Raw genomic sequence first — 99,552 nt, 5'->3', positions numbered from 1 at the left:
AGAATCCGAACAACGTCCATGTCCAGCACATGCGGTTCTTCGCGCAGGCCGACGGTGTGGTGTTCATGTTCGACCCGCTCAAGCGCCACAAAGGCACACCGGCGGCGAAGCCGCACTCAGTACAGCGACCACAGAACGAACGCGAACATGAGCAGAATCAGCAGCGCTCCGACCTCGGCTGCGACCCCGCTGGGCCCCGCGACTCCTCCGACGTTCGCACTCCACGGCCGCAACGACCCTCCGACGCCACCCGATGCCTCGATCGGCACGTCTTCGGCGGCGCGGGCCAGCGTCGGACCGCCGTGGGGCGAGTTGTGGTCGATCAGGCGGCGCAGCGCGGGCTCCGCGTCGTCGACGCGCTCCCATGCGGATCGGGCGATCTCCGCAGGGCTCGCTCCGGTGCTTTCCCCGGCGAACGCCTCCTGCTCGAGAAATCCCCGGTAGAGCACGGCCCATTTCGCTTCGAGCGCCGAGACCAGGTCCGACTCCGACGCGAACACACTCGACGCCTCCGGCACGTCGACGTACGGCAGCGTGGTCTGCCCCGTCTCGGCCGCCCGGTCCAGGACGGCGTCGAGGACGGCGGTTTTGCGGTGGTACTCGTCCCAGCTCATCACGACCTCCTCGTGCACAACATTCCTGGGTGCTGCGCCGGCCGGAGTTCACAAACTCGCATCGGTTCACATACTCCGAGTCGGTCAAATACCTATGGTCGGAGAGTATCGTCGCGTACTGTGAACGTTGTCAAGTCCGGCCGCCGCGAGATGTACGCCGCCCTCACCAGGGACGCGGTCCTGGAAGCGGCACGCTCCCTCTTCGTCGACCGCGGGTTCGCCAACACCTCGGTCGAGGACATCGCCAAGCTCGCGAACGTCAGCAAAGGCGCCGTCTACCACCACTTCTCGGACAAGCAGACGATCTTCGCGCAGCTGGTCCGGGATTCGCTCGCCGACGGCCTGGCGACCGTCGTGAACGCGATCGGCGACGTGACGGACCCGTGGGAACGGGTGGAGCGGGCCCTGCGCGCCTACCTGAAGGTGTACGCCGAGGACAGGGACGCACGCGCCCTGCTGCGGCAGGTCGTCGGGGTCCTCGGCGAGGAACGCACCTGCGCACTCGACAACGAGTTCGTGATCCCGACGATCAAGGCACTACTCGTCGAACTGGACAACGCCGGTGAACTGAAGCCGCTGCCGATCGAGATCACCACACGACTGCTCTTCGACCTCCTGTGCGGCGCCGCGAAGTCGCTGGCCGGCACCGAGGAAACCGAATCGACGTCACGCGAAATGGAAACGGTTATCCTGCATATGTTCTCGGGCCTGCGCCGGAACCCGGTGCCACACTAGGCTTCCCACTCGTGCACGGGCCGGCCTCCGGCCATGTTGCGCACATAGTCGCGCATCATCTCGGTGAGCGCGGTTCGGCGATCCGCCCCCGCGGCCTCCCGGCGGGCGACCTGCGCACGCTGCCACGCCGCTCCCGTCTGACGGCTCAGACTGCGCTGTTCGATGATCCCGAGGTAACGGTCCTGCGCCCGCGACGACAGCCCGAACGCCTCGAGTCCCGCGTGCGCCAGCGGCAGCAGCCGACGCAACACCAGTTCGTCCGCGCCGACCCAGCCCAGACCGGGCCAGTACAACCGCGCATCCAGTCCGTATTTCGCGCCGATACCCAGATTCCCTTGTGCCGCATCGAAACTCATTCGGTGCCAGATCGGGAGTTCGGCGTCGACGAGGGCCCGCAGCGCGCCGTAGTAGAACGCGGCGTTGGCCATCATGTCGAGCACCGTGGGCCCCGCAGGCAACACGCGGTTCTCGATGCGCAGGTGCGGATGACCGTCCGCGATGTCGTAGACCGGCCGGTTCCACCGGTAGATGGTGCCGTTGTGCATCTGCAGCTCACGCAGTTCCGGGACACGACCCGCCGCCAGGTCCGCCTCCGGGTCGGCCTCGGACACCTCGGGCAACAGCGCCGGAAAGTACCGGGAATTCTCCTGGAACAGGTCGATCACCGAGTCGATCCACCGTTCCCCGAACCACACGCGCGGACGCACTCCCTGGTTCTTGAGTTCCAGCGTGCGGGTGTCGGTTGCCTGCGCGAACAACGGAATCCGGCTCTCGTGCCACAGCGCCTTCCCCGCCAGGAAAGGCGAATTCGCCGCCAACGCGACCTGCACGCCCGCGAGGCACTGCGCGGCGTTCCAGTGCGCGGCGAACTCCTCCGGCGCGACCCTCAGGTGGAGCTGCAGCGACGTACACGCCGCCTCCGGCACCACCGAGTTGGTGTCCGCCCGTAGCTGTTCGACGACGTCGGTGCCCGGCAGGGGCACCCCGTCGAGGTCGAGTTCGATGTCCTCGCCGCGCGCCGCGAAGATCTGTTCGTTGAGCGCCTCGTAGCGAGGGTTCGCCGTGATCCATTCGCGGCCGAGATGGTGGAGTTCGAGCGTCGGCAACATCCCGACCATGACGAGTTGCGCGTTCTGCCGGTGCATTCGCTCGTCGGCGCGCCGCAGCGACTGCCGGAGCTTTTCTTCGAGTTCGACGGTCGCGTCGCCGGTCAGCCGACCGGGTTCGACGTTCATCTCGACGTTGAACTGCCCGAGTTCGGTCTGGAACACGGACGCGTCGTCGATCGCCTCCAGGACCTCGAGGTTCGACATCGCCGGCGCCATGTCGTCGCGCACGAGATTGAACTCGATCTCCATGCCGAGCTGCGGTTCCGGCGGCTCGTGCACATCGATGAAAGCGTCGTCGCGCAACATGCGATCGAGCACCGACACGCAGGCTTGTACCTTGCGGCGGAACTGACGTCGGTCGTCACGCGTGAAGGATCGCATCCTGATCTCGGTGCCCATGACGTCCCCGTTCGATCCGGTAGCCGACGAACGTCCGGCCTATCCCCGGATACTATCCCCGGATCGGGTTACACGGCGCGGTAGCTGCTCCAGTCGGCGACGACACCGCGGGTGTTCAGCCACGCATTGGGATCGGTCTTGTTGCCGTCCTGATCCCACACCTCGAAATGGAGGTGCGGTCCGGTGGACCAGCCGCGGTTGCCGACGGTGGCGATCTGGTCGCCGGCGCTCACGCGCTGGCCCGCGGCGACCTGGTAGGTGTCGACGTGGCCGTAGACGGCGGTGCTGCCGTCGTCGTTGAGCACGCGCACCCACTGGCCGTAGCCGGAGGCCGGGCCGGCGTCGAGGACCGTGCCGTCGGAGGCGGACTTGATCGGGGTGCCGATCGGGGCGGCGATGTCGATGCCGCCGTGGTGCGAGCCCCAGCGCTGACCGAAGTCGGAGGTCAGGGTGCCCGACACCGGCTGCACCGTCGTCGGCTTGATCGGGTTCAGGTCGTTCAGCCACTGCCCGGCGTCACCGAACTGGTCGACGAGGTCTGCGAGCGGGGCGGGAAGTTCGGGACCGTGCACGTGGCCGTGGTCGTCGACGGGGGCGGTGACACCCGGGACCGCGGGAATCTCGAATCCGGCGGGCAGCAGGCCCTCGGGGACCTCGAACGGCAGCGAACCGGTCTGGGCCGGCGCCGGGGCGGCAGCGGCGGTACCCGCGGTGAGCTGAGCACCGACGGCGAAGAAGGCGCCGGTCGCGGCGGCGACGGTCGCGGCCTTCACCGGAACCGAGGGACCGGTGGGCTCCACGCGGTGACGGCCTCGCTCAGCGGCGGTGCCGGGCAGGTCGAACTCGAATGCCGCGACCTCGTCACGTCCGCGCTGGTGCCGTCCCACAGTTGCTACCTCGTCTTCGTCCGCTTCCGTCCGGAGGGTTCCGGCCGTTCCTGGCCGAACCAAGGTAACAAAACGATATCGCCATGCGCCACCGTTACGTTTCCTTTATCTCGAGTATCGGGAATCGGACCGACGCGTCGGTTTCGGAAACCCTTCCCCGCCCGGTGTGAGCGCACGGATCGACCGCGTCACAACCCCTGCTGCCCGACCGCTACACTCACATCCGCGCAGCGAATCGGCCCGCCCGTCTCCTGTGCACGCCCTCGTAGCTCAGGGGATAGAGCACGGCTCTCCTAAAGCCGGTGTCGCAGGTTCGAATCCTGCCGGGGGCACTTCACCGCACTACCGTTGCCGTGTGTCCGACTTCCCGGTGTTCGACGCCCACCTGCACATCATCGATCCGCGCTTCCCGCTGATCGAGAACGACGGCTACCTGCCGCCCGCGTTCACCGCCACCGACTATCGGACGCGCGTCGCCACGCTAGGCGTGACCGGCGGCGCCGTCGTGTCGGGCTCGTTCCAGGGTTTCGACCAGAGTTACCTGCTCGACGCGCTGCAGGTCCTCGGCACGGGCTTCGTCGGAGTGACACAGCTTCCGGCATCGGCGACCGACGACGAGATCGTCCGGCTCGATGCGGCCGGGGTCCGCGCGGTCCGGTTCAACGTCCGACGGGGCGGATCGGCGTCGATCACCGACCTCGACGCACTCGCACGCCGCGTCCACGAGGTCGCCGGGTGGCACGCCGAACTGTATGTCGATGCCCGGGACCTGCCCGGACTTGCGGCGACGATCGAGCGGCTGCCCGCGGTGAGCATCGATCATCTCGGGCTCTCCGCGGAAGGACTCCCCCACCTGCTGAAACTCGCCGAGCGTGGGGTCCGGGTCAAGGCCACCGGGTTCGGGCGGGTCGACTTCGACGTCCCGTCCGCACTGCGGGCCGTCGCCGCGGCGAATCCGTCGGCGCTGATGTTCGGCACGGATCTGCCGTCGACGCGAGCGCCCCGCCCGTTCCGCGACGAGGACGTCGAACTCGTCGTCGATGCTCTCGGGACCGAGCTCGGCGCGGCGGCCCTGTCCGGCAACGCACGAGAGTTCTATCGCCTCGATCGACTGCGCCAAGATCACCGAAACAGCCCCGAGACCGAAACCGGTCGATAAACTCGATCGAGTCAAACGGTACGCGGGACGCGCCGCGTGCGCTTCGGGGAGCGCAGTGGTGGACGCCCGGACGTGACATCCCCTTTCGAGGAAGCAGCAGCATGAGCGCCCTGCGAATGACCCGTCGAATCCTTGCCGTTGCGGCGCCGATTGCGGCGGCCGCACTCTTCACCGGCGTCGCGGCAGCGGCCCCGCCTCAGGGACTGGGGACCGCCGTCACCATCGGTTGCCTCAACCAGGGCAGCCTCGCGTCGTTCTCGGCCATCACCGCGCAGCCCGGACCCGAAACGTCGCCGCCCATCGGCGCCGGCGAGGTGCTGTTCACGAGCGCACCCGCTCTGGGACCGGTGCCCGCCGCCGGTCAGGTCACCGTCGCCTGGCTGAACCGCGACACCGGCCAGGCCGGAATCACCGACCTGACCGGTACCTACCCGAACCTGTCGGGTGTGGCGAAGACCGGCTCGGGCAACGTGTTGACCACCGTGTTCGGTTCGGTCAGCCTGGGCAGCGGACCGGTCTGCAACTCGACGCCTGCGACCGGGATGGTCTTCGTTCCCTGAGTTCGCAGTCCCGAGTTCAGGAACGGCTGAGTTCACGCACCGGTGACACGCGGCGCCGGCCCGGCACGAGCATCGGCACCTGAGTCCGGTAGGTGCGGTACCTGTCCCCGAAGGTGCCGATGAGGTCGTGTTCCTCGAGCTGTATGGCGACGAGGACGTAGACGGTCGTGACCGCGGCGAACATGAGTCCTCCCACGGACATCGTGGGCGCCACCCAGAACGCGATCAGGAAGCCTGCGTACAGCGGGTGCCGCACGATCCGGTACAGGCGCGGCGTGAGGAATTCCGCGGTGGCAGCGGGCAATTCGAGCTGATTGCGGATCACCTGACGGACACCGAACAGGTCGAAGTGGTCGATCGCGAATGTCGACGCCAGAACCAGTGCGAACCCACCGAGCGAGACGGCGTAGAGGACGACGCGCAGCCACATCGTCTCGACGTCCCATACCTGCTGCGGTATCGGACGCCACTGCCACATCACCAGTGCCAGTGCGGCGCTGGCGAACAGGACGTAGGTCGCCCGTTCGATCGGTGGTGGAACGATACGGGTCCACCGGCGTTTGAACCAGGGCCGGGCCATCACCGAATGCTGCACCGCGAAGATCGACAGCAACGCGAGGTCGATGACCACCGCGACCGCGGTGGGTGCGGCGGGCCCCTCGTCGATCGTGCGGGGTACGACGAGTCCTTCGACCCATCCGATGGCGTAGAGGAATACGACGAGGAACGCGCCGTAGGCGAGCATGCCGTATCCGGTCATGAGGGTGCGGGACAGGCGTGAGGTGGTGTGAGTTGTCATGCGGTCGAGTCTGTGGACCGGCACACCCACCGGATAGGCACCCGGGGTGGCGGATTCGGCCACCCCACCGTTTCAGCGTGGGCTGTACATGATCAGCCCGACGCCGACCAGGCACACCAGGGCTCCCGCGATGTCCCATCGGTCGGGGCGGAACCCGTCCATCACCACGCCCCACAGCAGCGAACCGGCGACGAACACCCCGCCGTAGGCCGCGAGGATCCGGCCGAAGTTGGCGTCGGGCTGCAGGGTTGCGACGAATCCGTAGGCGCCGAGCGCGATGACCCCGGCGCCGATCCAGATCCAGCCGCGATGTTCCCGCACGCCCTGCCACACCAGCCAGGCACCGCCGATCTCGAAGAGGGCGGCGAGGGCGAACAGGACGAGCGATTTGGTGACGGTCACGCGGAAGACCCTACGGTCCGGTCCCGCCGGTTGCCGTCGGGCCCGAACTCCGCGCGTCGCACCGATTCTCCGCTCACCAGGACGGACACCATCGTCGCCCGGCCGGGAGGAAGCACTCGGACGGTGACGGAACCGTCCGTCACGGCGGCGAGCTCGTCGGCGATGGCCGCCTGAACCCGATCCCGGACAGTGGGTTCGGCGTCGTCCATGCCGTGGTCGTCGAGCAGCACGACGTCCACACCGCGACGGCGCGCGGCCGCAACCTCCTCGACGAGATCGGGGTTCTGCAGTATGGGCGCCCGCACGCTGTCGCGGAGCCGCGCTTCGAGCACCAGGCATTCGAGGCGTTCGGCAGCGTCGAGTTCCGATCCGGACGCGATGCGCTCGAGAAGCGGCCGGGCGAGTTCGTCGAGCCTGTCGAGTTGCGCGTCGCGTTCCTCGATCATCGCCGACGCCGCGGCCTCCGCCGCGATCCGCTGCGTGGACTGCTCCCGTAACTCGTAGATCGATCGGACGACCGGTCGGATCATGTATGCGAAGACGGTGCCCATGAGTACGGGGGCAGCGTTGATCGCCACGACGACGAATCCGACTTCCCCGGCCTCCCCGGCACCGACGATGGCGGTCGCGAACATCAGCACATAGCCAAGCCAGGCGAGCGCGACACGCCCCCGCACGCACATGAACGAAAAGATGATCTTCGACAGACCGACCGTCCACAGCGGCGAGAGATCGGGCATCGGCAGCGGGCCGGCCAACAGCACGAACCCGCAGGACACCACGCCGCTCGAGGCCAGCGCGATCGACGGCCCGAGCGGCATCGGGTCGCCCGGGACCGCCACGAGCGCAACCGCGGCGGCGATACACACCCCCGCCGCAGGTATCAGCGGCCAGATCGACCCGGCGTCGGGCGCAGCGTCGACGGCGAGGAGGACGCAGGTGACGGCATACAGGGCGACCAGCGCCCAGGCGGCCGGGGTGCGCATCCCGAGCAGATCACGGATATCGGGGACGGGTCCGGTCATCTCGGCTCCTGCCAGGTGATTGTGACGATCGTGCCCTGCCGGGGCGCCGACTCGACCGTCGCGTCACCGCCGTCGAGCGCCCGCATGCGCGCACCGATGGAGACGGCGATGCCGAGTCGGCGGCCACCGACCCGGGCCGGATCGAACCCGATACCGTCGTCTGCCGCGGTCACGGTGAGGGCTCCGGCAGCGGCGTCGACGGTGACCGCACGCGTCGCCGCCGCGCCCGCGTGGCGGACGCTGTTGCGGAGCGCCTCGGCGAGCGCGGCCGCGACGGCCGCGCCCACGTCGCGCGGGTACGGCGTGCCCGCGGCGCCGGGAGCGATGTTCACCACGAACCCGACATTCTCGTCGACTTCGGTTGCGACGGAACGAAGCCGAGCCACCACGCCGCCGACATCGGATCCCGGGTCGTCGCCGGAGTTCACGCGGAGATCGTCGAGTTCGGCGATCGCGCGCCGGGCCTGCCCGACCACTCGCTCGTCCGTCTCCTGGCGGCCCGCGGACAGCAACGTCGACATGACCCGGTCGTGGACGAGCGCGGCGAACCGCGTCCGTTCCGCGGACTTCGCCTCGGCCGCGGCGGCAGCGGACGCGGTGGCGTGGGTGGTCGCGATCGTCGCGTCGAGGGTCCGGCCGGCTGCGAGCCCGATGGTGGCGGCCCCGACGAACATCATCGAATATGTCGCGATGAACGCGAAGGACGGCAGCGCATGATCTCCGACCGGAATGTCACGCACGATCCGGTCGGTGGCGTGCACCAGCACTTCGACGACGGCGAGATGCGCGAACGGTCGCCAGCTTCGCCATGCCGCGACCGCGGACAGCGCGGGCAGCCCGGGGACGAGGGTGAGCCACAGGTAGTCGTCGCCGGCGATGTGTCCACCGTTCCAGGCCGGCCACCACAGCACGGTCACCGCAACGAACAGCCACGCATTGGCTGCTGCGGTGCGGCGGAGACAGCGCACGTCCGGATGGAACGTCGCCGCGCCCATCGCCAGCGCGGAGCCGACGATCGCGGTCACGGCGAGCGGCGTCCACCATCCGGCGGTCACGGCGGCGGCGGTGGGCATGTAGCCGATTACGGGCACCAGGTAGAACAGGTAGCCGAGGACCACGAAGCGGACGAAGACCCGCACGAACCGGTCGCCTGCGGAACCACCCTCGTCGAACCGGACGCGCCGGCTCACAGCTCGTCGATGTCGATCAATCCGTCCTGCAAGGCCCGGGCGAGCAGCATGGCCTTCGTCGGGGCCGCTCTGCCGACCAGCGCGTATTTGTCCCGGATGCGGGCGATGTGGGTGCTCACCGTCGTCGGAGCGACGAACAGCCGTGCCGCCGCCTTCGATTTCGAGTCGCTCATCAACCATTCGCGCAGGATCTCCACTTCCCGTGCCGACAGCGTCGGCTTGACACTCTCCTGGTCCACAGGGCGTTCGAGCATGCTGGTCATGGGCAGGTCCTCCGTTGTCGAGCGATCTGCTGCGAAATTACGCAAACTGCGCATGCGTGCCGAGACGGATATTCCTCTGCCCAAGAAACCGGGGGCATCGTTACCTTTGCTTACAAAATGCCGCTCAGTAGACGCCCGGACCTTCACTCGCCGTCCGCGGACGTTCGGGAATCGGCAGCAATCCGTCCTCGACCGCGCGCTTGTACAGGTCCGTCTTCGTCGGCGCGGGCCGGCCCGCCTCGGCGTACTTCTGCCGGATGCGCTGCAGGTAGTCGTTGACCGTCTGCGGCGCGAGTCCGGTCAGCCGTGCCACCCGGTCGAGCTTCTCCCCCGACGCATACAGTTCGAGAACCTCCAGCTGGCGGGGACTCAGGCCGACGTCCCCCAGATCGGGGTCCCCGTCGATGGCCGCGGCCCAGTCCGTGCTCACGACCTGCCCACCCGACGCCGCCGTCCGGATCGCCTCGACCACCACGGCCGCCGGCGCGGATTTCCGCACCACCCCGAGAACACCCGCGCGCGCGGCGGACCGCACCAGGTACGGATTCTCCGCACCGGTGAAGATCAGCGTCTCGATGCCCGCGGCCCGAAGCTGCTCGACATTGTTCTTCGGTGACGATCCGTCCTCGAGCCGGAGATCGAGGATCGCGAGATCCAGACGGACATTGCGGGCGAGCAACTCCTGCACGGTCGGTGCGGCACACACCAGTTCCAGGTCCGGTTCGGCAGCGAGCATCGCGCCCAGACCCAGCACCACCGACTCGTGGTCCTCGACAACACCGATTGCGCGGACGGACGTCCCGGAATCCTCGGCCAACTTCGCCCCTCCCGAACACCCGACACAGATTCGAGAACGTTAACAGGGGAATGAGACACGTGGCGTCAGGCGCGACGCACGTCGGCGGGCTCGATGTCCTCGCGCAGCCCCCGCCAGATCGGGTGCCGCAGCCGGCCGCCGTCGGTCCACGACTGGAAGCGCACCTCCCCCACCAGTCGCGGGGTCACCCACACGGCGCCGCGCGCGTCGGCGGTGGGAATGGCCTCCACGAACGGCGAAGTGCGCCGCCGCAACCGGTCGAGGGACGCGGTCAGCGTGGTGAGGGTGCGGTCGTCGAACCCGGAGCCGACGCGCCCGACGAACACGAGGTCGTCACCCTCGTACACCCCGAGCAGCAGCGCACCGAAGGTGTCCGACCGGGCGCCCTGACCGGGCCGGTATCCGCCGACGACGACCTCCTGGGTGAGCCAGTTCTTCGCCTTGATCCACGCGGTGCCGCGCTTGCCCGGCAGATACACCGAGTCGCGCCGCTTGGCGATCACCCCTTCCCAACCGCGGTCGAGGCTCTCCTCGAGGGCCTCGGTTCCGCCGCCCGGCAACGTCTCCGGCACCTCCAGTCCGGGCGCGGCCGCACCCAGCAGTTCGAGCACCCGCCTGCGGTCGCTGTACGTCTTGCGGAGCAGGGAGACTCCGTCGAGATAGAGGATGTCGAACACGAGGAAGGTGGGCCGGCCACCGGACTGCAGCAGCGGAAAACTCGAGACACCGTGCGGGTCGAAGGTGACGATCTCACCGTCGAGGACCGCGTCGTGACCGTCGAGGATCTGCGCGAGAACCCCGAGCGACGGATAGTCCGCGGTGATGTCACGACCCGACCGGGAACGGATGCGCAGTCCGCCGTCGTGGACCTCGACGATGGCGCGGATGCCGTCCCATTTACCTTCGAACGCCCAGTCCCGTTCGTCGAGGCCGCTCACGTCGCCGAGGGTCGCGAGCATCGGCGCGAGGTCGCGGGGGAACGGCCCGGACGGCGACGGCGTCTGATCCTTCATCAGGTGCGCGAGCCACTGGGTACCTTCGGTGCGGATCAGGGCGTAGCGACCCTGCACGCGACGGCCATGCAGCTGCACGATGACCTCGTCGTCCCGCCACTTCTCCGCCACATAGGTGCCGGTGTCCCACACCGTCATCGTGCCGGCGCCGTACTCGCCCTTCGGGATGGTGCCGTGGAACGTGAGGTATTCGAGCGGGTGGTCCTCGGTGCGGACCGCCAGGTGGTTGCGGCCGGTTTCGTCGGGCAGGTTCTTCGGCACCGCCCACGACGCCAGCACGCCGTCGCGTTCGAGCCGCAGGTCGTAGTGCAGCCGCCGGGCATTGTGCTCCTGGATCACGAACCGGTCGCCGGGGCCACCGGCGGCGACCGTGTCCGGCACCGGTTCGGGCGTGCGTGACGCGTCGCGTTTGCCGCGGTACTCGGCCAGCGCGTCCGCCCGATCCTGGCCGGGCAGCGGCGGATCCAGCCCCTCGAGCAGATCACCGTCGGCCTCGACACGGGCGAGCACCTCGTCGAACCGCAGCTGCGACAGATCGGGGTCCTCGAGCTCCTCCCAGGTGCGCGGCGCCGCGACCCAGGGCTCGTCGCGACCGCGCAGCGAATACGGCGCGACCGTCGTCTTGGCGGCGTTGTTCTGGCTCCAGTCGACGAAGACCCGGCCTCCCCGAGCGGCTTTCGCCATCGTCGCGGTCACCAGGTCGGGGTGCAGCTTCTCGAGATTCGTCGCGACGGTCCGCGCGACGGTCGACGCCCCGTCCGACTGCAGCGGCCGATCCAAGGGGACATAGAGGTGAATTCCCTTGCTGCCGCTGGTCACCGGATACGCCGTCCATCCCAGTTCGGCGACCGTGTCGCGCACGAGGCGCGCCACCTGCGCACAGTCCGCCAGCCCGACACCCTGGCCGGGATCGAGGTCGAACACGATGCGCGTCGCGGCGCCTCGCGTGTTACCGGCGAAACGCCACTGCGGGACATGCAGTTCCAGCGCACCCTGCTGCCCGAGCCACGCGAGGGAGGCCACCGAATCGAACAGTGGATAGGTGACGGTGCGCTGCTTGTGGTGCAGCGTCCGGCGGTCGAGCCAACCGGGGGCGTGCGCCGCCAGATTCTTCTCGAAGAACGACTGGTCGTCCACGCCGTTCGGCCAGCGCTTGCGGGTGCCGGCACGACCGGCGACGTGGGGCAGCATCGCGTCGGCGATCGCCACGTAGTAGTCGATCACCTCACCCTTGGTGGTACCGGTGCGGGGGTAGAGCACCTTGTCGAGGTTGGTCAGCTTCAGGCGACGGTCCCCGAACGTGCGGGTCGGCATCACCTCATTGTGCCAATCGTTCGCGTTGATCTTGCTGGATCGGGACGGGGAAGGCAGTATTGCCCCGTGTTGTCCCCGCTGCGACGCCTGCGCGCTGCGGCGGTGATCATTGCCGTCGCGGCGATTCCGGCCGCCTGCACCGCATCGCCGGAACCGGATCCGGTCCCCGCGACCACCACGTCACTCGCACCGGCGACGACCCGGATCCCACCCACCGACGCGATCGACGACTGCGGACCCGGCTCCCGCACCACCCACACCGACGGGGTACTCACCCTCGCCACCGACGATCCCGCCTACGCTCCGTGGTTCGTCGACGACGATCCCGCCAACGGCCGGGGGTACGAAGGTGCGGTCGCCGCCGCGGTCGCGGAAAGACTCGGCTACACCCCCGAGCAGGTCCGCATCGAGCGGGTCGGTTTCAACGAGATGATCGCGCCCGGGGACAAGACCTTCGACGCGGCGCTCGGACAGGTCACGATCGTCGACACCCGCCGCGACGCGGTGGACCTGTCGTCCCCGTACTACGCGGTCGGGCAGGCGATCGTGGCGCGACAGGGCAGCCCCGCGGCAGCCGCCACCTCGCTGGCGGACCTGTCCGGGATGAAACTGGGTGCGCAACAGGGTTCGACGAGCCTGCTCGCCATCACCGACACCATCCACGCCGCCGCCGAACCCGTGGCCTTCGAGACCACCGACGACTCCAAGTCCGCCCTCGCGGACGGGACGGTCGACGGAATCGTGGTGGATCTGCCGACGGGGTTCCAGATCACCGAGCAGATTCCCGGCACGGTGGTCGTCGGTCAGTTCCCGCGGCCCAACGAGGTCACCGAGTTCTTCGGCATGGTGCTCGAGAAGGACAGTCCGCTCACGCCGTGTGTGTCGGCCGCGATCGACAGCCTCTACGCGGACGGGACACTCGACGAGTTCGCGACGCAGTGGCTCGCCGGAACCGGCGGAGCGCCCGTCCTCGAATAGTCGTCAGCCGTAGAGTTCGGCGAATTTCCGCAACGACGCCTCGAGATCGCCGCGCAGAGTGCGCGCGACACCCGACCCGATCGGCCCGAACAGCGGAGCCCCGCCGAGGTCGATGTTCAGCGACAGGTCCGACCCGCCGGTGGTTCCGGTGACGGTGAGCAGCAGCCGAAACTTCGTTCCGCCCTTGCCGTTTCCGCGCAGCACCAGATGGTGCGGGGCATCGATCTCCTCGACCTTCCACGCGACCCGGTTGCGCAGTCCCTTGACGGACACCACGGATTCGGCGGTCGTACCCACCGTCAGCTCCTCGGGCAGCTCGCTGCGCCAGCCGTCGTGGATGGTGAGCCACTCGTCGAATCGGTGCAGGTCCGACGCGGTGGCCCAGGTTCGTTCCGGATCGAGCGGGACGCGGGTGGTGACCTCGAGTTTCGCCATGCGCGGAAGCGTAGACACCGATCCGGCCGTCTCGCCAGCCCGCTTCGCGGATCCCCGTTTCGTGTCGGCCCGTCGTATTACGCTGCGAGCACGCGACCGGCCGACGAACGACGCGCCGAGTACGAATTCGCTCACGCTGCAGTCCGAGCGGATTCCGACACGGCGAGCGCATTCGGGAGCCGGCCGGAGATACAGCAGTGGTCACTACTGCACCGGGAGCCCACATGTACGACGTGAAGAAATTGGCCCGTGCCGAGCGGACCCAACTCGCAACACTCCTGCGTTCGCTCACGCCCGAACAATGGAACGCCCCGTCACTGTGCACGGGCTGGACCGTCCGCGACGTCGTGGCACACATGCTCAGCTACGAGGAACTCGGCGCGGTCGAACTCGTGCGCCGCTTGGCTCGCAGCCGGCTGCAGCTCGATCGCGCCAACGACATCGGACTCGCCGACCAGCGCGGACTCGGACCGCAGCAGCTGATCGAGCTGCTCGACCGGAACCTGGAACCGCGAGGACTCACCACCGCCTTCGGCGGCCGGGTCGCGCTCGTGGACGGGATGGTCCACCAGCAGGACATTCGCCGCCCGCTCGCCATCCCGCGAGAGATTCCCGCCGAGCGGCTCGAACCCGCTCTCCGCTTCGCACGTTTCGCGCCGCCCATCGGTGCATCCCGGCGGATCCACGGCCTTCGACTGGTCGCCACGGACGTCGATTGGGCCACGGGACGAGGACCCGAGATCCACGGGCCCGGTGAAGCACTGCTGATGGCGATGGCCGGTCGTTCCGGCGTCGCCGACGAACTCGACGGTCCCGGAGTGGCGACACTGCGTTCCCGGATCGAACCCCGAATCTGACACCGAAGAAAAATTCCCACACCTCCGCGCTTCGACATGGCACACTGGGCGACCGGAACAGACGAACTCGACCGGAAAGGAACTCCGATGCACACCGCTTCGCACTCGCAGCGCATGTCGCAGAAGAAGATTCGTTTCCTGGATCGAGTTCTCGAAAATCCCGGTCGGAACACCGGAGTCCGCGTCCACTGACGCCCCGCCTCGGGGCGTGTGCGCCCCGAGCTTTTCGCCACCGTCACGGTGACCATCGGCCTTTCTCGGCCGTCGCGGGACCATCACGCCTCGACCATCACCACTTGCATTGCGAGAGAACGAGGTTGTCGATTGTCATGCGCCGCTCACCCACCGCCGTGACCACGTACCTGGCCGAGCACCCGCCGACCACCGACGACGCGGACTGGTCGGCTGCCGCCTGCCGCGGCGACCGGCACCCGGACCGCTGGTTCCCCGACCCGAGCGAGTCGTTCGACTACGCGGCCGAGATCTGCGGCCGCTGCCCCATCGCCGCGGCATGCGGCAGCTACGCAATCGCGACCGCCCAGACGGGCGTGTGGGGAGGACGAGAATACCGCCGCGGCAAGATGATTCGCTGACCGCTCGGTCTATCGCTTCGGGCTGCCCCACTCACCCTCGACCGCGGTGAGCCATCGTTCCACGCGCTCGATGGTTTCGGCGTGGCCGAGGGTGAAGCCGAGCGATTCCTCCATCACGACGACACGGGACAGACTGGTCGTGAGGACCGACGCGACGACGGGCGGAAAATCCTCGTGCGCAACGCCGTACCGGTCGAGCAGCACCTCGATCGCCTCCGCCTGGTCGCGCCGGAACCGCTCGGAGTAGTCGGCGAGAAGTTTCCGCAGCGCGGGCCGGTGCCGCGACATCGCCATGAACTCCATCGTCAGCGCCACCCCGGACGGGTTGCTGCTGTACCGCCACAGTGCCCACAGCGGTTGCGGGGATGCCAGCGCTTTCCGCTGCATCTCGAGGCCCTGTTCGGCGCGGCGCCGGAACACCTCTTCGAGCAACTCGTCCATGTTCACGAAGTAGTAGTGCACGAGCTGCGGCTTGAGGCCGGCCTGCTCGGCGACGCGGCGGGACGAGACGGCCGCATAGCCGTGCTCGAGCATGACCTTCTCGGCGGCGTCCAGCAGGACCGTCCGATTCTTCGCATCGGGAGCCCCGATCCTGCGCGGCGAGGGCATGCGCGCTGTCCACCTCCACAATTCGAACGGGTCTCCGTTGTCGCCCGGACATCCTATCGCTCCGAAAACGATGCGACCTCGGCCGAAGGCACGCATCGTCACGGAGGCACATTCGCCCTGGGGCTGCCTGCGCATGCCCCGGCAGCGCATCAGCTCGAGGCGCGTACCACCAGCTCCACGGGCAGCCGCATCGACTCGGCGTCACCGTCGCGAACCAGGTCGAGCAGGCGGCGGACGGCCGCGACCCCGATGTCGTGCGCGGGCGAGCGGACCGTGGTCAACGGAACCGGCAGCTGCGCGACGACGGGAATGTCGTTGTAGCCGACGACGGCGAGATCGTCCGGGATGGACAGCCCGAGGTCGCGGGCGACGCCGAGGATGCCGATGGCGATGGTGTCGCTGACCGCGAAGATCGCGCGGGGCCGATCGGGCCGGTCGAGCAGCGCCCGGCCCGCCTCCACGCCGCCGGAGACGTCGAAGCTCGACGGGACGATCCGGCCGGCCGGGACCTCCACCGACGCCTCGCGCAAGGTGTCGAGGAAACCGTCGCGCCGATCCCGGGCCGTGCTCGCATGGTCGGGACCGGCGATGATCGCGAGGTCGGTGTAGCCGCGATCGAGCAGGTGCCGGGCGGCGAGCGCTCCGCCGCGGTAGTCGTCACCGACGACGAACGGCAGTCCCGCGTCGGCGTGCCGGGTCACGGTCAGGATCGGCAGCTGCCCGAGCCCCAGGGACTCGACGAACGGGCGTCCGGGAATGTGCAGGCTGCTCAGCAACAGTCCGTCCACCTGCCGCCCGACCAGCAGGGTGATCGCACGGCGCTGCGCCTCGAGGTCGTCGGGCGGGCTCGACAGCAGGACCGAGTACCCGGCCTTCGTCGCGGCTTCTTCGATGCCCTGGTAGGTCGTCGCGACCACCCCGTCGGTCAGCCGCGGCATGACGACGCCGAGCGTGGTCGTCTTGCGGGTGCGCAGGCTCGCCGCCCACAGATTCGGCCGGTAGCCGAGCTCGGCCGCGACCTCCCGCACGCGCAGGGCCGATTCGGACCAGCCGTCGACCGGTTCGGGTTGGCGCAGCACGCGGGAGGCCGTCGAGACGTGCACGCCGGCACGCTCGGCGATCTCCTTGAGCGTCGGCGCACGGTCGGGACGGGACATTCGGCTCTCCTGCTCGTTTCGCATCGAGTTCGAGTTCCGGGTTGACGAGCCCGGAGCACGCCCCTTAGCGTAGGGCACGCAATCGTTCGTGCAAACGTTCTCGCAAACGTTATGACAAACGTTCCTCGACCCCCGGAGAGAGTCATGTCCAACCCCCAGTCGCTGACCCAGCTCTTCGCCCTCGACTCCCTGCTCGAGCAGGAGGAGATCGACATCCGCGACACCGTTCGCAAGTTCGGCAACGAGCGCATCCGTCCGCACGTGGCCCAGTGGTTCGAGGAAGCGAAGATCCCGGCGCGTGAGCTGGCGCAGGAACTCGGGCAGCTCGGCGTGCTCGGCATGCACCTCGAGGGTTACGGCTGCGCCGGCATGAGCGCCACCGCCTACGGCCTGGCCTGCCTCGAGCTCGAGGCCGTCGACTCCGGTATCCGCAGCCTCGTCTCGGTGCAGGGCTCGCTGGCGATGTTCTCCATCCACCACTGGGGCAGCGAGGAGCAGAAGCAGGAATGGCTCCCCCGCATGGCCGCCGGCGAGGCCATCGGCTGCTTCGGCCTGACCGAGCCGGACTTCGGCTCCAACCCGGCCGGGATGCGCACCAACGCCAAGCGCGACGGTGACGACTGGATCCTCAACGGCACCAAGATGTGGATCACCAACGGGTCCGTCGCCGACGTCGCCGTCGTGTGGGCTCAGACCGACCTCGAGGAGGGCGCCAAGGGCATCCGCGGCTTCGTCGTCCCCACCGACACCCCCGGCTTCTCCGCCCCGGAGATCCACTCCAAGCTGTCGCTGCGCGCCTCGGTCACCTCGGAACTCGTCCTCGACGGCGTGCGCCTGCCGGCCTCGGCGATGCTGCCGAAGGCCAAGGGCCTGCGCGGACCGCTGACCTCTCTCGGCGAGGCCCGCTTCGGCATCGTCTTCGGTGCGATCGGCGCGGCCCGCGACTGCCTCGAGACCGCGATCGAGTACTCGCAGTCCCGCGAGGTGTTCGACAAGCCGCTCGCCGGCTACCAGCTCACCCAGGCCAAGATCGCCGACATGGCGCTCGAGGTCGGCAAGGGCCATCTGCTCGCCTACCACCTCGGACGGATGAAGGACCGCGGCGAGATCGCCCCCGAGCAGGTCAGTCTGGGCAAGCTCAACAACGTCCGCGAGGCCATCGCGGTCGCCCGCGAGTGCCGGACCATCCTGGGTGCGAACGGCATCACCCTCGAATACCCCGTCATCCGGCACGCCAACAACCTCGAATCGGTGCTGACCTACGAGGGCACCTCCGAGGTCCACCAGCTGACCATCGGCAAGGCCCTGACCGGAGAGGCAGCCTTCCGGTGACAGGGGCATTGGACGGGCTGGTGATCGCCGACTTCGGTCGCGTGCTCGCCGGCCCCTACGCCACGATGCTGCTCGCCGACCTCGGGGCGGAGGTCGTCAAGGTCGAACGCCCGGGCTTCGGCGACGACACCCGGCACTGGGGTCCGCCGTGGGTCGGCGACGAGTCGACGTACTTCCTGGGTGTCAACCGGAACAAGCGGTCGGTGTCGATCGACCTGACCACCGAGGCGGGGCTCGACGAGGCCCGTAACCTCGTCGCCCGCGCCGACGTCGTCGTCGAGAACTTCCTGCCCGGCACGATGAATCGGCTCGGCCTCGGCTACGAGCAGGCCCGCGAACTCAACCCCGACATCGTGTACTGCTCGATCACCGGGTTCGGCGGCAACAACAACCTGCCCGGCTACGACCTGCTCATCCAGGCGGTCGGCGGATTGATGAGCATCACCGGGCCCGACCCGGCGACCCCCACCAAGGTCGGTGTCGCGGTCGTCGACGTCATCACCGGAATGCACGCTGCGCTGGGCATTCTCGCCGCGCTTCGGCACCGCGACCGGACCGGTGAGGGCCAGCGCGTCGAGGTGAACCTGCTGTCGTCGCTGCTGTCGGCGCTGGCGAACCAGTCGTCGGGCTATGTGGCGGCCGGCGTAGTGCCGAAGGCCATGGGCAACCGGCATCCGAGCATCGCACCCTACGAGGTGTTCAGCACCGCGGACCGGCCGTTCGTCCTCGCCGTCGGCAACGACCGCCAGTTCGCCTCGCTGGTAGAGGTTCTCGGGGCGCCCGAACTCGCATCCGACGACCGGTTCACGACGAACACCGCACGCGTCGCGAACCGCGAGGAACTGACGAAGATCCTCGACGAACTGCTGTCGACGAACACCGCCGACGCCTGGTTCGACGCCCTCACCGCGGCACGCGTGCCGTGCGGGCCGCTCAACGACATCGCCGACGCCGTCGCCCTCGCCGAGCGCCTCGGCCTGTCGCCGGTCGTGTCGATCGACGATCCGGACCGGGACGCTCCGCTCCGCCAGATCGCCAACCCGATCCGGCTCAGCGCCACCCCCGCGACGTACCGCACGGCGCCGCCTCGCCTCGGTTAGATCTCGACAGCTTCTCCAACGCCTACAACACCGACGCCGGGTGACGGTTCGCGCCGTTTCGCCCGGCGTCGGTGGCGAATGTGCCACAGTCGAATACGCCCCTCGATGTTCCCAACCTATTCGATACGCATGTGCCCGGCGGGCGGGAAAGAGAGAAGACATGTGCACCAGGGTCGTGTGGCCGGATGCGGCGGGATCGGTACTCGTCGGCCGCAACATGGACTATCACCGCGACACGGGGACGAATCTGTGGTCCCTGCCGCGCGGAATCGACCGGCGGGACGGCGTCGGCGGCTCGTTGACCTGGACGTCGAAGTTCGGCAGCGTCGTGGCCGCGGCCTTCGACATGATGACCGTCGACGGCATGAACGAGGCCGGCCTGTCGGGACACATCCTCTGGCTCGCGGAGTCGGACTACGGAACGTACGACCCGTCCCGGCCGGCGCTGAGCATGGCCGTGTGGATGCAGTACTTCCTGGACAACTTCGCCACGGTCGCGGAGGCTGCGGCGTGGATCGAGCAGACCGAGGTGCAGGTCGTTCCTCTCGGCGACCCGGCCACCGGCGAGGTACCCACGGTGCATCTCGCATTGGACGATGCGACGGGTGATTCGGCGATCGTCGAGTACGTCGACGGCAAGGCCACCGTCTGGCACGACCGCAGCTATCAGGTGATGACGAATTCACCGACCTACGACAAGCAGCTCGAACTGCTCCGCGAGGTCGAGGGATTCGGTGGCGACAAGCCGTTGCCCGGTACCACGGACGCCGCCGACAGGTTCGCCCGCGCCGCCTATTACGTCGGCCGGCTTCCCGAACCCGAGAGCGGCGTGGAGGCCGTCGCCGGGATGTTCAGTGTCATCCGCAATGCGGCGCAGCCGTTCCGGGTTCCGGATCCGGACAAACCCTATGCGTCACAGACGATCTGGCAGACCGTGGGTGACCTGACCGGCAGACGCTACGTGTTCGCGTCGACGACGCGCCCGAACGTCCTGTGGGTCGACCTCTCCGAGCTGGATTTCACCGAGGGTGCGCCGGCGCGCAAGCTCGATCTGCTCGGCGACACCGCACTCGAAGGTGGGCTCGGCGGCAACGTCACGGACCGGTTCGTCGACACCGCCCCGCTCCAGTTCCTCGAACTTCCGGCTGCACAGTAGGTCCTCGAACTGCCGGTTGCGCAGTGGCAGAACCGGAACAGCAGGGAACCCGAAACGCGACGGTGCCGCGCTCCCGGGTCTGGGAGCGCGGCACCGAAGGGGTTCGCCGCCAGGGTTCTCCTGTGGGCGACTGTCTCTAGTGGGCGACCGCCTTCTCGACACCGACACCGGTGAGCGAGCGGACCTCCATCTCGGCCTGCTTGAACGGATCCTCCACCTTGCGGCGGCCGACGTAGGTGCCGACGATGCCGAGGACGAAGGCCAGCGGGATGGACACGATGCCGGGGTTCGACAGCGGGAACAGCGCGAAGTCGGCGTTCGGGAACATCGACGACGGCTTGCCGGACACGGCCGGGGAGAACACGATCAGCAGCAGGCAGCTGATCAGACCGCCGTAGATGCTGAACAGTGCACCGGTGGTGTTGAACTTCTTCCAGAACAGCGAGTACAGCAGCGTCGGCAGGTTCGCCGAGGCGGCGACCGCGAACGCGAGGGCGACCAGGAAGGCGATGTTCTGCCCCATCGCCAGGATGCCCAGCACGATCGACATCAGGCCGATGACGACGACGGTGATGCGCGAGACCCGCACCTGCTCGTCCTCGGTTGCGTTGCCGCGCTTGATGACACTGGCGTAGATGTCGTGGGCGAAGGACGCCGACGCGGTGATCGCCAGACCCGCGACGACCGCGAGGATCGTGGCGAACGCGACCGCGGAGATGATCGCCAGGAACAGGGTGCCGCCGAGTTCGAAGGCCAGCAGCGGAGCCGCCGCGTTCTCCTTGCCGGGGGCGTTCAGGATGACGTCCGGGCCGACCAGCTTCGCGGCACCGTAGCCGAGGACCAGGGTGAACAGATAGAAGGCACCGATGAGCGCGATCGCCCAGGTCACCGAGCGGCGGGCTTCCTTCGCGGTCGGCACCGTGTAGAAGCGCATGAGCACGTGCGGCAGGCCGGCAGTGCCGAGCACCAGGGCGATACCGAGCGAGACGAAGTCGATGCGGGTCATGTCGCTGATGCCGTACTTCGCGCCCGGAGCGAGGATGTCGCGACCGGCGACCGCCGCGTCCGAGGAGTTCGACGCCATGGCCTGCGCGTCGGCGAGCAGCTGGGAGAAGTTGCCGCGCACGGCGAATAGCACGAGGACGAACATGATCGCGGCGCCGGCGACGAGCAGGACGGCCTTGACCATCTGCACGTAGGTGGTGCCCTTCATGCCGCCGATGAGCACGTACACGATCATGAGCACACCGACGACCGCGACGACGATCGCCTGACCGGCCTTGTCGTGGATGTCGAGCAGCAGCGCGACCAGGCCACCGGCACCGGCCATCTGGGCGAGCAGGTAGAACAGCGAGACCGCGAGGGTGGACAGCGCCGCGGCCATGCGCACCGGCCGCTGCTTGAGCCGGAAGCTCAACACGTCGGCCATCGTGAAACGCCCTGTGTTGCGCAGGAGTTCGGCGACGAGCAGCAGCGCGACGAGCCACGCGACGAGGAAGCCGATGGAGTACAGGAAGCCGTCGTAGCCGTACACGGCGATGGCACCGGCGATTCCGAGGAACGACGCGGCCGACAGGTAGTCACCGGCGATCGCGAAACCGTTCTGCGGGCCGGAGAACTGGCCACCGCCGGTGTAGAAGTCCGAGGCCTTCTTGGTGGTGCGGCTGGCCTTGATGACCAGGCCCATGGTGACGACGACGAACGCGACGAAGATCGCGATGTTGATCAGCGGGTTGCCGACATCGGCGGTCCCACTCTGCGCGAGAACGGTCACTGGGCCGGTCCTTCCAGCTCTTCACGGATCGCGGCGGACCGAGGATCGAGCTCGCGTCCTGCGAATTTCACGTAGAGGGCGGTGATCACGAACGTCGTCACGAACTGACCGAAGCCCAGGATCAAGCCGAGATTGATGTTGCCGATCACCTTCGTCGCCATGAAGTCGGCGGCGTACGTCGCGAGCAGTACGTAGACCCCGTACCAGGCGAGGAAGAACACCGTCACCGGGAACACGAACCGCCGCAACCGGCTACGCAATTCCTGGAATTCCGGGCTCGCTTGCATGGCTACGAAGTCCTGGGGTGTGGGTTCGCGCCGTACCGGCGCGTCGAGCCCACTCTTGACTGTGGTCACTGCCGACTCCTCGGTTTGTGAGTTGTAGTGAGAACAGACGGTAATGAGACGACGGTCACACGCATAAGGAGTGCGGTCCGATCGCACGCCGAGCTGTCGTGTCGTGCGCCGAGCGGTCGACTCACCGCGACGAACGGCGCGTCCGATCCCCCGAAACGGATTTATCGGCACCGGACGCGCCCGCACCGAATGCGCCGATCTCACGGTCGCGGCCCATGCCGAGCCGTTCCGGGACGTGCATGCGCGAGAAGGTGCGCCCCACGTCCGCGGGAACCGACCGGCGGGTGGCGAGGGAGACCAGCACCATCGCCAGGAACGCCAGCGGCACGCTCACCGCGGCCGGGTAGCCGACGAGCACCGCCGGCCAGCCGCCGCGATCCGGATCGATGGGTGCGAGCACCACCACCATCGCGGCGGTCCCGGACACCAGCCCGCCGAGCACCATCCCCGCGGCGGCCCCGGCCGCGGTGAGGCCCCGCCACCAGATACCCAGGATCAGCAGCGGGCACAGCGTCGACGCCGCCACCGCGAACACCAGGCCCACCGAACGCGACAGGTCCAGCGACGTCACCGACAGCGACAACGCGAGCGGCACGATCCCGGCGAGCACCGCCGCGATCCGGAAGTCCCGGACCCGGCCACGCAGCACATCCGTCGACAGCACGCCCGCGACGCTGACCAGCAGGCCCGACGACGTGGACAGGAACGCGGCGATCGCACCCGAGGCGACGAGCGCGGCCAGCAGCTGCCCACCCCACCCGCTCAGCACCGATCCGGGCAGCAGCAGCACCGCCGCGTCCGAGCGTCCGGTGATGAGCAACTGCGGCACATACAGTCGCGCGAAGACGCCGAGCAGCGTCGGGAACAGGTAGAACATGCCGACCAGGGCGATCACGGCGAGCGAGGTCACCCGCGCGGTGCGGCCGTCGGGGTTGGTGTAGAACCGCACGAGCACGTGCGGCAGGCCCATCGTGCCGAGGAACGTCGCGAGGATCAGCGAGTACACCTGGAACATCGGGTAGTCCCCGCCGAATCCGTTTCCGGGTGAGGCCCACGAGTCGTTGTCCGGCGGCGCACCCGCAACGACCGGAACGGGCGAGCCGGCGGCGAGCACCAGCTCGGTTCCCGACGACAGCTCGTGCTGGCCCGGCGCGAGCAGCACCGGACCGGCGACCGGCCGGCCGTCGATGTGCCCGGTGACGTCGACCTGCAGCGGCTCCCCCACCTGCACGATCACATCGGTGGTGATGTCGACGGTGGTGCGATCGGTGACGGTCGGCGGCACCGCCTCGGTCAGGACCCGGTCGTGGGCGAGGAAATGCAGGGTGAGTACCAGCGCCGGCAACGCGACCGCGGTGAGCTTGAGCCAGTACTGGAACGCCTGCACGAACGTGATCGACCGCATGCCGCCGCCGACGACGTTGCCGACGACGATCGCCCCGACCGCGGCCACACCCACCCACTCGGGCAGCCCCAGCAGGATGTTCAGCGTCAGTCCCGCCCCCTGGAACTGCGGCACCAGGTACAGCACGCAGATGACGGCGACGACGATCATCGCGAGGGTGCGCACCCAGCGCGTGCCGAGCCGGAACTCGGCGAAGTCCGGCACCGTGTAGGCGCCGGACCGGCGCAGCGGTGCGGCGACGAACAGCAACAGGCCCAGATAGCCTGCGGCGAAGCCCACCGGATACCACAGGGCGTCGGCGCCGTACTTCGCGACGAGCCCGGCGACACCGAGGAACGATGCGGCGGACAGGTATTCCCCCGCGATCGCCGCGGCATTCCAGCGCGGCCCGACCGTGCGCGACGCGACGAGGAAGTCGGAGGTCGTGCGCGCCAGGCGGACGCCGTAGATGCCGATCGCGACGGTCGCGGCGGCAGCGGCGATCAGGCCGACGACGGTGAGAACGGGAATCGAACCGGTGCCCATCGCGGCTCAGTCGTCGGTCAGGTCGGTGAAGTCCTGCTCGTTGCGTTCGGCCAGCCGCACGTACAGCCACGAGATGCCGAGCAGCACCGGATAGCCGACGACACCGAGCAGCAACCACGGCAGCCGCAGCCCCAGCAGCGTCACCTCCGCGAGCGAGGGAACCAGGGCGAACAGCACCGGCAGCGCCCCCAGCAAACACACCGCGACGAGCGCGAGCCGCAACGCCAGCCCGAGCTGCGCCCGGACGAGGCCGCGCACCATCGCGTCGCCGATCTGCGTCTGCTGCTGCACCTCGACGCGGGTGCGGACCATGCGGGCTCCGCGCCGCTGCGCGAGCACCACCCGTTCCCGCGGCGGCGGACCGGCGGTGCTCATCGGGCCGTCCAGGTCTGCATGGGACCGCGGATGAGCCGGTCCTTGAGTTCCCGGGTGTGGCGGCGGCTGACCGGAAGCTCCACCGGCTGCTGGTCCCCCTCCGGCCGCAGGCACACCACCAGGCCGGATCCGACACTGCGGATGCCCGTCACCAGCGGCAGCGCCACCAGGTACGACCGGTGTACCCGCAGGAACCCAGCGTCCGCCCAGCGGCTCTCGAGCGTCGAAATGGGGATGCGCACCAGATGGGAACCGGTCGCGGTGTGCAGGCGCGCGTAGTCGCCGTCGGCCTCGACCCACCGCACCGACGACCGCGGCACCAGCGTCGTGACCCCGCCGAGTTCGACGGGAATCACCTCGTCGGACGACGACGGAGCGCCGCCCTGGTCGCTGCTGCTGCGGCGGCGTTCGGCGATCCGCCGCACCGCCTCGGCGAGCCGTTCCTCGCGCAGCGGCTTGAGCAGATAGTCGACCGCACCCAGGTCGAACGCCGCGACCGCGCGGTCGTCGTGCGCGGTCACGAACACCACCGACGGTGGCTGCGCGAAGTTGCGGAGGATCCCCGCGAGCTCGAGGCCGTCGAGCCCGGGCATGTTGATGTCGAGGAAGACCGCGTCGATGCCACCGTCGCGCAGCAGCCGCAGCGCGGTGGTCGCGTCGCCCGCGGTATGAACCGAGCCGATCTCGTCGCGCCGGCGCAGCAGGTAGGCAAGCTCGTCGAGGGCAGGCGGCTCGTCGTCGACCGCCAGCACGGTGAGGGACTCCGGATTGTCGTTCACAACGGAATCATCGTGCCATGCCCCGCCGCCGGTCACGGTCGGATCCCCGGCCGGAACTTCGGCACCCGCATGCTGACCTTGGTGCCGGCGCCCGGTGCGGTCTCGACGACCAGGCCGTAATCGTTGCCGAACGCCGCCCGCAACCGGTCGTCGACGTTCGCCAGGCCCACGTGCGCGGACTCCTTGACGCCGCTGTCCTCGCGGTCCGCGACCGCGTCGAGCGAACCCGAGCGCAGGAGTTCCGGGTCCATGCCGATGCCGTCGTCCTCGACACTGATGACGCAGTCGGTGCCCTCGTCGGCGGCGACGATGCTGATGGTGCCGGCGCGCGTCGGTTTCCCGGCGATGCCGTGCCGCACCGCGTTCTCCACCAGCGGCTGCAACGCGAGGAACGGCAGCACCACCCCCAGGACCTCGGGGGCGATCTGCAACCGCACGTCGAGCGCATTGCCGAACCGGGCACGTTCGAGCGTGAGATACCGGTCGATGTTGCGCAGCTCGTCGGCGAGCACCGTGTACTCGCCCGCGGAACGGAACGAATACCGCGTGAAGTCCGCGAACTCGAGCAACAGTTCGCGAGCCCGGTCCGGGTCGGTGCGCACGAACGAGGCAACCGTGTTGAGGGCGTTGTAGATGAAGTGCGGGCTGATCTGGGCGCGTAGCGCACGAACCTCCGCGCGGTCCAGCCGCGCGCGGGACGCGTCGAGCTCGGCGAGTTCGATCTGGCTGCACGCGTATCCCGCGACCTCGGCGAGCACCCCGAGCATCGCCGGGCCCGGTTCGGTGGTGGTGACGACGCCGAGCACCCCGACCACACCGACGCCGTCGATGATCAGCGGCTGGGCGATCAGCGCCCGCGCCGCGAGCTCTTCGGGTCCGCGCACCAGATCGCCGTGGCCGACGAGCACGCGGCGCTCCCCCTCGATCGCGCGGACAGCGGCGTCGTGCATCTGGGCGGCGAGTCCCTCGTACAACCCGTGCCAGGCGAGCCGATTGCCGTCGGCGTCGAGCAGTGCCACGGCCTGCGCGCCGGTGAGGGTCCGCAGCTGCGGCGCGGCCTCCTGCGCGGAGGTCGCGTCGAGTCCGCGGCGCAGCGGTCGCGCGGCGAGCGAGGCGGTGTGCAGCGTCGCGTGCACGGCGCGTTCGGCGGGGGTGGTGACGACGCGACGGGTCCGTGCCCACACCGCGGCGATACCGCCGGCCAGGAGCGCGGCCACCACGACGAGCGCGACGACGACAGTGCCGGTCACTGCTCACCCCACCGGGCCGGGCGCTGCAGGCGTGGATGCTCGAACAGGCGCGGATGCTCGAACAGGTCGGTCGCGATCATGCATACAAACCTAGGGCGTGTCTCCCGATCCTTCTTTTCCGAGCGAATGTATCGCTCAGTCGGTTGAAGGAGACGAGCGGTACATTCGCTCGGAAGGAAGGGGGCGAGGGCGGCGATTGGGCGACAGGTGCGCCGAAATGGGGATCGGGCAAAATGCCCCATGACGCCGGACGCCGCGGACCGCCGCAACGCGTCAGGCGGGTCGTGCCCGCGCGGAACCGACGAGCGGCACCGGTTCCCTCATCGGCGCGAGCGCTCCCACCGAGAAGGTCCTTCGACGCTGCAGCACGGTACCCACCGGCCGCACCGCGAACGTGACGGCGACGTCGCACTCCCCGAAGCGCAGGGCGGTCAGCGCGCCGGATTCGACGACCGCGACGACACCGTGGAGGTCGTATTCGGCGGTCAGGTCGAGGTCGACGCGACCGACGAGCACGCCGTCGAGGCTCAGTTCGACGGACGGATGCTGGTTCGCCGTGATCCGCGTGCTGTCCAGCGGCACAAGCTGTTTCGTGCCGGTGAGGGACGTGGTGGCCGCGTCACGCAACCGCCGGTAGCGCTGCCAGCCCTGCGCGAACAGGTCGTCGAGGCCGACCTCCAGGAGTTCGGCGACCGCGGCGGCGACCTCCGCGTCGACGGCGGTGAGCACATCCGGGGTGAGCGCGTTCAGCGCCCTCACCGCGGCACGGACAGCGCCGAACCGGCCGAGGACGTCGGCCACCGCCGCGGCCGACCGGTCCGGAGGAACGCCCGGCAGCAACACGGTGCGCGCGGTGATCGCGTTCGGATCGGTCATGGGTTGTCTCCTGTCGTCCGGATGTCCCACGAGCGGGCACGGAAGTCGATCCCGACCGCCGGGCCCGCCCGGTCCTCGACCGTGGTCCGCGGATTCCGGTCGGGCCGGGCGACCGCGCGCACCTCCCGGGTCCTTCGTCCGCTGCGGCGTTCACCCGGCCGGCGGAGCCGGGTGACCAGCACCGCGCCGGCGAGTGCGCCCGCTCCGGCGCCGAGTCCGGTCAGTGCCACCGTGACCGTGTTCTTCGGAGCGGGAGTACCGGCCGCGGGGGTGGGCGGGTCCGGCGGCGAGGCCACGGTGACCGGCGATCCGGCCGAGACCGTCACCGTTTCGGTGACCGTGTCCGGTGGCTGCGCCTGGTTCTCCATCACGGTCTCGGTGACGGTTTCGGTTGCGGTCCCACCCACTTCGACGGTCTCGGTGACGGTTTCGGTCGTCGTCTCGTACACCGTCGTGGTCTCGTAGACCGTCGTGGGTACGTACACCGTCTCGTACACCGTCGTGGGCACGTACACCGTCTCGGTCACCGTGGTGGTCGACACGCAGCACGAACCCGAGTCGGGGTCCTGCGATGCCCCGGCGCGGGTCGCGCCGAGGAACACGAGACCGAGCGCAGCCAGGCCCATGCCGATCGCGGCAGCCGTTCCCCGCCGCCTGCTCGTCGTCCCCGTATTTCGCATGTTCCCAGCGTCTTCCGGCGACGTCCGGGGCGCACGCGTAGTGCACTACCCGATTTCTGCCGGGCCGCTCACGTCCGGCCGCGGCGGTCGATCCGTTCCTCCGCGGCGGCCTCCTCGACGTCGAGGCTTTCGAGTTCGACGCGCAGGATTTCGTCGTCCAGGGTTCCCTCGTCGCGCGCGGCGATCAGAGCGGTGCGCTGGGCGCGCAGGATCGATCGCCGGAATTCGTCGAACAGTGCGCTGGCGTCGAGGTTGCGGTCGTCCTCGTTCTCCGACTCGACGGCCTGGGCGTCGACGCGGGCCTGGACGGACCGACGCACCCGTTCGAGGATGCGGCGCACGGACTCGGCGTCGAACCCGGACGGTGGGCGCTCCGCGAGGTTCCGGAGTTCGCCGCGAGCGGCGGTTTCGACGATGGATCGGGCGAGGGCACGCTGCTCCTCGTTGCGCAGCCGCTCGTACGGGTCGTGCACGTCGAGCCTGCGGATCAGGGCGGGCATGGTCGCACCCTGGATGAGCAGGGTTCCGACGGCGACGACCAGCGCGATGAGGTGGATGATGTCGCGACCCGGGAACGGTTCGCCGGACTCGAGCACGAACGGGATACCACCGGCGGCGGCGAGGGTCACCACACCGCGCATCCCCGCCCACGAAACGACCAGGTGTTCGCGGAAACTCAACCGGTCGCGGCCCAGCCGGACCAGCCCGATGTCGCGGGTGACGCGGCGACGTCCCCAGTTCAGCAGGCCCCACGCGGGCCGCACCGCCATGACCACGACGAGCACCGCGAGCGCGTACAGCAGCGCGAGAGCGACGTCGTAGCCGTGGTCGGTGACGTCGTCGAGCACGAACTTCAGCTGCAGTCCCATGTACGCGAAGACGAACATCTCGAGCAGGAGATCCAGGCTCTCCCACACGTAGCGTTCCTGGATCCGCGTGTTCACCGATGCGTCGGTGGCGCGGTGCCCCATGTACAGGCCGGCGGCGACCACGGCGAGCACCCCGGACGCGTGGATCTCCTCGGCCGCGAGATAGGCGGTGAACGGAAGCACCAGTCCCAGAGACGTTTCCAGTGGTGAGTGGTACATGCGGAGCCGGACCTGATGCACCACCACCGCGAGCACGAGTCCGACGGCGACACCGCCGGCCACCTCGTAGCCGAAGAACATGACCGGAGAGTCGAAGAACACCCGGGTGCCGGCGACCGTCGACACCGCGACCGTGAACAGGGTCAGGGCGGTCGCGTCGTTGACGAGCCCTTCCCCGGTGAGTACCGCGATGACCCGTTTCGGCAGTCCGAGTTTCTGCCCGACGGCGACGGCACTGACCGCGTCGGTGGGGGCGACGACCGCACCGAGCACCAGTGCGGCGCCGAACGTCAGCTGCGGGACGAGCCATTCCGCGAAGAACGCCACCGCGAAGGCGGTCGCGAGGACGGTGACGATGCCGAGCCGCAGGATCGGCGACAGGTAGCGCCGGAAGGTGGGAACGGAGAACCGCAGCGCGGCCGAATACAGCAGCGGCGGAAGCACGACACCGAGAATCACCTCGGGTTGCAGTTCCAGCCGGGGCAGTCCGGGGATGAACGACGCGGCCGCACCGATCGCGACGAGCACCAGCGGCGCCTGCAGATTGCGCCGGGTCGCCAGTCCGGTGACGGCGATCGCCGCGATGACGACGAACAGTATCCAGGTCCCGTTCACGGCAACGATTCTGCTCTGCCACGCGCGGCGATGGCGGTCGGTCGTTTCGGTCAGGACGCCGGATCGGGAGGATTCGCGCAGCTAGCGGACACGCGCACCCGTCCGTACGTGTGCGCGTGTCCGACCGCTGCGCGGCTCACGCGCGCCGGTCGATTCCGGCGCACGCGAGCCATGTCGGATCAGGCAGTGCCGAGGGCGTTCTTCGCGGCGTTCTCCGCCGCATCGACCTGGCCGGAGAACTTGCCACCGGTCTTGTCGTCCGCGAGGTCGCCGGCCTTCTCGATCGCCTGGTTCACCACGTCGGGGTGATCGGCGGCGAGTTCCTTGCCCTTGTCGACGATGCCCTTCACATTGTCCAAGAAGCCCACGGCATTTCCTTTCGTTTGGGTACCGAGCGAAAGGAAGCCTGCCACACCCGACGCAGGATCTCCGGGAACGCTATCCGGAACCGGGTCCCGGCGGCGGGCCGGGCTGCTCCGTCCCGGGTGGCGGGGTCGGGGGCTGGGCCGGCGGCGCACCCGGCGGCGGTGTGCCCGCGTCCTGGCCACCGGTGGCACCGAGGTGCTTCTTCGCCGCGTCCTGCGCCTTGTCGACATGCTGGGCGTACTTGCCGCCTGTCCTCTGATCCACCTGGTCGCCGGCCTTGTCGATGGCCGAACCGACCTTGTCGGGATTCTGGGCGGCATAGTCCTTGCCCTTGCCGAACAAGCCCTTCAACGTATCCATGAAGCCCATCTGCTGTTCCTTCCGTCGAAGCGGAACGGTTCTTGCCGAGGGTGTTCGCAATACGCCGGTCAGTGTACGCCCGGGAGCAGATCGTCCGGGGCGGCGAACAGGCGGCGGTGCTCGCCGTGCAGACGCCCGGTGACCCACCACGAGACCTCCACCAGGAACACACCGACGGCGCCGCACACGAACGCGATCGTCGTGTAGCCGAGGTCCGAGGGGTCCAGCGCGAAGAACTCGCGGCAGAACGGCACCGTGAACAGGATGACGTAGCCGAGCACCGATCCGATCAACAGCACGATCTTCCACAGCTGATACGGCCGGGCGACGACTGCGAGCACCCACAGCGCGATCATGATCAGGGTGATCAGCGCGGACGTGCCGGCCTGGATCTTCTGCTGCTCGGTCTGCTCCGGTCCCCCGTACACGAGCACGTAGCAGACGAACGTCGCAACACCGATGATCACGCCCGACGGAATCGCCAGCCGCATCACGCGGGGCACGAACCCGGGCCGGGCACGCTCGTTGTTCGGGGCCAGCGACAGCAGGAACGCCGGGATGCCGATGGTGAACCAGGCGGCGATCGTCACGTGCCGCGGCAGGAACGGATAGGGCAGCGGATCGAAGTCGAACAGTTGCGACAGCACCCCGGAGACCCCGACGAAGAACGCCAGCAGCACCGAGTACACCGTCTTGGTGAGGAACAGGTTGGAAACCCGTTCGATGTTGCCGATGACGCGGCGGCCCTCCCCCACCACGTGCGGCAGGGTCGCGAACTTGTTGTCCAGCAGCACGATCTGCGCGACCGCGCGGGTGGCGGGACTGCCCGAGCCCATCGCGACTCCGATGTCGGCGTCCTTGAGGGCCAGCACGTCGTTCACGCCGTCGCCGGTCATTGCGACGGTGTGCCCACGCGACTGCAAAGCCCCGACCATCGCGCGCTTCTGATCGGGTCGCACGCGGCCGAACGTGGTCGCGGACGCGACGGTCTCGGCGAGCTCGTCCCGGTCCTCGGGGAGGGTGCGCGCGTCGACGGGCCGATCCCCGTTCGACAGACCCAGCGACGACGCGACCGCCCCGACCGACACCGCGTTGTCACCGGAGATGATCTTGACGTCGACCTTCTGCCCGGCGAAGTACTCGAGGGTGTCCTTCGCGTCGGGCCGCACCCGCTGCTCGAGCACTACCAGCGCACGCGGGGTGACGACGCCCGGCGCGGCCTCGTCCTCGACGGGACGGTCGCTCTCGGCGAGCAGCAGCACCCGCAGCCCGTGCGCGCCGATCTCCTCGGCCTTGCGGGCGGCGTCGGATGCCGGATCGAGCAGCACGTCGGGGGCGCCGAGCAGCCAGTTGCCGTGGGCACCGTAGGACTGGCCGCTCCACTTCTTCGCCGACGAGAACGGGGCGGTCGCGGTCGCCGCACCCCAACCCGGATCGTCGGGCAGGGCCTCCGCAATCGCGGCGACACTCGCGTTCGGGCGCGGATCGTCGCCGGCCATCGCCGCGAGCGCGGCGCGGACCGTGTTCTCGTCCGCGCCGTCGATCGGCACGATCTCGGCCAGCCGCATCCCGTTCTCGGTGAGGGTTCCGGTCTTGTCCGCGCACACCACGTCGACGCGGGCCAGGCCCTCGATGGCCGGCAGTTCCTGCACGAGACACTGGCGCTGCCCGAGCCGGACCACCCCGACCGCGAACGCGATCGACGTCATCAGCACGAGGCCTTCGGGAACCATCGGCACGAGCGCGGCCACCATGCCGCTCAGCGCGGGACCGAGCGACTCGCCGCTCGAGAACAGCTGGTTGTAGATGATGAGCAGACCCGCCGGGATCATCAGGTAGGTGATGAACTTCAGGATCTTGTTGATGCCGGCCATCAGTTCCGAGTGCACCAACGTGAACTTGCTGGCCTCCTCGGCCAGCCGCGCCGCGTAGGCATCGCGACCGACCTTCGTCGCACGGTAGGCACCACTGCCCGACGCGACGAAACTGCCGGACATCACCGTCGCGCCGGGCGCCTTGTCGACGTTGTCGGATTCGCCGGTGAGCAGCGACTCGTCGAGCTCGAGGCCCTCGGATTCGACGACGACACCGTCGACCACCAACTGGTCGCCGGGACCGAGTTCGATGATGTCGTCGAGCACCACCTCGCGCGGGGCGAGCTCGGCGGATCGTCCGTCGCGCCGTACGACCGGCTTGGTCTGGCTGACGATCGCGAGCTTGTCCAGGGTCCGTTTCGCGCGGATCTCCTGGATGATTCCGATGCCGCTGTTCGCCACGATCAGCAGGCCGAACATGCCGTCGATGATCGAGCCGGTGGACAGCACGATGAGGAACAGCACACCGAGGATCGCGTTGATCCGCGTGAACACGTTCGCGCGGACGATGTCCTTGACGGACCGGGACGCGCGATCGGGAACGTCGTTCGTCTCGCCCCGCGCCACACGTTCGGCGACCTGCTCGGTGGTCAGGCCGCCGGCGACATGGGCGGGATCGGTCACGACCGTCTCACCGGCACCGACGACCGCGGTGGGCTCTTCAACTGACATGAAGAACAGGCTATGCCAGCGCGGGGAAGTTGCGATCGCGCACCGAGCGGCAGGACCGCGTTTCACCCGCGAAGCGGCACGGGTACCCGCGACGGCATGACATCTCTGAAGGCGCTCGCACTGGTCTGCACGCTCAAGCCGTCCCCGGCCGCGTCGAGCAGCGATCTGATCACCGAACACGTCCTCGCCGAGCTCGGCAAGTACGACGTGACCGGTGAGGCGATCCGGCTGGTCGATCTCGACATCCGTCCCGGCGTCGAGGCCGATATGGGGAACGGCGACCGATGGCCGGACGTCCGACGGCGCATCCTCGACGCCGACATCCTGCTGATCGCGACCCCCACGTGGCTCGGCCAGATGTCGAGCGTGGCCAAACGGGCGCTCGAACGACTCGATGCCGAACTCTCCGAGACGGACGACGAGGGCCGCCCGATCCTGTTCGGGAAGGTCGCGGTCGCGGCGGTGGTCGGCAACGAGGACGGGGCACACGCGATCGTGGCGAGTCTGTTCCAGGCGCTCGACGACTGCGGGTACACGATCCCGGCGCAGGGGTGCACGTACTGGAACGGCGAAGCGATGACGCCCGGTGACTACAACGACCTCGACTCCGTGCCCGACGCGGTCGCCTCGGCGACGGCGACCCTCGCCCGCAACGCGGCGCATCTCGCCCGCGTACTGCTGAAGGATCCGTATCCGTCGGCCGAGTGAGGACCGGCCCCCGTCGCTACTCGCCGGCCCCGCCTTCTTCTCCTGCCCGGCGCGCCGGATCCGTCGCCTCCTGGCCGGCGTCGGTGCCGCTGTCGGGCCGATCCCCGTGATCCGATTCGAGATCGTCGTCCTGCGGGGTTTCCTCGGGGTCGGGTGACACCCGGTGGAAGCCCTCGTCCTCGTCGTGCTTGCCGGACGCGTTCATGTCGCTACTCCTCACCGGGGCGCACCGGCGGTGCGCGCCACCTCGAATTTCAGCCCGAAGTTGTCGAATGTGTTCGGCAACGGACGGTCGGGGGCCGGCACCGGATCGGAGACGACCCGGAAGTCCGCAGCGGCGAGCATCCGCGCCAGCAGGGTGCTGGTCACCAGCAGCACGAGGTTGCGGCCGGGGCACGCCGCCGGTCCGGCGCTGAACGGCACCAGTTCCGGACGTCTCTCCGCGCGTCCGTCCAGCCACACCTCGGGGACGAACTCGTCGGCGAACGACACGGTCTCGCCGTCGCGGTGGAAACCGGCGGTGAGGATCATGAATCCGGTGCCGGCGGGAATGGTGAACCGCTCCTGCTCCGGGCCCCACACCGTGTCGCGGGTGGAGTCCCGCAGGATCATCGGCGTCGTCGGCCACAGACGCACCGATTCGAGTACGGCGGCCCTCAGATACGGGTAGGGCTGCGGCTTCTCGGCGTCACCGGCGGCGATCTCCGCGCGTGCGGTCCCGCGCTGCCCCGGGTGACCGGCGAACAGCGCGAGCGTGCGCGCAGCGGCCATGCCCGCGGCGTCGAACGCGAACAGCCAGTGCGGAATCTGACCGACCGGATCGGTCGCACCTCCGGCGGGTAGCGCGGCGAGTGCTCCGGCGAGCGAACCCGGCTCGGCCCGGTCCACGTAGCGATACAGGTCTTCGGTGAAGCGGTCGCGAAGACGGCTCCGCTCGGGAATGAAATAGGACCAGTTCCCGTTCGCGCGAAGCTTTTTCAATCTGTCGGTGATGTCGTTGTCCTCGGCGGCGGAGTCGCCCAGGACGATCCGGCGAACGATGCGCCACCAGGTTCGGGTGAACTCGTCGTTGTCGAGAGTGCCGGTGCGGATCGCCGATTCGAGGAGGGCGACCGCCTCCCGGTCGACGACCTCCACGATCGGTTCGGCCAGGTGATGCAGGGTGTGCGCGGTGTCGAGTGCCTCTTCGTTGAGCCGGCGGCGTTCGGAGCGGATGGAGCCCTGCGAGATGAGCACACCGTGCGGCTGGAACGGCGAGAGTGCACCCTTCTTCTCCCGGGTGGCGGGGTCGAACGGGTCCGGCGAGTCCTCGAGGATCCTGCCGACATCGGCCGGGTCGAGCACGACCGCCAGCCGCCTGCCGGGCAATTCGATCTGCAGCGGCCCGGAGCCGTGTTCCGCACGCAGCCGGCGCAGTGCGTGCACGGCGGACGCGTCGGCGCCGAACCGTTCCAGCAGCGCCATCGACCGGGGCCTACGGGCGATCACCCCGGCGGCGACCGACGGGAAGCCGAGGGTCGCGACCAGACGCAGCGCCCGGAGGCCGCTCACGGCCGGGCCGGTCGCGGACGTCGAATGTGCGGTACCTGCGGGTGTCGCCATGACGCACTGGTACCCGCTCCGCCTTCCCGCGAAACGAGCCTGGGTCAGGAAAAGACAAGCACTCTTGACACCGGATGACAAGGATGCTTGACTTCCACTCGTGGCAGGCACACCGGGAAGCAACCGAGTTCGCGAGTTCCGCAAGCAACTGCGGATCACCCAGGCCGAACTGGGCGAGCGGGTCGGCGTCAGCCGTCAGAGCATCGTGTCCACCGAGAAGGGCGACTATGCGCCGAGCGTCTACCTCGCATTACGGCTTGCCCGCACCCTCGGCACCACCGTCGAAGATCTGTTTCCACTCACCGAGGAGGACTCCCCATGACCGCATTCGTCAAGGCCGCTCGCGTGATCGGGGATCTCGACGACGACTTCTACCGCGACGAACGTCAGCGTGACGTCTGGAACGAAGCGTCCGCAGTGGGATTCCAACTGACCCAATGGATTGCGCTCGTCGCGACGGCCGTCCTCCCGTGGGTCGCCGGACGCGTCGGCGCGTGGACCGCACTCGGCATCATCCTCGCGTGGTTCGTGGTCTCGATCGTCACCGCCGCCTACGCACGCTCCCAGGACGTCGACGTGTACGCCTCCGCCAAGACGTGGCGCCCCCGCGCCATCTTCGCCGCTGCGCTGTACATCGCGGGGGCGGTCGGCATCTACGCCCGCCTGTCCGCACCGCTCGACCAGGATCCGGAAACGTGGCTCGGGATGATCGTCGGCGGGATCTGCGGTGCGGCAGCGGTTTTCGCGATCATCGCATGGCGCAAGCGCCGCGACGCCCGCCGGATCGCCGAGGAAGAAGCGCGCGACGCCGAGGACATGTGAGCGCGCTTCTTCCCCGGAACCCGTTGCACCGGAACCGGTCAGGCCAGAACGGCGTCGACCGTCTTCTTGAGCGCCGACGGCTGGGCCGGTGAGCGCGGCGCCTTCTTCTTCAGTTCGAGCATCTCCGCACCGATCTCCTGCAGCTTCTTACGGCCGAGCTGCTCACGAACCTGCGGGAACCACTCTTCCTCTTCCTCTTCGATGTGGTGCTCGACGTTCTCGATCAGCACCGTGGCCTTGGCGTCGAATCGCTCGTCGGAAGGCGACATTCCCGCCAGCTCGGTGACGAGCACTTCGGCGACGTGGTGTTCCTCGTAGAACTCGAGAACGTCTTCCTCCAGGTCCGGCAGGAGATCGCGGACCTTCGGATACATGCACTCGTTCTCGATGTAGGTGTGCACGGTCAACGCCTCGATGATCTTGTCGACGAGCTGCCCCTTCTCCTTCTCCGCGTTCTCACCCGCACCCCGGAAGGCACGGAACAACCGTCGAATCTCCTTGTGATCGTCCTTGAGAATCACGATGGCATCCGTCGACATCAGAACCTCCTCGCGCCGGGGTCCGGCCACCCGAGCCGGACGCGGAATCCGTGTGCTCCTTGGTACCCACGGCAGGAGTCGGGCAAACGGCACATCGTGCGAAGTCTCAGCCGAGGGACACCCACCACGGATGCTGGGCACCCGGCCGGAGCGCGTCGACCCGCTGCCCCGGCATCGGGACCGCGGTCGCGACCCCGGCGGCCTGCGCTGCCGGCAACAGCCGCGCGATCGGCTCGGACCACGCATGGAAGGCGAGGTTGAAGGTGCCCCAGTGCACGGGCACGAGCAGACTGCCGGGGCGGTCCACGCAACCGAGGTCACCGTGCGTTCGCACTGCTTCCTCGGGGTTCATGTGGATGTCCGGCCAGCGACGGTCGTACGCGCCGACCGGCAGCAGCGTCAGATCGAACGGACCGTACCGGTCCCCGACGTCGGCGAACCGCCTCGTGTATCCGCTGTCGCCCCCGAAGAACACACGGCGCGTCGGACCGGCGATCACCCACGACGACCACAGCGTGATGTCCCGCGCGAATCCGCGACCGGAGAAGTGACGGGCCTCGGTGCACGTGATCGTCAGCTCCCCGACCTCGGTGTGCTGATCCCAGTCGAGTTCGACGATCCGCTCCTCCGGAACCCGCCACCGGCGCAGGTGCGCGCCGACACCGAGCGGCACCAGGAACCGGATGTCGCGTTGCGTGGCGGCAAGCATTTCGACGGTGCGGCGGTCGAGGTGGTCGTAGTGGTCGTGGGAGATCACCACCGCGTCGATGCGGGGCAGTTCGGCGAGCTGCACCGGCACCGGATGCATGCGGGCGGGCCCGATCGTCTCCGACGGCGACACCCGATCGCTCCACACCGGGTCCGCGAGAATGCGGTGCCCGTCGATCTCGACGAGCGCGCTGGAATGTCCGTACCAGGTGACCGCCAGCTCGGCGGCGTCCACCGGCGCGAGCGGCGGTGCGAGCGGCACCTCCGTCCGCGGCGTTCCGACGGACCCGCGGGTCAGGATGTCCTTGAGGAAACCACCGCCCGCCTCCGGACCGAGCGTGCTGCTCGGCTCGGAGTTGTGGAACCGGCCGTCGCGATAGCGGGGCGAACCCGCCGCGTACGGCCGGATGTCGGCGACGGACGCACCGATCGAGGTCGGCAGACCGCGGGCGGCACGCGCCACCCACAGCAATCCGGCTCCGGCGAGGGCGGACGAGGCAGCCTGTTTGACGCTCACCACACCACTGTAGGGCGCGTCTCCCGATCCCTCTCGGATCGAAATGGGGATTGGGCGTCGTGCCCGAGGTGCGGGCGGCTACTTTCCGCGGAAGACGGGATCGCGCTTCTCGGCGCGCGCGACGCGCGCCTCCTGCGCGTCCTCGCTCAGCCATGCCGCGGCCAGCGCCGACATCTGTTCCGGCGACGGTTCGTCGCGGGTGCGGTCGTCGTTGAGGAACAGCTTCATGGCGCGCAACGACAGCGGCGCGAGTGCCGCGATCTCCTGCGCCCATGCCTGCGCCGCCTCGAGGTCGCCGATCCGGTTGGCCAGGCCCCGCGCGAGCGCTTCGTCCGCGTGGATCGAATCGGCGGCGAGGAACACCGCGCGGGCGGCTCCCCCACCGATGAGCGTCGCCAGCCGGCGTACGGTCCATCGGTCCACCGAGATGCCGAGTCGGGCGGCGGGCACCGCGAACCGGGCCTTCGGCGCGACCACCCGCAGATCCGACGCGAGCGCGAGCTGGGTACCGGCCCCGATCGCGGGGCCGTTGACGGCGGCGATCACCGGGATCGGCGCGGTCTCGATGGTCGTGAGCATCTCGGTGAGGCTGTCGAGGAACCCTTCCGCGTACACGTCACCGGACAGATCGGCACCCGCGCAGAACGCCGGTCCTTCACCGGTGATGACGACGACGCGCGCGTCGTCCTCGACGGCCTGCTCGATGCACTCGCGGAGTTGCACACACATCTCGGTGTTGAGCGCGTTCCGCCGCTCGGCGCGCTGCAGTTTCATCGTGACGACGTCACCGTCGCGGCTGATCCCGATCATGTTCCTTGCCTCACCTTCCGATCCTGGCGCAGGCATCATCCCATCCGGCGAGCCTGAGCGTTCCACGCGGTCGCGCCTGTCGCTCGCGGTAAAATCAGGGGCGGCGAACAATGATGGGGAGCGGATCAGCACACTCGTCGGCTGTACGGCGGGCTGCACTCCCAGGAGTGGTCATGGACCCACGGATTCCCGATGTGAACACGGTCAGGATGGCAGTCGATCTCGCCTGCCGCGCACCGTCGGTGCACAACAGCCAACCGTGGCGGTGGACGTATTCCGACGGGCGCCTCGACCTCTTCAGCGACCGCAGCCGCCTGTTGCCGTCGACGGATCCGTCCGCGCGGCAACTCGTCCTGAGCTGTGGCGCGGCCCTCCATCACCTGCAGATCGCGGCGACCGCGTTGAAGTGGTCCACCGAGATCGACCGCCTGCCGGTGGGAGAACATTCCAATCATCTGGCCAGCATCCGGTTCAGCCACGGCGCTCGACCGGCATCGCACGATTTCGATCTCGTGGCAGCGATCCGCAGGCGTTATTCCGACCGCAGGCCGTTCGCGCCGCCGTCGACCGGCACCGGCTTCCCCGGACCGCTCCGGGAGGTGCTCCACCCGAGAACGAGGGTGACGGTGTTGCCGGAGGATGCTCGCCAGGTCCTCGGTGCCGCCACCGAGCTCACCGCTGCGATGCGACGCTACGACACTGCGTATCAGACCGAACTCCACTGGTGGACCGGCCATTCCGTCGAATCCCTCGGAATTCCCCCGGAGGCGCTCGCCACGGCGGAGCAGAGCGCGCGCGTCGAGATCGGCCGCCGGTTCCCGGCGGGCAGCCGCACCTCGGGCGACGCCCCGGAGACCGACCGCTCGACCGTCATCGTGGTCAGCACCGAAGGAAACACGTGCGAGGACTGGCTCCGAGCGGGCGAGGCACTGTCGGCGGTATTACTCGAGGCCACCGTCGATCGCCTGGCCACGTGCCCGCTCACCCACGTGACCGAGTTCGGGCAGAGCCGGGAGATGATCCGCACGTTGCTGCCCGAGGGCGGATGCCCGCAGGCACTGGTCCGTGTCGGCACGACCGCGCCGGAGAACCGTCCGAAGCCGACGCCGCGACTGCCCACGGATTCGGTGTTCACGGTGACCGTCCGGCGTGCGACACGGTGATCCGATCCCAACATCTTGCAGGGCAAGGATTTCCGTCCGTCACTCGTCCGTGTCGTCCGGGGTCGGCTCGGCGCGGTCGGTCTTCGCCGGGCGACCGGGCCGGCGGATCTTCTCCACATGGCCGGGCATCCGGCCGGCCTCGGTCAACGCGCGCCGCAGCAGGAACTCGATCTGCGCGTTGGTGCTGCGCAACTCGTCGCCCGCCCACCTCGCCAGCGCGTCGTGGACCGCCGGATCGAGCCGCAGCAGCAGCTTCTTGCGTTCGGCCATGCGGATCGGACCTGACTACTGGTAGAGCGAACCGGTGTTGACGACGGGCTGGGCACCCTGGTCCCCACAGAGTACGACGAGCAGGTTGCTGACCATCGCGGCCTTGCGTTCCTCGTCGAGTTCGACGGTGTGCTCGCGCTCGAGCTGATCGAGGGCGGTGGCGACCATCCCGACCGCGCCCATGACGATCTGCTCCCGGGCGGCGATGACCGCGCCCGCCTGCTGGCGGCGCAGCATGGCCTGTGCGATCTCCGGGGCATAGGCGAGCTGGTTGATGCGCGATTCGACGACGTGCACGCCGGCCGACCGGACGCGCTCGGCGACCTCCTCGGACAGCTTGGTGGTGATCTCGGCGGCATTCTGACGCAGCGACATCGTGTCGGCGGGCGCGTCGTAGGGGTAGCTGCCGGCGATGTGACGAACGGCGGCTTCGGTCTGGACCGCGACGAACTCCTCGAAGTCGTCGACGTCGAAGACGGCGCGGGCGGTGTCCTGGACCTGCCACACGATGACCGCCGAGATCTCGATGGGGTTGCCGTCCGCGTCGTTGACCTTCGCCTTGCCGGTCTCGAGGTTGCGGATCCGGGTCGAGATCCTGCGGCGGGTGTTGAGCGGGTTCATCCAGCGCAGTCCCGGTTCCCGGAGTGTGCCCGCGTAGGAGCCGCCGAGCAGCTGCAGCACGCGCGCCTGGTTCGGTTCGACCAGCACGAGACCGGCGAGGGCGGCGCTCGCGAGCACGACCAGGACGGCACCGGCGACGATCAGCGGAATGTTCGTCTGCAGTGCACCCAGCACGATCAACCCGACGCCGGCCAGTTCGACGAGGAGCCCGATGCCGAGCACCAGCCAGCCGTTGCGGGAACGCCCGGGGCGTTCGGTGATCGTCGATTGCGTTGCGGCCATGACGCGCTCCTCGTCGTGGTCGGTAATGCGATATTAAAGTGATATCACATTTCCACCCGTGGTTTCGAGGGCTCGGAGTCATAGCCCGGTGGACCGCCCGGACAGTTGGCATCATGATTGCCACAGACCAACCCACGACAGGGAGCGGACACGATGACGACCGGTGATCCCGACACGTTCGTGGACATCGTCGTGATCGGAGCCGGGCAGGCCGGGCTGTCGGCGGGCTACTACCTGCAGAAGTTCGGCAAGGAACCGGACAGCGGGTTCGTGGTACTGGACCGGTCGTTCGGCCCCGGCGGGGCATGGCAGCACCGCTGGCCGACGCTGACTCTCGACACCGTCAACGGACTCCACGACCTGCCCGGATCCTCGTTCGCCGAGGCCGTCGACACCACCGACGGGAAGGTACCCGCCGCCGCGGCGGTCCCGGAGTACTACCGCGCCTACGAGCAGCGATTCCATCTGCCGGTGCGCCGGCCCGTCCAGGTGATCGTGGTGTGCGACCGCGGCGAATACCTGCGCGTGGAAACCGATCACGGCGTGTATGCCGCGCGCGGCATCATCAACGCGACCGGCACCTGGGAGCACCCGTTCGTGCCGTGGTATCCCGGCGCCGCACGGTTCCGCGGCCGGCAACTGCATACCAAGGACTACCGGACGGCCGACGAATTCGCGGGCAAGCACGTCCTCGTCGTCGGCGGCGGCATCTCCGCGGTGCAACTGCTCGACGAGATCTCCCGCGTCACCGAAACCACCTGGGTCACCCGACGCGAACCTGCTTGGCGCGACGAGGAATTCACTCCCGAGGAGGGGCGGGCCGCGGTCGCGGTGGTCGAGGACCGGGTCCGGCACGGGTTGCCTCCGGGATCGGTGGTGTCGGTGACCGGTCTCCCACTCACCCCGGCCATCCGTGCCGCCCGCGAACGCGGTGTGCTCGAACATCTTCCGATCTTCTCGGAGATCACCGAGCACGGTGTCCGATGGCCGGACGGTCGAGAGCTGGACGTCGACGTCATCCTGTGGTGCACCGGATTCCGCAGTTCCCTCGACCATCTGGCACCGCTCGGCCTGCGCAACCCCGGCGGCGGAATCACCATGACCGGCCGGCTCGCGACCCAGGTCGCCGTCGATCCGCGCATCCACCTCGTCGGGTACGGTCCGTCGGCGTCGACGATCGGCGCGAACCGCGCCGGCCGGGCCGCGGCCCGCGAACTCGTCGACCACCTCGAAACGGAAGCCTCCGCGAGGTGAGCATGCGCGGCCTGTCGATGCTGGTCGTCGGACTCGCCACGGCCGCGAGCCTGACGCTGTCCGCACCGACCGCCGTCGACACGGTCGTACCGCCCCCACCCCCACCCGTGCCGGCGGCGCCACCCCTGCCCGCGACCGCGGAGGAACTCGCCGCCCGGATCGCGCCCGCCGTCGTCACGATCACCGCCACCGACGGGTGGACGGGGATGGCGGGAACCGGGATCGTCCTGACCTCCGACGGCCTCGTGCTCACCAACCATCACGTCGTCAGCGGCGCCGACGAGATCACCGCCTTCAGCGCCGCGACCGGCCTGTCCTACGACGTCGCCGTCAACGGCTACGACCGCGTCCACGACGTCGCGGTCGTGCAGCTCGGCAGCGCCCGGGATCTGCCGGTCGCGACGCTCGCCGACGCCGAGGCGCCCCGGGTGGGTTCCGCCGTCACCGCGTTCGGCAACGCCGACGGCGGTGGGGTCGTCGTCGCTACTCCCGGCACGATCGTCGCAACCGGGCGCAATGTGCTCGTGCGAGACTCGGCCGACGGGTCGCGGCACCGGCTGACCGGGATGCTGCAGTCGGACGTGGCGATCCGGCCCGGCGATTCCGGCGGTCCGCTCGTCGACGCGTTCGGCGCCGTCGTGGGAGTGAACACTGCGGGCGCGATCGCGGAGGATCCCGCCGAGACCCCCGTCGCCCCGGAGGCCTATGCGGTGCCGATCTCCGCTGCGATGCGGATCGTCGAGCAGATCCGCGCGGGCACCGGCGGCGGCACCGTGCACGTGGGCCCGACTCCTCTGCTCGGAGTCAGGGTCACCACCGTCCGCGAAGACGGCGAGAACCGCGGCGCGGAGGTGCTGTGGGTGTCGTTCGACTCACCGGCCGAGGTCGCCGGGCTCGACATCGGCGACATCATCACCTCGTTCGACGGCAAGCCCGTCGCCTCCAACGGTGACCTCGAAACCCTCCTGATGGCGCGACGCCCGGGCGACACCGTCGAGATCGGCTGGCGCGACAAGACCGGTGCCGCGCAGACCGCGACGCTGACCGTCGAATCCGGTCCCCCGCGCTGACGCCCCGGCCGAGTGCGCAGATCTTGTTGTGTCCCACCGAAAATCGCGACAGGTTCTGCACGCTCGGCGGCCGCGGCGCTCAGCGCAGCCGGTGCGTCGTCTGCCCGTGCGGGTGTTTCGCGAACACGAGGACCTTGCGCGGGTCGACCCGGAACACCTCCGCGCCGAATCCCTCGCCGCCGAATCCTCCGTCGACGACCTCGAAGCGCCACTGCTCTCCGTACTTGGCGAGGTAGGCGTCCGCCAGCGTCTGCAATTGCGCGGGATCGGTGATCCGGTGGGCGTCGCCTTCGACCACCACGTCGGCGCCGTCGGCCCACGTGTTCGTGCCCGTCGTCACCGCGACCTGCGTCTCGTGCTGCAGGTTGCGGGCCTTCTGCTCGCCCGGACCCGTGCAGAACCAGAACGCGCCGTCGCGCCAGAGCCCGATCAGCGGGGTGACGTGCGGTCCCCCTCCGCGCCCGGTGGTGCTCAGCCAGTACAGTTCCGCGTCCGTGAGCAGGCGCTCGGTGTCGCTCCACGCCATCGGCTGCGCGTCCGGATCACCGAACCGTGTGTCGATCGTCGTCACCGGTGTGCCCATGCCGGCCTGCCTCGTTTCGCCGATTGTCCACCGATACCGACCTCGCCGACCGCCGAAACTCAGCATCCCCGGGTGACGGACCCGTACACCCGGGGCGGGATAATCGCCCGGTGAGCGCAACACTACGAATCGACGGGCTGTCCGCGTCCCGCGGCGAACGGACCCTGTTCAGCGGACTGGACCTGACGGTCGCTCCCGGCGACGTGATCGGCCTGGTCGGCGCGAACGGCGCCGGTAAGTCGACACTGCTCACGACGCTCGCCGGCGTCGGTACCGCCGACGTGACCGGCACGATCACCCTCAGCCCGCCCGACGCGACCGTCGGCTATCTCGCCCAGGAACCCGAGCGCATCGCCGGGGAGACGATCCTCGGGTTCCTCGAACGACGGACCGGTGTCGCCGAGGCCGAACGCGTGATGAACGCCGCGGCGGAGGCGCTCGGCGAATCCGACGTCGACGACTACACCCCGGCGCTCGAACGGTGGCTCGCGCTCGGTGGCGCCGACCTGGCCGAACGCGCCGAGAAGACCGTCGCCGACCTGGGCCTCGACGTCGGGCTCGACGCCCCGATGACCGGTCTGTCCGGCGGGCAGGCGGCCCGGGCCGGGCTCGCGGCGCTGCTGCTGTCGCGCTACGACGTGCTGCTGCTCGACGAACCGACCAACGACCTCGATCTGGCCGGGCTCGAACAACTGGAGCGGTTCGTCGCCGAGACCCGCACCGCGCTCGTGGTGGTCAGCCACGACCGCGAGTTCCTGGCGCGGACCGTCACCGGCATCGTCGAGCTGGACCTGGCGCAGCAGCAGATCGCCGTGTACGACGGCGGATACGAGGCGTACCTCGTCGAGCGGGAGGTCGCGCGACGGCACGCGCGCGAGGCCTACGAGGAGTTCGCCGACACCAAGCAGCAGCTCGAGGATCGCGCTCGGATGCAACGCAATTGGCTCGAGCACGGGGTCCGCAACGCGCGCCGCAAGTCGAAGGACAACGACAAGATCGGCAGGAAGTTCCGCGCCGAGGCCACCGAGAAGCAGGCGGCGAAGGCTCGCCAGACGCAGCGCCGCATCGAACGGCTCGACGTCGTCGAGGAGCCCCGCAAGGAATGGGAACTGCGGATGTCGATCGCGGCCGCACCCCGCAGCGGCGCGGTCGTGGCAACCCTGAACGGCGCCGAGATTCGCCGTGGCGCTTTCCGTTTCGGCCCCGTGACCACCCAGGTCGACTGGGGTGACCGCATCCTGGTGACCGGACCCAACGGCGCCGGGAAGACGACGCTGCTCGGCCTGCTCCTCGGCACGTTGACTCCCGATGCCGGCAGCGTGTCGCTCGGCTCCGGCGTCGAGATCGGTGAGATCGACCAGGCGCGTGGGCTGTTCGAGGGTGACGAGCCGCTCGTCGAGGCGTTCGGTGCGCAGATACCCGACTGGCCCGACGCGGATGTGCGGACCCTGCTCGCGAAGTTCGGGTTGAAGGGCCACCACGTGCTGCGGCCGGCGTCGTCGCTGTCCCCCGGCGAACGCACCCGCGCCGGACTCGCGCTGCTGCAGGCGCGCGGGGTGAACCTGCTGGTGCTCGACGAACCGACGAACCACCTGGACCTTCCGGCGATCGAGCAGCTCGAACAGGCCATCGACAGTTTCGAGGGCACGCTGCTGCTCGTCACGCACGACCGCCGGATGCTCGACACCACCCGCAGCACCCGACGGTGGCGCCTCGACGACGGGAAGCTGACCGAGGAGAACGCATGAGTGGCAGTGTCCGGGTCGACAGCTGGACGTGGTCGGTGCGACTGTTCAAGACCCGCTCGGCTGCCGCGGCGGCGTGCCGGGCCGGGCACGTGCGCGTCGACGGGATGACCGCGAAGCCGTCGACACCGGTGACGATCGGCGCGGAGGTCCGGGTCCGCGCCCACGGGCTCGAAAAGATCGTCGAGGTCACCCAATTGGTGAACAAGCGGGTCGGCGCCCCCATCGCGGCGACCGCCTATCTCGACCACAGTCCTCCGCCGCCGCCGAAGGAGATCCTCGCGTCGCTCCCCCGCCGCGACCGCGGTGCCGGCCGGCCGACGAAGAAGGAACGTCGAGAGCTGGACCGGATCCGCGGGTTCAACGAGGACTGATCCGCCCGGCGGTCACCTCTGGGCGACGGCCGCGAGTGCGTGTTCCACGAAGGTGCGGAAGGCCCAGGCCAGGTCGTCCCGGGATCGGTGGGTTCCGCTCTCGTACCCGACGAGCATGTACATCGCGACGGTCGCCTGCCGTTCGGCCAGCGTACGGTCGCCGGTCGCGTCGAAGAAGGCCTCGGCGATGAACTGCCGACGTTCCTCGTCGGCCTCGATCTGGATCGCCCGGACGTCGGGGTCGTGGGCCGCCCACACGCGGATGGCGGCCTCGGTGTCGTGAGGCAGGTTGAGGGCGACGTCGATGAGGAATTGGAGCCGTTCGACCGGGTCGGCGACCTCTCGTGCATCGCCGATGAGGCGGTCACTCTTGGTTTCGCGCCAGTAGCGGATGAGCGCGGACGTGTACTCACCCCAGTTGGGGAACGCGTGGTAGAACGAGCCGCTGGTGGCGCCGACCTCCTCGCACACCGTCGCGAGTTTCAGTCCGGCGTGACCCTGCCTGCCGAGCACGTCGAGTCCGGCCTCGAGATAGCGCAACTGAGCGCCGCGCGTGGGTACCTTCCTCTTTCCCCCGTCCGAAGCCATGTCTCCTCCGATCCGGCCACGTCCCTCGATTGTGACCTCTTGCACAAAACTATAACCCTACTTACACTCCGACCGGGACGCGAAGGAGAAGCCGTGAGCAAACCCAACCGCAACGCCGGTCTCGACCCGGAGAGCCGATTCCACGAGATCTACCGCAACCTGACCACCTACGAATTCCCGTGGGATTTCAACCAGGCCCTGAGCTTCGCGCTGTTCCGCACGTATGCGGTGCCGAGCATCGGGTCGCTGCTCGACGCGACCGGCGCGTTCACCGAGACCACCCAGAAGCGCTACGACGACACCTCGATCCTGCTCGAAGTCCCGCTCCTCCAGGGATTCGACAGCGCCGAGGGCAAGGCTGCGATCCGTCGCATCAACCAGATGCACCGCATGTACGACATTTCCAACGACGACTTCCGCTACGTGCTCTCCACGTTCGTGGTCGTCCCGCAGCGCTGGATCCAGGCCTACGGCTGGCGGCAGCTGGCCGACGACGAACTGCTCGCGTCGGTCCGCTACTACCAGGCCCTCGGGCGTCACATGGGCATCAAGGACATTCCGGCCACCTACGGTGAGTTCGAGACCCTCATGGACAGCTACGAGGCCGAGCACTTCGCGTTCGACGCCGGCGGGCGGCGCGTCGCCGACGCCACGATGGACCTGCTCGCGTCGTTCTACCCGAGCTTCGCCAAACCGGCCGTCGAACTGTTCAGCCGCTGCCTCATGGACGAGCCGCTGCTCGCCGCGTTCCGCTACCCCGAGCCCGGAAGCCTGGCCCGGAAGCTCTCGGTCGGGGCGCTGCGTGGCCGTGCCCGGCTGCTCGCCGTCCTCCCGCCGCGACGCAAGCCGCAGTTCGTCCACGACATGCCCCGAATTCGGAGCTACCCCAACGGCTTCGACATCAACAGCATGGGCACCTTCACCCCCGGCTGCCCGGTTCCGCACACGGCGCCGGAGAAGTCCGAACCCCAGCAGTAGACGTCTCGGGATTCGGCCCGCCGACCGTACGCGTCGGCGGGCCTTCCCTTTTTCCGAGCGAATGTATCGCTCGACTCCTCAGATCGACTGAGCGTGCCACTCGCTCGGCGACGCGGTTGACAGATCGTTGGGTTTTCACAACACTTTGTTGTATGAGCCCGGTACGCCGTGGGGAAACCCTCCCCATCTACAACCGGATCCGCGTACTCCGCGCGGACCGCGGATTGAGCCGCAGCCAGCTCGCCGCATTGGTCGAGGTCAATCCCCAGACCATCGGCGCTCTCGAGCGCGGCGACCACTACCCCAGCCTCGACCTCGCGTTCCGCATCTGCGACGTGTTCGGCCTGCCCGTCGAGGCCGTGTTCTCGCGCACGGAGTTCGCGCCGCTGTCCGCCGGGCTGCACCGTCCCGCACCGAAGGAGGCTTGAGATGCCCGCGCAGAACCTGCTCGAGCGGTACGAGGCGCGTCGCACGCGCAGATTCCTCGACAACCAGGAACGGATGTCCGGGTGGCTCCCGACCTGGCGCACCCGAGCGCGTCGCCGGCTGCTCACCGTGATTCTCGCCGTCGTGCTGGCCTGCATGTTCGTCGCCACGACCGCGACCTATTTCGTTCCGCTCGCCGCACTCGCCTGGCTACCGCTGACACTCGTGTTCCTCGTGACCTGGACGTCCCTGCAGATCGTGTCGAGCCGGCTGTCCGACGCACCCCGGCACGCGCTCGACGAACGGGAGATCTCCGAACGCAACAGCGCCCGGTCGATCGGGCTCGGTTTCGCTCAGGTGCTCGTGATGATTCCCATCCTGGCACTACTGCTCGGATCGGCCACGGACAGCGTCGACCACCAGGATCTGGCCTACGCCGCAGGAGGTTTCACTCTGGCCCCGATCCTGTTCGCCGGCTGCCTGCCCGCGATGATCCTGGCCTGGATCCGCCCCGACGACGACCCGGAGGACCATCTGTGACCTTGACGCTGAGCCACCTGACCAAACGCTACGGCGACATCGTCGCCCTCGACGACCTGAGCTTCGAGGTCCGGCCCGGCGAACTGTTCGGGTTCGTCGGCAGCAACGGCGCCGGCAAGACCACCACCATGCGCATCACGCTGGGCGTGCTCGCCGCGGACTCGGGTGAGGTGCTGCTCGACGGCAGGCCGGTCGATCTCGACGTGCGCCGCACCATCGGCTACATGCCGGAGGAACGCGGACTGTATCCCAAGATGAAAGTGGGACAACAGCTGTCGTATCTCGCTCAGCTGCACGGCCTGTCCCGTTCCGACGCGGACGGCGCGGTGCGCCGGTGGACGGAACGCCTGGGCATCGCCGAACGTCTCGGCGACACCGTCGATTCGCTCTCCCTCGGCAATCAGCAGCGCGTCCAGCTGGCCGCCGCGCTCGTGCACGACCCGACGGTTCTCGTGCTCGACGAACCCTTCTCGGGCCTCGACCCCGTCGCCGTGGACGTCATGAGCGAGGTGCTCATGGAGAAGGCAAACAGCGGTGTTCCCGTGGTTTTTTCGAGTCACCAGCTCGATCTCGTCCAGCGCCTGTGCCACCGCGTCGGCATCATCGCGAAGGGCCGGATGCGTGCCGTCGGCACCGTCGACGAACTGCGCTCCGGCGGCGACGCCCGCCTCGTCGTGCACGCACCGCAGGCACCGCCCGACTGGGCGGACGGACTGCCCGGCGTCGGCACCGTCGAGCACACGGACGGCCGGACCGTGCTGTCCGTCGCACCCGGGGTCGACGACCAGCAGATCCTGAAGACCGCACTCGAAACCGGGCCCGTGCACGAATTCTCGCTGCACCGACCGTCGTTGGCCGATCTGTTCCGGGAGGTGGTGTCCGCATGAGCGCCCCGTTGACCACGACACGTGCGATCGGGCTCGTCGCGCGACGCGAGTTCGTCACTCAGGTTCGGAAGAAGAGCTTCGTCGTCAGCAACGCGATCGTGCTCGTCGCGATCGTGGTGGGCATCGTCGCGATGTCGATCTTCGGCGGATCCGACGACGACCGGCCCACCGTCGGTGTCGTCGCCGCGCCGCAGCTGAGCGCAGCACTCGGCGCGATCGGCGACGCCACCGGCATGCCGCTGGAGATCTCCGAAGTACCGGACGGCGATACGGGTCGCGCACAGGTCTCCGCGGGCGAACTCGACGTCGTGCTGATCCCCCGCGAGCCCGCGGGCGTCACCGCCGTCACCGAATCGAATATCGACGCCGGGCTGAAGACCGTTCTCGATGCCGCGGTCGCGCAGGACGCGCAGTCGGCGGCACTGACCGAACGCGGAGTCGATCCCGCCGAGATCGCCGACGCCACCGCGCGATCGACCGTCGTCGTCGAAGCGATCGACCCGCCCGATCCGGAGCAGGGTCAGCGAGTCGTCCTGTCGATCGTCGCCGTGGTGTTGCTGTACATGCAGATCCTGATGTTCGGCATGTACGTCGCCATGGGGGTCGTCGAGGAGAAGTCCTCGCGCGTCGTCGAACTGCTCCTGTCGACGCTGCGCCCGCTGCAGTTGTTGTGGGGCAAGATCATCGGCATCGGTGCCGTCGGCCTGCTGCAGCTCGCCGCGTACGGCGTTGTCGGTGTCGGAGCCGCCCTGGCCACCGACACGCTCACCATCACCGGCACCGCGCTCGGGGTGTTCGCGAGCACACTCGGCTGGTTCGTCCTCGGATTCGCGTTCTTTGCGGTGCTCTACGCCGCCGCCGGGTCGATGGTGTCGCGGCAGGAGGATGTCAACTCCACCTCTGGTCCGTTGATGATGATCATCCTCGCGATGTTCTTCGCCGCGTTCTCGTCCGTCGACGATCCCGACGCCACGTGGAGCACGGTACTGAGCTGGATTCCGCCGTTCTCGGCGATCCTCATGCCGCTGCGGATCGCGGCCGGCGTCGCATCACCGTTCCAGATCGTCGGCACGATCGTGCTCATGATCGTGGTCACCGCGCTCCTCGCTGTCGTGGCGGCGAAGATCTACCAGCGTTCGATCCTGCGGATCGGCCGCACCGTCACGTGGAAGGAAGCCCTCGGGCGGTGACACCGGTCCCGAAGCAGCCCGACGTTCCATCTCCTCCACGAGGATGGGCACACCGATGTTGCAGGAGTGGATCCCGACGGTGGTCGCGAACTTCAGGACGTCGAGGATCGCCTCGGGTTCCACGCCGAGTTCGAGTGCGGCACGGATGTGGCGCCGCACGCCGGGCGCATACATGTGCAGGCAACTGGCGTCCACCGCGATGCACAGGAGCTGGATCTCCCGGGGCGTGAGCGAGCCGGACTGCAGCGGCTGCATGGCCGCGGCCATGTACTGCTCGGTCCACGCCGGGTCCATCCGGTCCAGGTCGTCCCACAGCGGATTCCAGAAACCCTCGTCCCGCATGCGTTCCACGGTCGGGCGGGTTCCCGGGCCGGTCACGACACACCCGCTTGCGTCGACGAGGCGGACTCGACCAGCGCCCGCTTGAGGATCTTCCCGGTGGCGGTCATGGGCAGGACGGCCGTGAACTCGATCCGGCGCGGATACTTGTACGCCGCCATCTGCTCCTTGCACCAGTCGATCAGCTCGGCCTCGCCGAGTCGTTCTCCCGCCTCGGGGATGACGAATGCCTTGACCTCCTCACCGTGCCGCTCGTCGGGGATTCCGACGACCGCGGCCAGCGAGACCGACGGGTGGCTCATCAGCACCTCCTCGATCTCTCGCGGGTAGACGTTGAACCCACCCCGGACGATAAGGTCCTTGGCCCGGTCGACGATGTAGTAGAAGCCGTCGTCGTCCCTGCGGGCGAGGTCGCCGGTACGGAACCAGCCGTCGCGCATCACCTCTGCCGTCGCTTCGGGCCGGTCCAGATAGCCCTTCATGACGTTGTGCCCGCGCAGCACGAGTTCACCGACCGCGTCGGGCCCGGTCACGGGATTCCCGTCCTCGTCGACGAGCATCGCCTCGATCCCCCACACCGGAACCCCGATCGAACCGGGCCGCGGCTCCCGTTCGGGGTCGCTGAATATCGCCAAGGGCGACGTCTCCGACAGGCCGTAGCCCTCGAGGATTCCGATGCCGAAGCGCTCGGCGAACCGGGTCAGGATCTCCACGGGCAGCGCCGCCCCACCGGAGATCGCCCGGCGGAGTGTGCGGGCGATCCGCTCCACGTCGACGGACTCGTCCACCGCGCCGAGCAGCGCCCAGTACATCGTCGGGACACCCGCGAACACGGTGACCGATTCGGCGAGCATGAGATCCAGGGCGGCCTTCGCCTCGAATCGGGGCATGAGCACCAGCGTCGCACCGACCGACAACCCGGCGTTCATCGTCACCGTCTGCCCGAACGAGTGGAACAGCGGCAGCGTGAGCAGGTAGGTGTCGTGACGCAGCGGATTGCTGTCGAACAGACGGTTCGCGGTCAGTGCGTTGAGGACCATGTTCGCGTGCGTGAGTTCTGCACCCTTCGGCCGGCCGGTGGTTCCGCTCGTGTAGAGCACGACCGCGGTGTCGGTCGGGCAGCGCACCACGGCACCGGTCCCGACCACCCAGTCCGGGTCGACGACGGGTCGCGCATCGCTTCCGTCGGCCGTCGTCACCACATCCGAATCCGCGGACAGAAAGAGGATTTCGCGACAGCCGTCCGCATCCGGGAACGCGGATCGACCGTACTCGCCCGTCGGCAGCTCGTCCGTGCCCTCGAAGCAGAAGTAGAGGGCTGCGCCGGAATCGTTCAGGTGGTAGGCGATCTCGCGGGGCTTGAGGAGGGTGTTCAGCGGCACCACCACACCCCCGGCCTTGAGGATGCCGTAGTACACGGCGGGGAACGCAGGGATGTTCGGGCACGTCAGCGCAATTCGGTCGCCGGGCCGGATACCGCGGTCGATCAGCAGAGCCGCGATTCGGTCGGCGCGGACATCGAGTTCGGCGTAGGTCAGCCGCTCGGTGCCGTGGACCAGCGCGACCCTGTCCGGGTAGCGGCGAGCGGAATCCTCGAGAAGCACGGAAAGATTGAACATGGGATGGGTAGATCCTGTCGTTGCGGTGTGTGATGCCCTGGAAGAACTCACTCTGCCTGTGAGAGCACCGGACTCGTGTCGTCGATCAGCTCCTGCAGCAGCGTCTCGGCGTCGGACCAGAAGCCGTATCCGGCTGCGGGATTCAGATGCCCGACGTCACCGAGATCGACCAGGCGGCTCCCCCACGCCTCGGCCATCCCGGCGACCCGGCGGAAGCCGGCGAGCGGGTCGTTGCGGCTGGCCGCGACGATGCTCGGGAACGGCAGGGTACGGCGGGGAATCGGGGTCCATCCCCCGTGTTCGAGTTCGCCCGTCGTCGGATATCCGTCCGGCAGTGGCAGTTCGACGTCCGCGGGGGTCGCGAGCAGTGCCCCTTGGATCGGCCGGGTCGGATTCTGTGCCCAGTGGACGGTGGTGACGACGCCGGCGCTGTGCGCGACGAGCACCACCGGCCCGGCGATGTCGGCGAGAACGGCGTCGAGGGCAGCGACGCGGGCGGCACGATCGAGTTTGTGGTGTTCGAGCGGCGGCACGATGCGGGCGTCGTCGAGGCGTTCGGCGAGGAGGGTCTGCCAGTGGTCGGCGACATGGTCGCGCAGGCCGGGCACGATGACCACGGTCGGGGACGAAGAAGTGTTCACAGGGAGCTCCGGGGGTCGTCGACGTACGGTTCGGGGTCAGCTGACCTGGACGGCGCGGTCACGCAGCTCGGCGAAGCGGCGCAGACCCGCCGGATACAGCCGCTTGCCTGCGATCAGCGCGACGATGGCGACGACATAGATCAGCGGCGCCAGCTGCAGCGCGCCGACGAGGCCGAGGCGGTCGGCGAGGATGCCGATGACGAACGGTCCCAGCGCGAGGCCGAGCAGGTTGTTCGCGACGGTGAGGGTGCCCATGGCCGAGGCACGGACCGAGGAATGGGTGAGGTTGGCGACCATCGCGGCCGTCGGGCCGGACGATCCTGCCGAGAAGAACGCGCCGATGCCGAGGAGCACCAACTGTGCGGTGCCTGCTTCGAGGCGGAACGCCGCTACCAGGGTCACCAGCGAGATCGCGCAGTAGACGATGGCGGTGGTCCACTTCCGGGCGATGTCCAAGCGCCCGACGCGGTCGGTGATCACGCCGCAGACGACCATGCCGCTGCCGATGAGGAGCACGACGATCGCTGCTGCAGCGGCGGCCTTGTCGGGAGCGAGGCCGTAGTACCGGTTGAAGAAGCTGGGCGTCCACGAGAGCAGGACCGCGGCGGTGAACATCTGCAGGCCGCCACCGGCATAGGCGCACAGCACCGCGGGGTTGGTGAACAGGCTCGACACGGGAGCCCGGAAGCCGTCCGGCGGTGAGGCGACCTTCGTGTCGGGAGCGTCGTCGACCGAGTACCGTGCCAGTTTCCGTTCGCTGACGAGTGCGCGGAAGAGCGCCACGAGGAGAAGCCCGAACACTGCCATCGCGGCGAACGACCACCGCCAGCTCAGATGCACGGCGATCAGACCGCCGAGCGCGACACCGACGACCGAGCCGAACGAACCGCCTGCCATGAATGCGCCGCTGAGGGTCGCGTGGATCCGCGGGGCGAACACGCTCAGGACCAATGCGATTCCGACGCTGCCGTAGGCCGCTTCACCGACACCGACGAGGAACCGGGCGCCGAGCATCTGCTCGTAGTTGCTCGCGACCGCGCACAGCAATGTGGCGGCGGACCACAACGTGGCCATGAGCACCAGGCTCTTGACGCGACCCCACCGGTCGGCGAGCAGCGACAACGGGAGGGTGAGCAACCCGACCATGAGCGCGACGACGCTCGTCAGCGAGGCAAGTTCCGAATCGGCCAGCGCCCATTCGGATTTGAGGAAGGGGAAGACGGCGCTGAGGACCTGACGCGACATGTAGTCGGAGAGCAGGAGGCCGAAGGTGAGCGCGAAGACGATCCACGGGTAGGCCCGTGACCGGGTGCGCGGTCCGGAGACGGTGGCGTCCGGATCGGCGACAGTGGTGGTGGTGTGCAGTCCCATGGGTTCTCCTGGGGAGACGGTTCGGTGAGTGGGGACTCGGCGGGCGGTGCGGTCCCGGGGCACGATGCGAGTGCGTGCCCCGGAACCGCTGGGTGTAGCGAGGTCGATCAGGCGTGCTGTGTGAAGCCGACCTGCCCGGGGCGACGGTTGGGCGCGTAGCCGAGCTTGGCGAGGGTTTCGTCGGCGTCGCGGTAGGTTTCGCCGATCTTGTAGATGTCGCGGGCCTCCTTGCCGGTGGCGACCTCACGGCCGAGTTCGCCGGCGATCCGGACGAGCTGCTGGATCTGCTGGACCGAGGTCATCTTCTGGCCCTTGCGACCCCAGAGGGTGTCCTCGTTGCCGCACCGGGTGTGCAGGCCCATCGCGATCGCCATCGCGTTGACGGGAAGCACCGAGCGCATGAGGGTTTCGAGGGTCAGGCACGCACCGTCGGGGACGCGCTGGATGAAGTTCATGATGTTGTACGGGTTGGGGCCGTCGAAGCCGCCGCCGATGCCCACCCAGGTGAGGTTGAGGGGTCCGGTGTAGACGCCGCGGCGGATGAGCCGTTCGACGGTCTCGAGCTGCGGGATGCTCGACAGCTGGAAGTGGGGCTGGATGCCCGCCGCCTGCAGGCGGCGCAGGTGCTCCTCGACCCACTCGGGTCCGGCGGGCACCGTCATCTCGCGGTAGGTCGTGGCCAGCTCCGGGCGTTCCATCGAGGTACCCGCGATGTCGTCCGCGGTCATCAGTTCCATGATGTTCATCTGCGAGGTGTTGATCGCGATGGTCACCTGATCCGGCTTCGGGTCGAGCTCGGCGAGCATGTGCCGCACGTCGTCGTCCAGCCATTTCGCTTCGGCGCCTTCACCTTCCGGAGCGAAGGAGATCGAGCCACCGACCTGCAGGATCATGTCCGGCACGGCCTCGCGCAGGCCGGCGAGGAGCTCGTTGAACTTCGACAGTCGCTTCGAGCCCTTGCCGTCGAGTTCGCGAACGTGGATGTGCAGCACCGTCGCGCCGGCCTCGTAGCAGTCCACGGCCTGCTGGATGTGCTGCTCCATGGTCAGCGGCAGGTCTTCGGGAAAGTCGGAGGGTTCCCACTCCGGGCCGTAGGGGGCCGCGGTGATGACCAGCTTCTCCTGGCACTCGGGGAACAGGGCGTCGTCGTGGAAATGCATGGGAGGTCTCCGTATCGGTTTCGTTGAGATCGGGGGAAGGTCAGAAGGGGCGGTCGCCGACGATTCCGGCGCGTTCCATCCTGCGGACGGCCGGCCAGTAGTCCTGGACCGCGTAGTGCTGGGTGGATCGGTTGTCCCAGATGGCGATGCTGTTCCGGGTCCACCGCCAGCGCACCTGGTACTCGGGGATCGCCGCTTGGGATGTCAGGTAGCGCAACAGTTCTCCGGCGCCGGGTGCGTAGTCGCAACCGAATCGCACGTTCTCGGGGGTGTGGTAGTTGACCAGGTGCGTCGTGAAGGAATTGACGAACAGGATCTTCTCGCCGGTTTCCGGGTGGGTGCGAACCACCGGGTGCTCGGCGTCGGGGAACTGCGCGTGCAGTGCATGCCGCTTCTCCGTCGACAGTGCCGCACCGAAACTCGACTCGATGCTGTGCCGCGCGCGCAGGCCGGCGATCTTGTCCTTCACCGCATCCGGCAGACGACGGTAGGCCTCGACCATGTTCACCCAGATGGTGTCGCCACCGACGGGCGGTGTCTCCACGCACCGGAGCACGCAACCCATCGGCGGGTTCTCCCGCCACGTGGCGTCGCAGTGGTAGGCGTTCTCGTAGTGCTCGGGCGCGCTGTCGAGATCCTTGTAGATCCGAACCAGGCCGGGATGCTCGGGGTGGCTGCCGAGGACGGGGTGGTCCTCGAGTGCACCGAAGCGTTCTGCGAGAGCGACGTGTTCGGCGCAGGTGATGTCCTGGTCCCGGAAGAAGAGCACCTTGTGCTCGAGGAGCAGCGCGCGGAGCTGGGCGAACAGTGTCTCGTCGCGGGCGACGTCACCGAGGTACACGCCGGACAGTTCGGCGCCGATCGTCGCGGTGAGCCGCTCGACCCGGAATGCGGTGCGGGTGTCGCCGGCCGGAGGGAGCGTTGTGGTCATGGGAGTGTCCTTCGAGGTGGTGCAGATCAGAGGGTGAAGACCGAAGAGCCGATGCTGCGGCCGGATTCGATGTCGCGGTGCGCGCGGACGGCGTCGTCGAGCCCGTACCGCTGGTTGATCTCGATGGTGATGTCGCCCGCCGCGACGTGCGAGAAGAGCTCGCCGGCGAGTTCGGCTCGCTCGGCCGGGTCTGCGATGTAGTCCGCCAGCGCGGGGCGGGTCACGTACAGCGAGCCCTTGATCGCGAGCTGCATGGCGTCGATCGGGGGGATCGGCCCCGAGGCGGTACCGAAGCAGACCAGCAGACCCCGGCGGGCGAGCGAGTTCAGCGACGTCTCGTAGGTGGTGGCACCGATGCTGTCGAACACCACCGGGACGCCCTTGCCGTCGGTCAGTTCGCGGACGCGGGTGGCGACGTCCTCACGGGTGTAGAGGATCACCTCGTCGCATCCGTGCGCCCGGGCGATCTCGGCCTTCTCCTCCGTGGACACGGTCCCGATGACCTTGATTCCCAACAGCTTCGCCCACTGGGTGAAGATCAGGCCGACACCGCCGGCGGCGGCGTGGAGCAGAACCGTGTCGCCCGCCGAGAGCGGCCGGATCCGGCGCAGCAGGTAGGAGGTGGTCAGTCCGCGCATCGTCATCGCCGCGGCGGTCTCGAACGGGATCGCGTCGGGCAGATGGATGAGATGCTCGGCGGGCATCACGCGCTCGGTGCTGTAGGCGCCGAGGGGGCTGCCGGTGTAGGTGACGCGGTCGCCGGGTGCGAAGTCCTCGACGCCGGCGCCGACCGCCTCGACCACTCCGGCGGCCTCGACGCCCATGCCCGCCGGCAGCGGCGCGGGGTACAGGCCGGTGCGGAAGTAGGTGTCGGCGAAGTTCATGCCGACGGCCTCGTGACGGATGCGGACCTCGCCCGGTCCCGGGTCTCCGACCTCGACGGCTTCCCAGGTGAGGACCTCGGGGCCACCGGTTTCGTAGAAGCGGACGGCTTTTGCCACGGTATCTCCTTCGCGGCCGCACCGGGTCGCAGGCGGGCTGCGACAGGTGGGGCCCGGTTTCGGGGTGCGTTCGATCCCGTTGCGGGATCGCGGAATTAACCGGCGCTGGTGCGCTCGGCTCCGGCGTTTGCAGAGCCGGCCTTTGTGATGTGACTAACACTACGGGGCTCACGGCCCGTATGCTTATCCCTATGGGACATGACCCTGTTCATTTCGGGACATCGGTGTGACGACGTGAAGCCCCTCGCCCGCTATGCGTCGCTCAACAACTACGTCGACCTCGCCCACTCTGCCGGGCTCGATCCCGCCCGCATGATCCGCGACGCCGGTCTCGATCCCGCCGGTCTCGGTCTCCAGGACCGCTGGGTCCCGGCGTCGGCCATCGCGACACTGCTGGAGAACTCGGCGACGGCGTCCGGGCGCGACGACTTCGGCATAGCGCTCGCCGGACTGCGCCGCTTCTCCAATCTCGGCCCGTTGAGCCTGGTCGTCCGCGAGGAACCCGATGTCCGCAGCGCCGTGAAGATGCTCGTGCGCTACCAGCACATGTACAACGAGGCCCTGAGGACCCACATCAGCGAGAACGGCGGGATCACGACCCTGCGCGTCGAACTCGACGTGGGCGTGCCCGGCGACTTCCCCCAATCGATCGACCTGGCCGTCGGGGTGCTGCACCAGCTACTGAAGGGATTCCTGGGCCGGACCTGGCGGCCGCTCTCGGTGTCCTTCACCCGTCCCGCACCCCACGATCCGGCTCCCTATCGCCGGATGTTCGGAACCGAGGTGCTCTTCGCCGAGAGATTCGACGGAATATCCCTGTACACCAAGGATCTCGACGCACCGAACGCCATGTCGGATCCGCTGCTGCGTCCCTACACCCGGAAGATTCTCGAAGGAGTCGACGCGCGCGAGGACGTCACCACCCTGAGCAGGGTCCGCGAGCTGATCGAACTCCTGCTGCCCACCGGACGGTGCTCGGCCGAGCAGGTCGCCCGGAGCCTGGGCGTCGATCGCCGAACCGTGCACCGCAAACTCGCCGAAGAGGGTCATACGTTCTCGTCGGTGCTCGATTCCACCCGCGCCGAACTGGCCTCGCACATGGTGGGCAACACCCGGTACTCGCTCACCGAGGTCTCCGAACTTCTCGGGTTCTCCTCCCCCGCGAACTTCTCCCGCTGGTTCCGAAAGCAGTTCGGCCGCAGCCCGAGCCAATGGCGAGCCGAGACCATAGGGGGCAGGTCCACCGAACCCGAGTGACATATCGAATCGATATGCCCTGATGCCGGAATGACGTCTATCGGTTTCGGCGTCCTCGGGCCACGGTGGGAGAATGGTTCTCTCCCCCACCGTCGCTACCACGCCTCCGATCCGGACGCGTCTGCGAACTCCGTTGCCGGGTCTCGCATTCTGCGCCGTGGGTGCCGCCGCGGCACTCGGCATCGCCCGACTGTCCGGCATCAGCCCGCTGCTGATCGCGATCGTCCTCGGAGCGACGATCACCAATTTCTTTGCGCTACCGTCCTTCACGGCGCCCGGTATCGCGGTCGCCTCGAAACGGCTGCTGCGCATCGGAGTGGCACTTCTGGGCCTGCAACTGCTGCTCTCCGATGTTCTCGGCCTCGGCTGGGGCGTGCTCGCCCTCGCCGCCGCCGTGGTGGTGGGTGGGATCGCCGGCACAATGGCCGTGGGACGGCTTCTCGGCATGGAGTGGGGCGAACGCCTGCTCATCGCGTGCGGCTTCTCCATCTGCGGCGCCGCCGCGGTCGCGGCCGTCGAAGGGGTGACCGCAGCCCGAAAACAGCATGTCGTCACGGCCGTGGCGCTGGTGGTCGTGTTCGGGACCGCCATGATCCCCGGACTCCCGTTCGCCGCGTCGCTGCTGGGGCTCGACACGACTCGGGCCGGCATCTGGGCGGGCGCTGCCGTCCACGAGGTGGCGCAGGTCGTGGCGACCGGCGGCGCGATCGATGCCGGCCGTCTCGGAACGGCCGGGGCGAGCGCCCTCGCGGTCGCCGTCACCGTCAAACTCGCCCGTGTCGCGCTCCTCGCACCCGTGGTCGCGTGGATCGGTGTCGCCTCCCGCCGTCGCAGCACCACGGACGGCCCCGCCGGGCGGCCACCGCTGGTTCCGCTCTTCCTGCTCGGATTCGTCGGGTTCGTGGCGTTGCGGGCGACCGGACTGCTGCCCGACCCGGCGCTCGACCTCGCACGACTCGCCCAGACCGCCCTGCTCACCACCGCGATGTTCGCGCTCGGCACCGGGGTGAAGGTCTCCGTCCTCCGCGGGGTCGGCTGGCGCCCGTTCGTCCTCGCGACCGTCTCCACCGTCTGGGTCTCGGCGATCGCACTCGGCGGTGTCCTTCTCCTCGGCCTCGAACCGATCGTGTGACCGCGCGACGCGAACGTCCGTCAGTCGAGGTAGCGCTGTAGCGGCGTCGATTCCGGCTGATCGAGCCGCCAGAATGTGCCGCCGTCGCAGGTTACGGTGTCGCCGCTGATGAAGCTTGCGACCGCGCGGGCGGCGGTCGTCGGGTCCGGAAATCGTCGGCCCTCCATCGGACCGGCCGTGATCTCGAGGGTGCCGGTAGCCGGGTCGAACCGGCCCTTGACGCGGTAACCGCCCCGGTCGGCGATCACCCGCAGCCGCAGGTCCTCGACGACCTCGGGTTCGACCGACTTGCGCACCGCACCGGCACTTGCCTTCTTCGCACGGTTGCGGGCGCACCGCTCGGCCTCGGCCTCGGCCGCGTCGTCGTCGGTGTACAGAGTGGTGTCCTTGGCTGCTGCCAAGCCGAGCAGGTCCCAGCAGTCCTTGCCGTGGACGACGCTGCTGAGGGGGATGGCGTGACTGCCTGTGTGTGTCCGGCCGGGGACATCCGCCATCCAGAGGTCCACCTCGGCGGCGATGCCCGCCGCGACCTCGTCGGAAGGCAACACGAAGTAGCCCGCCGGGTCGCTTCCCAGGTCGACGAACACCCAGAACTGCGAGCCGGTGTCGTCGGTGTCGGGCAGGGCATCCTGCCGTCTGGCCTGCCAGTCCCCGTCGATCCTGGTCCGGACGCGGACGATGCGGCTGTTTCCGTCCGCACCCAGGACCTCGACCGGGGTGCGCGGCAGGTGGTCGAGCCGCTCGGCGCGGCCTCCACGCTGGATGACCTCGGAGATGAAGGCTTGGATCCCTCGACCGGCAGTGTCGTGCACTCGACTGCGTCCATTTCTGTGTCGCGACCCGTACGCCTCGGTGAGCTGTGTTGCGACGGGTCTACGCGGCACGACTCGGGTTACTGCACCCACAGTACGGGCACGGGGTGCGGCCACCACAGGACGCGTCGGCATCGGGTGGGTCGGGCCGAGTACCGGGCGACCACTCCGGTATAGCTTGACACCAGGAACGACAGGTGGAGGCGACGTGGCCGGCAGCAAAATCTCCGCACGGGAGTTCATCGACAGTGTCCTGGACGAGGGCAGTTTCGTCTCCTGGGACACGACGCCCGTCGACGTCGGCGCCGACGAGACGTACCGCGCCGAACTCGCTCGCGCAGCCGAGCGTTCCGGCGTCGACGAATCGGTAATCACCGGTATCGGCACGGTGCACGGCCGTCCCATCGCGATCATCGCGTGCGAGTTCGCGTTCCTGGCCGGGTCGATCGGGGTGGCTGCGTCCGAGCGCATCGTGTCGGCGATCGAACGCGCCACCGCCGAAGGTGTGCCGCTGCTCGCGTCCCCCACCTCCGGCGGCACCCGCATGCAGGAGGGCACGCTCGCGTTCGTGCAGATGGTGAAGATCGCCGCTGCGGTCGCCGCGCACAAGGCCGCGCACCTCGGATACCTTGTGTACCTGCGTAATCCGACGACCGGCGGGGTGTTCGCCTCGTGGGGTTCGCTCGGCCACATCACCGCCGCCGAACCCGGTGCGCTCGTCGGCTTCCTCGGACCGCGCGTCTACAAGGCGCTGTACCACGAGGAATTCCCGCCGGGCGTGCAGACCGCCGAGAACCTGTCCGCCAACGGCGTGATCGACGGGGTGGCACCGCTCGAGGCCGTGCGACGGCTCGTGCACCGCACGCTGCGGGTGCTGGTCGAGCCGAGCAGCCCGGACGAGGGCGCCGAGGCGGCCGTCACGGACATCGACGAGGTGCCGGATGTGCCCGCGTGGCAGTCGGTGATCCTGTCCCGCCGTCCCGAACGGCCCGGGATCCGGCAGTTGCTGCGGCACGCCGCGTCGGCGCAGGTACCGCTGTCCGGCACCGGTCAGGGCGAGGCCGACAAGACGGTGCTGCTCTCGCTCGCCCGGTTCCGGGGCGTGTCGTGCGTGCTGTTCGGTCAGGACCGCAGCGGCCAGTCCGCCGCGCTGACGATGGGGCCGGGTGCGCTGCGCGAGGCGCGTCGCGCGATGCGGCTCGCCGACGAATTGCGGCTGCCGCTGGTGCTGGTCATCGACACCCTCGGGGCTTCGCTGTCGCGTGAGGCCGAGGAGAAGGGACTCGCACCGGAGATCGCCCGGTGCATAGCCGATCTGGTGACTCTGCCGACCCCGACGGTGTCGGTGCTGCTCGGTCAGGGCACCGGCGGGGGCGCCCTGGCGCTGCTGCCCGCCGACCGCGTGCTGTGTGCGCAGAACGGCTGGCTGGCGCCGCTGCCGCCGGAAGGGGCGAGCGCGATCGTGCACCGCGACACGACGCACGCGCCGCAGATGGCCGCCGCGCAAGGAGTTCGCTCACGAGATCTGTTGCGCCACGGCATAGTCGACGGTGTTATCCCCGAATTCCCGGATGCCACAGAAGAACCCACGGAGTTCGTGAAGCGGGTCGGCGCGGCCGTGGCCGTCGAACTGGGCGATCTGGCGAGCGAACCCGCCGATACGAGGTACGCGCGGCGCCTCGAACGCTACCGCCGGCTGGGGTTGCCCGACTGAAGATCCGACCCGGGAGCGTGCCGGAGGGAAGGCCACCCGCGGGCCTCGACGTTCCCGGCCTCAGGGCAGCCGGCCGCGTCGGCCCGCGAGGCGCGCGAGTTCCCGGAGCACGCCGGGGGCCTTGCGCGCCACGATCAGGACCGCCCGATCGGACATGGTCGGGCGCGGCGGTGCCGCCGACTGCGTCGGCCGGGCCCCGTTCGTCGCGGCGAACAGCCGTACCTGACCGGGGACGCCTTTGAGCCGGTGCCTGCCGAGGTCGGTGAAGTCGATGTCGGCACCGGCCGCGAGATCGCGCACCGTTTGTGAGCACCGCACCTGCCCCGAGCCGGCGGATGCGGCGATGCGGGCCCCGAGGTGCACCGTCATCCCGGTCAGTTCCGGACCCGCACGGGCGACCGGCCCGGCGTGCACACCGGCCCGGACCGCGAGTCCGAGTTTCTTTGCGGCACAGTCTATTCTATGCGCGCAGTGCAGCGCGGCCGCCGGTCCGTCGAACACGCTCAGGGTGCCGTCGCCGGCGATGCCGACCAGACTGCCGCCGCCCGCCCCGACCTCGCCGCGCACCATCCGGTCGTGTGCGGCCAGGAGTTCCGCGAACCGGTTGTCCCCCAGCCGCGCGAGCACCTCGGTCGAGCGCACGACGTCGGTGAACAGGATGGTCGCGAGAAAGCGGTCCGCGTCGACCGGCCGAACCGTGCCGGTGGCGAGTTCCTCGACGTGGTCGAGCACCGGGATCAACGCCTCGCCGAGGGTCGCACCGGCCGGGATCGGCGGCAGGTCGTGGAAACGGCCGTTCGGCACGAGTTCGGCGACCCGGCGGACGGCGTCCCGGGCGAACAGGCCGTCCGGTTGGTGCAGCACCTCGGTGCGGCACTGGATCGAGGGCAGCACCTGCGCGTAGCTCACCCGCAGCGCCCACTCGAGATGCTGCTGCGCGGTTGCCGGTGTGGCAGAACAGCGTTCGAGCAGAGCCATGATGCGGCGGTTGTGCGGAACATCGAGGGTGGGATGCGTCAGAGAAGTCAGTTCGCCGTGCCCCCAGCGTGCATACGCGCCGCGGAAGGAATCGACGAACCGGTCCCGTTGGACCCGGGTCCATCCGGGCGGCGGCTCGCCGTCCTCGGACAGCAGGGCTTCGGACCAGGGCTCGGCGAGGACCAGCCCGGCGACCCGGTCGGGACAGCGAGCGGCGAGCATTGCGACCGCCCCGCAGGTACTGGAGGCTCCGACCAGCGTGGCCCGCGCGACACCGGCGTCGTCGAGGACCGCGAGGACGTCGTCGGCCTGCTCCTCGAGGGTCGGAACGTGGTCGACCGGATCGGACAGCCCGAAGCCGCGCCGCTGGAAGAACAGCGACCGCGCGAAGCTGGAGCAGCGTTCGAAGTTGTAGTGCAGATGCGGATCGGTCCACATCAGGTCCGGGTGCATCATGTCCTCGAAGAACCAGGCCACCGGGTGTGGTCCTCCGCCCGCGAGCTGGTACGCCAGTGCGTGACCGTCGCGCTGGATGTACCGCGTCACGGGCGGGTCCATGGGACAACGATAGGCGGCGACCGGGCGGGCTGCGAGGGATCAGCCCCTCGTCCGACCCCGGCGACCCGGCGCGACGAGATTCCTGCTCACCCGCTGGAGCCCGCGACGGCACCCGCGGTGACGGCCGCGATCATCGCGGTGTTGACCGCCTCGACCGCCTGACGGACCGCGGCTCCCGCCCATTCCCCTTCGGCGATCTCCTTCGCGCGCTTGTTCACGGCACGCTTGTCCGCGTCCGGGAACACCTTCGAGGCCGCGGAGACGGCCGAGAGCATCGAGATCAGGGCCGCGGTCCGTGGCGACGGAGTGAGACCGTCGACCAGCGCGGCCCGCAGTTCGGCGCGCACGTGCCGCTCGTGGCTCTCGTCCACGGCGGGCCACCGGCGCGTCGTGAACAGTCCGAGGATCCGACCGCGCTCTTCCCGCAGCCAGCCCCGGTCGACGATCCGATCGATCAGCGTGTCCTGCAGACCCTTGGTGAGCTTCTCGATCGCCGACGCCGGTTTCATCGGTTTCGCGTCGGCGAGCCTGCGGGTGGCGTCGGCGAGCACCGGATCGTCCGGCGCCGGGTCCGGGCGCACCACGAGCCGGCCCTTCCGGACGACGCTGCCGTCGACGTCGGGCGTGACGGTCCCGGCCAGCGCGAGTTCGAGCAGCACCGCCCCGGCCAGCACCCGCGGCAACCGGGTACCGTCCACGATCGGTTTGCCCGATTCGTCGTCCAGCAGCAACAGCAGCAGGTCTTCGGCGAGCAGCGGCATGTAATCCACGTTACTGTTCGCCATCCGCTCGTCGAGCGATTCGGACCGTCCGTCGCACGGCACCCGCACCGAACCGCGGGGTGGCGCCCGGGGCACCGTTCGGTCGCATAAGGTGTTCGGCGTCACAGTGCTGTGTGGAGGAAGGACACGAATCGATGAGCTCGTACGCGGAGGCGTTCCGGCAGAGTGTGGAGGACCCGGAGACGTTCTGGCTCGACGCCGCGCGCGGAGTGGACTGGGTGAACGCACCGACCCGGGCTCTCGACGGTTCCGAGGCGCCCTCCTTCCGCTGGTTCCCGGACGGCACGCTCAACACCAGCGTCAACGCACTGGACCGGCACGTGCAGGCCGGCCACGGCGACCGCACCGCGCTGATCTGGGACTCGGCGATGGTCCCGGCCAAGCGCACCTACACCTATTCCGAGCTGCTCGACGAGGTCGCCGTGTTCGCCGGGGTGCTGCGTGACCAGGGCATCGTCGCCGGGGACCGTGTCATCGTCTACATGCCGATGATCCCGGAGGCAGCCATCGCGATGCTCGCGTGCGCCCGCATCGGCGCCGTGCACTCGGTGGTGTTCGGCGGGTTCGCCGCGAAGGAACTGGCCACCCGCATCGACGACGCGCAGCCGGCGCTCCTGGTGACCGCGTCCGGCGGTCTCGAGCCGGGCCGCACCGTCGAATACCTCCCCATGGTCGAACAGGCGATCGGCCTGTCGCAGACGCCGCCGCACACCGTGATCGTCAAGGACCGCGAGTCCATCCCGGGCTCGGCCGCGGACTACAAGACCTCGTCGGCGGCGTGGTTCGACTGGGACGAGCTGGTCGCCGACGCCGCCCCGGCCGATCCGGTCACGGTCGCGGCCACCGATCCGCTGTACATCCTGTACACCTCGGGGACCACCGGGAAGCCGAAGGGTGTGGTCCGCGACAACGGTGGTCACGCGGTCGCGCTGACCTGGTCGATGCGCAACATCTACGACATCTCCCCCGGTGACGTGTGGTGGACGGCCTCCGACGTCGGCTGGGTCGTCGGCCACTCCTACATCGTGTACGGGCCGCTGCTCGTCGGCGCGACGACCGTGATGTACGAGGGCAAGCCGGTGGGCACCCCGGACGCGGGCGCGTTCTGGCGGATCATCTCCGAATACGGTGTGCGTGCGCTGTTCACCGCGCCCACCGCGATCCGCGCCGTCCGCAAGGCCGATCCGAACGCCGAGGAACTGAAGAAGTACGACATCTCGTCGCTGCAGACGCTGTTCGCGGCCGGCGAGCGTCTCGACCCGGACACCTACGAATGGGCGACCGCCGTCCTCGACCGTCCCGTCGTCGACCACTGGTGGCAGACCGAGACCGGCTGGGCGATCGCGGCGAATCTGCGTGGCCTCGAACCGATGCCGCTCAAGGCCGGCTCCCCCACCGTCCCGGTCCCCGGCTACCGCGTCGAAATCGTCGACGGCGAAGGCAACCGCGTCGAGGCCGGCACCGAGGGCAACATCGTCATCGCGCTGCCGTTGCCGCCCGGCACCCTCACCGGTCTGTGGCGCGACGAGGATCGCTACCGCCGCTCCTACCTCGACACGTTCCCCGGCTACTACCTCACCGGCGACTCCGGGTACATCGACGAGGACGGCTACGTGTTCGTCCTCGGCCGCTCCGACGACGTCATCAACGTTGCCGGACACCGTCTTTCGACGGGAAGCATGGAAGCGGTCGTGGCGTCGCACCCCGCCGTCGCCGAGTGCGCGGTCATCGGCATCCGCGACGAGCTCAAGGGCCAGCGGCCCAGCGGCTACGTCGTCCTCAAGGCCGGCGTCGAGATCGATCCGGAGAAGCTCCGGCAGGAACTGGTCACGATGGTCCGCGAACAGATCGGTGCCGTCGCAACCTTCCGCGACGTGACGGTGGTGCAGGCGCTGCCGAAGACCCGATCCGGCAAGATCCTGCGGAAGACCATGCGGCAGATCGCCGATCACGAGCAGTACACGGTTCCCTCGACCATCGAGGACCCGGCGGTGCTCGAGGCGCTGGAGCGGCAGCTCGGCAGCTAGAGCAGAAGACGAAGGGACCCCGCCGCCGAGCGCTGCTCAGCGGTGGGGTTCTTCCGTGTCGTGGCCGGCGCCGGTGCGCAGCCGTCGTCCGTAGTCGACGAGTTCCTGCAGCTTCGCGTCGTTCTTCTCGCTCACCCGGGTGTCGCGCTCGGGCAGCTGCAGCGACTCCTCCGCGGCGATGCCGGCCTGCAGCTGACGGCCGCGCTCGAGTTCGGCATCGAATTCGGCGCCGAACAGCAACGCCAGGTTCGTGATCCACAGCCAGAGCAGGAAGATCACGGCGCCGGCGAGCGAACCGTACGTGCGGTCGTAACTGCCGAAGTTGGAGACGTAGAACGCGAAGATCACCGAGGCGGCGATCCAGGTGCCGATCGCGATGACCGATCCGAGGCTGAGCCACCGGAACTTCGGTTGTGCCACATTGGGTGTCACATAGTAGAGCACCGCCACGATCACCACGACGAGCACGAGCATCACCGGCCATTTGGCGATGTTCCACACGGTGACCGCGGTGTCGCCGAGCCCGACGGCATCGCCGAGGGCACGCGCGACCGGGCCGCTGATCACGAGCATCGCGGCGGTCGCGCCGGCGGCGATCAGTGCCAGCGCCGTGACGAGCAGCATCAGGGGCCGCAGTTTCCACACCGGCCGGCCCTCGTCGATCTCGTAGATGCGGTTCATTGCCCGGCCGAACGCACCGACGTAGCCCGACGCGGTCCACAGCGCGGCGAGGACACCGATGATCAGCGCGAGCCCGGCGGACGGAGCGTTCACGAGCTGCTCGACCGGTCCACGCAGTGTGTCCACCGCCGACGCGGGACCCAGATCCTCGACCATCTGCATCATTCCGTCGACCGTGGATCGTCCCTGCCCGACCACGCCGAGCAGCGACACCACCACGAGCAGTGCGGGAAACAGCGACAGCACCGCGTAGTAGGTGAGCGCGGCGGCGAGGTCCGTGCACTCGTCGCGGCCGAATTCGCGAACTGTCCTGCGGACCACGTACTTCCACGACGGTTTCGTCAGATCCGTCGGTGAGTCCGGTTTGCGGGGATCGTCGGGCGCGACCGTCCCACCGGTGCGTCCCGAGCCTTCGTCGACCGTCATGGCGCCATGAGTACCCGCGCTCGGCGGCCGATCAAACGCGCGCGCCCGGCGTCCATCCGACGTACGATGCGGCGATGTCCGATGCCATCAGCGGCTCGAGCGACGGGTTCTCCGCGATCGTGGACCGCCTCGACTATCCGATGTTCGTGGTGACCACGCGCGCGGCGAACGAACGCAGCGGGTGCCTGGTCGGTTTCGCCACCCAGGCGGGGATCGACCCGCCGCGGTTCCTCGTGGGCCTGTCCGACGAGAACCGCACGTTCCGGGTGGCCACCGCGGCCGATCATCTCGCCGTGCACGTCCTCGACCAGCGGAACCTGCCGCTGGCCGCGCTGTTCGGCGGGGAGACCGGCGACGAGGTGGACAAGTTCGCACGCTGCCGCTGGAGCGATGGTCCGCACGGCCTGCCCATCCTGGACGACGCCGCGGCATGGTTCACCGGCGAGATCCTCGGCCGGTTCGAACTCGGCGACCACGTCGGCTTCCTCCTCGCCCCCGACGAAGGTGAACTCCGCAGCGACCTCACCGACCTCGTGACGTTCCGGGACGTACGCGACATCGACGCCGGCCACGACGCGTGACGACGGCTCTCCCGACATCCGCTCGGTCCCCAGCCATCCTTCCCGACGATCGGACCAGCGGATAGCTGGCGGCACCGCGGATACCCGTGATCTGATCGGAGGATGCGCTGTCTCGACGACCCGATCGATCCCACCCGCACACTCGACGACGCCGGCCTGCGCGCGCTGTACGCCTATCCCCCGCAATTGGACGGGCCGTGGATCCGCGTCAACTTCGTGTCGTCGCTCGACGGTGCCGTCGCGGTCGACGGCCGCTCCGGCGGGCTCGGGACCCCGGCCGACAAGAAGGTCTTCGGGATGCTGCGTGAGCTCGCCGAGGTGATCGTCGTCGGGGCGGGCACGGCCCGGGGTGAGAACTACGGGGGTGCGCGCACGAGTCCGGCGCTGCGCGAACGTCGCGCGGCGGCGGGTCTGCCCGAGATAGCGCCGGTCGTGGTGGTCACCGCGTCGGGCGATCTCGATCCGCAGATGCGGCTGTTCACCGACACGTTCGTGCCGCCGGTTGTGTTCACCAGTGCCCGGGTATCCGATGCGAAGCGCCGCGCGTTGGTCGACGCCGGTGCAGACGTGCGGGTCGTCGCCGATCACGAGATCGACGGCGTCACGCTCGTCTCGGCGCTCGCCGACGCCGGCTGGCACCGGGTGCTGTGCGAAGGGGGACCGAGATTGTTCGGCACGTTGATCGCGGACGGGGTGGTCGACGAGCTGTGCCTGACGCTCGCGCCGATGCTGGCGGCCGGTTCGGCGGGTCGCATCGCGACCGCCCCGGTGTCGGCGCCGACGTCGATGCGACGCGAGCACCTGCTGGCCGACGACGACGGAACACTGCTGGGCCGGTGGGTCCGGTCCGATCACCGGGAAGGGGACTCGAATGAGTGACGTGGCGGACGGCACGCGGCAGTCCGAGGAACTGGTCGAGCGGCTCGCCGGCCTCACGGACGCCCACGGGTACACGGTGGCGTGCGCGGAGTCGCTGACGTCCGGGGCGATAGCCTCGCGGCTCGGCGCCGGGCAGGGCAGCTCGGAATGGTTCCGCGGCGGCATCGTCGCGTATTCACGGTCCGTCAAGCACGGTCTGCTGAAGGTACCCGAGGGTCCCGTGGTGTGCGAGGCGGCGGCGCGGGCGATGGCCGAGCATACGGCGCGGCTGCTGGACGCCGATCTCGTCGTCGCCGTCACCGGAGCCGGTGGACCCGACCCGCAGGACGGACGTCCGCCGGGGACAGTGTGTTTCGCGACGACCGGGCCGGGCGGCACCCGTTACGAGGAGCGGTACTTCGAGGGCGATCCGGAGAAGGTGCTGGAGAAGACGGTGCGTCACGCCTTGACGTTACTGGTGGACCGCGCCTCCGCCTGACCGTCGGTAATTCGGGTGCGTGCGGGTGCACGCGGCATCTACCGTACGAACATGCAGGTTGTGTTCACCAAGGGTCCCGGTACGAGCTACGACATCGCCGTGCACCGCGGAACCGGTGCGTCGCTGGCTCCGCGCAACGGTCCCGGCGGTCATCCCTATCTGCCGCACGATCTGGTGCACCTGCTCGTCGAACAGGTGGCCGGGATCGAACTCGGGGTGTTCGGGCAGCTCGCGGCGGGCGACAACGGTCTGTTCTGGCCGGCCGATCCCGCCGAGCGGGTGAAAGCCGCCCGTCACCGGAAGTCCAAGGGCGCCAAGCTCTCCGATCGGGCGAAGAAGGACATGACCCGATCGGAGGAACTGGCGGGAATCGCCGTTCCGGTGTGGGAGGTGCGACGCGGGTTCGCGAAAACCTTGCCCGCGTACGTCACCCGCAACGAGATTCCACCCGTCGTCGAGCAGATCGTCGGACGACTCGACGACTACGCCGACCGGTGGCATGCGCTCCCGGTCGGCGAATCGCTCACCGTGACATGGTGATTGCTCAGAACACCTCGGGCGAGACGTCGAGCGTGGTGCGGTCCAGGCTGTCGAGCAGATCGAACTGCGGGCCGGTCTTCGGCAGCTCGAAGCGGTAGAAGTACCGGGCGGCAGCGCGCTTGCCGTCGAAGAAGGCGCCCTCGCGGTCGCCGACGGCGAGGAGCTGTTCGAGCCAGATCCACGCGACCACGACGTGTCCGACCGCTTCCAGGTAGACCGACGAGTTCGCCAGCGCCAGTTCGGGATCGCGGCCCGCCCACAGCTTCGCCGTGGTGGTACCGACACGCACGACGGCCGCCTCGAGCTCTTGCGCGTACTCGGCGGCTGCGCCACCGGCGGCCCGCGCCTTCGCGACGGTCGCGGCGATGGTCTCGCCCAGCAGCGCCAGACCGGCACCGCCCTTCATGATCACCTTGCGGCCGAGCAGGTCCAGGCCCTGGATGCCGTGGGTGCCCTCGTGGATCTGGTTGAGCCGGTTGTCGCGGTAGAACTGCTCGACGTCGAACTCGCGGGTGTAGCCGTAGCCGCCGTGCACCTGGATCGCGAGACTGTTCGCCTCGAGGCACCACTGCGACGGCCACGACTTCGCGATCGGGGTGAGCACGTCGAGCAGCAGGCCGGCGCGGTCGCGGGCCTCGGCGTCCGCGGCGCTGCGCTCCTCGTCGACGAGCTTGGAGCAGTACAGCCCGAGCGCGAGGGCACCTTCGACGTACGCCTTCTGCGCGAGCAGCATGCGGCGGACATCGGCGTGCTCGATGAGCGGCACCTGCGCGGAGGCCGGGTCCTTGTCGGCGAGCGGACGGCCCTGCGTGCGGGTGCGCGCGTACTCGAGCGACTGCAGGTACCCGGTGTAGCCGAGGGCGGTCGCGAGGAATCCGACGCCGATGCGCGCCTCGTTCATCAGCAGGAACATGTACGACAGGCCCTTGTTGGCCTCGCCGAGCAGGTACCCGACCGCCCCCTCGCGCCCGCCCGGGGTGAAGGAGCCGTCACCGAAGTTCAGCAGCGTGTTGGTGGTGCCGCGGTTGCCCATCTTGTGGTTCAGGCCCACGAGGGCGACGTCGTTGCGTTCGCCGAGCGTGCCGTCGGCGTTCACGAGGAACTTCGGGACGATGAACAGCGAGATGCCCTTGACGCCGGCCGGTCCGCCGGGGATCTTCGCGAGCACCAGGTGCACGATGTTCTCGGTCAGCTCGTGGTCGCCGCCGGAGATCCACATCTTGGTGCCGGTCAGGCGGTAGGTGCCGTCGTCCTGGGGGATCGCCTTGGTGGTGATGTCGGCGAGCGACGAGCCGGCCTGCGGCTCGGACAGGCACATGGTGCCGAAGAACCGGCCCTCGAGCAGCGACGGAACGTACGTCGCAACCTGCTCCTCGGTGCCGTGGGTGGCGATGACGTTGGCGTTGCCGACGGTGAGGAAGGGGTACGCCGAGGTCCCGGCGTTCGCGGCCTGGAACCACGCCATCGCGGCGCGCAGCACGGTCACCGGCAGCTGCATGCCACCGAGCGACTCGTCGAAGCTCGCGGAGAGCAGCCCGGCCTTGGAGAACTGGTCGAGGGCCTCCTTGACCTCGGGGATCATCTCGACGCGCCCGTCCTCGCCGATGCGCGGTTCCTCGGCGTCGGCCTTCTTGTTGTGCGTGGCGAAATGCTTGGTGGCGAGGTCGGCGCTGAGGTCGAGAATGCCGTCGAACGTCTCGCGGGAGTGCTCGGCGAAGTAGGGGCGGCCGGTCAGCGACACGACGTCGAGCCAGTCGTACAGCAGGAAGTCGAGGTCACGCCGGGACAGGACGGGAGCGGGCATGGCTATCCTTTCAGGACGACTAAGCGCTCACTTAGTAAACCGGTGACGGTGCATGATGTCAACGAGCACCCCGATCGACCAGGACGGACGACCATGACCGACAGCACCGCCACCACCGCCGGACCCGGCGACCCCGCCGCCCTGACCGGCGTCAAGTCCGACGTCGCGCGGCGCCTCGTGCTGTCGGCCGTGGACTCGTTCGCCCGGCGCGGCTACCACGCCACGACCACCCGCGACATCTCGGTCGGCGCAGGACTGAGCCCCGCCGCGCTCTACGTGCACTTCCCCTCCAAGGAGGAGGTGCTGTTCGAGGCGAGCCGCATCGGGCACCGGTTCGTCCTCGACTCGATCACCGCGGCCGCCGCCGGTGCGGAGACACCCGTCGAGCGGATCCGCGCGACCGTCGACCGGTTCGTGCGCATCCACGCCGAACACCACACGATGTGCCGCGTCGCCCAGTACGAACTGCACGCCCTCACCGACGAGCACTACCGGGAGATCGCCGAGATCCGGCGGGCGACCGACGCGGTGATCCGCGAGGAGATCCAGCGCGGCGTCGACTCGGGTGCGTTCACCGTCGGGGACGTCCCCACCGCGGCGCTGGCGATCCTCTCGCTCGGCATCGACGTCTCCCGCTGGTACCAGCCCGGCCGCATGGACATCGACGCGCTCGCCGGCAACTACGTCGCGCTGGTGCTGTCGATGCTCGGCGCCGCCCCGGGTGCGAACGCACAGGGCACAATGCCCACATGAGCGCCCACGCCACCGTCCTGGTCGTCGACGACGACGAGGACGTGCTCGCGTCGCTGCGCCGCGGACTGCGCCTGTCCGGTTTCGCGGTCCTGACCGCCACGGACGGTCGCGACGCGCTCGCGGTCGTCGAGCAGCAGCGGCCCGACGCGATGGTCCTGGACATGAACATGCCGGTCCTCGACGGCACCGGCGTGGTGACCGCGCTGCGCGAGGCGGGTGACGACATCCCGATCTGCGTGCTCAGCGCCCGCAGTGCCGTCGACGACCGCATCGCCGGTCTCGAAGCCGGCGCCGACGACTACCTCACCAAACCGTTCGTGCTCGCCGAACTGGTTGCGCGGATCAAGGCGATGCTGCGACGCGGGCGGGGTGGCGCACCCTCGGCGACCGTGCGGGTCGGCGACCTCGAACTCGACCCTGCCGGTCGTCGCGTGCACCTCGCCGGGGTGCCGGTCGAACTGACCAAACGCGAGTTCGAGCTGCTCGAGGTGCTGGCACGCAACGCCGGGATCGTGCTGACCCGCGAGCGGCTGCTGTCGCTGGTGTGGGGCTACGACTTCGACTCCGACACGAACGTCGTGGACGTGTTCGTCGGATACCTGCGCCGCAAGCTCGAGGCCGGCGGCGCACCCCGACTCGTGCACACCGTGCGCGGAGTCGGATTCGTGATGCGAGAACCGTGATGCCACACCGTTTTTCACTTCGAGCGCGGGTTGCGGCAGCAACGGCGCTGGGCACGACCGTGGTCGTCGGCGTGCTCGGCGTGCTCGTCGCGATCGAGATCGACCGCAACAACCTCGCCCAGCTCGATCGCCGCCTCGACACCGCCGCGCAGGTTCTCGTCGCCAACGCCGGGACCGCCGGATTGTTCCTGCCCGCGCTCGGCGACGCCGGCGCGTTCGCGGTGACGATCCGCGCCGAAAAGGACGGCCACGTCCGCAGCAGCACCCCGACGCAGCTCCCCGAACTCGACCTCGGGGCCCACACCGTCACGGTCGGCGATGTTCCCTACCGCGCCGTCACCGCACCGGTCGAGGCGACGCGCGGCCGCCTGTCGGTCGCCGTTCCGTACGCGGAGGCACAGGATGTCACGACCGCGCAGCACCGGCAGCTGGCCGTCGCCGGGCTGTGCGCGATCGCGGTCGCCACCGGTCTCGGCTGGGTGTTCGGCGGCCGCGCGGTGCGGCCGCTGGTGGATCTCACGGGCCGGATCGCCTCCCGGGATCCGGATCTCGCGCCCCGCAGATCCGGTGTCCGCGAGGCCGACGAACTCGCGGCCGCCGCCGGAGCGATGCTCGCCGACGTGGCACACGCCCAGGCCGGCACCGACGCGGCGCTCGCAACCGCGCGGGACTTCGCGGCCGCCGCGGCCCACGAACTGCGGACACCGCTGACGGCGATGCGCACCGACCTCGAGGTGCTCTCGACCCACGACCTCGCCGCCGCCGACCGTACCGAGATCCTCGGCGACCTCGTCCGCACCCAGGGCCGGGTGGAGTCGACCCTCGACGATCTCGAACGTCTCGCCCGCGGCGACCTGTCGAGCACCGACGATTTCGTCGACACCGATCCGGTGGAGATCTGCGATGCGGCCGCCGCCGAGGCGCGCGGCCGGTATCCGGGCCTGACGGTGGAGGTCGACGGGGAACCCGGTCGTCTCGTGCCGGCACTGCCCGGGGGCCTCCGGCTCGTCGTCGACAATGCGATCGCCAACGCGGTCCGGCACGGCGGCGCCCGCCACGTCCGACTGACGGTCACCCCGGACGGCCCCGACACGGTGCTCACCGTCGACGACGACGGCACCGGGGTGCCCGCCGAGGAGCGGGAGGTCGTGTTCGAACGGTTCCGGCGCGGCACGGGCGCATCCCGCACCGGTTCCGGGCTCGGGCTCACGCTGGTCGCGCAGCAGGCGGCGCTGCACGGCGGGACGGCACGCCTCGAGGACTCACCGCTCGGCGGAGCGCGCCTGACGGTGCGGATCGCGAACCCGCAGGGGTGAGCCGGGTCCACACCTCGGGTGGGTTCGCCGCGGCACCGGCCGCGAGCACGATGGACGCATCAGACCACCCGATCGTCCACGGAGGACCGAATGTCGAAGAGCCGCAAGCTGATTGCCGCCATGATGATGACCGCGCCGTTGCTGCTCGGGTTCGCGGGCACCGCCGGCGCCGACTCGATGCACCGGAGCGAGGACGGTCGCTGCGACGTCGCGCTCGTCGACGAGCACGGGAACATCATCCGCATCGACGAGAAGTCTCCGGGGACCCGGCTCGACGGGCTGCGGTGCGACGACGGACTGTGGCGCTTCACCACCAACGGCAACACCTACCGGAGCGGCGACGTCGCCACGGCCACCCTCGTCCGGGAACGGGACCGGGATCGGTGAGAAAGCACGACGCCCCGCATCGCGAGCGATGCGGGGCGTCGTCGTGGGTCGATCTAGTTGGTGCCCAGCAGATCGATGATGAACACCAGCGTCTTGCCGCCGAGCGGATGCCCGGAACCGGCGGGACCGTACGCGAGCTCCGGCGGGACCGTGAGCTTGCGGCGGCCACCGACCTTCATGCCGGGGATGCCTTCCTGCCAGCCCGGGATCAGACGCCCGAGCGGGAACTTCACGGACTCGCCGCGGCTGAACGACGAGTCGAACACGTCGTTCGTGTCGTACTCGACGCCGTGGTAGTGCACGTCCACGACCGCGCCGGGCTGCGCCTCGGCACCGTCACCGACGGTGATGTCCTCGACGACCAGTTCGGTCGGGGCCGGACCGGTGGCCGGTTCGACGACCGGCACCGCCGGCGGCACCTTCACATCGAGCAGGTCGATGACGAACACCAGCGTCTTGCCCGAGAGCCGGTGGCCGGATCCGGCCGGGCCGTAGGCGAGCTCCGGCGGGATCGTCAGCTGACGACGGCCGCCGACCTTCATGCCCGGGATGCCTTCCTGCCACCCGGCGATCAGGCCGGCCAGCGGGAAGGTGATGGACTCACCACGGTTCCACGACGAATCGAACTCCTCGCCGGTGTCGAACTCGACACCGACGTAGTGAACCTCGACCTTCGCGCCGGGGGTGGCCTCGGCACCGTCACCGACCGTGAGGTCCTTGATGACCAGCTCGGTGGGTGCGGGACCGTCCTGGAACTCGATCTCCGGCTTGCTCATGCGTGTTCTCCTCGTCGAGGTTGCGTTCGGACGCGCGTCAGCGCGCGTCGAGGGCGGTGTAGGCGCGCTCGGTGTAGCCGGTGTAGATCTGGCGCGGGCGGCCGATCTTCAGGGTCGGATCCGAGTGCATCTCACGCCAGTGCGCGATCCAGCCGGGCAGGCGGCCGAGCGCGAACAGCACGGTGAACATGCGGTCCGGGAAGCCCATCGCCCGGTAGATGAGACCGGTGTAGAAGTCGACGTTCGGGTACAGCTTGCGCTCGATGAAGTACTCGTCGGTGAGCGCGGCTTCCTCGAGCTTCATGGCGATCTCGAGCAGTTCGTCGCCCGCGCCCAGCTTGGAGAGGATCGAGTCGGCGGTCTTCTTCACGATCGCGGCACGCGGATCGTAGTTGCGGTAGACGCGGTGACCGAAGCCCATGAGCTTCACGCCGTCTTCCTTGTTCTTGACCTTGCGGACGAACTCGTTGACGTCGCCGCCGGAGGCCTTGATCTTGTCGAGCATCTCGAGCACGGCCTGGTTGGCGCCGCCGTGCAGCGGGCCCCACAGCGCGTTGATGCCACCGGAGATCGAGGTGAACAGGTTAGCGTCGGACGAACCGACCAGACGCACCGTCGACGTGGAGCAGTTCTGCTCGTGGTCGGCGTGCAGGATCAGCAGCATGTCGAGAGCCTGCGCGATCTCGGGATCGATCTCGTACGGCTCGGCCGGGAACCCGAACGTCATACGCAGGAAGTTCTCGACCAGCGACAGCGAGTTGTCCGGGTACAGGAACGGCTGGCCGACGGACTTCTTGTAGGCGTAGGCCGCGATGGTCGGAAGCTTCGCCATGAGGCGGATCGTCGACAGCTCGACCTGCTCCGGGTCGTCCGGGTCGAGGGCGTCCTGGTAGTACGCCGACAGGGCGTTGACGGCGCTCGAGACGACCGGCATCGGGTGCGCGTTGCGCGGGAAGCCGTCGAAGAAGCGCTTGAGATCCTCGTGCAGCAGCGTGTGCCGGCGGATCTTGTCGGTGAAGACCTCGAGCTGCTCCGAGGTCGGCAGCTCACCGTAGATCAGCAGGTAGCTGACCTCGATGAACGTCGACCGTTCCGCGAGCTGCTCGATGGGGTATCCGCGGTACCGCAGGATGCCCTTCTCACCGTCGATGTACGTGATCGCCGAGGTGGTGGAGGCAGTGTTGACGAAACCGGGGTCAAGGGTGGTGTACCCGGTTGCAGCAAGGAGCTTGCCCAGCTCGATACCGTCATTGCCTTCCGTCGCCTTGGCGATCGACATTTTGTGCTCGCCACCGGGGTAGCTGAGGGTGGGGTTTGTGTCATTCTCAGCGGGCACGAAGGATCCCTCTCAAGCTCAGACCTACGAGAAACTTCCGAACATTCACGTAGAACCTAGCCGCTGGCCGGGGCGGGCGCCCAGGGAGGGTCGGTCGAAAGTCCCGGGACGGCTACCCATGCGAAGCGGAGGCGAACCCTCGTCGTGCCCGGCGATCGGCGCACACCGACGGACGTGAATGCCGCTCACCTGCGACAACACTCCACGCAAATCGATATCACGATACCGGATCGCGCGCGGTGAGGCACCCCCGGCGTGTCCGGCCGAATGTGCACCGCACCGGTACAACGGTCACACCCGGGGCGCTCGACCCCCGTCGGACCGGGGCACTCGGCCCCGTCAGACCAGGGCGCTCAGCCCCCACTGACCGGTCCACGTCTCGCCGGGCTGCAACACGACGATGTCGATGCCCAGATTGAACGCGTCCGGCGGGCACGTCGCCGGCGCGAGCGCGAGGGCACGGCCGCGGCCCGGATAGTCGTCGGCGATCGACGCGTGCACCCACCCGAAGCCCGGGCCGGTCCACAACCGCACGCCGCGACCGTCCGGGCCGAGCAGGTCGTGCCGGACCCGTCCGTCGACGTCCTCGTCGAGCGCGCTGAAGGGGGCGTCGAGCGTGACGCCGCGCAGCGACCGCGGAGAGGTGAAGTCGTAATCGCTGTCGGCGACGGGCTGCGAGTACGCGTTCGGCAGGGACCGCTCCGGGTCGACGGGCAGCCGCGTGCCGGCGGCGATCTGCAGCGTGCAGTCGTCGAGGTCGGAGTCGCCGGCCCGCAGGTACGGATGCGCACCCAGACCGAAGGGCGCGTGATAGCCGCCGATGTTGGTCGTGGTGTGGGTGACTGTCAGCCCGGCCGGCCCCAGTTCGTGGGTGACGGTGAGCCGCAACTGGTACGGCCAGCCCTTGTGCAGTCCGACCTCGAGCGCCTGCACGACCCGATTCTCGCTGTGCGACAACAACTCCCAATAGCTCGCCCATGCGAACCCGTGCAGCGCCGCGCCGTGCTCCGGATCGGTCACGGCGAGTTGGTGTTCGATGCCGTCGAAGAAGAAGTGGCCGTCGCGGACCCGGCCCGGCCACGGGGCGAGCACGACACCGCTGTACAGCGGTGGCCGCTCCCCGGCCGGCCAGCTCTCGGTGAGCGCGTAGGCGCCGTCGGGCGCCTCGTGTTCGAGCAGACGCAGCGCACCGCCTGCACTGGACACCACAGCCCGGTACCCGTTCCCCTGGATACCGAAATCCCTCGGATCGGACATGCCCACAGTTTCCACGGCCGCGACGATCCACACCACCGAATCGGCGCCTCCGCGCCCGTGTGTCGTTGTGGCGGTCGGGACCGCCACAAGTACACACCGGCGCCTACGACACCCTCACGACCTCTTTCGCGACCCGGAACCGCACGAACGCGGGGAACGCGAGCACACAGAGCGCGGTGCCGATCACGACGAGCACCCCACCGCCGGCAGCCGCGACCGCGGTGCCGACCGCCGCCGCGGCGACACCGTGGGCGACGTCGCCGATGCGCGGTCCCCCGGCGACGACCACGATGAACACACCCTGCAGCCGGCCACGCATCTCGTCGGTCGCGACGGTCTGGAGCATCGTCGAGCGAAAGGCCGCCGACACCATGTCGACGGCACCGCCGAATGCCAGGAACGCCAACGCGATCCAGAGCAGCACGGGACCGTCACCGGGCTCGGCGAACGCGACCGTGACACCGAAACCGATCATCGCGACACCCCACAGTGCGATGCACACGATCACCGCGAGCCCCTGCCGGCGCACCCGCGGCAGCCAGCCGGAGAACACGCCGCCGAGCACCGCGCCGACGGACATCGCCGCGAACAGCAGGCCGAGGGCGAAGCCGCCGGACACCGGGTCGCCGAACGACTCGTGCGCAATCTGCGGGAACAGGGCACGGGCCATGCCGAAGACCATCGCGACGATGTCGACCACGAACGAGGCGAGCAGGATCTTCTGCGTCGACAGGTACCGGAATCCGTCGAACACCGCGCGCAGCCCGGCCTTCGTGGTCTCCCCGAGCGGCGGGATCGCCGGCAGCCGCACCACCGCCCACAGCGTGGCGAGCAGCGCGACGGCGTCGAGCAGATACAGCGCGGACAGCCCCAGAACCGGGATGAGAACCCCGGCGAGCAGCGGTCCGGCGATCGCCCCGAACTGCATCACCGTCATGTTCAGCGAGGTCGCGGCCGCGATCTGTCCCGGTGGCAGCAGCCGCGGGATGATCGCGGACCGCGTCGGCTGATTGACCGCGAAGAACGCCTGCTGCACCGCGAACAGCCCGAGCAGCAACCACACGTTGTTCAGTCCCGCGGCGGCCTGCGCCCACAGCAGCAGCGCCGTCACGCCGAGACCGGTCGTGGTGATGGTCAGCAGCCGTCGCCGGTCCATGACATCGGCCAGCGCCCCACCCCACAAACCGAACACCACCAGCGGGACCAGCCCGAACACACCGGTCAGGCCGACGTAGGCGGAACTGCGGGTGATCTCGTAGATCTGCTGCGGCACCGCGACCACACCGAGCTGGGCGCCGATCGTGGTGACGACCCCCGCCGACCACAGCCGCCGGTAGGCGGGGTCGCGCAGCGGGGTGGTGTCGGCGAGCAGGCGCTTCACGGCTGGAGCCGAACTGTCGACCACTGCCCGTCGACGAGCCGGGTGAGGACGCGGTTGTGGAGGCGGTTGGGACGACCCTGCCAGAACTCGACGGACTCGGGGGTGATCCGCAGGCCACCCCAGAACGGCGGGACCGGGATGTCCTCGTCGACGCCGTAGCGTTCCCCGACCTCGATCATGGCCTGTTCGAGCGCGGCCCGGGACTCGATCGGCTGCGACTGCCGCGACGCCCACGCGCCGAGCCGCGAACCACGCGGCCGGGTGTGCCAGTACTCGGCGGTCTCCTCCGCCGACACTCGCGTGACCGGTCCCCGCACGGTGACCTGCCGGTGCACGGGAAGCCACGCGAACGTCGCGGACGCGTACGGCCGCGCCGCGAGCTGGCGGCCCTTGTTCGACTCGTAGTTGGTGAAGAAGGTGACGCCGTCCGCGTCGATGTCCTTGCACAGCACGGTGCGGGTCACCGGGCGGCCGTCCTCGTCGACCGTGCCGAGCACCATGGCGTTCGGTTCCGGTACCTCGGCGGCGATCGCGTCGGCGAGCCACCGCCTCAGCAGCGACAGCCAGCCGCCGGCGAGGTCTTCGGGTTCGAGGTCGGCGTCGACGGGCGCGGCCCCTTCGGGGCCGGCCTTCGCGTAGTCGACGCGCATCGCGGCGAGTTCCCCGGGACGCCGGGGTCGGTTCTGCGGATCTGACGACACGGGCGAAGACGCTACTCCGGAGACTGCGGGTCCGACCTGCGGCGGGGAGGTCTACAGTCTTGTTCGACGACATCGGTGGGGTGCCCATCACATTCCGGCGCCTCGCCTCACAAGCAGTGCAACCCGGACCGGGCCGCACGAAAACAAGGAGAGTCCACCGTGGCATCGCGCGCGTCAGTACCCGAGGATTTCGTTGCCGGCCTCGAAGGCGTCGTTGCCTTCACCAGTGACATCGCCGAACCGGACAAGGACGGCGGCGCACTGCGATACCGCGGTGTCGACATCGAGGACCTCGTCGAGCGCGGCGTCACCTTCGGAGACGTGTGGGCACTGCTCGTCGACGGCAAATTCGGTCGCGGACTGCACCCGGCCGAACCGTTCCCCCTCCCGATCCACACCGGCGACGTCCGCGTCGACGTCCAGGCCGGCCTGGCCATGCTCGCCCCCATCTGGGGATTCCAGCCGCTGCTCGACATCGACGACGACACCGCCCGCGACAACCTCGCCCGCGCCGCCGTGATGGCCCTGTCCTACGTCGCCCAGTCCGCCCGCGGCATCTACCAGCCCGCGGTCCCGCAGAAGCGCATCGACGAGGCCAAGACCGTCACCGAACGCTTCATGGTCCGCTGGAAGGGCGAGCCGGACCCGGCGCACACCGCCGCCATCGACGCCTACTGGGTCTCCGCCGCCGAGCACGGCATGAACGCCTCCACCTTCACCGCCCGCGTCATCGCCTCCACCGGCGCCGACGCCGCCGCCGCCCTGTCCGGCGCGGTCGGCGCGATGTCCGGACCGCTGCACGGCGGCGCCCCCGCCCGGGTGCTGCCGATGATCGAGGAGACCGAACGCACCGGCGACGCCCGCGCGCTGGTCAAGGGCATCCTCGACCGCAAGGAAAAGCTCATGGGCTTCGGGCACCGCGTCTACCGCGCCGAGGATCCGCGGGCCCGGGTGCTGCGCAACACCGCCAAGCGTCTGAACGCCCCGCGCTACGAGGTCGCGGCCGCGCTGGAGCAGGCCGCGCTCGCCGAGCTGCGCGAGCGTCGCCCGGACCGCGCGATCGAGACCAACGTCGAGTTCTGGGCCGCGGTGATCCTCGACTTCGCCGAGGTCCCGGCCGCGATGATGCCCGCGATGTTCACCTGCGGCCGTACCGCCGGCTGGTGCGCGCACATCCTCGAGCAGAAGCGCCTCGGGAAACTGGTGCGACCGGCCGCGATCTACACGGGACCGGATCCGCGCTCCCCCGAGAGCGTCGAGGGCTGGGACAGCATCGCACACAGCTGACCCGGCAGCCTTCGGGCGAATCGGAGGGCCCCGGCCGGATCGGACGCAAATGCGGTGTCGGGGCCGGTGACACGGGCGGTCTAGACTACCTGTGCACCTGTCCCTCGACGCTTAGGACACGCATTCCGATGGCTGACGCTTCACCGATCATTCCCGCCGACCTCAAGCCCGCAGACGGCCGCTTCGGCTGTGGCCCCTCCAAGGTTCGCCCCGAACAGCTGCAGTCGCTGGTCGACGTCGGCGCCTCGGTGTTCGGTACCAGCCACCGCCAGAAGCCGGTCAAGGACGTCGTCGCGCGGGTGCGAGGCGGCCTGCGCGACCTGTTCTCGCTGCCCGAGGGCTACGAGGTCGTCCTCGGCAACGGCGGGTCGACCGCGTTCTGGGACGCCGCCGCGTTCGGTCTGATCCGCGAGCGTTCGCAGCACTTCACGTACGGCGAGTTCTCGTCGAAGTTCGCGTCGGTGGCGAAGAAGAACCCGTTCATCGGCGACCCGGTCGTCGTGTCGGCCGAGCCGGGTTCGGCTCCGGAGATCGTCGCCGACCCCGACGTCGACCTGATCGGCTGGGCGCACAACGAGACCTCGACCGGTGTCGCGGTCCCGGTTTCCCGCCCGGCGGGTTCGGAGAAGGCCCTCATCGCGATCGACGCGACCTCGGGTGCCGGTGGTCTGCCGGTGAACATCGCCGACGTCGACGCCTACTACTTCGCGCCGCAGAAGTGCTTCGCAGCCGACGGTGGCCTGTGGGTGGCGCTGATGAGCCCGGCCGCGCTCGAGCGTGTCGCCGAGATCAAGGAGTCGGGCCGCTTCACGCCCGAGTTCCTGTCGCTGCCGATCGCGATCGACAACTCGGTCAAGGACCAGACGTACAACACCCCGGCGCTCGCGACGCTGCTGATGTTCGCCGACCAGATCGAGTGGATGAACAACAACGGCGGTCTGGAGTGGACCACCGCGCGCACCAAGGATTCGTCGTCGCGCCTGTACGAGTGGGCCGAGGCTTCGGAGTACGCGACGCCGTTCGTCGCCGATCCGGCCTACCGCTCGCAGGTCGTCGGCACCGTCGACTTCGTCGATTCGGTGGACGCCGCGGCGGTCGCGAAGATCCTGCGCGCCAACGGCATCGTCGACACCGAGCCGTACCGCAAGCTGGGCCGCAACCAGCTGCGCATCGGCATGTTCCCGGCGATCGATCCCGAGGACGTCACCCAGCTCACCAAGTGCATCGACTGGGTCGTCGGCCAGCTCTGAGTTCCACGTGACGGTGGAGGACCGGGCCCGGTGGGTCCGGTCCTCCGCTGTTTCCCACCCCGGGTGAAACCCTCGACTCCTGGTCGAGACTTCCAGTGAACCCAGCACCATAGCGCGTCCCGGGGGAGGTTGCACGACAACCCGCCGGGCGTGGCGCGGCGTGTCCTGACCTCACCGCCCCCACCGTTCCGTTACAGTCGGGCGGGTCAGTCGCGAACCGGCGCGAGGAGGTCATGGTGCGAGAGCTTCGAGTGGTCGGCCTCGAGCCCGACGGTTCCCACGTCGTGCTCGCGGATCCCGCGACCGGCGACAAGTTCCGCATCCCTGTCGACGACACCCTGCGCGCCGCCGCCCGCGGCGACCTCGCGCGTCTCGGCCAGATCCAGATCGAGACCAACAGCCAGCTCCGCCCCCGCGAGATCCAGGCCCGGATCCGCAGCGGCGCATCCGTGGAGCAGGTCGCCGAGGAAGCCGGCATTCCGATGGCGAAGGTCGAGCGTTTCGCCTACCCGGTGCTGCTCGAGCGGTCGCGGGCCGCGGAGATGGCGCAGCAGGGTCACCCGGTCCGGCCGGACGGCCCCGCGGTCGAAACCCTACTCGAGATCGTCACGCAGGCCTTCCGCACCCGCGGTCACAACATCGACGCCGCGACCTGGGACGCGTGGCGCGACGACGACGGCCACTGGGTCGCGCAGCTGCAGTGGAACGCGGGACGGTCCACCAACAGTGCGCACTGGCGGTATCAGCCCGACGCGCACGGCGGCACGATCGTCGCGCTCGACGACATCGCGAGCGACCTCGTCGATCCGGACTGCGCCCGGCCACTGCGGTATCTGACGCCGGTGTACTCGGCTCGGGACGTCGACGACACCCTCGACACCGACACGGTGGGCGAGCGGGCGTCGGCCGCCGCGGAGCCGATCACCCTGGATCGAGCGGAGCCGGAGCCGGCCGAGCAGCAGGTCACGGCCGAGGCCGAGACCCCGGCCGTCGACTCCGACGAGGACGTCGAGGCCGTGGCCGAGCCCGAGGACGATCCGCAGCCCAAGCTGGCACCGCAGCACACGCCGGGCAAGGACAAGCGCGGCAAGCCCGCGCTGCCGTCCTGGGACGACGTGCTCCTCGGCGTGCGCAGCAACGGACGCGCCTGAGGAACGTCCCGATGGCGGCGTCCGTCTCGACCCTCTGGTACGTCGACGCCCCCGAACCGGCCGCGGTGTTGTGCTCCGCCCGCCCGGACCGCGATTCCGCGCATGCGCTCGTGGGGCGACTCTATCCGGATCTGAATTCGGTTCCGCTGGAACGGGTTCCGCTGGTAGAGGCCGCCGCGTGCGCGGAGCGGGACCGGGTGTACGTGGGCAGCTATCCGGGTGTCACGGTGGTGTGCAGTCCCGACCTGCCGCAGCAGCCGTCGAAGACGCCCGAAACCTGGACGCACACACTGGGTTCCGAGCACACCTACCTGATCCGGTCGGATCCGCCGCGGGCTCTGGGGGCGTTCGCGCAGTGGCACCACGGGGAACTGCGACGCGCGTTCAGCGCGACGACCGTCGACATCTTCGAGGATCACGGCGTGCCGTTCGTGTGGGAACGGCCGTTCTGGGCCGGTGACCATCCTGTGCGCTGGCCCGTCGATGTCACCCCTCCCCCGCAGGCACTGCCGTTCCATCCGCGCCGTCTCGTCGAGACCGCCAACGCGGCCTGGCTCGGCTTCCGGTACATCGGCCGCGAATCCGGAGAGCCGGATCCGGCCGACATCGAGGTCTGGCGGTTCGGTCTCTACCGCGACGGCGAGACACCGCCGCCCGCAACGGATTTCACTCCACCGCCGGAACGACGGCGACGTCGCTGGTGGGGACTCCTCCGCTGACGGCCGAACCGGAGATCACAACGACGTCAGCAGGATCAGCCAGCCGAGGGGAATGCCCGCGGCGACACCCACAGCCACCCAGCGCCACAACGGAATCCGGCTCCACACCCACAAGGTCGGGGCGGCACCCGCACCGGCGACCAGGTTGACCCCGAAGGCGAGCACCGGACTGATGCCCACCAGCACCGAACCGAACGCGACGACCGTCACGACGGTCACGATGAGCGCGAACGCCGTGAGGGTCAGACCGGTTGCCCACGGGGTTGCCGAGGGAGCGGAGCGAGTCATCTCGGGATCCGCACCCGCTCGTAGAACGCCATGGCGGCAGCGGTCGCGACATTGAGCGAATCGGTGCCCGGCGCCATGGGGATACGCGCTCGCACGTCGGTGGCACGCATCGCGTGCTCGGTCAGTCCCGGACCTTCGGCACCGAGCAACAAAGCCACCTTCTCCCCCGTCATCGCTTCGGCGAGGGTAACAGCCCGAGGGTTCGGCGTGAGCGAGATCAACTGGAAACCGCGACCGCGCAGCAGATCGAGGTCGTGCGGCCAGTTCGGCAGGTGCGCGAACGGCACACGCAGCACGTGGCCCATGGACACGCGCACCGCGCGGCGATACAGCGGGTCGGCGCAGCCCTTGCCGAAGAGCACGGCGTCGACGCCGAGACCGGCGGCGTTGCGGAACATCGAGCCGATGTTCTCGTGATCGTTGACGCCCTCGAGCACCGCGACGGTCGTCGCCTTCTCTAGCACGTCCCCGAGGTCGAGGGGTTCGGGGCGGGACGCGGCGGCGAGAACACCCCGGTTCAGGTGGAACCCGACCACCTCGGCCATCACCTCGGCGGAGGCGCGGTAGTACGGCACGTCGACATCGCGCAGGTCGTCGGCGAGTTCCCCGAGCCGGCGGTCGACGCCGAGCAGGCTGTTGGGCGTGAACCGCGAGTCGAGCATGCGCTGCACGACGAACACGCCCTCCGCGATGACCAGGCCCTTGCCGCCCGGGAGATCGGGGCGGCGATCCGAGGAGTTGAGATCGCGGAAATCGTCCAGCCGTGGGTCGGCGGGATCGTCGATGTCGATGACGTGAACCACGTCGCCCATTGTCCCAGTTCACGCCTCGCGTGCAGGCGTCGGGGCGGGGGAATCCGGGTCCACCGGAATGTCGCGCTGCCAGGCCGCTGCGGCCGGGAGCGCTGCGTCGACGACCGGCCGGTCACAGGGCGACGACCGTCCGCAGCGCGGTGATGTCGGTCTCGTCGGTACGGGTGCGGCACGGTCGCCGCCGCCGTACCGACGAGCAGGTGATTACTTGTCCTCGGTGACGAGCGTGGTGAGGATGCCCACCGCCTCGCGCAACGTGTCGAGACTCTTCTGATCGAGCTGCTGCAGCCGCTCCGTCAGCCACGCCTCCCGCGCCTGCGCCTCGTCGCGCAGCAGTTCCCGCCCCGCCTCGGACAGGTCGACGATGATCTGACGTCCGTCGGTCGGGTGCGGCGTGCGCTCCACCAGACCGAGATCGTTGAGTGATGCGATGACGCGAGTCATCGACGGTGGCTGGACCTTCTCACGCGCGGCAAGTGCCCCGGGGGTCATCGCTCCATCCTGGCTCAGCGTCGACATGGCCGACAGCTGGGTCAGGGACACTCGCGAATCGGTGCGTCTCCCCCGCAAATGACGCGTCAGGCGCACGACAGCCAGGGCGAGATCGCCCGCCAGTGCACGTGTTTCCGATGTCATGGCGAGCACAATACGTTATGCCATGGAAACTACCGACACATGTTCTAGGTGAGCACGTTGGTGATGGGATCCACCACGAAATATGCCGTGAACAATGCTGCTACGACCCACATCAGCGGATGTAGCGTGCGGATTTTCCCGCTCGCCGCGTGCAGCACCACCCAGGTGATGAAGCCCACGCCGATGCCGTTGGCGATCGAGTAGGTGAACGGCATCACCAGGATGGTCAGGAACGCCGGCAACGCGACCTCGAATTTGCTGAAGTCGATGTCCCGGACCTGCCCGATCATCAGGGCGCCCACCACGATCAGGGCGGGCGCGGCGGCCTCGATCGGCACCATCTCGTACAGCGGCGTCAGGAACATCGCGGCGAGGAACAGCACACCGGTGACGACGTTCGCCAGGCCGGTGCGGGCGCCGTCGGCGATACCCGACGCGGACTCGACGAACACGGTGTTCGACGACGACGAGGCAGCGCCACCGACGATGGCACCGGTGCCCTCGACGACGAGGGCGCGGCCCACGTTGGGCAGGTTGCCGTCCTTGTCGACCAGACCGGCTTCCTTACCGAGTCCGGTCATCGTGCCCATCGCGTCGAAGAAGTTCGCGAGCACCAGGGTGAACACGAGCAGCGTCGCGGCGATCACGCCGATGCGGGTGAAGGCACCGAACAGGTCGACATCACCGACCAGGCTCAGATCGGGCATGCCGGCCACCTGCCCGGGCACCTCGGGGGTGCTCAGGTTCCAGCCCTTCGGGTTGGTGCCCATCGACGGCCCGACGTCGGTGAGCGCCTCGACGATCGCCGCGACCACCGTGGTGATCACGATGCCGATGAGCAGACCGCCACGCACCTTGCGCACGACCAGCACACCCATCAGCAGCACACCGAAGACGAACACCGCGGTAGGCCACGACGCAATCGAGCCGTCGATGCCGAGACCGACGGGCACGGTGGTGCCGGCGGCGTCGGGGATGCGGCGGACGAAACCGGCGTCGACGAGGCCGATGAACGCGATGAACGCACCGATGCCGGCGGCGATGGCCGATTTGAGTTCCGGCGGAATCGCATTGAACACCGCGGTCCGGAATCCGGTCAGTGCGAGGACCACGATGATGATGCCGTCGATGACGACCAGGCCCATCGCCTCCGGCCACGTCACCTGCGGCGCGATGGTCACCGCGAGCAGACTGTTGATGCCCAGGCCCGCGGCGAGCGCGAACGGATAGTTGGCGATGATGCCGAACACGATGCTCATCAGTCCGGCGACGAGTGCCGTGACCGCGGCGACCTGGTTGATCGGCAGGATGTTGCCGAGCACGTCGACCTTGGCGGTGGCGTCCTCGGGCGAGAAGCTACCGAGGATGAGCGGATTGAGCACCACGATGTAGGCCATCGCGACGAAGGTGACCACACCGCCGCGGACTTCCCGGGACACCGTAGAACCACGTTCGGTGATCTTGAAATAGGTGTCCAGTAAACCGGTGCCTACGGCCATGTCGAATATCCACTCCGGAGAAGATTTGCTCGAGTCGCAACCGGGAGATTATTGCAGCGCGGAACTACTAGTCTGCAAATTGTGAAAGACGCAGATGACGTTGCCGCGCAGGTCCGACGCCTCGCCGATCCCCGGCCCGCGCTCGCCCTCGGCACCGTCGCGTGGCTCGTCGCGACGATCGTCGTTCTCGTCGTCGGAGACCGCTGGTCGGCGGCGCTTCCGGTGTGCGTGGCCGGAATCGTGGTGGGGCTGCTGGGATCTGCGCTCTTCCTCGTTCAGCGGCGCGCCGCGCGCCGCGGCCGGCGCGGGGCACAGGTCGGGCTGAACTGACGGATCGGGCCGCGAGCCGGGTGCGTCAGCGACGGATCCGCACCCGCGTGACCAACCACACCCACAGCAGAGCCCACAGCGACCCGAGGATCCAGCCGGCCACGACGTCGGTCAGCCAGTGCGCCGCGAGGTAGACGCGGGAGAGTCCGACGGCCACGGTGTAGCCGGCGAGACCGGCGTAGAGCGCCGCGCGCCACGGGCCCTGCGGACGCGCGGACCGGGCGAGAACGGCCGCGAGCGTGACCGCCAGGATCGCCGACATCATCGCGTGGCCGGACGGGAACGAGTGCGTCGACAGGTCCACCAGCCGCTCCGGCTGCGGCGGCCGGGCACGACCGAACAGCAGCTTGAGCAGGCTCATCACGGGCCAGCCGGTGAGAACCGCGCCGGCGACGAGCAGCGCGTCCTGCGGCCGCGACGCACGCATCAGCAACAGGGTCGCGACGATCGCGAGGATCGTGACCCCCACCGTGCCGCCGGTGTGGGTGACGACGGTGACGGCGGTCGTGATCGGCGGCTCCCGGACGCCGAGCATCCAGTCGAGTACCGCGACGTCGACGCTCACGACCCGGCACCACCGCTCGCCACGGCGGCGGCGAACCCGGCGGGCGTGCAGTGGGTGGTGCCGGATCGGTCCACCCACCAGGCCACCTCGCGCTCCCCCGTCACCGCACCCGAACAGCTCACGACGAGCCGGTCGTGAACGGTCAGCGGTCCCTGGGGCAGGGGCACCCCGGTGGTCGCGGCGGCGAGCACGGCCTGCGGTTCCCGCGACCATTCGGTGGCCCGGCCCGGGCCGGTCGGTTCGGCGGACACCGTGTCGGACGCGAGCGGGAGGTCGAGCAGTTCGGCGAGTGCACCCGCAGTTGCCGTGGTGCCCATCACGATCCGTTCCGCGGGGACGACGGCGGCGAGCCACGGACGGTCGAGCACGAGCGCGTCGGCCGCGTCGACGACGGTCCCGGCGATGCTGCGCACGGCGTCCGGCAGGTCCAGTGCGGCGACGTCGAGAACCCCGGACGCGTACGCGGCGGCGAGGGCACCGTGCGCGGCGGCGACGACCGCGGGTGCCGGGTCACGGTCCGGGTCCGCTAGGCGGTCGAGCAGCAGCGCGGCCAGTGCGGTGCTGTCGACGACCGGCGACGCCAGGCACGCCCGCAGCCGGTCGGCGTCGGGGTGCGGGCACGGATCGAGCAGGCCCTCGAAGGTCGTGTCGTCGGGGGCGCGCAATCGTCCCAGCGGCTGCCCGTCGAGAACCGCGTAGGTGCGCAGCCACCACGCGGTGTACCCCTCGCGGTCGGCCAGCGCGTCGGCGGTGTCGGGATCCGCGGCGAGCAGCGTCAGGGCTCTTGCCCATCGGGTTTCGTCGACGAGGTCGAGGTCGCGGACCGCGACGAGGGTGTCCGGGTCGGTGTCGACCGTCTCCCACCACTGCCCCTCGTCGGGCAGGTCGTGGTCCGGACCGGTGGGCAATTCCGCGCGCAGCACGGTGAAACCCCAGCCGACCCCGACGGCCCGCAACGCGTCCACGCCGTACCGGTCGATCACCTTGGAATCGACTGTCCCGAAAGGTGATTCGTCGACGAGAACATCGGCGAGGGGCGCATCGGGCAGGAGCAGTTCGTCGGCGGGAACCAGCTCGCCGTCGACGTCGGGCAGCAGCAGGGCCCCGAGATCGCGGGGCAGGGAGCCGCCGGGAACGTGCCCGGCGAGCCGCAGCACCGTGTCGGCGAGTTCCGCGGCGGCTTCGTCGTCGTCGGGGTCGACGTCCTCGACGGCGGCGAACAGCGCGGGGTCCGACAGCAGATCGACGGCGGTGACGGTGCCGGCCCCGAGCCGCGCGAGCAACGGGTGAGCGGCGTCCGGGTGCACCAGCCGCACCCACGGCAGCACGAGCGGGCCGTCCACCCCCAGATCGGCTCCGAGCACGGTGGTGCGCGGACCGGTGACGAGACGCCCGTCCGACAGCGGCACCGGAATCGACGCGAGTTCCTCCGCGACCACCGCGTCCACGACGAGCGGCTCGAGCGCGTCGTACAACCGGCGCCACCACTGCGGGTCGCGGTCGAGTCCGGCGAGCAGTTCGGCAACCCGGGCCGGGCCGATCCGGTGCACGTCCACCGCGGCGAGCAGCGACGCGTACCGCGGCCCGCACAGCGCGGGCGCGACGAGACCGGGCACGACGTCGGCGAGGGCCTCGGCCAGTTCGTCGGTGAGCCCGTCCAGCGCCGTCGCGCGTTCGGGCACCAGGTCGTCGCCACCGCGGGCGATCTGGTGGCGGCTGCCGCCGCCAGCGGCGGCGGGAAGCCAGGGGTGGGTGCGCAGTTCCGCGAGCACGGCCTCCCGGAGCAGTCCGTCGGCCTCGCTGCGCGCGAACCCGGGCACCGGTACCAGCGCGATCCGCTGGTCCGCGGGCAGGGCCGCGGCGAACCGCGCGTAGCCCTCGGCGATCCGGTCGAGCGGGGCGCCGGGCAGCAGCCGCCGCCGGTCCGGCTGCATCGGCACGTCGGCGACGACGAGGACGGGCAGCGACAGTTCCTCGTCGGACCGGGTGGGGGCGCGCAGCACGTCGTCGCCGAGGGGCGTGATCTCCCCGGCGGCGGTGACGGGAACCAGCCAGCGCGCGTGCGGTCCTTCGCCCTCCCACCAGCGGCGTTCACCGACGACGATCTCGTGGACGCCGCCGCCGAGGTCCGTGCGGGTGCGGATCAGTTCGTCGTCGCCGACGGTGATCGAGCCGAGGGCGGGCAGTTCCAGCAGCAGTTCCGCGGCTTCGGCGCGGAATCCGTCGAGCAGGGCCCGCGCGTCGACATCCGGGCGCAACCGCAGCACGATCTCGGTGTCGGAGCCGGACACGGGAGGTTCGGCGGTGGGCCACGCCAGGCGCAGGACCGGCACTCCGGACCGCGGTGGCGTCAGGTCGTGCTCGCGCAACACCGCGCGGGTGCGCTCGGCGGAGAAGCGGATCGATCCGGTCCGGGACCGGATCTCGATGTCGTCGGAGACCGCGAGGACGGCGGTGAAGCCGACACCGAAGCGTCCGACTCCCCCGGTCTTCGCGGACGCCCGCAGCGCTGTCAGCGCCTGCACGCCGGGGCCGTCCAGCGGGGAACCGGTGTTGGCGACGTGCAGGCCGTCGTCGCCGAGCCACACCCGCATCGCGCCGGTGATGCCCGCGCGGGTCGCGGCGTCGGCGGCGTTCTGGGCGAGTTCGGTGAGTACCCGGTCGCGGTAGCCGGCACGGACGAGGTCCGATTCGGTGGCGGTGTCCTCCCGCAGGCGGGTGGGCGACGACCGCCACGCGAGCAGCGTGCCGTCCCGCAGCGCCGCGGTACCGAACGGGTCCGCGGGGTCGGCCTGGGTCACGTCAGTCGGTCTGTTCCGGCCGGCCGGTGTCGTCGCTGGTCGTCGCCTCGTCGGTGACAGTGGGCTCCTCGGCGGGCGCTTCGTGGGTGGCAGTCGGTTCCTCGGCGGGCGCCTCGTCGGTGACCGTCGGCTCCTCGGCGGGCGCCTCGTCGGTGGCGCTCGGCTCCTCGGCAGCGGGCACCTGATCGGTGACCGTCGGCTCCTCGCTGGCGGGCACCTCGTCGGTGACCGTCGACTCCTCGGTGACAGTCGGCTCGGCGGGCTGCTCGGGCCCTTCGGCCTCGACGGTGCCCGACTCCGCCGGCGCGGCGGTGTCCGACTCCGCCGGCGCGGCGGTCGCGACGATCTCCACCGCCGCGTCGTCGTACGCGTCGAAACGGGGCGAACCCGCACCGGTCGGAAGGGTGGTGTCCGAATGGGCACCGCAGCCGTACTGGGCGTGCACGACGTGCCCGTCCGCGGCGAACTCGTTTCCACAGACCCCGAACGCCGCGTGCAGCGACCCGGCGAGCGGCAGGAAGAATCCGCACAGCATGCAGGTCGACGGGGCGGCCTTCGCCATCTCGGTGTCCGGCCCGTATGCCTCGAACCAGCGCTGGGCCGCGTCGAGGCGACCTTCCAGGCTCATGACCTGGCGACGGCCGAGACCGATCTCGAGTGCGGTTTCGTCGACCTCTGGGTCGCCGGTCTCGACGTATCCGGGCACCAGGCGGGGATCGCCGGGGGCGGGGGCCAGCAGGTCGCCGGGGCCGAGGTCGCCGGGGCGGATCCGCTCGCTCCACGGAAGCCATTCGGGTGCGATCAGCGCGTCGGGTCCGGGCAGCAACGCCAGCTCGCTGACGGTGACGTGATCGGACTCCGGAGCAGCGGCCACGACGACCGCCCACTGCCAACCGCGGTAACCGGGCAGGTCGGCGACGAAACGGTGGGTGGCCGCGCAGTCGTTCTCCGCGGTCACACCCAGATGCGGGCCGATCCCGCCTTCGCCGAGCTCGTCGAGAGCCGCGCGGGCGATGTCGACCGCATCGGCGAGGACAGGTCGCACAGCCTCGGCGGAGCTTTCCGCGCTGGGGGCATCAGCAGAAGACACAGCACTCACGGCTCCCATTCTGCCGCACCCGAACGGGAGCGCGACCCTTGGCCGCCGGGACGGCGGCCGACGACTGCGATGATGGCAGCGTGCGACCGCGACAGGACAGCAAACTCCCCGGGCCGATCCGAACCGCCGGTGTCCTGGCCCCGGCCGCCGCACTGCTCGCCGCCGGAATCCTCGCCGGGTGCGGCGACGCACCCGTCCCCGACCCCGGTCCGCCCGCCGACCGGCTGCGCGCCGAGATCGTCGCGAGCCGGCCGCACGATCCCGAAGCGTTCACCCAGGGCCTCGAGATCTCCGACGGCGAACTGCTCGAGGGCACGGGCCGGAGCGGTCGGTCGTACCTGTCGGCGCGGACCCTCGACACCGGTGTCGAACGCACGCGGGTACCTGTTCCCGACGACATGTTCGGTGAGGGCATCACCGTGGCCGGGGACACGGTGTGGCAGCTGACCTGGAAGGACGGGGTGGCCATCGCCCGCGACCGCGACACGCTGACTCCCCGCGACCACGTCGAGTACGACGGCCAGGGCTGGGGCGTGTGCGCGGCCGGGGACCGTCTGGTGATGAGCGACGGTTCGTCCACCCTGACGTTCCGGGATCCGGCGACCTTCGACGTGCTCGGCAGCACGACCGTCCGCGTCGACGGCCGTGAGATCGACAACCTCAACGAGCTCGAGTGCGCCGAGGACGGATCCGTCTACGCGAACGTGTGGCAGACCGACCGGATCGTCCGCATCGACCCGGGCTCAGGGCGCGTGACCGCGACCATCGACGCCGGTGCCCTGCGCGACGCGCTCACCGACGAGCAGCGCGCGGAGATCGACGTTCTCAACGGGATCGCGCAGGTGCCGGGCACCGACCGGTTCCTCGTCACCGGCAAGTACTGGCCCACGATGTTCGAGGTGCGATTCGTCCCGTGAGCACCATGGATCACATCTCACGCCGGGACCTGTCTGCGCCCCCGGGGGACGGTGGGGAAGAATCGGAGGCGTGACCGATCCGGACGAGCGCCGACCCGCCGACCCGGCGCGCGGCCGTGCCGACGCCGACGGCAGCGACTCCCGTTCGGCTCCGCGCTCCTCGCGTCCCGGCCGGCCCGACCCCGAGGCGAGCCATCCCGGCTACCGGAACTATCCGCCCCCGCGGCACATCGGGTCGCGGCGCACTCCGCTGCCGCCGCTGCACCCCCTCGACGGGAATCGCAAACCCCGCGACGACGCGCGCGCGGCCTCGGAGTCCGACGCACCGCGCGCCCCGCGGATGCCGCGGAAGCTGACCGTGACCCGGGTCGCGGCCCTGCGCAGCCGGGAGCTGACGAACAAGGGCATCGCCACGTTCCGGCGCGCGGCCACCGCGGACGGCGCCGACAAGTCCGGGCTGACGGCGCTGATGTACGCGACGATGGCGAACTTCGCGAGCGACGCGGCGATCGCGGTAGCGCTGGCGAACACCTTGTTCTTCTCGGCCGCGACCGGCGAGGACAAGACGAAGGTCGCGCTGTACCTGCTCATCACGATCGCCCCCTTCGCGATCATCGCCCCGCTGATCGGCCCGTTGCTGGATCGGTTGCAGCACGGTCGCCGGCTGGCGCTGGCGGCGTCGTTCGCGCTGCGCTGCGTCCTTGCGGTGGTGCTCGTGTTCAACTTCGACAGTTGGGGCCTGTACCCGGCGGCGCTGGCGATGATGGTGCTGAGCAAATCGTTCTCGGTGCTGAAATCGGCGGTGACGCCACGGGTGCTGCCCCCGGAGATCGATCTTGTCCGGGTCAATTCCCGGCTGACCGTGTTCGGCCTGGTCGGCGGCACCTTGGGTGCCGGTGCGGTCGCCGGCGCCGCGGCGTGGCTGTTCGGCTCGTCGGGTGCGCTGTGGCTGTGCGCCGGCATCACCGCGTTCGGCGCGTACCTGAGCATGCGGATCCCCGCGTGGGTGGAGGTCACCGAGGGCGAGGTCCCGGCGACGCTGTCCTATCACGGGTCCGAGGCCCGCACCGAGATGCTCGACACCAAGACGGAGGTGATCACCCCGCCCGGCACGCGACGCCGTCAGCCGCTGGGCCGGGCGGTGGTCACCGGACTGTGGGGCAACGGCACGATCCGGGTGCTGACCGGATTCCTGACCCTGTTCATCGCGTTCGTCGCGAAGTCCAAGACCGAGCACGACCCGCTCGTGCAGGCCGCGATGCTGGGCCTGGTCGGCGCGGCCGCGGCGATCGGCAACTTCGCCGGCAACGCGACGGGGGCGCGGCTGGCGCTGGGTCGTCCCGCGCTCATCGTCGTCCGCTGCACCGCGGCGGTGGTGATCGTGTCCGCGATCGTCGCGGCGACGGACAACATCTTCGCGGCCGCCGCCGCGGCGCTGGTCGCGGCGTGTGCGAGCGCCCTGGCGAAGGTGTCGCTGGACGCGTCGCTGCAGCAGGATCTGCCGGAGGAATCGATCGCGTCCGGGTTCGGACGTTCGGAGACGGTGCTCCAGCTGAGCTGGGTGGCCGGCGGCGCGCTGGGGGTCCTGTTGCCGCCCGAATACTGGATCGGCTTCGGTGTCGTCACGGTGGTGCTGGTTCTGGGACTGACCCAGACGATCCTGACCTACCGTGGGAAGACGCTGCTGCCCGGATTGGGCGGTAAACGTCCCGAGCACGCCGACCAAGAGACCGCCGGCCGGCGCACCCCGCGCGCGGCCGGACATTCGAGCAGGAACGGAATCAGATGACGCTGCAGGCCCGGACGAAGAAGATCATCGCGCTGATCGCGGTGGTCGTATTGCTGGCGGCGGGTGGTCTCGCCGCGGTGGTGTGGAAGCTCGTCGACTCGGCCGAACCGCAGCTCCCGACGATCACCGCCTTCGCGCACGGCAAGAGCGTGACGGTCGAGCCGACCCAGCACTGCAACCTCTACCTGGAGGAATGCGTCGAGAATCCGCTGGGCATGCTCGACGTTCCGGCCGGGTTCCCGCTGCAGTTGTCGTTGCCGTCCGAGATCTCCGACGCCCCGTGGCGCCTGATCGTCGTCTACGGCGATCCCAAGACGGGCCAGACGTTCGTGGACGGGCGCCTCTTCGAGCCCGGTGAGCAGCGCGCGGTCACCGTCCCGTCCGATCCGTCGATCCAGCTGCTCGGCGTCGAGATCCAGCTGCCGTCGGCCGTGCAGGACGAGACGGGCACCGCGATCGCCCACGCGGTCTGGGCACTCCAGACCTACTGACCGATCCGTCACACGACCCGATCTTCAACGACGAGGGCCTCCGGTGCATCACCGGAGGCCCTCGTCGTGAGTGCGGTGACGAAAATCAGGAGTCGAGCTCGCGGGCGACGGCGCGCAGCACCTCGGAGATCCGCTGGGCGGCCTTGCGGTCCGGGTACTGGCCGCGCCGCAGGTCCTTCTGGACCGACGCCTCGAGCAGGTTGATCATGTCCTCGATCATGCCGTGCAGTTCGTCGGGGCTGCGCCGCTTCTTGTCCGCGGTGCTCTCGCGGCGACCACCCTTCTGTCGCAGGGTGGGCTGTTCGAGCAGTTTCACGCTCAGTGCCTGCGGGCCGCGGCGGCCGACTGCCATGCCGAACTCGACGCGCTGTCCCGGCTTGAGGGCCTCCACCCCTTCCGGGAGTGCGGACGCCCGGACGTAGACGTCCTCGCCTTCCTCCTGGGACAGGAAGCCGAAGCCTTTTTCGACGTCGTACCACTTCACCTTGCCGCTTGGCACCGCGCTCACCCGCTCCTCGACAGCTGTACCCGTCCGGGCACCTGTGGATATGCAAAACAACGCGCCCCGCAATCGGGTGCGGGACGCGTAGACGGCCGCCAGTGTACCCCGACCCGTGCGAGGGCCACGTACCTGCGCGACCCACTACCGTGGACGACGTGGGTACTTCCGATTCTTCTACGCGTCCGGGCACCGGCCTGCTGAAAGCAGCGCTGGTGTGCTTCGCCGTCGGTATCGTCGCAGTTGTCCTGATTTTCCTGACCCCGGTCGTCACGGACGGCAAACCGGGCCTGGTGCTGTATTCGCTGACCGCGGCCTGGCCGCTGGGCTTCCTGCTGGCAATCGCGTTCGCCCTGCGGTCGGGCCGTCGCGCGCGTGGAGGTGGATCGTGAAGTTCCTGCTCAACCTCATCTGGCTGATCTTCGGCGGACTGTGGCTGGCACTGGGCTACTTCCTCGCCGGCATCATCTGCTGCCTGCTGATCATCACAATCCCGTTCGGCATCGCGGCGTTCCGCATCGGCGTGTATGCGCTGTGGCCGTTCGGCAAGACCGTGGTCGACAAGCCGACGGCCGGGGTCGGTTCGCTGATCGGCAACATCATCTGGGTGATCGTCGCGGGCGTGTGGCTCGCGATCGGGCACATCGTGACCGCGGTCGCGATGGCGATCACGATCATCGGGATTCCGCTCGCCCTCGCGAACCTGAAGATGATCCCGATCTCGCTGATGCCCCTCGGCAAGGACATCGTCTCCGTCCGATCACTCCAGCCACACCTGTGACGTTAGTCACATCACGCCCCGATAACATTCCGGCCTCGAACGGGCCGGACGCCCACAGATAGGGCACTACCTGCGCGTTCTCGAGCAGACTCACCCAGGTCACCTCATCGCGCGCGAAACATCGCGCGTTATCAATTGGTGACACTCCGCCCCCGGAACCGTTACCTTCGAATCCGGTCGGACTGGTCCGGCCGACCCGGATCCGCCGCGCCAAATCCTGTCCCGCGGAACCGGACCCCCAACGAACGATCCAGGGGACAGGAAACGGGGGACCCACACGGTCTCCCAGGGAGCGGAAGTTCCCAGGAGGCACCCGGGCACGAGCACCAGCAACGGCCCTAGGGGTGAAGCCGAATCGCTCCCAGCGGGAGCGTCGCGGCCGGGCTACCTCTTCAGCCCGAACCCGACAGCTGACCTCGTAGGCGCGTGCGGAGAGGAACCGGAGCAATGAGCGGACGCCATCGCAAGCCCACCAACACCGGCCGTACCGTCGCGAAGTTCGCGCTGACCAGCGCGGTTCTCGGCGTCACCGGCGTCGCATTCAGCGGCACCGCCAACGCAGCCCCCGATTCCGACTGGGACCGCCTCGCGCAGTGCGAGTCCGGCGGCAACTGGGGTATCAACACCGGCAACGGCTACCAGGGCGGCCTGCAGTTCTCGCCGAGCACCTGGAACGCCTACGGCGGCACGCAGTACGCACCGACCGCCAACCAGGCCACCCGCGACCAGCAGATCGCCGTCGCCGAGCGGGTCCTCGAAGGCCAGGGCTGGGGCGCATGGCCGTCCTGCTCCTCGAGCCTCGGCCTGAGCAGCGCACCCACCCAGCGTTCGGCGCCGACCTCCGGCACGCTCGCGGACAAGGTCGAGACGCCTCGGGAGCAGTCTGCTCCGCAGGCCGCTCCCGAGGCCGCGCCGACCCTGCAGGACAGCATCCCGTTCCTCGCGCCGCAGAGTGCCAAGGAAGGCTTCGCCCAGGGCATCGAGGCGCTGCGCGCCGCCGGCATCCCGGTCGATCAGGGCCTGGTCGATCAGGTCACGGCCATCCTGCCGAACTGACACGAACACAGAGAAGGGGGGCCGCCCCGCCGCACGGCGGGGGCGCCGCGCGCTGTTGTCTGAACGACTTTTCGTAAAAACGAATGTTTGCGTTAAACAACCATTT

The 99,552-nt window shown here is 69.2% G+C and carries 102 protein-coding genes, 1 tRNA gene, 3 pseudogenes and 1 riboswitch; of the genes and pseudogenes, 46 read left to right on the top strand and 60 right to left on the bottom strand.

Going from position 1 to position 99,552, the window contains the following annotated elements; translation table 11 throughout:
• Window positions 1-116: 116 nt before the first annotated feature.
• Complete coding sequence (locus tag ACWDTS_RS19790; RefSeq protein ID WP_450109268.1) at window positions 117-614, bottom strand: hypothetical protein; 498 nt, start codon at window positions 612-614, stop codon at window positions 117-119.
• A gap of 120 nt (window positions 615-734) precedes the next feature.
• Between ACWDTS_RS19790 and ACWDTS_RS19785 the strand changes: the two genes are divergently transcribed.
• Window positions 735-1,349 (top strand): TetR/AcrR family transcriptional regulator, encoded by a 615-nt coding sequence (locus ACWDTS_RS19785; RefSeq protein WP_450109267.1) that lies wholly within the window; start codon window positions 735-737, stop codon window positions 1,347-1,349.
• Here ACWDTS_RS19785 and ACWDTS_RS19780 read toward each other — a convergent pair.
• Entirely contained in the window at window positions 1,346-2,857 is a 1,512-nt protein-coding gene (locus ACWDTS_RS19780) for a glutamate-cysteine ligase family protein (RefSeq protein ID WP_450118860.1), read from the bottom strand. The genes ACWDTS_RS19785 and ACWDTS_RS19780 overlap by 4 nt on opposite strands.
• A gap of 68 nt (window positions 2,858-2,925) precedes the next feature.
• Window positions 2,926-3,744, bottom strand: a complete 819-nt coding sequence (locus ACWDTS_RS19775; protein WP_248675782.1) for a M23 family metallopeptidase — start codon at window positions 3,742-3,744, stop codon at window positions 2,926-2,928.
• Between the two features lie 259 nt (window positions 3,745-4,003).
• On the opposite strand from ACWDTS_RS19775, the gene ACWDTS_RS19770 reads away from it, so the two are divergent.
• The 3 genes from ACWDTS_RS19770 (at window position 4,004) to ACWDTS_RS19760 (ending at window position 5,463) form a co-directional block, all read left to right on the top strand.
• Window positions 4,004-4,076, top strand: a tRNA-Arg gene (locus ACWDTS_RS19770).
• 23 nt (window positions 4,077-4,099) lie between these two features.
• Complete coding sequence (locus ACWDTS_RS19765) at window positions 4,100-4,903, top strand: amidohydrolase family protein (RefSeq protein WP_450118859.1); 804 nt, start codon at window positions 4,100-4,102, stop codon at window positions 4,901-4,903.
• A 101-nt stretch (window positions 4,904-5,004) separates the two neighbouring features.
• Window positions 5,005-5,463 carry a hypothetical protein gene (locus ACWDTS_RS19760; protein ID WP_450118858.1) on the top strand — a complete coding sequence of 153 codons (459 nt, stop codon included), beginning with the start codon at window positions 5,005-5,007 and terminating at the stop codon, window positions 5,461-5,463.
• A gap of 16 nt (window positions 5,464-5,479) precedes the next feature.
• Here ACWDTS_RS19760 and mddA read toward each other — a convergent pair whose 3' ends face one another.
• The 7 genes from mddA to ACWDTS_RS19725 form a co-directional block, all read right to left on the bottom strand.
• Complete coding sequence (gene mddA / locus ACWDTS_RS19755; protein ID WP_248675780.1) at window positions 5,480-6,262, bottom strand: methanethiol S-methyltransferase; 783 nt, start codon at window positions 6,260-6,262, stop codon at window positions 5,480-5,482.
• A gap of 72 nt (window positions 6,263-6,334) precedes the next feature.
• Window positions 6,335-6,664, bottom strand: a complete 330-nt coding sequence (locus ACWDTS_RS19750) for a YnfA family protein (RefSeq protein WP_450109262.1) — start codon at window positions 6,662-6,664, stop codon at window positions 6,335-6,337.
• Window positions 6,661-7,689: a hypothetical protein gene (locus ACWDTS_RS19745; RefSeq protein ID WP_450118857.1), complete on the bottom strand. Its 1,029-nt coding sequence runs from the start codon at window positions 7,687-7,689 to the stop codon at window positions 6,661-6,663. Before ACWDTS_RS19745 ends, ACWDTS_RS19750 begins: the two co-directional genes overlap by 4 nt.
• Window positions 7,686-8,879: a sensor histidine kinase gene (locus ACWDTS_RS19740; RefSeq protein ID WP_450118856.1), complete on the bottom strand. Its 1,194-nt coding sequence runs from the start codon at window positions 8,877-8,879 to the stop codon at window positions 7,686-7,688. Before ACWDTS_RS19740 ends, ACWDTS_RS19745 begins: the two co-directional genes overlap by 4 nt.
• The gene (locus ACWDTS_RS19735; protein WP_450109259.1) at window positions 8,876-9,142 is read right to left on the bottom strand and encodes a LuxR C-terminal-related transcriptional regulator; all 267 of its coding nucleotides are present in this window, start codon (window positions 9,140-9,142) and stop codon (window positions 8,876-8,878) included. The genes ACWDTS_RS19740 and ACWDTS_RS19735 overlap by 4 nt, the downstream gene beginning before the upstream one ends.
• 124 nt (window positions 9,143-9,266) lie before the next feature.
• Window positions 9,267-9,959, bottom strand: a complete 693-nt coding sequence (locus tag ACWDTS_RS19730; protein ID WP_450118855.1) for a LuxR C-terminal-related transcriptional regulator — start codon at window positions 9,957-9,959, stop codon at window positions 9,267-9,269.
• A 65-nt stretch (window positions 9,960-10,024) separates the two neighbouring features.
• Window positions 10,025-12,286, bottom strand: a complete 2,262-nt coding sequence (locus tag ACWDTS_RS19725) for an ATP-dependent DNA ligase (RefSeq protein WP_450118854.1) — start codon at window positions 12,284-12,286, stop codon at window positions 10,025-10,027.
• A 66-nt stretch (window positions 12,287-12,352) separates the two neighbouring features.
• Here ACWDTS_RS19725 and ACWDTS_RS19720 point away from each other — a divergent pair, with 66 nt between their 5' ends.
• Complete coding sequence (locus ACWDTS_RS19720) at window positions 12,353-13,264, top strand: ABC transporter substrate-binding protein (protein WP_450118853.1); 912 nt, start codon at window positions 12,353-12,355, stop codon at window positions 13,262-13,264.
• 3 nt (window positions 13,265-13,267) lie between these two features.
• Here the strand turns inward: ACWDTS_RS19720 and ACWDTS_RS19715 are convergent, their stop codons facing one another.
• Window positions 13,268-13,699 carry a type II toxin-antitoxin system Rv0910 family toxin gene (locus ACWDTS_RS19715; RefSeq protein WP_450109255.1) on the bottom strand — a complete coding sequence of 144 codons (432 nt, stop codon included), beginning with the start codon at window positions 13,697-13,699 and terminating at the stop codon, window positions 13,268-13,270.
• A gap of 224 nt (window positions 13,700-13,923) precedes the next feature.
• On the opposite strand from ACWDTS_RS19715, the gene ACWDTS_RS19710 reads away from it, so the two are divergent.
• Both ACWDTS_RS19710 and ACWDTS_RS19705 read left to right on the top strand, forming a co-directional pair.
• On the top strand, window positions 13,924-14,556 hold the full coding sequence (locus ACWDTS_RS19710) for a maleylpyruvate isomerase family mycothiol-dependent enzyme (protein ID WP_450118852.1): 633 nt from the start codon (window positions 13,924-13,926) through the stop codon (window positions 14,554-14,556).
• A 329-nt stretch (window positions 14,557-14,885) separates the two neighbouring features.
• Window positions 14,886-15,149: a WhiB family transcriptional regulator gene (locus ACWDTS_RS19705; RefSeq protein ID WP_450109254.1), complete on the top strand. Its 264-nt coding sequence runs from the start codon at window positions 14,886-14,888 to the stop codon at window positions 15,147-15,149.
• A 9-nt stretch (window positions 15,150-15,158) separates the two neighbouring features.
• Here ACWDTS_RS19705 and ACWDTS_RS19700 read toward each other — a convergent pair whose 3' ends face one another.
• The gene (locus ACWDTS_RS19700) at window positions 15,159-15,758 is read right to left on the bottom strand and encodes a TetR/AcrR family transcriptional regulator (protein ID WP_450109253.1); all 600 of its coding nucleotides are present in this window, start codon (window positions 15,756-15,758) and stop codon (window positions 15,159-15,161) included.
• A 149-nt stretch (window positions 15,759-15,907) separates the two neighbouring features.
• A complete protein-coding gene (locus tag ACWDTS_RS19695) occupies window positions 15,908-16,915 on the bottom strand; it encodes a LacI family DNA-binding transcriptional regulator (protein WP_450109252.1) in 1,008 nt (335 codons plus the stop codon).
• A gap of 144 nt (window positions 16,916-17,059) precedes the next feature.
• On the opposite strand from ACWDTS_RS19695, the gene ACWDTS_RS19690 reads away from it, so the two are divergent.
• The 3 genes from ACWDTS_RS19690 to ACWDTS_RS19680 all read left to right on the top strand — a co-directional run bounded on the left by ACWDTS_RS19690 (window position 17,060) and on the right by ACWDTS_RS19680 (window position 20,503).
• Window positions 17,060-18,247, top strand: coding sequence for an acyl-CoA dehydrogenase family protein (locus ACWDTS_RS19690; RefSeq protein WP_450109251.1), 1,188 nt, complete (start codon window positions 17,060-17,062; stop codon window positions 18,245-18,247).
• On the top strand, window positions 18,244-19,347 hold the full coding sequence (locus ACWDTS_RS19685) for a CaiB/BaiF CoA transferase family protein (protein ID WP_450109250.1): 1,104 nt from the start codon (window positions 18,244-18,246) through the stop codon (window positions 19,345-19,347). Before ACWDTS_RS19690 ends, ACWDTS_RS19685 begins: the two co-directional genes overlap by 4 nt.
• A 160-nt stretch (window positions 19,348-19,507) precedes the next feature.
• Window positions 19,508-20,503 carry a linear amide C-N hydrolase gene (locus ACWDTS_RS19680; RefSeq protein ID WP_450109249.1) on the top strand — a complete coding sequence of 332 codons (996 nt, stop codon included), beginning with the start codon at window positions 19,508-19,510 and terminating at the stop codon, window positions 20,501-20,503.
• A 136-nt stretch (window positions 20,504-20,639) separates the two neighbouring features.
• On the opposite strand, the gene ACWDTS_RS19675 is transcribed toward ACWDTS_RS19680, so the two are convergent.
• The 12 genes from ACWDTS_RS19675 to ACWDTS_RS19620 all read right to left on the bottom strand — a co-directional run bounded on the left by ACWDTS_RS19675 (window position 20,640) and on the right by ACWDTS_RS19620 (window position 33,498).
• A complete protein-coding gene (locus tag ACWDTS_RS19675) occupies window positions 20,640-22,277 on the bottom strand; it encodes a solute symporter family protein (protein ID WP_197250910.1) in 1,638 nt (545 codons plus the stop codon).
• Complete coding sequence (locus ACWDTS_RS19670; RefSeq protein ID WP_197250921.1) at window positions 22,274-22,564, bottom strand: DUF485 domain-containing protein; 291 nt, start codon at window positions 22,562-22,564, stop codon at window positions 22,274-22,276. Before ACWDTS_RS19670 ends, ACWDTS_RS19675 begins: the two co-directional genes overlap by 4 nt.
• Before the next feature lie 190 nt (window positions 22,565-22,754).
• Window positions 22,755-24,563 (bottom strand): sodium/solute symporter, encoded by a 1,809-nt coding sequence (locus ACWDTS_RS19665; RefSeq protein WP_450109248.1) that lies wholly within the window; start codon window positions 24,561-24,563, stop codon window positions 22,755-22,757.
• Window positions 24,564-24,569: 6 nt separating this feature from the next.
• Window positions 24,570-24,938, bottom strand: a complete 369-nt coding sequence (locus ACWDTS_RS19660) for a hypothetical protein (protein WP_197250908.1) — start codon at window positions 24,936-24,938, stop codon at window positions 24,570-24,572.
• Window positions 24,935-25,717, bottom strand: a complete 783-nt coding sequence (locus tag ACWDTS_RS19655) for a LytR/AlgR family response regulator transcription factor (protein WP_197250907.1) — start codon at window positions 25,715-25,717, stop codon at window positions 24,935-24,937. Before ACWDTS_RS19655 ends, ACWDTS_RS19660 begins: the two co-directional genes overlap by 4 nt.
• 32 nt (window positions 25,718-25,749) lie before the next feature.
• On the bottom strand, window positions 25,750-26,967 hold the full coding sequence (locus tag ACWDTS_RS19650; protein WP_450109247.1) for a sensor histidine kinase: 1,218 nt from the start codon (window positions 26,965-26,967) through the stop codon (window positions 25,750-25,752).
• Between the two features lie 273 nt (window positions 26,968-27,240).
• Window positions 27,241-27,843: a hypothetical protein gene (locus ACWDTS_RS19645; protein WP_450109246.1), complete on the bottom strand. Its 603-nt coding sequence runs from the start codon at window positions 27,841-27,843 to the stop codon at window positions 27,241-27,243.
• Window positions 27,840-28,523: a hypothetical protein gene (locus ACWDTS_RS19640; RefSeq protein ID WP_450109245.1), complete on the bottom strand. Its 684-nt coding sequence runs from the start codon at window positions 28,521-28,523 to the stop codon at window positions 27,840-27,842. The genes ACWDTS_RS19645 and ACWDTS_RS19640 overlap by 4 nt, the downstream gene beginning before the upstream one ends.
• Window positions 28,524-28,591: 68 nt before the next feature.
• Window positions 28,592-30,226 (bottom strand): Na+/H+ antiporter, encoded by a 1,635-nt coding sequence (locus tag ACWDTS_RS19635; protein WP_450109244.1) that lies wholly within the window; start codon window positions 30,224-30,226, stop codon window positions 28,592-28,594.
• Between the two features lie 179 nt (window positions 30,227-30,405).
• Window positions 30,406-30,594, bottom strand: coding sequence for an antitoxin (locus ACWDTS_RS19630; RefSeq protein ID WP_450109243.1), 189 nt, complete (start codon window positions 30,592-30,594; stop codon window positions 30,406-30,408).
• A gap of 70 nt (window positions 30,595-30,664) precedes the next feature.
• Window positions 30,665-30,961: an antitoxin gene (locus ACWDTS_RS19625; RefSeq protein ID WP_450109242.1), complete on the bottom strand. Its 297-nt coding sequence runs from the start codon at window positions 30,959-30,961 to the stop codon at window positions 30,665-30,667.
• A gap of 59 nt (window positions 30,962-31,020) precedes the next feature.
• Entirely contained in the window at window positions 31,021-33,498 is a 2,478-nt protein-coding gene (locus ACWDTS_RS19620; RefSeq protein WP_450118851.1) for an HAD-IC family P-type ATPase, read from the bottom strand.
• Window positions 33,499-33,594: 96 nt separating this feature from the next.
• On the opposite strand from ACWDTS_RS19620, the gene ACWDTS_RS19615 reads away from it, so the two are divergent.
• The gene (locus tag ACWDTS_RS19615; RefSeq protein WP_450109240.1) at window positions 33,595-34,206 is read left to right on the top strand and encodes a flavodoxin family protein; all 612 of its coding nucleotides are present in this window, start codon (window positions 33,595-33,597) and stop codon (window positions 34,204-34,206) included.
• A gap of 16 nt (window positions 34,207-34,222) precedes the next feature.
• Here ACWDTS_RS19615 and ACWDTS_RS19610 read toward each other — a convergent pair whose 3' ends face one another.
• Both ACWDTS_RS19610 and ACWDTS_RS19605 read right to left on the bottom strand, forming a co-directional pair.
• Window positions 34,223-34,411: a hypothetical protein gene (locus ACWDTS_RS19610; protein WP_248676580.1), complete on the bottom strand. Its 189-nt coding sequence runs from the start codon at window positions 34,409-34,411 to the stop codon at window positions 34,223-34,225.
• 11 nt (window positions 34,412-34,422) lie between these two features.
• The gene (locus ACWDTS_RS19605) at window positions 34,423-35,808 is read right to left on the bottom strand and encodes a cytochrome P450 (RefSeq protein WP_450109239.1); all 1,386 of its coding nucleotides are present in this window, start codon (window positions 35,806-35,808) and stop codon (window positions 34,423-34,425) included.
• A 100-nt stretch (window positions 35,809-35,908) separates the two neighbouring features.
• Here ACWDTS_RS19605 and ACWDTS_RS19600 point away from each other — a divergent pair, with 100 nt between their 5' ends.
• Both ACWDTS_RS19600 and ACWDTS_RS19595 read left to right on the top strand, forming a co-directional pair.
• Window positions 35,909-36,130 (top strand): helix-turn-helix transcriptional regulator, encoded by a 222-nt coding sequence (locus tag ACWDTS_RS19600; RefSeq protein WP_197252601.1) that lies wholly within the window; start codon window positions 35,909-35,911, stop codon window positions 36,128-36,130.
• Complete coding sequence (locus ACWDTS_RS19595) at window positions 36,127-36,630, top strand: DUF2029 domain-containing protein (RefSeq protein ID WP_450109238.1); 504 nt, start codon at window positions 36,127-36,129, stop codon at window positions 36,628-36,630. Before ACWDTS_RS19600 ends, ACWDTS_RS19595 begins: the two co-directional genes overlap by 4 nt.
• Before the next feature lie 38 nt (window positions 36,631-36,668).
• Here the strand turns inward: ACWDTS_RS19595 and ACWDTS_RS19590 are convergent, their stop codons facing one another.
• The 3 genes from ACWDTS_RS19590 to ACWDTS_RS19580 form a co-directional block, all read right to left on the bottom strand.
• A complete protein-coding gene (locus tag ACWDTS_RS19590) occupies window positions 36,669-37,169 on the bottom strand; it encodes a hemerythrin domain-containing protein (protein ID WP_450118850.1) in 501 nt (166 codons plus the stop codon).
• 106 nt (window positions 37,170-37,275) lie between these two features.
• Window positions 37,276-38,394, bottom strand: coding sequence for an MBL fold metallo-hydrolase (locus ACWDTS_RS19585; protein WP_197252598.1), 1,119 nt, complete (start codon window positions 38,392-38,394; stop codon window positions 37,276-37,278).
• Between the two features lie 78 nt (window positions 38,395-38,472).
• Window positions 38,473-39,204, bottom strand: coding sequence for an enoyl-CoA hydratase (locus ACWDTS_RS19580; protein ID WP_450118849.1), 732 nt, complete (start codon window positions 39,202-39,204; stop codon window positions 38,473-38,475).
• Between the two features lie 173 nt (window positions 39,205-39,377).
• On the opposite strand from ACWDTS_RS19580, the gene ACWDTS_RS19575 reads away from it, so the two are divergent.
• Window positions 39,378-40,367, top strand: coding sequence for an Acg family FMN-binding oxidoreductase (locus tag ACWDTS_RS19575; protein ID WP_197252597.1), 990 nt, complete (start codon window positions 39,378-39,380; stop codon window positions 40,365-40,367).
• 39 nt (window positions 40,368-40,406) lie between these two features.
• On the opposite strand, the gene ACWDTS_RS19570 is transcribed toward ACWDTS_RS19575, so the two are convergent.
• Both ACWDTS_RS19570 and ACWDTS_RS19565 read right to left on the bottom strand, forming a co-directional pair.
• Window positions 40,407-40,637, bottom strand: coding sequence for a hypothetical protein (locus ACWDTS_RS19570; RefSeq protein ID WP_197252596.1), 231 nt, complete (start codon window positions 40,635-40,637; stop codon window positions 40,407-40,409).
• Window positions 40,638-40,652: 15 nt separating this feature from the next.
• Window positions 40,653-41,540, bottom strand: coding sequence for an SPFH domain-containing protein (locus tag ACWDTS_RS19565; protein ID WP_197252595.1), 888 nt, complete (start codon window positions 41,538-41,540; stop codon window positions 40,653-40,655).
• Window positions 41,541-41,693: 153 nt separating this feature from the next.
• Between ACWDTS_RS19565 and ACWDTS_RS19560 the strand changes: the two genes are divergently transcribed.
• Window positions 41,694-42,794 carry an NAD(P)-binding domain-containing protein gene (locus tag ACWDTS_RS19560; RefSeq protein WP_197252594.1) on the top strand — a complete coding sequence of 367 codons (1,101 nt, stop codon included), beginning with the start codon at window positions 41,694-41,696 and terminating at the stop codon, window positions 42,792-42,794.
• 2 nt (window positions 42,795-42,796) lie between these two features.
• Entirely contained in the window at window positions 42,797-43,864 is a 1,068-nt protein-coding gene (locus ACWDTS_RS19555) for a S1C family serine protease (RefSeq protein WP_450118863.1), read from the top strand.
• Window positions 43,865-43,943: 79 nt separating this feature from the next.
• Here ACWDTS_RS19555 and ACWDTS_RS19550 read toward each other — a convergent pair whose 3' ends face one another.
• Window positions 43,944-44,447 (bottom strand): pyridoxamine 5'-phosphate oxidase family protein, encoded by a 504-nt coding sequence (locus ACWDTS_RS19550; protein ID WP_197250814.1) that lies wholly within the window; start codon window positions 44,445-44,447, stop codon window positions 43,944-43,946.
• Between the two features lie 110 nt (window positions 44,448-44,557).
• Here ACWDTS_RS19550 and ACWDTS_RS19545 point away from each other — a divergent pair, with 110 nt between their 5' ends.
• Both ACWDTS_RS19545 and ACWDTS_RS19540 read left to right on the top strand, forming a co-directional pair.
• Window positions 44,558-46,195, top strand: coding sequence for an ABC-F family ATP-binding cassette domain-containing protein (locus ACWDTS_RS19545; protein WP_450118848.1), 1,638 nt, complete (start codon window positions 44,558-44,560; stop codon window positions 46,193-46,195).
• Window positions 46,192-46,566: an RNA-binding S4 domain-containing protein gene (locus ACWDTS_RS19540; RefSeq protein ID WP_197250816.1), complete on the top strand. Its 375-nt coding sequence runs from the start codon at window positions 46,192-46,194 to the stop codon at window positions 46,564-46,566. Before ACWDTS_RS19545 ends, ACWDTS_RS19540 begins: the two co-directional genes overlap by 4 nt.
• 12 nt (window positions 46,567-46,578) lie before the next feature.
• Here the strand turns inward: ACWDTS_RS19540 and ACWDTS_RS19535 are convergent, their stop codons facing one another.
• Window positions 46,579-47,154 (bottom strand): TetR/AcrR family transcriptional regulator, encoded by a 576-nt coding sequence (locus ACWDTS_RS19535; protein ID WP_450109228.1) that lies wholly within the window; start codon window positions 47,152-47,154, stop codon window positions 46,579-46,581.
• Window positions 47,155-47,247: 93 nt separating this feature from the next.
• Between ACWDTS_RS19535 and ACWDTS_RS19530 the strand changes: the two genes are divergently transcribed.
• From ACWDTS_RS19530 to ACWDTS_RS19510, 5 genes are all read left to right on the top strand, one after another.
• Complete coding sequence (locus ACWDTS_RS19530) at window positions 47,248-48,132, top strand: oxygenase MpaB family protein (protein WP_450118847.1); 885 nt, start codon at window positions 47,248-47,250, stop codon at window positions 48,130-48,132.
• 152 nt (window positions 48,133-48,284) lie between these two features.
• The gene (locus ACWDTS_RS19525; RefSeq protein WP_197250821.1) at window positions 48,285-48,560 is read left to right on the top strand and encodes a helix-turn-helix transcriptional regulator; all 276 of its coding nucleotides are present in this window, start codon (window positions 48,285-48,287) and stop codon (window positions 48,558-48,560) included.
• Window position 48,561: 1 nt separating this feature from the next.
• The gene (locus tag ACWDTS_RS19520; protein WP_450118846.1) at window positions 48,562-49,098 is read left to right on the top strand and encodes a hypothetical protein; all 537 of its coding nucleotides are present in this window, start codon (window positions 48,562-48,564) and stop codon (window positions 49,096-49,098) included.
• Window positions 49,095-49,985, top strand: coding sequence for an ABC transporter ATP-binding protein (locus ACWDTS_RS19515; RefSeq protein ID WP_197250823.1), 891 nt, complete (start codon window positions 49,095-49,097; stop codon window positions 49,983-49,985). The genes ACWDTS_RS19520 and ACWDTS_RS19515 overlap by 4 nt, the downstream gene beginning before the upstream one ends.
• The gene (locus ACWDTS_RS19510) at window positions 49,982-51,175 is read left to right on the top strand and encodes an ABC transporter permease (RefSeq protein ID WP_197250824.1); all 1,194 of its coding nucleotides are present in this window, start codon (window positions 49,982-49,984) and stop codon (window positions 51,173-51,175) included. Before ACWDTS_RS19515 ends, ACWDTS_RS19510 begins: the two co-directional genes overlap by 4 nt.
• 18 nt (window positions 51,176-51,193) lie before the next feature.
• Here ACWDTS_RS19510 and ACWDTS_RS19505 read toward each other — a convergent pair.
• The 7 genes and pseudogenes from ACWDTS_RS19505 to ACWDTS_RS19475 all read right to left on the bottom strand — a co-directional run.
• A pseudogene (locus tag ACWDTS_RS19505) lies at window positions 51,194-51,517 on the bottom strand (carboxymuconolactone decarboxylase family protein); the annotation flags it as partial.
• Window positions 51,518-51,549: 32 nt separating this feature from the next.
• Window positions 51,550-53,133, bottom strand: a complete 1,584-nt coding sequence (locus tag ACWDTS_RS19500; protein ID WP_450118845.1) for a long-chain-fatty-acid--CoA ligase — start codon at window positions 53,131-53,133, stop codon at window positions 51,550-51,552.
• Between the two features lie 47 nt (window positions 53,134-53,180).
• Window positions 53,181-53,774 carry an RBBP9/YdeN family alpha/beta hydrolase gene (locus tag ACWDTS_RS19495; protein ID WP_450118844.1) on the bottom strand — a complete coding sequence of 198 codons (594 nt, stop codon included), beginning with the start codon at window positions 53,772-53,774 and terminating at the stop codon, window positions 53,181-53,183.
• A 36-nt stretch (window positions 53,775-53,810) separates the two neighbouring features.
• Complete coding sequence (locus tag ACWDTS_RS19490) at window positions 53,811-55,145, bottom strand: MFS transporter (RefSeq protein ID WP_450118843.1); 1,335 nt, start codon at window positions 55,143-55,145, stop codon at window positions 53,811-53,813.
• Between the two features lie 107 nt (window positions 55,146-55,252).
• Window positions 55,253-56,305 (bottom strand): BKACE family enzyme, encoded by a 1,053-nt coding sequence (locus ACWDTS_RS19485; protein WP_248675378.1) that lies wholly within the window; start codon window positions 56,303-56,305, stop codon window positions 55,253-55,255.
• Window positions 56,306-56,345: 40 nt separating this feature from the next.
• Entirely contained in the window at window positions 56,346-57,236 is an 891-nt protein-coding gene (locus tag ACWDTS_RS19480) for a TauD/TfdA dioxygenase family protein (RefSeq protein ID WP_248675379.1), read from the bottom strand.
• A 26-nt stretch (window positions 57,237-57,262) separates the two neighbouring features.
• A complete protein-coding gene (locus ACWDTS_RS19475; RefSeq protein WP_450109224.1) occupies window positions 57,263-58,237 on the bottom strand; it encodes a quinone oxidoreductase family protein in 975 nt (324 codons plus the stop codon).
• Between the two features lie 234 nt (window positions 58,238-58,471).
• Between ACWDTS_RS19475 and ACWDTS_RS19470 the strand changes: the two genes are divergently transcribed.
• Window positions 58,472-59,494 (top strand): AraC family transcriptional regulator, encoded by a 1,023-nt coding sequence (locus tag ACWDTS_RS19470; protein WP_450109290.1) that lies wholly within the window; start codon window positions 58,472-58,474, stop codon window positions 59,492-59,494.
• Window positions 59,495-59,567: 73 nt separating this feature from the next.
• Entirely contained in the window at window positions 59,568-60,626 is a 1,059-nt protein-coding gene (locus ACWDTS_RS19465; RefSeq protein WP_197250831.1) for a YeiH family protein, read from the top strand.
• A 20-nt stretch (window positions 60,627-60,646) separates the two neighbouring features.
• Here the strand turns inward: ACWDTS_RS19465 and ACWDTS_RS19460 are convergent, their stop codons facing one another.
• Complete coding sequence (locus tag ACWDTS_RS19460; protein WP_197250832.1) at window positions 60,647-61,438, bottom strand: hypothetical protein; 792 nt, start codon at window positions 61,436-61,438, stop codon at window positions 60,647-60,649.
• A 208-nt stretch (window positions 61,439-61,646) separates the two neighbouring features.
• Here ACWDTS_RS19460 and ACWDTS_RS19455 point away from each other — a divergent pair, with 208 nt between their 5' ends.
• Window positions 61,647-63,152, top strand: a complete 1,506-nt coding sequence (locus ACWDTS_RS19455) for a carboxyl transferase domain-containing protein (protein WP_197250833.1) — start codon at window positions 61,647-61,649, stop codon at window positions 63,150-63,152.
• 60 nt (window positions 63,153-63,212) lie between these two features.
• Here the strand turns inward: ACWDTS_RS19455 and ACWDTS_RS19450 are convergent, their stop codons facing one another.
• Together ACWDTS_RS19450 and ACWDTS_RS19445 are read right to left on the bottom strand one after the other, a co-directional pair.
• Complete coding sequence (locus ACWDTS_RS19450; protein WP_450118842.1) at window positions 63,213-64,688, bottom strand: alpha/beta fold hydrolase; 1,476 nt, start codon at window positions 64,686-64,688, stop codon at window positions 63,213-63,215.
• 86 nt (window positions 64,689-64,774) lie between these two features.
• On the bottom strand, window positions 64,775-65,449 hold the full coding sequence (locus tag ACWDTS_RS19445; protein ID WP_450118862.1) for a GOLPH3/VPS74 family protein: 675 nt from the start codon (window positions 65,447-65,449) through the stop codon (window positions 64,775-64,777).
• A 134-nt stretch (window positions 65,450-65,583) separates the two neighbouring features.
• On the opposite strand from ACWDTS_RS19445, the gene ACWDTS_RS19440 reads away from it, so the two are divergent.
• Window positions 65,584-67,497, top strand: coding sequence for a propionyl-CoA synthetase (locus ACWDTS_RS19440; RefSeq protein ID WP_450118841.1), 1,914 nt, complete (start codon window positions 65,584-65,586; stop codon window positions 67,495-67,497).
• A gap of 36 nt (window positions 67,498-67,533) precedes the next feature.
• Here the strand turns inward: ACWDTS_RS19440 and ACWDTS_RS19435 are convergent, their stop codons facing one another.
• Window positions 67,534-68,604, bottom strand: a complete 1,071-nt coding sequence (locus tag ACWDTS_RS19435; RefSeq protein ID WP_450118840.1) for a YihY/virulence factor BrkB family protein — start codon at window positions 68,602-68,604, stop codon at window positions 67,534-67,536.
• Between the two features lie 74 nt (window positions 68,605-68,678).
• Here ACWDTS_RS19435 and ACWDTS_RS19430 point away from each other — a divergent pair, with 74 nt between their 5' ends.
• From ACWDTS_RS19430 to ACWDTS_RS19415, 4 genes are all read left to right on the top strand, one after another.
• Window positions 68,679-69,185: a flavin reductase family protein gene (locus ACWDTS_RS19430; protein WP_450118839.1), complete on the top strand. Its 507-nt coding sequence runs from the start codon at window positions 68,679-68,681 to the stop codon at window positions 69,183-69,185.
• A 102-nt stretch (window positions 69,186-69,287) separates the two neighbouring features.
• Window positions 69,288-70,064 (top strand): pyrimidine reductase family protein, encoded by a 777-nt coding sequence (locus tag ACWDTS_RS19425; protein WP_450118838.1) that lies wholly within the window; start codon window positions 69,288-69,290, stop codon window positions 70,062-70,064.
• On the top strand, window positions 70,057-70,542 hold the full coding sequence (locus tag ACWDTS_RS19420) for a CinA family protein (RefSeq protein WP_450118837.1): 486 nt from the start codon (window positions 70,057-70,059) through the stop codon (window positions 70,540-70,542). Before ACWDTS_RS19425 ends, ACWDTS_RS19420 begins: the two co-directional genes overlap by 8 nt.
• A 51-nt stretch (window positions 70,543-70,593) precedes the next feature.
• Window positions 70,594-71,082, top strand: coding sequence for a hypothetical protein (locus tag ACWDTS_RS19415; RefSeq protein ID WP_450118836.1), 489 nt, complete (start codon window positions 70,594-70,596; stop codon window positions 71,080-71,082).
• A 4-nt stretch (window positions 71,083-71,086) separates the two neighbouring features.
• On the opposite strand, the gene ACWDTS_RS19410 is transcribed toward ACWDTS_RS19415, so the two are convergent.
• The gene (locus ACWDTS_RS19410; RefSeq protein WP_450118835.1) at window positions 71,087-72,886 is read right to left on the bottom strand and encodes an acyl-CoA dehydrogenase; all 1,800 of its coding nucleotides are present in this window, start codon (window positions 72,884-72,886) and stop codon (window positions 71,087-71,089) included.
• Window positions 72,887-72,979: 93 nt separating this feature from the next.
• Between ACWDTS_RS19410 and ACWDTS_RS19405 the strand changes: the two genes are divergently transcribed.
• The 4 genes from ACWDTS_RS19405 to ACWDTS_RS19390 all read left to right on the top strand — a co-directional run bounded on the left by ACWDTS_RS19405 (window position 72,980) and on the right by ACWDTS_RS19390 (window position 76,025).
• Window positions 72,980-73,639, top strand: coding sequence for a TetR/AcrR family transcriptional regulator (locus tag ACWDTS_RS19405; RefSeq protein ID WP_450118834.1), 660 nt, complete (start codon window positions 72,980-72,982; stop codon window positions 73,637-73,639).
• Window positions 73,636-74,322 (top strand): response regulator transcription factor, encoded by a 687-nt coding sequence (locus ACWDTS_RS19400; RefSeq protein WP_197250844.1) that lies wholly within the window; start codon window positions 73,636-73,638, stop codon window positions 74,320-74,322. Before ACWDTS_RS19405 ends, ACWDTS_RS19400 begins: the two co-directional genes overlap by 4 nt.
• Window positions 74,322-75,638, top strand: a complete 1,317-nt coding sequence (locus tag ACWDTS_RS19395; RefSeq protein ID WP_450109217.1) for a sensor histidine kinase — start codon at window positions 74,322-74,324, stop codon at window positions 75,636-75,638. Before ACWDTS_RS19400 ends, ACWDTS_RS19395 begins: the two co-directional genes overlap by 1 nt.
• 90 nt (window positions 75,639-75,728) lie before the next feature.
• Entirely contained in the window at window positions 75,729-76,025 is a 297-nt protein-coding gene (locus ACWDTS_RS19390; RefSeq protein WP_197250847.1) for a hypothetical protein, read from the top strand.
• Window positions 76,026-76,078: 53 nt separating this feature from the next.
• Here ACWDTS_RS19390 and ACWDTS_RS19385 read toward each other — a convergent pair whose 3' ends face one another.
• The 6 genes and pseudogenes from ACWDTS_RS19385 to pdxH all read right to left on the bottom strand — a co-directional run bounded on the left by ACWDTS_RS19385 (window position 76,079) and on the right by pdxH (window position 81,425).
• Entirely contained in the window at window positions 76,079-76,432 is a 354-nt protein-coding gene (locus tag ACWDTS_RS19385) for an FKBP-type peptidyl-prolyl cis-trans isomerase (RefSeq protein ID WP_248675404.1), read from the bottom strand.
• Between the two features lie 21 nt (window positions 76,433-76,453).
• Window positions 76,454-76,801 (bottom strand): annotated as a pseudogene (locus tag ACWDTS_RS19380) (FKBP-type peptidyl-prolyl cis-trans isomerase); the annotation flags it as partial.
• Between the two features lie 37 nt (window positions 76,802-76,838).
• Window positions 76,839-78,137 (bottom strand): citrate synthase, encoded by a 1,299-nt coding sequence (locus ACWDTS_RS19375; protein ID WP_248675391.1) that lies wholly within the window; start codon window positions 78,135-78,137, stop codon window positions 76,839-76,841.
• 339 nt (window positions 78,138-78,476) lie between these two features.
• Window positions 78,477-79,394: an aldose 1-epimerase family protein gene (locus ACWDTS_RS19370; protein ID WP_197250850.1), complete on the bottom strand. Its 918-nt coding sequence runs from the start codon at window positions 79,392-79,394 to the stop codon at window positions 78,477-78,479.
• Window positions 79,395-79,497: 103 nt separating this feature from the next.
• The gene (locus ACWDTS_RS19365) at window positions 79,498-80,775 is read right to left on the bottom strand and encodes an MFS transporter (RefSeq protein WP_248675392.1); all 1,278 of its coding nucleotides are present in this window, start codon (window positions 80,773-80,775) and stop codon (window positions 79,498-79,500) included.
• On the bottom strand, window positions 80,772-81,425 hold the full coding sequence (gene pdxH / locus ACWDTS_RS19360; RefSeq protein ID WP_450118861.1) for a pyridoxamine 5'-phosphate oxidase: 654 nt from the start codon (window positions 81,423-81,425) through the stop codon (window positions 80,772-80,774). Before pdxH ends, ACWDTS_RS19365 begins: the two co-directional genes overlap by 4 nt.
• Window positions 81,426-81,635: 210 nt before the next feature.
• On the opposite strand from pdxH, the gene ACWDTS_RS19355 reads away from it, so the two are divergent.
• From ACWDTS_RS19355 to ACWDTS_RS19340, 4 genes are all read left to right on the top strand, one after another.
• On the top strand, window positions 81,636-82,763 hold the full coding sequence (locus tag ACWDTS_RS19355) for a citrate synthase 2 (RefSeq protein WP_450118833.1): 1,128 nt from the start codon (window positions 81,636-81,638) through the stop codon (window positions 82,761-82,763).
• A gap of 128 nt (window positions 82,764-82,891) precedes the next feature.
• On the top strand, window positions 82,892-84,013 hold the full coding sequence (gene serC / locus ACWDTS_RS19350) for a phosphoserine transaminase (RefSeq protein WP_197252847.1): 1,122 nt from the start codon (window positions 82,892-82,894) through the stop codon (window positions 84,011-84,013).
• A 236-nt stretch (window positions 84,014-84,249) separates the two neighbouring features.
• Window positions 84,250-85,164, top strand: a complete 915-nt coding sequence (sepH, locus tag ACWDTS_RS19345) for a septation protein SepH (protein ID WP_450109287.1) — start codon at window positions 84,250-84,252, stop codon at window positions 85,162-85,164.
• Window positions 85,165-85,175: 11 nt separating this feature from the next.
• Complete coding sequence (locus ACWDTS_RS19340; RefSeq protein ID WP_450109214.1) at window positions 85,176-85,883, top strand: DUF6928 family protein; 708 nt, start codon at window positions 85,176-85,178, stop codon at window positions 85,881-85,883.
• A 15-nt stretch (window positions 85,884-85,898) separates the two neighbouring features.
• Here ACWDTS_RS19340 and ACWDTS_RS19335 read toward each other — a convergent pair whose 3' ends face one another.
• The 4 genes from ACWDTS_RS19335 to ACWDTS_RS19320 all read right to left on the bottom strand — a co-directional run bounded on the left by ACWDTS_RS19335 (window position 85,899) and on the right by ACWDTS_RS19320 (window position 89,118).
• Window positions 85,899-86,171, bottom strand: coding sequence for a DUF2537 domain-containing protein (locus ACWDTS_RS19335; RefSeq protein WP_197252849.1), 273 nt, complete (start codon window positions 86,169-86,171; stop codon window positions 85,899-85,901).
• Window positions 86,168-86,974, bottom strand: coding sequence for a TrmH family RNA methyltransferase (locus tag ACWDTS_RS19330; RefSeq protein ID WP_197252858.1), 807 nt, complete (start codon window positions 86,972-86,974; stop codon window positions 86,168-86,170). The genes ACWDTS_RS19335 and ACWDTS_RS19330 overlap by 4 nt, the downstream gene beginning before the upstream one ends.
• A gap of 213 nt (window positions 86,975-87,187) precedes the next feature.
• Window positions 87,188-87,619, bottom strand: a complete 432-nt coding sequence (locus ACWDTS_RS19325; protein WP_197252850.1) for an Rv0880 family HTH-type transcriptional regulator — start codon at window positions 87,617-87,619, stop codon at window positions 87,188-87,190.
• 44 nt (window positions 87,620-87,663) lie between these two features.
• Window positions 87,664-89,118, bottom strand: a complete 1,455-nt coding sequence (locus tag ACWDTS_RS19320) for an NCS2 family permease (protein WP_420753874.1) — start codon at window positions 89,116-89,118, stop codon at window positions 87,664-87,666.
• 81 nt (window positions 89,119-89,199) lie between these two features.
• On the opposite strand from ACWDTS_RS19320, the gene ACWDTS_RS19315 reads away from it, so the two are divergent.
• Window positions 89,200-89,448 (top strand): DUF2530 domain-containing protein, encoded by a 249-nt coding sequence (locus ACWDTS_RS19315; RefSeq protein WP_197252852.1) that lies wholly within the window; start codon window positions 89,200-89,202, stop codon window positions 89,446-89,448.
• Window positions 89,449-89,473: 25 nt separating this feature from the next.
• On the opposite strand, the gene ACWDTS_RS19310 is transcribed toward ACWDTS_RS19315, so the two are convergent.
• The 3 genes and pseudogenes from ACWDTS_RS19310 to ACWDTS_RS19300 all read right to left on the bottom strand — a co-directional run.
• Window positions 89,474-90,013, bottom strand: coding sequence for a phosphatase PAP2 family protein (locus tag ACWDTS_RS19310; RefSeq protein WP_197252853.1), 540 nt, complete (start codon window positions 90,011-90,013; stop codon window positions 89,474-89,476).
• Window positions 90,010-92,814, bottom strand: coding sequence for a sacsin N-terminal ATP-binding-like domain-containing protein (locus ACWDTS_RS19305; protein ID WP_450118832.1), 2,805 nt, complete (start codon window positions 92,812-92,814; stop codon window positions 90,010-90,012). Before ACWDTS_RS19305 ends, ACWDTS_RS19310 begins: the two co-directional genes overlap by 4 nt.
• 238 nt (window positions 92,815-93,052) lie before the next feature.
• Window positions 93,053-93,922: pseudogene (locus tag ACWDTS_RS19300) on the bottom strand (DUF3027 domain-containing protein); the annotation flags it as partial.
• Window positions 93,923-93,993: 71 nt separating this feature from the next.
• Between ACWDTS_RS19300 and ACWDTS_RS19295 the strand changes: the two are divergent.
• The 3 genes from ACWDTS_RS19295 to ACWDTS_RS19285 all read left to right on the top strand — a co-directional run bounded on the left by ACWDTS_RS19295 (window position 93,994) and on the right by ACWDTS_RS19285 (window position 97,110).
• Window positions 93,994-94,830 carry a glutaminyl-peptide cyclotransferase gene (locus tag ACWDTS_RS19295; protein ID WP_450118831.1) on the top strand — a complete coding sequence of 279 codons (837 nt, stop codon included), beginning with the start codon at window positions 93,994-93,996 and terminating at the stop codon, window positions 94,828-94,830.
• Window positions 94,831-94,900: 70 nt separating this feature from the next.
• Window positions 94,901-96,619 carry an MFS transporter gene (locus ACWDTS_RS19290; protein WP_450118830.1) on the top strand — a complete coding sequence of 573 codons (1,719 nt, stop codon included), beginning with the start codon at window positions 94,901-94,903 and terminating at the stop codon, window positions 96,617-96,619.
• 2 nt (window positions 96,620-96,621) lie between these two features.
• Window positions 96,622-97,110: a DUF2771 domain-containing protein gene (locus ACWDTS_RS19285; RefSeq protein ID WP_197252491.1), complete on the top strand. Its 489-nt coding sequence runs from the start codon at window positions 96,622-96,624 to the stop codon at window positions 97,108-97,110.
• An 85-nt stretch (window positions 97,111-97,195) separates the two neighbouring features.
• Here ACWDTS_RS19285 and ACWDTS_RS19280 read toward each other — a convergent pair whose 3' ends face one another.
• Window positions 97,196-97,609 (bottom strand): cold-shock protein, encoded by a 414-nt coding sequence (locus ACWDTS_RS19280; RefSeq protein ID WP_197252490.1) that lies wholly within the window; start codon window positions 97,607-97,609, stop codon window positions 97,196-97,198.
• Between the two features lie 149 nt (window positions 97,610-97,758).
• Here ACWDTS_RS19280 and ACWDTS_RS19275 point away from each other — a divergent pair, with 149 nt between their 5' ends.
• From ACWDTS_RS19275 to ACWDTS_RS19265, 3 genes are all read left to right on the top strand, one after another.
• The gene (locus tag ACWDTS_RS19275) at window positions 97,759-98,001 is read left to right on the top strand and encodes a hypothetical protein (protein WP_450109211.1); all 243 of its coding nucleotides are present in this window, start codon (window positions 97,759-97,761) and stop codon (window positions 97,999-98,001) included.
• On the top strand, window positions 97,998-98,390 hold the full coding sequence (locus ACWDTS_RS19270; RefSeq protein ID WP_450118829.1) for a YccF domain-containing protein: 393 nt from the start codon (window positions 97,998-98,000) through the stop codon (window positions 98,388-98,390). The genes ACWDTS_RS19275 and ACWDTS_RS19270 overlap by 4 nt, the downstream gene beginning before the upstream one ends.
• A gap of 248 nt (window positions 98,391-98,638) precedes the next feature.
• Window positions 98,639-98,811, top strand: a riboswitch (cyclic di-AMP (ydaO/yuaA leader).
• Window positions 98,812-98,837: 26 nt separating this feature from the next.
• Window positions 98,838-99,446: a transglycosylase family protein gene (locus ACWDTS_RS19265; RefSeq protein WP_450118828.1), complete on the top strand. Its 609-nt coding sequence runs from the start codon at window positions 98,838-98,840 to the stop codon at window positions 99,444-99,446.
• Window positions 99,447-99,552: the final 106 nt, after the last annotated feature.

This window comes from Rhodococcus sp. NPDC003383 (assembly GCF_053589115.1).
Note: the sequence above shows the minus strand (reverse complement) of the source record. Positions and strands in the feature narration are given on the sequence as shown.

Bases quoted from the DNA above. Each gene is read 5' to 3' on its own strand.
- ACWDTS_RS19790 (WP_450109268.1), bottom strand. From the start codon at position 614: ATGAGCTGGGACGAGTACCACCGCAAAACCGCCGTCCTCGACGCCGTC.
- ACWDTS_RS19780 (WP_450118860.1), bottom strand. From the start codon at position 2,857: ATGGGCACCGAGATCAGGATGCGATCCTTCACGCGTGACGACCGACGT.
- ACWDTS_RS19760 (WP_450118858.1), top strand. From the start codon at position 5,005: ATGAGCGCCCTGCGAATGACCCGTCGAATCCTTGCCGTTGCGGCGCCG.
- mddA (WP_248675780.1), bottom strand. From the start codon at position 6,262: ATGACAACTCACACCACCTCACGCCTGTCCCGCACCCTCATGACCGGA.
- ACWDTS_RS19745 (WP_450118857.1), bottom strand. From the start codon at position 7,689: ATGACCGGACCCGTCCCCGATATCCGTGATCTGCTCGGGATGCGCACC.
- ACWDTS_RS19735 (WP_450109259.1), bottom strand. From the start codon at position 9,142: ATGACCAGCATGCTCGAACGCCCTGTGGACCAGGAGAGTGTCAAGCCG.
- ACWDTS_RS19725 (WP_450118854.1), bottom strand. From the start codon at position 12,286: ATGCCGACCCGCACGTTCGGGGACCGTCGCCTGAAGCTGACCAACCTC.
- ACWDTS_RS19715 (WP_450109255.1), bottom strand. From the start codon at position 13,699: ATGGCGAAACTCGAGGTCACCACCCGCGTCCCGCTCGATCCGGAACGA.
- ACWDTS_RS19710 (WP_450118852.1), top strand. From the start codon at position 13,924: ATGTACGACGTGAAGAAATTGGCCCGTGCCGAGCGGACCCAACTCGCA.
- ACWDTS_RS19705 (WP_450109254.1), top strand. From the start codon at position 14,886: ATGCGCCGCTCACCCACCGCCGTGACCACGTACCTGGCCGAGCACCCG.
- ACWDTS_RS19700 (WP_450109253.1), bottom strand. From the start codon at position 15,758: ATGCCCTCGCCGCGCAGGATCGGGGCTCCCGATGCGAAGAATCGGACG.
- ACWDTS_RS19695 (WP_450109252.1), bottom strand. From the start codon at position 16,915: ATGTCCCGTCCCGACCGTGCGCCGACGCTCAAGGAGATCGCCGAGCGT.
- ACWDTS_RS19690 (WP_450109251.1), top strand. From the start codon at position 17,060: ATGTCCAACCCCCAGTCGCTGACCCAGCTCTTCGCCCTCGACTCCCTG.
- ACWDTS_RS19680 (WP_450109249.1), top strand. From the start codon at position 19,508: ATGTGCACCAGGGTCGTGTGGCCGGATGCGGCGGGATCGGTACTCGTC.
- ACWDTS_RS19670 (WP_197250921.1), bottom strand. From the start codon at position 22,564: ATGCAAGCGAGCCCGGAATTCCAGGAATTGCGTAGCCGGTTGCGGCGG.
- ACWDTS_RS19665 (WP_450109248.1), bottom strand. From the start codon at position 24,563: ATGGGCACCGGTTCGATTCCCGTTCTCACCGTCGTCGGCCTGATCGCC.
- ACWDTS_RS19660 (WP_197250908.1), bottom strand. From the start codon at position 24,938: ATGAGCACCGCCGGTCCGCCGCCGCGGGAACGGGTGGTGCTCGCGCAG.
- ACWDTS_RS19645 (WP_450109246.1), bottom strand. From the start codon at position 27,843: ATGACCGATCCGAACGCGATCACCGCGCGCACCGTGTTGCTGCCGGGC.
- ACWDTS_RS19640 (WP_450109245.1), bottom strand. From the start codon at position 28,523: ATGCGAAATACGGGGACGACGAGCAGGCGGCGGGGAACGGCTGCCGCG.
- ACWDTS_RS19625 (WP_450109242.1), bottom strand. From the start codon at position 30,961: ATGGGCTTCATGGATACGTTGAAGGGCTTGTTCGGCAAGGGCAAGGAC.
- ACWDTS_RS19620 (WP_450118851.1), bottom strand. From the start codon at position 33,498: ATGTCAGTTGAAGAGCCCACCGCGGTCGTCGGTGCCGGTGAGACGGTC.
- ACWDTS_RS19615 (WP_450109240.1), top strand. From the start codon at position 33,595: ATGACATCTCTGAAGGCGCTCGCACTGGTCTGCACGCTCAAGCCGTCC.
- ACWDTS_RS19610 (WP_248676580.1), bottom strand. From the start codon at position 34,411: ATGAACGCGTCCGGCAAGCACGACGAGGACGAGGGCTTCCACCGGGTG.
- ACWDTS_RS19605 (WP_450109239.1), bottom strand. From the start codon at position 35,808: ATGGCGACACCCGCAGGTACCGCACATTCGACGTCCGCGACCGGCCCG.
- ACWDTS_RS19595 (WP_450109238.1), top strand. From the start codon at position 36,127: ATGACCGCATTCGTCAAGGCCGCTCGCGTGATCGGGGATCTCGACGAC.
- ACWDTS_RS19590 (WP_450118850.1), bottom strand. From the start codon at position 37,169: ATGTCGACGGATGCCATCGTGATTCTCAAGGACGATCACAAGGAGATT.
- ACWDTS_RS19580 (WP_450118849.1), bottom strand. From the start codon at position 39,204: ATGATCGGGATCAGCCGCGACGGTGACGTCGTCACGATGAAACTGCAG.
- ACWDTS_RS19575 (WP_197252597.1), top strand. From the start codon at position 39,378: ATGGACCCACGGATTCCCGATGTGAACACGGTCAGGATGGCAGTCGAT.
- ACWDTS_RS19570 (WP_197252596.1), bottom strand. From the start codon at position 40,637: ATGGCCGAACGCAAGAAGCTGCTGCTGCGGCTCGATCCGGCGGTCCAC.
- ACWDTS_RS19565 (WP_197252595.1), bottom strand. From the start codon at position 41,540: ATGGCCGCAACGCAATCGACGATCACCGAACGCCCCGGGCGTTCCCGC.
- ACWDTS_RS19560 (WP_197252594.1), top strand. From the start codon at position 41,694: ATGACGACCGGTGATCCCGACACGTTCGTGGACATCGTCGTGATCGGA.
- ACWDTS_RS19555 (WP_450118863.1), top strand. From the start codon at position 42,797: ATGCGCGGCCTGTCGATGCTGGTCGTCGGACTCGCCACGGCCGCGAGC.
- ACWDTS_RS19550 (WP_197250814.1), bottom strand. From the start codon at position 44,447: ATGGGCACACCGGTGACGACGATCGACACACGGTTCGGTGATCCGGAC.
- ACWDTS_RS19540 (WP_197250816.1), top strand. From the start codon at position 46,192: ATGAGTGGCAGTGTCCGGGTCGACAGCTGGACGTGGTCGGTGCGACTG.
- ACWDTS_RS19535 (WP_450109228.1), bottom strand. From the start codon at position 47,154: ATGGCTTCGGACGGGGGAAAGAGGAAGGTACCCACGCGCGGCGCTCAG.
- ACWDTS_RS19525 (WP_197250821.1), top strand. From the start codon at position 48,285: ATGAGCCCGGTACGCCGTGGGGAAACCCTCCCCATCTACAACCGGATC.
- ACWDTS_RS19520 (WP_450118846.1), top strand. From the start codon at position 48,562: ATGCCCGCGCAGAACCTGCTCGAGCGGTACGAGGCGCGTCGCACGCGC.
- ACWDTS_RS19510 (WP_197250824.1), top strand. From the start codon at position 49,982: ATGAGCGCCCCGTTGACCACGACACGTGCGATCGGGCTCGTCGCGCGA.
- ACWDTS_RS19500 (WP_450118845.1), bottom strand. From the start codon at position 53,133: ATGTTCAATCTTTCCGTGCTTCTCGAGGATTCCGCTCGCCGCTACCCG.
- ACWDTS_RS19490 (WP_450118843.1), bottom strand. From the start codon at position 55,145: ATGGGACTGCACACCACCACCACTGTCGCCGATCCGGACGCCACCGTC.
- ACWDTS_RS19485 (WP_248675378.1), bottom strand. From the start codon at position 56,305: ATGCATTTCCACGACGACGCCCTGTTCCCCGAGTGCCAGGAGAAGCTG.
- ACWDTS_RS19480 (WP_248675379.1), bottom strand. From the start codon at position 57,236: ATGACCACAACGCTCCCTCCGGCCGGCGACACCCGCACCGCATTCCGG.
- ACWDTS_RS19465 (WP_197250831.1), top strand. From the start codon at position 59,568: ATGGTTCTCTCCCCCACCGTCGCTACCACGCCTCCGATCCGGACGCGT.
- ACWDTS_RS19450 (WP_450118842.1), bottom strand. From the start codon at position 64,688: ATGGACCCGCCCGTGACGCGGTACATCCAGCGCGACGGTCACGCACTG.
- ACWDTS_RS19445 (WP_450118862.1), bottom strand. From the start codon at position 65,449: ATGCCGCTGCTCGCCGAAGACCTGCTGCTGTTGCTGCTGGACGACGAA.
- ACWDTS_RS19435 (WP_450118840.1), bottom strand. From the start codon at position 68,604: ATGACGGTCGACGAAGGCTCGGGACGCACCGGTGGGACGGTCGCGCCC.
- ACWDTS_RS19430 (WP_450118839.1), top strand. From the start codon at position 68,679: ATGTCCGATGCCATCAGCGGCTCGAGCGACGGGTTCTCCGCGATCGTG.
- ACWDTS_RS19425 (WP_450118838.1), top strand. From the start codon at position 69,288: ATGCGCTGTCTCGACGACCCGATCGATCCCACCCGCACACTCGACGAC.
- ACWDTS_RS19420 (WP_450118837.1), top strand. From the start codon at position 70,057: ATGAGTGACGTGGCGGACGGCACGCGGCAGTCCGAGGAACTGGTCGAG.
- ACWDTS_RS19415 (WP_450118836.1), top strand. From the start codon at position 70,594: ATGCAGGTTGTGTTCACCAAGGGTCCCGGTACGAGCTACGACATCGCC.
- ACWDTS_RS19410 (WP_450118835.1), bottom strand. From the start codon at position 72,886: ATGCCCGCTCCCGTCCTGTCCCGGCGTGACCTCGACTTCCTGCTGTAC.
- ACWDTS_RS19405 (WP_450118834.1), top strand. From the start codon at position 72,980: ATGACCGACAGCACCGCCACCACCGCCGGACCCGGCGACCCCGCCGCC.
- ACWDTS_RS19400 (WP_197250844.1), top strand. From the start codon at position 73,636: ATGAGCGCCCACGCCACCGTCCTGGTCGTCGACGACGACGAGGACGTG.
- ACWDTS_RS19395 (WP_450109217.1), top strand. From the start codon at position 74,322: ATGCCACACCGTTTTTCACTTCGAGCGCGGGTTGCGGCAGCAACGGCG.
- ACWDTS_RS19390 (WP_197250847.1), top strand. From the start codon at position 75,729: ATGTCGAAGAGCCGCAAGCTGATTGCCGCCATGATGATGACCGCGCCG.
- ACWDTS_RS19370 (WP_197250850.1), bottom strand. From the start codon at position 79,394: ATGTCCGATCCGAGGGATTTCGGTATCCAGGGGAACGGGTACCGGGCT.
- pdxH (WP_450118861.1), bottom strand. From the start codon at position 81,425: ATGCGCGTCGACTACGCGAAGGCCGGCCCCGAAGGGGCCGCGCCCGTC.
- serC (WP_197252847.1), top strand. From the start codon at position 82,892: ATGGCTGACGCTTCACCGATCATTCCCGCCGACCTCAAGCCCGCAGAC.
- ACWDTS_RS19340 (WP_450109214.1), top strand. From the start codon at position 85,176: ATGGCGGCGTCCGTCTCGACCCTCTGGTACGTCGACGCCCCCGAACCG.
- ACWDTS_RS19335 (WP_197252849.1), bottom strand. From the start codon at position 86,171: ATGACTCGCTCCGCTCCCTCGGCAACCCCGTGGGCAACCGGTCTGACC.
- ACWDTS_RS19325 (WP_197252850.1), bottom strand. From the start codon at position 87,619: ATGACATCGGAAACACGTGCACTGGCGGGCGATCTCGCCCTGGCTGTC.
- ACWDTS_RS19320 (WP_420753874.1), bottom strand. From the start codon at position 89,118: ATGGCCGTAGGCACCGGTTTACTGGACACCTATTTCAAGATCACCGAA.
- ACWDTS_RS19265 (WP_450118828.1), top strand. From the start codon at position 98,838: ATGAGCGGACGCCATCGCAAGCCCACCAACACCGGCCGTACCGTCGCG.